This window comes from Parasedimentitalea nitratireducens, assembly GCF_057444295.1.
This window is the reverse complement of sequence record NZ_JBYAXC010000014.1, coordinates 1-82,995: the sequence shown is the minus strand read 5'-3', so window position 1 is coordinate 82,995 and position 82,995 is coordinate 1. Positions and strand designations below refer to the sequence as shown.

The window sequence follows — 82,995 nt, the reverse complement described above, 5'->3', positions numbered from 1 at the left end:
CCCGTGAAATCGAGTTGGAAGCCATTCATCCTGTGATGTAGTGCCGCCAAAACCGTGAGTTTTTCAACAGAATAAGCTCTAAGCAGACATTGCTTGTTCCTAACCAGCAGTTCCGATGAAACGAGCTAAGGAGCATCCTGTGACGGTGAAAACCTCAGAATTCTATCCTTTAGAGCTGGTGCCAGCAGGGCGCAAAGTAGGTTTAGATTCACCTTTGTGCCTTACATCACCGAAGTCTGATCCAAGAATGGAGAAAATGATGAGGATAAGTAAATCAGCTGAACCCCTGTCCTTTGGCTTTGGTGTCAGCCCGTCACTCGGTGGATTTTGGTTCACGCTTGGACCATACACCTTCGTAATCTGATATCAAAAAGAGCACTTGCGGGCGGTGCCCCGGGCGGTCATTGCCGCGAAACCTCAAGGCCGTAACACGCAGCGCAAGCATGAGTGCCGTGATCGACATGTTCATTGAAAACATTGGATAAAAGCGGGGAATTGGTAGGCCCGGAGGGATTTGAACCCCCAACCAAAGCGTTATGAGCGCTCTGCTCTAACCGTTGAGCTACAGGCCCGCCGTTTCTGGTGGTTAGGCAATGGCGCGCAGCAGGTCAAGCGGTGATTGCATAAGGGCGCGGGTGAACCTGCTGAAATTCCGCCTGAATCGTCTCCAGCCTGTCAACCACACCTTGCAGAATGATATCAAGGCCTCGGCCAGCTGCATGGCGGGTGGGGTAGACGGCAAAGACGGGTTTGTCGGGCGTAGTATAGGCCGGCAGCACCTGCTCAAAAGTTCCATTGGCCAATTCCTTGGCAATCATGAACCGCGGCGCACGGGCAAAACCGGTGCAATTGTTCACCGCCTGCAGGATCAAGTCCGGATCATCAGCTGTAAATCCGCCACGAACCGGGGCCTGGATTTCCTTGCCATCCTTGATGATCGGAATGAACCCCTGGGTCTGTTCTTCATTGTGCTGAACCATTTTCAAACGCATCAAATCTTCGATCGTTTCGGGGCGGCCGACCTTGTCCAGATAGGCGGGGTTGGCAAACAGCACTGTTTTCAGCGCCGCGATCTTGCGACCAAAACCATCGGTGTCGCCCAAGCGCCCGGATCGAATAGCCAGGTCATAGCCCTCGCGCACCACGTCAACCAGCCGGTCCTCAAGCTTCATCACGATGTTCAGATCGGGGTAGGGGGTGCCCAGGTCAATCAGCATCGGGCCAACAATCGCACGCCCCAGAATGTTACTGACACTGAGGCGAAAGGTACCCGAGACCGTCTCTTTCATGTCAGTCAACTCGGTCTGCAAGATCTCAAATCCCGATTGGATCGACCGCGCATGTCCCACAACCAACTCACCAGCCCTCGTGGTCTGAACGCCTTTGGACGAGCGGTGCAGCAGCTGCTCACCAAACAGGGTTTCCAGCTGCTTGATCTGCTGACTAACGGCAGATTGGGTTATGCCAAGCCGTTTGGCGGTGCGGTTCAAACTGCCTTCGTCCACCGCGCAGGCAAAGGTTTCCAATAGTCCAAGACGATCCATGCTGCCCCTATAAGCGCTGCTAATACCCGGTATCGCCAATCCGTGACTGTTGGCTGGCCCGCGGGCTGACTACCTCTGCGTCACGACGATGATCACGACCTAGGTATTGGAGCCTATTATGACAATCAACCGCCGACATTTTTTACAAAGCGCCGCCGCTCTTCCCGCCGCCGCTGCAATTGTTCCCGCATCCGCCAATCTGGCAAGTGCCTCTGCCCCCCTGATTGGCCAACAGGTGCCGGGCATCTACCGTTTCACCGTAGGCGAGGCGGAGGTCACGGCTCTTTTGGACGGGCACCTTGATTTCGGGACCGAGCTTATTAATGACCATGATGAAGTCAAGGCAGCGCAGGCCATGGCCAAGAATATGCAGCCAATGGCGAATGGGTCCTTGCGAATTCCGGTAAACGGTTACCTGGTCAATTCCGGCGGCCAGTTGACGATGATTGATGCTGGCACGGCTCAGCTGATGGGGCCAACACTGGGCAAGCTCGAGGCCGGGCTGGCGGCGGTTGGTGTACAGCCGAGCGACATCGACACCGTTTTGCTGACCCACATTCACCCGGATCACAGTGGCGGGCTGATTGATGGCGAAGGCAAAGCCGTCTTTGAAAATGCCGAACTGGCGGTGTCCAAAACTGAATGGGATTTCTGGTATGACGACGGCATCCTTGCCGGTGTACCCGAGGGCAACAAGCCGTTCTTTCATATGGCACGAAACACGACATCCCCATACAGCAACCGGCTAAAACTGATCGATGGCGAAACAGAGGCCGCTGCGGGATTCACAGCTTTGCCGCTGCCAGGGCACACCCCGGGTCACACGGGATATATGCTGAACTCTGGCGATGAGTCGCTTTTGTTCTGGGGCGATATTATTCACCTGACGGGCCTGCAGTTCACCCAGCCTGACACAACCATTGTCTATGATATGGACCCAGCCCAGACCGCCCAGACACGGCGAAAACTGATGGATCGCGCCACCGCCGACAACCTGCTGGTCACCGGTGCACACATTGATTTCCCCGGCTTGGGTCGCGTGCATCGCGATGGCGATGCCTATCGTTATCAGGCGGCACCCTGGCAATACGCCCTATAAAGGGCGAAAATAACATCTGCCGCGTCTTGTTTTAGGGGCGCGGCGGAATCGCTTATTTCATTCTTGTGGACGTTGCGTTAAAGGCTGCGCAACTCATACCAAGGAGCCCGGCGATGACCACTGGCAAAAACGGCCTGACCTATGCAGATGCAGGCGTGGATATTGATGCAGGCAACGCGCTGGTAGACCGGATCAAACCGGCCGCCAAACGCACCAACCGCTCGGGCGTGATGAGCGGGCTGGGTGGCTTTGGCGCGCTGTTCGATCTCAAAGACGCAGGCTATAGCGATCCAATCCTGGTTGGCGCCACCGACGGTGTTGGCACCAAGCTGCGGATTGCAATTGATACCGGCGTTGTTGACGGAGTTGGCATCGATCTGGTGGCCATGTGTGTCAACGATCTGGTCTGTCAGGGCGCTGAGCCTCTGTTCTTCCTGGACTACTTTGCCACCGGCAAACTTGAGATGGAAACCGCCGCGCGGATCATCGAAGGCATCGCCGAAGGCTGCGTGCGCTCGAACTGCGCGCTGATCGGTGGCGAAACCGCCGAAATGCCGGGCATGTACCCCAAAGGTGATTTTGACCTTGCCGGCTTCTCGGTTGGGGCAATGGAGCGCGGCACCGCGCTGCCTGCGGATGTCGCCGAAGGCGACGTGCTGTTGGGGTTGGCTTCTGATGGTGTTCACTCCAACGGTTACTCGCTAGTGCGCCGTTTGGTCGAGGTCTCGGGCCTAGGCTGGGACGACGACTGCCCATTCGCCGACGGCAAACTGGGCGAAGTTCTGCTAACCCCAACGCGCCTGTATGTAAAATCCTGTCTGGCCGCAGTGCGGGCAGGGGGCGTTCACGCACTGGCCCATATCACTGGTGGTGGTCTGACCGAAAACCTGCCGCGCGTGTTGCCCGATGATCTAGGTGCCGACATCGACCTGAACGCTTGGGAACTGCCCGGCGTGTTCCAGTGGATGGCCAAAACCGGCGGTATTGCCGAATCCGAAATGCTGAAAACCTTCAACTGCGGCATTGGCATGATCTTGTCTGTTTCGGCTGATCAGGCTGACGCACTGACCGAGCTGCTGACCGCCGAAGGCGAAACCGTTTCGCGCCTTGGCACCGTCACTGCAGGCGCTGGCATGCGCTACTCGGGCAAGCTGCTGTGAGCGGACACAAAAAAGTCGCCATCCTGATTTCGGGTGGCGGTTCCAATATGATGACGCTAGTCAATAGCATGACCGGCGATCATCCGGCGCGCCCTTGTCTGGTGCTGTCCAATAACGCGGATGCCGGCGGGCTTAAGAAAGCCGCCGATGCCGGTGTTGCCACCGCCGTTGTCGACCACCGCCCGTTCAAGGGCGACCGGCAGGCGTTTGAGGCAGAACTGGTGAAACCCATTCTGGAATCAGGCGCCGACATCGTCTGCTTGGCCGGTTTTATGCGGGTGCTAACCTCGGGCTTTGTTAGCCAGTTTCAGGGCCGGATGCTGAACATTCACCCATCGTTGCTGCCAAAATACACTGGCCTGCACACCCATGCCCGCGCGCTTGAAGCGGGTGATGCCGAACATGGCTGCTCGGTGCACGAGGTGACGGCTGTGTTGGATGACGGCCCGCTACTTGGACAGGCACGGGTGCCGGTGCTGGCAGGCGACACGCCAGATGTACTTGCCGCCCGGGTTCTGGAGCAGGAGCACAAACTCTACCCGGTGGTCCTGCGCCGCTATGCCGCTGATGACCGAACTCCAGTTTTATTGAGCTAAGAATGACGCAACTTGTGGTGCAGTTTGCAATGCCCCGCACAAGCGCGTATCACCGTTGGAACGCATAAAAGCAAAGAAAAGACGCGATTTATGAAAACTCTTACCACCACCGAAGCGCTCGCCTCCTTTTGTAAAGAAGCGGCTCAACACCCTTATGTGACGGTGGATACCGAGTTTCTGCGCGAACGCACCTATTATTCCAAACTCTGCCTAGTGCAGCTGGCCTATCCCGGCGAAGGAAACGAAAACGCGGTCTTGGTGGATCCTTTGACCGATGGCCTGTCGCTAGAGCCATTGTATGACCTGTTTCGTGATGAGAGCGTGGTCAAGGTTTTCCACGCCGCGCGTCAGGATCTTGAGATTTTCTGGGTCGAGGCCAAGGTCTTTCCTAAACCCCTGTTTGACACGCAAGTGGCGGCCATGGTCTGCGGTTTTGGTGATCAGGCTGGCTATGAAACTCTGGTTCGCAAGATTGTCAAAGAAGGGGTCGACAAGACCTCTCGCTTTACCGACTGGTCACGCCGTCCGCTGACAGATGCACAGAAAAACTATGCTCTGGCCGATGTGACCCATCTGCGCAACGTATACGAATTTCTGTCAGCTCAGCTCGAGAAATCTGGCCGTTCCCATTGGGTTACAGAAGAGCTTCAAGTGTTGACCAACCCCGGCACCTACGAGATTCAGCCACGCGAAGCCTGGCGGCGTATCAAGACCCGGACCAATTCGTCCAAGTTCCTGGCCGTTGTGCGCGAACTGGCTGCCTTTCGTGAAGAATACGCCCAAACCAACAATGTACCGCGCAATCGGGTATTCAAAGATGACGCCTTGGTCGAGCTGGCCTCGACCAAACCCAAAACAGGGTCTGATTTGGGCGGTTCGCGGTTGCTGCTGCGTGAGGCACGCCGTGGAGCGATTGCCGAGGGCATTCTGGAAGCCGTCGCGCGTGGCGTGAATTGCCCAGCCGAAAAGATGCCCAAGCCAGATCGCAGTAAGGAAAAGCTACAGGTGAATCCGGCATTGGCTGATCTGCTACGGGTTCTGTTGAAGTCCAAAACCGAAAGCGCCGGTGTGGCAGCTAAGCTGATCGCCCCAAGTTCAGATCTGGACGCCATTGCTGCCGGTCAGCGGGATGTTGCGGCCTTGTCGGGATGGCGGCACGAGGTCTTTGGCGCTGACGCCCTGCGGCTTTGCAATGGTGAGATTGGACTGGCAGCCAAAGGGCAGACTGTCCAAGTTGTCGAGCTCTGATACTTTAAATGGCTAAAGACAAAAATGGCGCCCAAGGGCGCCATTTTGTATTTTCGGCTTATGATTTTTTCTTATCGGCGTGTTTCGCGCGCATTTCCGGCGCTAGTCACACGAATCAAGCGGACACCGGCAAGATCTTGATGTGAGACGCTGACAGCAACACGCAGGGTGCGGCTGTGCTCAGATCCAACAGGCGTTGCAGCGGCCGGATACAGGGCGCGAAAACTGTAATCGAGTGTATTGCTTTCAGCATCTGGGTTCGGGGTGAGCCTAACGCCAAACGCGCCCTGACGGCTGGCAAGTCCAGTTGCATATATGATTGCTCCGGTTGGAGTTTGTTCAACTCTAAGCTCGGTTATACTAGCAACTGCAACGCTCAGGTCCACTTCCTCACCCTTGTCTGGGCGGCTGAAAAGACTAACCCGAGTGCTTTGGGGAATCAGCGGGTTGTCCTGGTCGATTGTTTGTTCAACAGGAACTTCGGTGGCTTCTGAATTCCCAAACCAATTGCCGGGATTTACCCGCGAGTCACGCCAGCTACTGCATGCGGTAAGTGTAAGTCCGGTGACCAATAGAACTACAATGGATTTGCGCATGAAAGCCGCCCGTTTGAATTTTCCTAACAAGGGATTACCCGATTGCAGGCATGATGAAAAGCGGTTGAAAAAATACTGGGCTCGGCTTAGGTCGATGACAGTTCATTCGCATCAACTGATCGGACCTAAATCATGGCCACAGCCGCCTTTGAGGACATTGTCGAAGATTTCGAATTCCTGGAAGACTGGGAAGATCGCTATCGCTATGTCATTGATTACGGCAAGGCGATGGAGGCGATTGACGACGCGCTAAAGGTACCTGCAACCAAGGTGCACGGCTGTGCCAGTCAGGTGTGGCTTCACCCCAAAATCGAACAGGGCATTTTCTCGTTTGAAGGTGACAGCGACGCAATGATTGTGCGCGGTCTGATTGCGGTGTTGCGCGCCTTGTATAACGGTGTCCCGGTGGCTGACGTCGCCAAAGTGGATGCCAAAGGCGAGCTTGAAAGACTGGGTTTGAACGACCACCTGTCCGCACAGCGGTCAAATGGGTTGCGCTCCATGATCGAGCGTATTCAAGAAGTCACCGCCGAAGCGGCCTGACAGGTTTTTGGCAACGCAAAGGGGAAGGGGGCGCTGCCCCCAACTTGGCCAAGGGTCAATTCACCTCTGGGATATTTTCAGCCAGATGAAGAGGCGGATCTGGCCCAACTGCTCAAAGTTGTTTCAAGATCACCATAGCCAGTGTGGCGGTGTTCAAACGCCAAGCCAAGCCGTTCAGCACAGTGTTGTGCCTGCTCTACAAGCTTGGGGTCCTGAATTTGGGACTGGTAGACCAGCTTGGTGTAATTGCCAAATATCATCTCGCGCAGCTCAGGATTTCGATCAAGCCCCATAGGCCGCCAAATAAAGGCATCAAACTGTTTCACCAGGAAATCCGTGAGGTAAAAGGCGGTGATCTCGCCACCTTCAGCGATTTCTGCAAAGGCCTCGTTCCCTTCGTAGAACGAATAACAATGGGGCCCGGCAATCATTTCAACGCCAAGTTCTGCGCAGGTCTGGGCCAATGCGCCCCCGGTGCCGCAATCGGCGTAAACCACAAAAATCTGATCATAACGGGCGCGATGCTTGTGCACTGCATCGGCCACCGCTGTTGAAATCTGGTCTGGATAGAGATGCAGCTTGGCAGGCAGGCAGGTCAGGTCAATATGATCTAGCTGGTTGTTGGCCTTGATCGCCAGGATCTCGCGGGCAAGCGCGCCGCAAGCAATCAACAAGATACGCCCGGTTTGCCGTTTAGGCGCTGCGAGGCCTTGTTCAGTCAGTGAGGTGTCGTCCAGAAAGTTCTGGCTTGGGGGCGGAACAGCGACCCGGCCTTCCTTCAGGCGGGCCGCTCTTCCTTTGCGTGCCATATTAGGCGCTCATTCGATTGTGCTTGCGACCCACAAATTCTTTTGCGGTTTCAACAGCAACAGCTGCGTCACGACAATAGGCATCAGCGCCAATGGCCTTGCCGAACTCTTCGTTCAGCGGGGCGCCACCAACAAGAACGATATAGTCGTCGCGCTTACCCTGTTCGATCAGCGTGTCGATCACAACCTTCATATAAGGCATCGTTGTGGTCAGCAGGGCCGACATGCCAAGGATGTCGGCTTTTTCTTTTTCCAGCGCTTCCAGGTAGTTCTCAACCGGGTTGTTGATTCCCAGATCGACCACTTCAAAACCAGCACCTTCCATCATCATGGAAACCAGGTTTTTGCCGATGTCGTGAATGTCACCTTTGACGGTGCCGATCACCATCTTGCCAACCTGTGGCGCGCCAGTCGCTGCCAGCAATGGTTTCAGAATGGCCATGCCACCCTTCATCGCGTTCGCTGCCAGAAGAACCTCGGGCACAAACAAGATGCCATCGCGGAAATCTGCACCAACGATGGTCATACCACCAACTAGCGCTTCGGTCAGCACTTTATAGGGCTCCCAATCGCGCGACAGCAGGATGGTGACACCCTCTTCGATTTCTTCCCTCAGACCATCATACAGATCGTCAAACATCTGCTGGACCAGTTCTTCGTCGTCCAGTTCCGCCAGGATGATATCTTCTTCTTCTGACATGGGTGTATTCCTTGACTAGGTCGGAGCGATGCCCCGGTGTTGCCGTGTTCGTTGAACCCTTTTTGCCAAAAGGTCGCAGACGAACTGCAATATTTGCGACATTGCCTTAGCTTGAACCGACGTATAGGTGCAAAAGTACCAGAATAATAATGAAGATTTCACATGGAGATCTTCGCAATCTTGCGTTTGTTCTTTATTTGTTCTCACTGATGGTGCAGAATGCCGCAATGCAGACGAATAATTCAAATCCGAACTCAGGCTATGTGGCCCGCGCCGCCCTCAGCAATGCCGCAGGGCGATTTGATGTCACCCGCGACACCATAGATGACGGCTGGTTCCCCGAGCCTGACCCAAGCCATATCGCAACCGAGCTTCGGCACGAGACAGCCCGGTCGATGATCAGCTACAATCGTTCGCCCGATTTGCCATTTGACCGGTCGATCAATCCGTACCGGGGGTGCGAGCATGGCTGCATCTATTGTTTTGCCCGCCCCAGCCATGCCTATCTTGGCCTGTCGCCGGGGCTGGATTTTGAAACCAAACTGGTGGCGCGCACCAACGCCGCTGAGGTCCTGCGTCAAGAACTGTCTGCCAAACGGTACAAGGTCGCGCCACTGGCGATTGGAACCAATACCGACCCCTATCAACCGGTTGAAAAGGGGCAGGAGCTCGTGCGTGAATGTCTTCAGGTACTGAGTGATTTCAACCACCCGGTGGCAATCGTCACCAAGGGCGCCATGATTGAACGCGATATCGATATTCTCGCCCCAATGGCTGCCCAAGGCTTGGTTAGGGTGGGTATTTCCGTCACCACCCTTGATCCAGGCCAGGCGCGGCGCATGGAGCCACGTGTGCCAACACCTGCGAGACGGCTTGCTACAATCCGGCGGCTTAGCGACGCCGGCATCCCGGTGCGCATTATGGTGTCACCCGTGGTGCCGGGTCTGACTGATCACGAGGTCGAGGCGTTGCTGGTTGCCGGAACCGAGGCAGGCGCTGACGCCGCCAGTTGGATCATGCTACGCCTCCCGCGTGAGGTGTCCGAGCTTTGGCAACAATGGTTGGCCAAACATGAACCAGGGCGTGCCGACAAAGTGATGGCGCGGCTGCGTGAGATGCATGGTGGCAAGGACTATGATCCGCGCTGGGGCCTACGGATGCGAGGCGAAGGTGAATATGCCCGGATGATCGGACATCGGTTCAAGTCGGGGTGCAAACGGCTGGGGCTACGAGAGAAAACCGAAGATCTGCGGTGTGATCTATTTCGGGTGCCGCCTCAGGCCGGAGACCAGCTGGCCTTGTTTTGAATGTTTCATGCCCTGGTTGGCAAGTTGCCAAAGTTGACAGGAGCGCGCCAAGCTTTCACCCTGCGTCAACATTTGGGCAAGTCCCGGTTTCAAGAATTTCAAAACAAAGGCCAAGGTCGGATGCCCAAAGATCAATATTGTTGGCGCTGCAATATGACTGTCCCAATGCTCAGCGACCAAGAATGGGCAGTCTTGCAAGAACAAGCAAACAAAGAGGTGCACCAAGCTCAGCGTTTGGCGGCTCTAAGCCATGCCTATGAAACGCTCACGGGGTTTCACGAGAGTAACCCCGGTGCCATTTTTGATCATGTGCTCAGCCTCTATGGTCCGCCCTGCACAGCCTGCGACAAACCTCTACGTACCAAACAGGCACGTTTTTGCGCCGCCTGTGGTCATCCCTCAGATCATACATGAGCTGAGGGATGCGCTTAGGAGAGCGAAGCAAAAGGCTTTCTTTTTGCCCTAAATACTCAAAATGCGACCGTAACCCAGCAGGGGTACGGTCACTTTCAGAAGCATTACGCTTGGGCTTTTCTTAGCCGCGACGGCGGCTGCGGCGCTCACGCTTGGGGGCGTCGCTTTGGTCGCCAGTGCCATCACTGGGTGACGAAAACCCGCCCAGCGTTTCGGCAATCAGTTCCAGTGTTGGGCGCTCGCCGCGGGGCTGGGTGTCCAGTGCCTCGCGCATGGCGCGCAGGTGATCGGGCAGGGTGCCACAGCAGCCGCCAATGATCTTGGCGCCACTGTCCCGTGCCATTACCGCATATTTGCCCATCAACTCGGGCGTACCGTCATAGTGGATGTGGCCATCGACATATTTTGGAATGCCGGCGTTGCCCTTGGAAATAATCGGGCGCTCGGTGCCTTGGGCGGCAAAACCCAGAACCGTGCGCAGGATATCTGACGCTCCGACACCGCAGTTGGCGCCAAAGGCCAGCGGAGCATTGTCGCCGAATTCTTCGACCAGCTGTACCATCGCAGCCGAGGTCACGCCCATCATGGTGCGCCCGGCGGTGTCAAAGCTCATGGTTCCACACCAGGGCATGTCAGCCAGTTTAAAGGCCTCGGCCGCAGCGCGGTATTCTTCGGGGGCAGAAATAGTTTCCAGCCACAGCACATCCACGCCGCCAGCTTTCAAACCCTCGGCCTGCTCGTGGAACATTTCCACGGCCAATTCATGGCTCAGCTCGCCAACTGGCTGCATGATCTCACCGGTTGGGCCAACGGACCCGGCAACAGCAATCCTACGGCCAGATTTATCCGCCACTTCACGGCCCAGTTCAGCGCCGATCTTGTTCAGCTCGTGTACTCGGTTCTGTGCGTCGTGCAGCTTCAGACGGGAGGCTGTGCCACCAAAAGTATTGGTGAGGAACAGGTCGCTGCCTGCATCAACCGATCCCTGATACAGCGCGCGGATTTTGTCTGGCTCATCCGTGTTCCACAGCTCAGGCGCATCGCCCGATTGCAGGCCCATGTTGAACAGGTTGGTACCGGTGGCACCATCGGTTAGCAGTACATCTCTGCTGTTGAGCAAGTCGATAAAGGTATTGGTCATGTCTGGTATCCCGTGAAAGGCGGGGCAAAGCCCCATGGCCGCGCAAACGGCGCAATCATCTGATTATTCCTGTGTCATGCAGAGCGTTGCAACGCAATTGCATTCTGCTCATCTTCATTATGAGACATCGACAGGCCTACAACTTGAGCCTTTGTAATGCAGTGTTCTGGGTTAGGCTGCAGCGGCGCAGGCCGATGCACCAAACGCACCAGTTCTGCAATTGAAATGGCCATCTGCCACCAGCTTGGCGCTGCCATGTATAATGGCTGCCAGTGTGGCGCAAAACAAGATTTGAAACGCCTCAGCCCTTTGTCGACTCGATCCGCAAAACGGTGGGCAGGAACCGCAGCCAGCGAAAGCCGCGGCATATCCAGTTCAGCAGCCACGGCAATCGCTTCGCGGATCAGCGCATGGCCGGTTCCATCTGGCGCGCCCGGTTTGATACGCACCAGATCCAGACACCACTCTGTGCCCGAGGTGTGGAAACTGACAAACCCGATGATCTCTTGATCCTGCCAGGCCAGAAACACCCTTTGTTGAGCCAAATACCCAGCCTCAAACCGTCCCATCGTGGTGCCCAAGGCTTGACCATGGCTGCACTGCCAGGCTTGGTCGACCTGTTCCATCTGCGCTAGTGGCAAGTTGGGTGCCGATGGCCGAACCTCGACCCCGGCCTTGGCGGCTTGGCGCAGTTTACGTCGCAGTTGGCGGAACTTCGCGCCGTCCTCGCAAAACGACTCTGGGGCCAAAACCGCCTCTTGCGCGCTGCGCAGCAGTTTCCAGTTTTTGCGGCGCAGGCCCAAGGCGTGTCGCGCCGAACATTTGTAAACGCAGGCCGCAGCATTGCGGTTGTCGGCATGGTTTTTCAAAAGCGCACTGCCGCCCGAGACAGGGCCTGCCACGGGATCAAACATCGCAATCGAGCATTGCGGACTGTCCAGCACTGCCAACTGGTTCGGCCCATAACTCAGCACCTTGCCACCGTTTTGGCGGATAACACCGGTCTCTGATCGATCGCAGTCGTGTGGCAAGGCGCTAGCTGAACGACTGGTCGCCATTGATTGCGTGCTGCCGAATGTCTGCAATACGCGGGGCCAGGCCAAAAGGAACACGGACGCAAGGGCCGGAAGGGCAAAGTAAACCAGCCGAAACGCGACGATTGCAACCACGATGTCAGCCGTCGCATGGCTGGGCAATAGGGCAAACAGGGTCAGCTCAAACGGCCCCACGCCCCCCGGCGCCGACGAGATAATAGCGGCTGCAAGGGCAAGGAAATATACTGGCAACAATACCGTCCAGCCAATTGCGGCCGTCTCGGGCAATAGCACCCACAGGGCGGTTCCCGCAGCGACCACATCGACCAGGGCCCAAACTGACAATGCCAACACTGCGGTGACCGAGGGTAGGCAGAATTGAAACTTCCCAAGCTTGAGTTCAGGCTTCAAGAAACTGGCCACACCAGCTGCCAACAAACCTGCCAGAACCAGGGCACCTGTCCACTTCATCAAAGCTGATGACGGCAGGATCAGGCTTGTACAGGCACATATCATGGCCAGGGCGGTCAGAAATGTCACAGCAACAAAGCCCGTCAATTGTGCAGCCTGAGCAGGGCGAAGTCCCGGAAGAAGACGCCAACGGGTGAAGCTCCCGGTTATCAGGCCAAAGCCAACTGTCTGCGATACCGCAATCGCGGCCATGCCCGTGACCCGCGCGGATTGCCCGTTGAATCCGGTCCCCATATGACGATGCGCGACCAGATCATACCGACCCAAGGCCCAAAAACTGACCAGCGTCGCCAGCAGAGCTGCGCACCATTGACCAAGCGAAACATCTGCCAAAAGTTCGCTCAGGGTCTGCGGCGAGGGGAGTTCAACACGGCTTTGCATGAGCCACAAACACAGAACTGTCACGCCAAACGGGGCAACTAACCAGAGTAGCCGGGATACAGTGCTTGGAACAGCATAAGAGAGGGCTGGCATATAATACCTGTCGGTGCGGAAGTTGAACGCACCAATCTAACCCAGTTGACTTGCAGTACTGTTAATGTGCGCCCACATCTCTTGGCCCCAACAAGCCAAGGAACGGCGCGAAGCCCGGCGCCACACTGCAGGCCGGGCAAGCGTAACATGCGGTTTAGCTGGCTTCGGTCAGGACCTGTTGTTTTGCCTCGGGCATCAAGGCCGCGCGCTTAAGCCGGATCTCTTCAGAGGTCACATTCCCCTGCAGATCGGCCGTCAGCTTACGAATGACATCTTCGTGGTCCGCTTCTTCGATATCAGCCGTGACAACTGTTGTGGCATAGTCTTCTGCCGCAGTCCCAGACTTGCCCATCTTCTCGGCAGCCCAAAGGCCCAGCAATTTGTTGCACCGCGCCTGAGCATTGAATTGCATTTCTTCGTCATGGGCAAATTTGGCCTCAAAAGCCTGTTCTCGTTCGTCAAATGTGGTCATGCGTATTCGCCTTTTTGATGAAAGAAATCCTATAGTTCTGATATTAGTATCGCACAGGGCTGGTACAAGGGGGTGCGGGTTGCTTGCGGCATTGGCAGGCTTGCTCTATGAGGGCGGCAGATACGGGATTCACTCCTCTTCCCTGGCTATTCGAAAGGCTGTCCATGGCGCGTCGCAAGAAAATTTACGAAGGCAAAGCCAAAACTCTGTATGAAGGCCCCGAGCCGGGCACTATCGTGCAGTATTTCAAGGACGACGCGACCGCGTTTAACGCCGAGAAGAAAGACGTGATCGAAGGTAAGGGTGTCCTGAACAACCTGCTGAGCGAATATTTCATGGTTGGCTTGGGGCAAATCGGCGTGCCGACCCACTTCCTGAAACGCCTGAATATGCGCGAGCAACTGGTGCGGACCTGCGAGATTGTTCCACTGGAAGTGATCGTGCGTAACTTTGCCGCAGGTAGCATTTGCACCCGTTTGGGCCTGGAAGAAGGCACACAGCTGCCGCGCCCAATTGTTGAGTTTTGCTACAAGGACGACGCCCTGGGCGACCCTTTGGTCAGCGAAGAGCACATTGCTGCCTTTGGCTGGGCCAGCCAGCAAGACATGGATGACATCCTGAGCATGACCCTGCGGGTGAATGATTTTATGTCCGGCATCATGCTGGGTGTTGGCATTCGTCTGGTCGACTTCAAAATCGAATTTGGCCGCGTCTTCGAAGGCGATTTCCAGCGACTGGTTGTTGCCGATGAAATCAGCCCCGACAGCTGTCGTTTGTGGGACGTCGAAACTGGTCAGAAGCTGGACAAGGATGTGTTCCGCCGCGATCTAGGCAGCCTGACGGATGCCTATTCCGAGGTCGCTCGTCGTTTGGGCGTGATGCCCAACACACCGCCACAAAACGGCAAGCCGACACTGGTCAACTAATAGCTTGGCGCCCGTTGAGGGCGTCGGGTTCTACGTATTTTAGCAAAAAGAAGCCCCAAGGGGGCTTTGCCACCGCAATCGAGGAATGACGCGATGAAGGCACGGGTGCATGTAATGCTGAAGAATGGGGTTCTGGATCCACAGGGTGAGGCAGTGCGCCACGCGCTTGGCGCCATGGGCTTTGACAAGGTCGAAGGTGTTCGTCAGGGCAAGGTGATTGACCTGAACCTGGCCGAAGGCTCCAGCGAAGCAGATGTCACGGACATGTGTGAAAAGCTGCTGGCCAACACAGTGATCGAATCTTACAGCATCGAGATGCTGGGATGAAGGCCGCAGTAGTCGTCTTCCCGGGCTCAAACTGCGACCGCGATCTGGCGGTTGCCTTTGAACGCGCCGGATTTGAAGTGTCGATGGTCTGGCATAAAGACAGCAAACTGCCTGCGGGCGTAGACATCGTTGGTGTGCCGGGTGGGTTCTCCTATGGGGATTATCTGCGCTGTGGTGCCATCGCCGCGCAATCGCCAATCTGCAAAGCGGTTGTCGAACACGCCAACCGCGGTGGCTATTCCATCGGTATCTGCAATGGCTTTCAGGTGCTGACCGAAACAGGTGTTCTGCCCGGTGCGCTGCTGCGCAATGCGGGTCTGAAGTACATCTGCAAGACTGTGGACCTGAAGATCGCCACAGCAGATAGTGTGTTTACCAGTGGCTATGCTGCCGGTGACGTGATTGGTGTTCCGATTGCGCACCACGATGGCAACTACTTTGCCGATGCTGAAACCGTAGCCAAACTGCAGGGTGAAGACCGCGTGGCCTTTACCTATGCTGACAACCCAAATGGCTCGATCGCCGACATCGCTGGTATCCTGTCTGACAACCGTCGGGTGCTGGGAATGATGCCACACCCTGAACGGGCTGCGGACGAAGGCCATGGCGGTACCGACGGGGTGGCAGTGTTCCGCGCATTGACGGATATTGTTGCCACAGCGTGACTTGTGATGCTGAGGCGGGGGGCGTAGATTTGCGCCATGACCGCCTCGCATGATGTTCCCAGTCAGATCAAGCCTAGCAAGCCGTCACGAACCTTTTCGTGGCGGGTCAGGCTGGCGCTGGTTTTATTGCTGGCGGTGGCTGCGGTTACGGTCTGGCAAACCAACCGCCTGCTGACCAGCCGTTTTACCCAGGCTACACGCAACAAGGCTGAGCTTAGGCTGGCGCTCTATTCTGGCAACTTGCTAAGTGAGTTGCGCCAGAATGCCATCGTGCCGCAATTGCTGGCGCGCGATCAAACGCTGATCTCGGCGCTGCAGTCCAGCGACTTTTCCCTGTCTACTCAGCGTCTGATTTCCTTTGTCGACGAAATCGGTGCAGCCTCGATTATGCTGCTGGCGCAGGATGGTCGCACCGTGGCGGCTACCGACCGCAGCCGCTTGGGAGAGCTGCATCGGAGCGATCCCTATTTTGTTGATGCTGTTCGTGCCAACTCCACTGTGTTTTCGGTGATCGAACGTGAAGCAGGTGGCTACCGGTTTTCCTATTCCCGACGGCTCGAAGACTCCTCGGGGGTGTTGGGAGTCATTGTTGTTGAAGTCGACTTGCAGAAGTTTGAGAGGGCCTGGGCCGGGATATCTGATGCGGTCATGGTTAGCGACAGCACCGGTACGATTGTGCTGGCAACTGAGACCCGGTGGCGTGGGTTGAATGAAACGGATGCGTTGAAGCACCAGACCCCACTGGGGGCCATTCAAAGAGCGATCCGCGCCACCACGGATTGGACCGTGCTGCCGGCTGATGCATACCTGCGCGGCGAGGCGGTGATGCGCATTGCCAACCGTATTCCCTTTCGCGGTTGGCGGATGACCTCCTTTACCACCTATGAATCGATCCGTGAGCGGGTCAACGCGGTGCTCGCACTCGAAATTATGGGATTCGCCATCCTCTTGGCCTTGGCGTTTTATTCTTTGAACCGAAAGACGGCGCTTCGGATGGCGCTGTTTCAGCGCGAGTCGGCGGAGCTTCGCGTATTGAACGCACGGCTGCGGCGGGAAGTTGCCGAGCGCGAGCGGGTGCAAAAGACCCTTGAAGTGGCTGAACAAAGCCTGGCGCAAAGTTCAAAACTGGCCGCATTGGGAGAAATGTCGGCCGCCGTCAGCCACGAATTGAACCAGCCCTTGGCGGCGATGAAAACCTATCTGGCCGGCGCGCGCCTGTTGCTGGGCCGAAATAGACCGGACGAAGCTCTGGTTTCCTTTGGTCGTATTGATGATCTGATCGAGCGGATGGGCGCGCTTACCCGGCAGTTGAAATCTTATGCCCGCAAGGGTGGTGATAGTTTCAGCCCTGTAAATATGGGGGATGCACTGGCCTCAAGCCTGTCGATGATGGAGCCTCAGCTGCGTCAACGCCATGTCCGGATTGCCCGTGTTCTGCCGGACGAGCCGGTATTTGTCATGGGAGACCGGATGCGGATTGAGCAAGTGATGGTGAACCTCTTGCGAAACGCATTGGACGCCACCAAATCAGTTGAAGACCCCGAGGTCGAAGTCATTCTGGCCGCTGGGGAAACTGCCATTTTGGCGGTACGTGACAATGGGATAGGAATTGAGGACTTTGGAGAGCTGTTCGAACCGTTCTATACCACTAAGCAGCCAGGCGATGGGGTTGGCTTGGGGCTTGCCATCTCATCTGGGATCGTCAACGACCTAGGTGGACGCTTGACTGCCCGCAACGGTGAAAACGGTGGCGCGGTATTTGAGATGCAATTGCCGATCCTGGTAGACGGGGTCGAAGCCGCTGAATAATTTCAGCGTGATTTATGAGAGGACTGTTTATGGCACAGGCCATGAAAATTGCGATTGTCGATGATGAGCAGGATATGCGTCAGTCGATCAGCCAATGGCTGGCACTGTCGGGCTATGACACCGAAACCTTTGCCAGTGCCGAAGATGCGCTCAAGGTTTTGGGCGCAGATTATCCAGGCATCGTGATTTCCGACATCAAAATGCCGGGCATGGATGGCATGCAATTCCTGAAAAAGCTGATGGGCAGCGACAGCGCTCTGCCGGTGATCATGATCACCGGGCACGGTGATGTACCCATGGCGGTTGAGGCAATGCGGGTCGGGGCTTTTGATTTCCTCGAAAAGCCGTTTAATCCAGATCGTATGTCCGAGCTGGCCAAACGGGCCACCGGTGCTCGCCGGTTGGTGTTGGACAATCGGGTGTTGCGCCGCGAATTGTCCGACGGCACCCAGATCATGAGCAAACTGATCGGTGCCAGCCCGGTGATGGAGCGCCTCAAAGAGGATATTCTGGATCTGGGGCAGGCGGATGGTCATGTTCTGATCGATGGCGAAACCGGCACTGGTAAAACCCTGGTGGCCCATGCGCTACATGCCGTTGGCAGCCGCGCCGGTAAGAAGTTTGTGTTGCTCTCTTGTGCCGCGCTCGAAGAAGACGCTCTGTCAAAGCGTTTGTTTGGGCCGATGATGCCCGAAGATGCACAGCTGCCCGCGATCGAGGAAGCGCGCGGTGGTACACTGGTGTTGGAAGATATCGATGCGCTAACCGAGCCGCTCCAGGCAAAATTGCTGAGTATTATCAACGAGCAGGGGACACCAAGTGAAACCCGCATCATCGCAATCTCGAACCTGCAAGAGGCCGGTAAGACCTGCGAGGATGCTCTGCGTTCAGATCTGTTCTATCGCTTGGCTGCACTGCGGATCACGGTTCCGCCACTGCGCCAGCGGGGCGAGGATATTCTGACCCTGTTCACCCGCCTGTCCGAACAGTTCTCCGAAGAATACGGCTGCGAGGCACCGCAGGTCTCAGCTCAAGAGGCGGCACAACTGTTGCAGGCACCTTGGCCGGGCAATGTGCGTCAGCTGATCAATATCGCCGAACGCGCGGTCCTGCAGGCGCGGCGCGGGTCCGGCACCATTGCGTCGCTGCTAATGTCAGATCACGAAGAAATGCAGCCGGTAATGACCACCGAAGGCAAGCCGCTCAAAGAATATGTCGAAGCGTTCGAGCGCATGCTGATAGATAATACCATGCGGCGTCACAAAGGCTCGATTGCGTCTGTGATGGAGGAGTTGTGCCTGCCACGACGAACCCTGAACGAGAAAATGGCCAAGTACGGCCTGCAGCGATCGGATTATCTGTCGTAAATGCCCAAGGCTTATCTTTTTGATATGGACGGACTTTTGCTCGACACCGAGCGGCTGTACATGTCCAGCTTTCTGGATGTGGTTGTGCCGCTGGGTGTTGAACGCTCCATTGCACGGGCATTTTACTACACGCAGATCGGCACCTCTTGGTCCTTCACCAAGGGCCAGCTTGCTGAGTTTCTGCCAGAACACTCGCCGTCGCAGATCATGACTGAGTGGAGCGCTGGTTTTAACACCGGTGCAGCTGCTGGCGTGTCTTTGCGACCCAGCGTGCGCGAGGTGCTTGCCACATTGAGCGAGCAGGGAGCAGCGATGGCGGTTGTTACCTCTACCGTCGGAGCACGCGCCCGGTCGCATTTGCAAAATGCTGGTCTTGTCGACTATTTCGAGTTTGTCCTTGGCGGTGACGAGGTGTCAGCGACCAAGCCAAACCCAGCCCCCTATCTTGAGGCCGCAGCCCGGTTTGGCCTGAACGGGGGAGATTGTGCAGCCTTTGAAGACAGTGACAACGGCATTGCCGCAGCGGTTGCAGCCAAAACCCATGCAGTGCAGGTGCCAGATCTCAGGCCCGAGAACCGGCCTCTACCAGCCCTTGGTCAAATGGTGGCAAAAGATCTGAAAGAGGCAGTGCAGCTGGCTCAACAACGTTACGCCTCGGCAAAAATCTGATTTGCCAGCGAGATTCAGCTCGGTTTGCTAGGGAAACACTGCTTTTGCCCAAAAAAATAGCACAATTTTAACTTTCAGACCGTTTAAGGCCCGTTGTGGCATCATTTCCATTCCCACGAATGAAGATGCCCATTGTCATTACCTATCCACAGGTCTTATGCTGCTGTGACGGGACCGATACCAATCTGGGTATCGCCGTTTTGATGAGATTCGCTGATCTTCGTCTTTGTCCGGTACGATCCGAGAAGGCGCAGACAGACCGATTAGCCCCGAAGTTTTTGGGGTAGTTTAGCACCTGAACCGGAACGTTTTCGGCGCAGGAATGAAATGGGCAGGGCTCGGGATACCCCCACCTGTCGGAGAAGAACCGCGATGAAGCGCGCGCAAGTACAAAGAACAGAGACAGGACCGACGGAAACATTTTCCGCGCCCATGTCCTGTCGTGCGCCGTCACAAATCGCCCTGACAAGACACCACCCACAACGCGCAGCTCCCCCCGGTAACGGCCGGAGCCTGCGCGCACAGGCATGGTGCACTAAGGAAACATGGCAAAGAAGATGCTTATTGATGCCACCCACGCCGAGGAAACTCGGGTTGTGGTGGTCGACGGAAACAAGGTTGAGGAGTTCGACTTTGAATCCGAGAACAAACGCCAGCTCGCTGGCAATATCTATCTAGCAAAAGTAACCCGGGTCGAACCCTCACTGCAGGCAGCTTTTGTAGACTATGGCGGCAATCGTCATGGATTTCTGGCATTCTCGGAAATCCACCCTGACTATTATCAAATTCCGGTCGCAGACCGCGAGGCGTTGCTAGAAGAAGAGCGCGCCTATGCCGAGTCTATGCGGGCCAAGGATGATGAGGAAGATTCAAAACCCTCCAAATCCCGCCGCTCACGCTCGCGCAGCCGTACCAAGGCCGAAGGCGTCAAATCCAAGGATGCGGTTGAAACCAAAGAAGTCGAGGCCCCAAGTGCCGAGATTTCCGGTATGGAAACCATCGATCTCAGCGATGAGATCGAAGCAGATGACGCTAACCTGCTAGGCAGCGAAGAAGGCAGTTCTCCAATGGAGACTGTCGCTGAAACGCCAGTCGAAGAACCTGCCGAGGACCAATCAGAAGTTAAAGCTGCTGAGGGTGAAGAAACCCCGGCTGAAACCGATGCTGCGCCTGCTGCTGAAGAGACTGCAGAAACAGCTGAAGCAGCCCCGGCTGAAGCCGAGAAAGCTGCCGAGACGCCTGCTGCTGAAACAGCTGAAGCTGACGCACCAGTAGCTGAAGAGACACCAAACGAGCAGCCTGCCGAGGCTGCTACAGAAGGCACTGCCGAAGAAGCAAAAGAAGCTGGTGATGATGACGACGCCGATGACGACGTCAAACGCGCTGACGCGACATCCAAAGACAGCTCGATTGAATCAGTCGCGGATGAAGACGACAGCGAAGACATTCGCCCGCCACGCAAGCCACGTCCCAAGCGCTACAAGATCCAGGAAGTCATCAAGGTTCGTCAGGTCCTGCTGGTTCAGGTTGTCAAAGAAGAGCGTGGCAACAAAGGCGCTGCGCTGACCACATACCTGTCGCTGGCAGGTCGTTACTGTGTGCTGATGCCAAACACCGCGCGCGGTGGTGGTATTTCTCGCAAAATCACCAACGCTGTTGACCGCAAAAAACTAAAAGAAATCGCCAACGAAATCGACGTGCCAAGTGGTGCGGGTCTTATTGTACGCACCGCTGGTGCCAAGCGCACCAAGGCTGAGATCAAGCGCGACTATGAATACCTGCAGCGCCTGTGGGAACAGATCCGCGAGCTGACGCTGAAATCGATTGCACCCGCCAAGATCTATGAAGAAGGCGACCTGATCAAACGCTCGATCCGTGATCTCTATAATCGCGAGATTGACGAGGTGTTTGTCGAAGGTGAACGCGGTTACCGCATCGCCAAAGACTTCATGAAAATGATCATGCCGTCACACGCCAAAAACGTGAAGCGGTACAATGAAACCCTGCCGCTGTTCGCCCGTTATCAGGTCGAAAGCTATCTGGGTGGCATGTTCAACCCAACCGTCCAGTTGAAGTCCGGCGGCTACATCGTGATCGATGTCACCGAGGCACTGGTTGCTATTGATGTGAACTCGGGTCGCGCCACCAAAGAAGGCTCGATCGAAGACACCGCGACCAAGACCAACCTGGAAGCCGCTGAAGAAGTTGCGCGCCAGTTGCGTCTGCGTGACCTTGCTGGTCTGATCGTCATCGATTTCATCGACATGGACGAGCGCAAGAACAACAACGCTGTTGAAAAGCGTATCAAGGACAAGCTGAAGACCGACCGCGCCCGTATCCAGATTGGCCGCATCTCGGGCTTTGGCCTGATGGAGATGAGCCGTCAGCGTCTGCGTCCTGGCATGCTCGAGGCAACAACACAGCCTTGCCCATCCTGTCACGGCACTGGTCTGATCCGCTCTGACGATAACATGGCGCTGACCATTCTGCGCCAGATCGAAGAAGAAGGCACCCGCAACCGCTCACGCGAGGTCTTGGTGCGTTGCCCGGTCAGCATTGCCAACTTCTTGATGAACCAAAAGCGCGAGCACATCGCCCAAATCGAAGCCCGGTATGGCCTGTCGGTTCGCATCGAAGGTGACCCGCATCTGGTCAGCCCTGACTTCACGCTTGAAAAGTTCAAAACGGCAACCCGCACTGTTGCGGCAGCCCCAGCTCCGGTTGTTTCAGTTGATACCTCTCTGATGGATCAGGTTGACGCTGACGGTGCTGACGAGGCTGACGAAGACGACAGCGATACTGTCACCAGCGATACCTCGGAAGAGGGCGAAACAAAGCCCAAGCGTAAACGTCGTCGTCGTCGTCGCCGGTCAAGCAAGTCGGACAATGGTGAAAACGGCTCAAGCGACAATCAGAATGGCGAAGGTTCTGAAGATGCAGCAACACCTGTCGAGGGTGAAGCCGCCGCAGACGCTGCAGAGGGCGCCGAGGCACCTGCCGAGGAAGAGAAGAAGCCAAAGCGGACTCGCACACGCTCTCGGTCTCGTTCGCGCAGCAAGTCAAAGACCGATTCTGAGACACCGGCTGAAGAGCAGGCCGAGGTTGTTGTTGTCGACACCGCTGAGGCTGAACAGCCTGTTGTCATCGTATCCGACCCTCTTGCGGTTGTGGATGCCGATCCAGCGGCTGAAACTGCACCTGATGCAGCTGTTGAAGCTTCTTCCGAGGTTGTTGCAGAAGCGGTTTCTGAAACTGTGGTCGAAGCGGCACCTGAGACTGTCGAAGTTGCCGAGGTCGAATCCAAAGCGGTTACTGAGGCAGAACCCGCACCGGAAGTTGAAAAAGCCGCAGAGCCTGAAGCGGCTGAACCCGAACCAGTTGCTGAACCAGCTGTTGAACCTGAATCTGAGCAGGCTGAGCCTGAACCAGAGCCAGAGCCAGAGCTGGTTGCAGCCGAAGAGGTCGCTCCAAAGCCGGATGAGCCACCCAAGCCTAAACGCCGTGGCTGGTGGTCACTGGGAAGCTAAGAAATCAAAAAGCGCCGGGGAACTCCCCGGCGTTTTTTTGTGCCCAGAACAAGATCAATCCAGTTAACCATCCGTTAGCTTGTTTCGCGCGCGAAACATTTGGGGGAGGTTTTGCAGGGAAGTGAGATTGCCCGGTGTACGGATGGTGCACACATGGTGCACGGATAGCACCGGGGCATTTAGGGGTAAAAAGGTGTCAGTGACCTTTGCGAATCCGATAGACCTGATGGTCGTCAGCTTCGCTCATGCCCAGAAACTCGTGACCCGACTCATTGCAGAAATGCGGCACATCGATAATCGCAGCAGGGTCGTTTGACAGAAGCTGCAGAACAGCGCCCGCCGGCAGAGGTTTAAGCCGCTTGCGGGCCTTTAGGACGGGCAGGGGGCACAACAGGCCAATTGCGTCTACGGTCTCGTGAATTTCGCTCATAACAGTCAGATATGACGGAAAATTCATCCTGTCCACAGGGTTGTGACCGGATGTCCTCGTGACCTTTGAAAACAGGTGCGCTAAGGCAGATCTATGTTTGGTATAGAAATCATCGATGCAGGTCTTCTCCCTGCTATGCTCGTCGCGCTGGTCGCAGGCCTGATCAGCTTTCTCTCCCCCTGTGTGCTGCCCATTGTGCCGCCGTATCTGGCCTATATGAGCGGTGTTTCCATTGGCGATATGCAAAGTCCGGGCGCTGCTCGACGCAAGGCCATCTTGGCGGCTTTGTTCTTTGTTATGGGGCTCTCTACTGTCTTCTTGCTGCTTGGGTTCACAGCCTCGGCATTCGGGGCTTTTGTTCTGCAAAATCAAGAACTTTTTGCGCAGGTCTCAGGTGTGGTGGTGATCATCTTCGGCCTGCATTTCCTGTCAGTTTTCCGCATTCCGATCCTGGATCGTGAGATGCGCATGGAGGCCGGCGAATCTGGTGGATCCGCCGTTGGGGCCTATGTCTTGGGCTTGGCTTTTGCCTTTGGCTGGACACCCTGCATCGGCCCGCAACTGGGCGCAATCCTGTCGCTTGCGGCTTCTGAGGCGTCAGTGGCCCGCGGTACTGTTTTGCTTGGAATCTATGCCCTGGGCCTTGGGGTGCCGTTTCTGCTGGCGGCGATCTTCCTCAGCCGTTCCATGGTGCTGATGAACAAGATGAAACGCCACATGAAGCTTATCGAAAAATTCATGGGCGCGCTGTTGCTGGTGGTTGGCGTGATGCTGGTAACCGGGCTGTTCTCAGCCTTTTCGTGGTGGTTGCTGGAAGCCTTCCCTGCGTTGGCCGCACTCGGCTGAGTCTAAGGGGCCACAGGGCCCCTTTTTCTTTCTGCGCAGGGTCTTACACTTGCCCAAATGCTCCGTTACCTTGTGGGTTAGAACAAGGGAATTGTGGAATTGGCTCAAGCAGATAACAGGTCTGAGCGTGATCGCGTACAGCGAAGGCGGGTGTTTTATATTCCCGGCTATGATCCGATTCACCCCCGCCGATATCGAGAGCTGTACCGCAAAGAGGCGGCCAGCCAAGCGGCGATTTCGGGGTATGAGATCGACCTGAAGGCGAAGCAATCAAAAACCGGGCCCTTTGGTTGGAATGTGAAATCCACCATAGATGACGCCAAAGTTGACGCTGATTTTGAAGTTCTGGTTTGGTCCGACATTGTGCGTGACAGCATGGACAGTTCAATTCCAGCGACATACCTGCAACTGGCCCGCACGGCCTGGACCTACATCTCCTCCGGCACATTGTTCCGGTTGACGAAGTTGCGAAAAGGTCCCGTTATTGCAGCGCTTTATCCAGTTGGAATGCTACTGGTGCAGGCTGTTTTGGCCGCGCTTGTGGTTTGGGGCGTAATGATGGCATGCATTGCGCTGGCTGCCGTTTTCGCGGTGCCTGGTGTTTGGGTTTCGGTGTTGGGCCTGGGCGTTGGTTTGGGGGCAGGCACGATGCTCATGCGTTGGTTCAAGAAAATGGATGGCAAGTTTTTTGCCTATTACCTGATGCATGACTACGCCTATTCCGCCGCATCAAATGGGGCTAATTCACCCGAGCTTGAGGCGCGGATCGCCGATTTCACCGCCCAGATCAAAACCGCTCTTGATGACGACACTCTGGACGAAGTGCTGGTGGTTGGCCATTCATCAGGCGCACACATTTCAGTTTCCGTTCTGTCGGACCTGATCCGAGACGGACTTCCCTCTAAGCGCCCTCAGCTTGGGTTTCTAAGTCTGGGGCAGGTGGTCCCTATGGTCTCTTTCTTGCCCAAGGCGCAACGCCTGCGCGCAGATCTGCAGTTCCTGTCTGCGCGCGACGAACTGTCTTGGGTCGATGTCACTGCCCCAGGCGACGGCTGTGCCTTTGCTTTGTGCGATCCGGTGTCTGTTACTGGGGTTGCGCCCAAAGATAAACGCTGGCCCTTGGTGTTTTCAGCTGCGTTTACTCAGACCCTAAGCCCCAAGCGTTGGGCAGAGTTGAGGTGGCGGTTTTTTCGTCTCCATTTCCAATACTTATGCGCGTTTGATCGGCCGGGTGACTATGATTATTTCCAGATTACCGCCGGGCCAAAAACGTTAAACGAGCGGTACTTGAATCGTAATCCATCAAAATCACGAATTGAAAAACCCGTGTCAAAATTCACATCGGTATCACAAACATGAAACCGCCCAAGCCTCCCTCTCGACCTGATAAGGTCTCGCTGTTGCGCTACCTACGCCTGTTTCGCCAAGACATTCTGTCGGCCCAGCCAGCGCGTCTCTATCATGCCTGGATGGCCGAATTTCGGACCCCGTTTTTCAGATCCTTCATGATCAACCAGCCGGATCTGGTGAAGGAGGTCTTGAAGCAAAGACCGGATGATTTTCCCAAATCCAACCGGATTGCCGAGGGGCTACGGCCCCTGCTGGGCAATTCGGTGTTTTTGACCAATGGCGAGACATGGAAGCGACAGCGACGGATCATTGACCCGGCCTTTGAAGGGGGCCGATTAAAGGATACATTTCCCGCGATGCGACAGGCGGCTGAGGCTGCTGTTGCTCGGCTGCAGGATAAGGTTGGGACGGTTACCGAAGTCGAGACTGAGACCAGTCATGTGGCGGCGGATGTCATTTTTCGCACCCTCTTTTCGATCCCAATTGAGCATGAGGTTGCGGCGCAGGTGTTTACCAGGTTTCGCGACTATCAGCGCAGCCAGCCGATCCTGAATCTTGCGGCCTTTATTCCGATGCCACGCTGGATGCCACGGTTTTTCAAAGGGTCAACCAAGCGGGATGCTGCGGAAATACGTAAGCTGATTACTCAGTTGACCAGCAACCGGATGCAACAAATCGAGGCAGGCACCGCGCCAGATGATCTGGCGACCAAGATCATGACCACCGAAGACCCGCACACAGGCGAGCGGTTTGATACCGAGGAAATGGTTGATCAGGTTGCAATTTTCTTCTTGGCTGGTCACGAAACCAGTGCCTCGGCATTGGCCTGGACGCTGTACTTGATGGCGCTGTATCCGGACTGGCAAGAACGTCTGGCCGATGAGGCGGAAGCCCTGGAAGAGCAGGGCTTTGCGGTGATGACGAAGCTGCGGCTGAGCCGGGATGTGTTTCGCGAGGCCTTGCGGCTGTATCCACCGGTACCGATGATGGTGCGCCAGGCAACCTGCCCAGAAGTGTTTCGGGATCGTGAGGTTCCGGTTGGCTCGCAAATTGTAGTGAGCCCTTGGCATCTGCATCGGCATGATCGGCTATGGGACAAGCCGGACGATTTTGACCCGGACCGTTGGCAAACCGAGAATGGAAAAACCTGCCAGCGCGAGGCTTTTATACCATTTTCCGCCGGGGCGCGGGTTTGCACCGGGGCGGGGTTTGCCATGGTCGAGGGACCGCTGATCCTGTCGATGTTGCTACGACATTTCAGATTTGAGCTGGTCGAGGGGCGAGAGCCGGTGCCAGTTGCTCACCTGACAGTGCGGTCTGACAAAGGGATCTGGTTGAAGCTATCGAAACGGTGAGGACACAGTCATGATGACTTGTACTTCTTTAGGTGTTGTCGGTTAACCGCCTAAGCACAAACAACCGGATTGCAGACGCCAGTCCGCAATCGGTGCCGCGGGCCTCGTCTATCTCCGCGGCCAACACATTGATCGGGCGGCCATCTTGTTCTGCGAGTTTGCGAAAGGCTTGCCAGAACTCATCTTCAAGCGACACCGAAGTCCGGTGTCCGCGCAGGGTAAGTGAGTGTTTTTTGGGCCGACTGTTCATTCTTCAGTCTGATGCCCGTCTAAATCTCGTTTTGCTTTATCTGCTGCGCTGCGACCCAACTGCTTTTCAGCCTTGCTACGACCATGTGTGATCGCGTTTTGGTCAGCGCGGGCCTTTTTCTCGGCCCGCGCTTTTTGTTTTCTAAACCGGTTCAGGTTGACCGGTTCAGCCATCAGTCCTTAGGACCGATCATCTGCTCGGGACGCACAACCGCATCAAAGGTGGCCTCGTCCACAAAGCCGAGGGCAACAGCCTCTTCCTTGAGTGTGGTGCCATTTTTGTGCGCGGTTTTGGCGACCTTAGTGGCGTTGTCATAGCCGATTGTCGGAGCCAGTGCTGTGACCAGCATCAGGCTTTCCTTCATCAGCTTGTCGATGCGTGGCTCGTTGGCCTTGATACCATTCAGCATCCGCTCGGTGAAACTGTCGGCGACGTCACCCAGCAACTGCATGGATTGCAGCAGGTTATAGGACATCATCGGATTGTAGACGTTCAGCTCAAAATGGCCCTGTGAACCAGCAAATGTCATCGCGGCGTTGTTACCCATAACGTGGGCGGCCACTTGCGTCATTGCTTCGGCTTGAGTTGGGTTCACTTTACCCGGCATGATCGACGATCCAGGCTCGTTCTCAGGCAGGATCAGCTCACCCAATCCGGACCGTGGGCCCGAGCCCAGGAAGCGGATATCGTTGGCGATTTTGTACATCGAACCTGCAACGGTAGCCAAAGCACCCGACATAAAGACCATGGCGTCATGGGCGGCCAGAGCTTCGAACTTGTTCGGTGCAGTCACAAAGGGCAGGCCGGTGATTTCACCCATGTTGGCTGCGACCTTTTCGCTCCAACCGTGCTGAGTGTTCAGGCCAGTGCCGACGGCTGTTCCGCCTTGTGCCAACTCATAGATGCCGGGCAGGGCGGCCTCGATGCGCTGGATACCCATACGGATCTGGTGGGCGTAGCCGCCAAATTCCTGGCCCAGTGTCAGCGGGGTCGCATCCTGAGTGTGGGTACGGCCGATTTTGATGATGTCTTTGAACTCATCGGACTTGGCTTCCAGTCCTGCCAGCAGCTTGTTCAGGCCGGGCAGCAACACGTCGCGCACAGTCATCGCTGCAGCAATGTGCATCGCGGTTGGGAAGGTGTCGTTTGACGACTGGCCCATGTTGCAGTGATCATTCGGGTGCACCGGATCCTTGGTACCGATGACGCCGCCCAGGATTTCAATCGCGCGGTTGGCGATCACCTCGTTGGAGTTCATGTTCGACTGGGTGCCGGAACCGGTCTGCCATACAACCAGTGGGAAGTTGTCGTCGAATTTGCCCTCGAAGACTTCGCCCGCGGCCTGAATCACGGCGTCGGCGATTGTGGTGTCCATCTTGCCGGATTCTTTGTTGGCCATGGCACAGGCCTGTTTGATCACACCAAGTGCGCGCACAATGGCCACTGGCTGCTTTTCCCAACCTATGGGGAAATTCATGATCGAGCGCTGTGTTTGGGCACCCCAATACTTATCTGCGGGGACCTCTAGTGGGCCAAAGCTGTCTGTTTCGGTGCGGGTCTCGGACATCCGTTTACTCCGTCTGGTATGCGATTGTATGCCGTGTAGCCTGTGCGTGTCGTAGGTGCAATTGGCCAGTTGCGCGCAGCATAGACGATCACGCCCTAAGGTATAGGGGCGGTCGCTGGCATTTTTTCGGCAAAGCATTGTCAGCCGGCGTGGGATGGCTAGAGTAGAGGTGATTGTTAGCCAAATTCACCAAAGGGGATATTGTGGCCACTTCTATTGATACGCATGCCGTTCAACGCGTTTTGTCACGGTTTTTGCCGATTGTCCTGCTGGCTCTTGTAGTAACCGTGCAGGCTGCGCAGGCCGACATTTCGCGTTTTGTGGGCGAGTACTCGGGGCGCGCGGTGGTTGAGACGCGATCCGGAGAGATGTCTCCGCGCGATATGAGCGTAGTGATACGCCAAACACGCTATGGCTACATAGTGAACTGGACATCGACGACCGAGAAGCAAGACGGTCGGCGTAAAAGCAAATCCTATGAGATTGAGTTTGAGCCAACAGACCGCGAAGGTGTCTATTCAGCCGCCATGACGCGAAATGTGTTTGGTCATACCGAACAGCTGGATCCCATGAAGGGAGAGCCCTATGTCTGGAGCCGTATTACAGGTGAGACATTGACTGTATTTTCAATGTTTGTCGCCCCGAATGGGGATTATGAAATGCAGCAATACGACCGAACCCTTGCCGAGGGCGGGTTGCAGCTAGAATTCAACTCCCACCGAAACGGGATCCCAACCAGATTTATTTCGACATTTCTGGAGCGCAAGTAATAGGAGATCGCCAAGGCTGGAGCAATCCAGCTGATTGCTAGCTACTATTTTCTGAAGCTATCGAGCGAGACAACTTCGGCGTCTGGTTTGCTGGCTTCCTCGGCGCTGTTCACCAATTCTTCGACCGGTGCAGGCACGCTTGCGTCACCTTCGGGTTCTTCGTCAGCAGATTCAAACCGCAGCCCAAACTCGACAGATGGATCCACAAAAGTTTTGATCGCGTTATAGGGAATATACAGCGGTTCTGGTGCATCGCCGAAATTCAGCGTGATGGCAAAGCCTTCATCGCCAACTTCCAGATTGTCGAACCAATGTTGCATGACAACGGTCATTTCGCCCGGATATCGATCTGATAACCAGTCTGCCAGCTCGGCATCCGGGTGACCGGTGTCGAAGGTAATAAAGAAATGGTGATTCCCCGGAAGACCGTTGTCGGCAATATCCAGTAGAACGGTCCTGATAAGACCGCGCATTGCCGTATGCATTAGATTTCCGTAGTCGATGTCACGGGTCATTTTGTCACCCCAGTAGCTCTTGGCTTAAGCATAGGGGATTCGAACAGAAACAAAAGAGGACCGGCATAGATTTTTGCTATTATCCTTCGGGGGCTATGCCGGATTTACGATTGGCGAGGGTCTAGGTGTTTCCAAGCAAGAGTGAAGAACCAACTCCCGCAAGGGCCATCAGGAACAGGGTCAGCGCCATGCTTCCCCGCGTGATGTACATGGCCAGGGTGGCAACACCCACAAGCCCAAGGGCCACTGAATTCAAGCTGCCGGCTGTTGGTGCCGCAAGCGAGAAGATACCGAACTCGATGATGTCTACCGTATCGAATACGACGTGCAGGGTGAACCAGACGGATAGGTTCAAAATAACGCCAACCACGGCGGCGGTAATAGCTTTCAGCGCTGCGCCAATTCTTGGGTGGGACGAAATTTGTTCTACATAGGGGGCCGCCAGAAAGATCCAGAGAAAGCAGGGCATAAAGGTGGCCCAAAGCGCAACTGCCCCAGCGGCTAAACCTAGTGCCAGCCCTTGTGATTGCAACCCGGCGAGCATGGCGACAAACTGTGTAACCAGGATCAGCGGACCGGGGGTTGTTTCGGCCAGCCCCAAGGCGTCAATCATCTGGCCGGTGGTGATCCACTGATACTGTTCCACCACTGTTTGGCTCATATAAGCCAACACAGCATAGGCCCCACCAAAGGTGACTACGGCCAGCTTGGCAAAGAACCAGCCAACACTGGCCAGAAAGTCAGCGCCCACAAGGCTGAGGAAAATCAAGGGTAGGAGCCAGAGCCCTCCCCAAATCAACAACTGTCGGCCTGCGCTGTAGATGTTGAGGGTGTTTGGCGAATCCTCATTCTCAGCGCCTGCACCTCCGCGAAGCAATCCATACATTCCTGCACCAAGTACAATCAGCGGAAAGGGTAGGTTTAACGCAAATAATCCCAGGAATCCCAGCGCGGCGAGTATCCATGCACTACGTCCGTGCAATGCCTTGTGTGCCAACTTGCGCAGGGCAAGAAGAACAATGATCACCACCGAGGCTTTAATGCCCAGAAAGCCTGCTTGCACCAAATCCAGCTCTCCGTAACTGGCATATAGGACGACAAGAAGGCCAATGATCAACGCTCCGGGAAGGACAAATAGCAGCCCTGCCAGCAGCCCTCCGGGAACGCCCCGCAGGCGCCAGCCAGAATAGGTGGCGAGTTGCATCGCTTCGGGGCCAGGCAGAAGCATGCAGAACGATAACGCCCGCAAGAATCCTTGTTCGCTAAGCCAGGCGCGATCTTCCACCAGTTCTCGGTGCATGACCGCAATCTGTGCGGCTGGGCCGCCAAAACTCAAAAGGCCGATGCGGCCGAAAACCCGCAACATGGCGGTCCATGACGGCGCACTCATCGTGTCACCGTTGGCCAGTCGTGTTTTTCGTCAAACCCATCCCGGGCCCAGCGATACAGAGCGTCATACATTGGCATGGCAGCCTCAAGCTGCTCTGTATCGTTCTTGTATTGGCGCGACAGCCCAACTGACAACGCAAGCAAGCCAGCCGCTTGTGGCGCCAATTCCGGGGTATTGGTGTCGGCAGCCCTGATTACGGTTGCAAGGTGCGATAGCGCAGGGGTGGTCAGGCCAAACTCTTCAACCATCACATCAAAACTGCACAGCGGGCCCCGATGACTCCAAAAGCTGTCTTCGATATCAAACGGCGTGGCCCCGAATTTTTCAGCCACGGCTGGTACCTCGGCCGGTGGGACAAACAGAAACTGCGCCTTGGGGTCGACAAAGCGGCGGATCAGCCAGGGGCAGGCAATGCGATCAATCTTGGGACGGTGGCGGGTGACCCACAGGCTGCCTTGGTGCGGTGATGGAAGATTGGCGACGGGAACCAGCGGCAGCCCGGCATCGCGCCAGGCCAGGTTGCCACCTGCCAGGACTTCGGCCGCGATGCCATGGGAGCGAAGGACCGCAGCTGCGCCATGCGAGAGCTTTTTGCCCTTCTGGCAAATGACAACCACATGTTGTCCGGCCAACTCAGGTATTATAGATTGAAGTTCATCATGTGGGTGGCGCCGGGCCGTTGGCACCAATCTTGGATCCAGCACAAAATCTTGGTCAGTAATGACATCTATGATTTTTGGGGTGTCGGGGGTTCCAATCAAACGCATCAGTTGATTGGAGGAAATTTCAGAAAATGCAGCAGCCATAGAGCATCCTTTCCGTAGCCGGAGTGTTGGATGCGAACCTTGGGCCTAGGCCTCACGGGGTGGTCGCAGTGACCCCTTACAGGGGTAGAGACCGCATTTCACGTTTTCTGTCAAGCGCTACCCATTATTTCCAGACTAGACGCTGGCCGGTTAAGCAGATCGGCAGGGCATCAGTAGGAAGTTGTCCAAGTTGTTCAAACATAGTGAAAAAATCAAACTGGTAATGTGTTTCTGCCAGCCGATGTCCCTCAAACCGCACCATGACCTGACTTGTAATCGAAACCGCTTCGCCATTGTCGTCTCGTTTGGCGCGGATCTCGGTTAGGGCCGCCAGCCAATCGCCTTGTTCAACAGTTTGCGTTAGGGTCACGTTGATAGATTGCAGTAGGCCACGGACTGCGACCACAAGATCTCGGAACTCATCTCGTGTCAGACCAATCGAGGTAAGCACGCCGTTGGCCGTGATGTCGGGTACAAGCAATTGGTCGATGATGTCGAGATTGCCCTTCCCCCAAACTTCGTCGTACCAGCTTTGTAGGGTTTCGATTTTTGTCATGCGTGTACTTTCTTAGTTAAGTACTTTTGTGGGCAATGACCGTCAAAAATTTGTGAATTTTTGTGGGAGAGTTGTAGGTGACCAAAGGTCAGCTTTACAGATGATGCTCTGCAATATGCAACGTTCTGGGTCAGTTGAAATATAAGGTAAAGTGCAGGTTTCTGTTGCCAGGTACCTGCGAACCCCGCCTTAGGTCGCTAAACCTAAGGAGTTAGTTTCGGCGACATTTACAGCTTACGCTGCAACTGCCATTGCCGGAGCACGATTGTCATTTGCAATTGTACAGTTTTCGCCGGTAACGGTGGCAGACAGCCGAGACAAAGCTAACCCCTTTAGACGTTCGTCGATCCTATTTCGTCCCCATGATCCCCAAATGAAGGATGTTTGGTGGAGACGCCGGGTACCGCCCCCGGGTCCGATCCGCTTATTACGAGCGCATTTATGTCCATAGTCCCCGAGGGAACGAAATGAATATAGGATGTGCGAGGCTGGAATTGAAGGGGGAAAATGGGGGAAGGGCAAATAAGAAGGGGCCAGCCCCCATCCGGGCAAGATACCGGATTCCCCCGGGATATCTGGGACCAGATGAAGAGCGGATCTATTAGCGGATCAATTAGCTAGGTCTGGCGCGCGCGGAAAAGACGTTTTCGGCCAGACTGCGGGTTTCATCTTCGAGGTCGGTCAACCCCTGGGTGGCGGCTGCGCCATTTCGGGCCTCAATCGCGTCAGCAATCCGGCTGTGCAGGGCAATGATATTTTCGCGCGAGCGTGCGGTGAAGGTGATCATGTTCATCAGAGGCTGCATGGCCTCAACCGCGCCTGCGAGCTGATAGGACAGGACCGGGTTATCAGCGCCGTCTACCAATGCGCGGTGAAAGGCCACGTCAGAGGCGCAGAAGGCTTCATCTGTCAGGTTGGGTTGGCCTTGGCGAAAGATTTCGGCGCGCATGGTGGCCAGCTGGTCGGGGCTGTGTCGCAGGGCTGACAGCGGGGCACAGGCGCGTTCTAGCGCATAACGTGCTTCGCAGGCTGTATCGAAACTTACTGCATTCATCGACAGAAGGAGGGTCGAGGTGGTGACTTGCTGGCTATAGGCCTCTTCAAAGCTGAGGCGATTGACAAAAGCGCCACCGGTTGCACCACGCTGGGTGCGGATCAGCGATTGTGCGGCCAGTCGTTTAAGTGCCTCACGGACGGTTGGACGTGACACTTGAAAATGATCCGCTAGTTCGGACTCTGAGGGCAATCGCTGGTCGACGATGAGATCGCCACCAATGATGGCGTCTTTGATCGACTGAGCGATCTGCGCTGAAAGATCGGCTGAACTGTTTGGATCAATCTTCATTCCGTGTCCTGGCGGTTCGGGCTGCATTTTTTATTTGTCTGACATTTAAAAGTCTGACATTTAAAAAGCAAGCGGTGAGTCGCTGTGTGTTCTACTTGGAGACGGCAATGAAAGCCATTGTGGCAGGAAAAATCAGAACTATGGCGGGTTGGCATTGGCTGGCGCTGTTTGGTTTGATCCTGGTCGCTTGGCTGGCTTTGTTCCTGATGGCTGCGCCTGCCGACCTGCGTGAAGCCGGAGCCGTTTATGGCGAGGGTTTCTGGCGTGATCTGTGCACGTTAAGCCCGGATACGGCTGGGTATTTCAGAATACTGCTGATGTGGGTACTGATGTCCGCGGCAATGATGGCACCAACAGCGCTGCCAGCTTTTGCGACGTACGAAGACCTCTCTCACACCAGTGCAGATACACATTTTGGACATCTTGTTGGTGGTTACTTGCTGGTTTGGATCGGGTTCTCAGTTGTGGCCGCCGCCTTGCAGATGATCTTGTTTCAAGCTGGTTTGCTGACCGTTTTTGGGGATAGCCAGTCACAACTGATGTCTGCGGCCCTGTTGCTGGTAGCCGGGTTATATCAGTTCACACCGCTGAAAGAGGCTTGTCTAAGCAAGTGCCGTCGCCCCTTGGTGTTCTTCATGCAGTACTGGGATGAAGGGCCGTTGCGTAATGGTGTGCGACTGGGCGTGGTCTGCCTGGGATGCTGCTGGGCGCTGATGTTACTGGCGTTTGCAGGCGGTGTGATGAACCTGGCCTTTATGGGACTGGCCACGCTGATCATGGTTTTTGAAAAATTGCCCGAGCTGGGGCGCTATATTACCAAGCCATTGGGCGGGGTGCTGATAGTTGCTGCGGGCTGGATGATACTGAATTCACTCTGAAAGGGAGAGTAAAATGGCACTCGATGGCGAAGTGGGCACCGTGCCCTGGACAATCAAAGGTGAGTTGATCCTCAACTGCAACTGTACAGTGTTCTGCCCCTGTGTTGTGTCACTGGGCAAACATCCTCCAACCGAAGGCTACTGTCAGGCTTGGGCTGGCGTACGTATCGACAGCGGTGAGTATGGTGACATGGGGCTGGGCGGGCTGAATGTCGGTCTGATGTTGGAGATTCCCGGCAATATGGGGCGTGGCAACTGGAAGGTCGCTGCCTACATTGACGACCGTGCCACAGATGAACAGTACGAAGCTTTGATCAACATCTTTACAGGTGCGGCGCGGGGCACCACCGGACTGTTTTCCATGCTGGTTGGTGAGTTCCTGGGCGCTGAACGCGCGCCGGTCTCGTTTGAAACCGAAGGTAACGAGCGTCGCCTGATGGTGGGTAAGAAAATTCAGGGCGCAGTAGTCCCGGTTGAAGGTAAGGACGGCAAAGATATTGTTGTCACCAATACCGAATACTGGATGGGGCCAGACATCACTGTTGCAACCGCAACCAAGGGCCGGGTGCGCGCCTTTGGACGGGTGTGGGACTTTGATGGTCGTTCAGCCGAGATCTGTCAGATCGATTGGCACGGTCCACGCTAAAGTATCAGGCCAGCGGCAGTGTAGGGCCGTCGCTGGTTGTTGTGTTCCCCGTTGTCAGGAGGATGGACAATGGCATTAATCTCACCGTCACGGCGTTTACGCAGAACCCCTTTTTCACAAGGAGTCGAAGCTGCCGGGGCAAAAGCCTATACTGTCTACAATCACATGTTGTTGCCAACTGTGTTTGAGAGTGTTGAGGCAGACTATCATCACTTGAAAAAGCATGTGCAGATTTGGGACGTGTCTTGTGAACGGCAAGTGGAACTGCGTGGCCCGGATGCAGGGCGGTTGATGCAGATGCTGACGCCGCGTGATCTGCGGGGCATGCTGCCTGGGCAGTGCTATTACGTGCCCATCGTTGATGAAACGGGCGGCATGTTGAATGACCCGGTTGCCGTGAAGCTGGCTGAAGATCGCTGGTGGATTTCCATTGCAGACAGCGACCTGCTGTATTGGGTCAAGGGCATCGCCAATGGCTGGCGTTTGGATGTGCTGGTGGATGAGCCGGATGTGTCACCGCTGGCAATACAGGGGCCAAAATCCGAGGCGCTTTTGGAGCGGGTCTTTGGCAGTAGCATTCGCAAGATCCGGTTCTTCCGGTTTAGCGTGTTCCAGTTTCAGGGGCGTGATCTGGTTATTGCGCGTTCCGGCTACTCCAAGCAGGGCGGCTTTGAGATCTATGTTGAAGACGGCGAAATTGGCATGCCGCTGTGGAACAAGCTGTTCGAGGCTGGCGAGGATCTGGACGTGCGGGCAGGGTGCCCCAACCTGATTGAGCGGATCGAAGGTGGATTGTTGAGCTATGGCAATGACATGACCGACGACAACACGCCGCATGAATGTGGTTTGGGGAAGTTCTGCGATACTCATACGGCGATTGGTTGCATTGGCCGGGATGCCCTGCTGCGGGTGGCCAAAGAGGGGCCGGTTCAGCAGATCCGACCCATTGCCATTGAGGGAGAGCCGGTGCCTGCCTGTACCGATTTCTGGCCGCTGTATGCTGGAGGAAAACGCGTAGGTCGCGTGTCCTCGGCGGCCTGGTCACCGGATTTCCGGACAAACGTTGCAATTGGCCTGGTGCGCATGACCCATTGGGATGCGGGGACCAAGCTGGAAGTTGAAACACCTGATGGTATGCGCGCGGCAACCGTGCGCGAGAAATTTTGGATTTAAAGGAGAGATCTATGTTCAACGCATTGGTTGTAAACAGAGATGAGGAAAGCCGCAAAACCTCGGCGGCGGTAGAGCAGATCAGCTTGGATCAACTGCCCGAGGGGGAAGTGACCGTGGCAGTGGAGTATTCCACCGTGAACTACAAGGACGGCCTGTGCATTGGGCCCGGTGGTGGTCTGGTGCGAAAATATCCACATGTACCTGGCATTGACTTTGCCGGCACGGTCGAGGCGAGCTCGGATGAGCGCTATAAGCCGGGTGATAAGGTCGTACTGACCGGATGGCGCGTGGGCGAGGCTCATTGGGGCGGTTATTCGCAAAAAGCCAATGTCAAAGCTGACTGGCTGGTGCCACTGCCAGATGGTTTGGATACTCGTCAGGCGATGGCTGTTGGAACTGCAGGATTTACCGCGATGCTTGCCGTGATGGCGCTGGAAGACCATGGAATGGAAACCGGTCATGGGCCGGTTTTGGTGACCGGGGCCTCGGGCGGCGTTGGGTCGGTTGCAACTGCAATCCTTGCCAATCTGGGTCATGAAGTTGCTGGCGTGACGGGGCGTCCAGAAACCGCTGACTATCTGAAATCACTTGGTGCTAGCCAGATTGTGGCGCGGGATGAGATCAATGAGACGGTCAAACGGCCTTTGGAAGCTGAAAGCTGGGTTGGCTGTGTAGACGCGGTGGGTGGCCCGATGTTGGCGCGCGTGTTGGGGCAGATGAAATACGGAGCCTCTGTTGCGGCTGTTGGTCTGGCCGGTGGGGCAGGTTTGCCTGCAACTGTGATCCCGTTTTTGCTGCGTGGAGTGAACCTGCTGGGGATCGACAGCGTCATGCAGCCTTATGACAACCGGGTGCGCGCTTGGCAACGTATCGCAACTGATCTGCCGATGGACAAGCTTGAGGCGATGGTTCAGCCCGCAACCTTGAGTGACTTGCCCAAGCTGGGCGCGGATATCCTGAACGGTCAGGTCAAAGGGCGCGTTGTTGTTGACGTAAACGCTTAACAGCTTTTGTCGTCAGTTAGAATTGATTGGCCCCGGTATGCTCGGGGCCAATCTTGTTTAGTTATTGTTGCCAAAGAAGAACCCAACTGAGTTCCCATCGGGGTCTTTGGCGTAGAAAAAACTGCCGGGTGGGATTTCAATTGCTTGGGACGTGATCTCTCCGCCCGCGTTCTCAACCCTCTTCATCACCTCTTGTAGTGTACCTTGGGCCGCCAGGTGAAGGGTTGGTCCGCTGCCATCAATGGCTGGTTTTCCAGGGTACAGGTGCAAAGCAATTCCAGATTGGCAATCAGCGGGTTTGAACATTGCAATTGGGTTTGGACCGCTGTCGTCGATGCTTAGATCTGCGCCCGTGACGGTGCCATAAAATTCGCAGGCTTTGGCAAGATCAGTGACAGGCAGTTCGCCCCAAACCAAGAAATCCTTGGGAGAGTATGTCATGTTGGTATGTCCTCTGTTTTGACCTCTCCTAAGTGACATTGGGTGCTGACAGTTTTTGTCATCAGCAAGCGGGCTTGACCTGAGCCAACAACAACGGCACTGATTTTGAAAAAGGATGGGAGTGATCATGTCGTTGGATATCAAATTCGTACGCAACCAATTTCCAGCATTTGCTGAGGCAACGTTGCAAGGGCAGGCGTTCTTTGAGAATGCAGGTGGGTCGTATACCTGCCAGCCAGTGATTGACCGGCTGATGCGGTTTTACACACAGCGCAAAGTTCAACCCTATGCACCTTATGAGGCGTCAATGTTGGGCGGCGCCGAAATGGATGAGGCGCGTCTGCGTCTGGCGGCAATGATGGGTGTTGAGACGGATGAGCTGAGTTTTGGCCCCTCGACCACGCAGAACGTTTACGTGTTGGCACAGGCATTTCGCAAATTCATCGGCCAGGGCGAGGCAATTATTGTCACCAACCAGGATCATGAAGCCAACACCGGGCCATGGAGACGCTTGGCTGATGAAGGTATCGAAATTCGCGAATGGAGGATCGATCCGCAAACTGGCAGTTTGAACCCGGCTGATTTGGAAAACCTGTTGGATGAAAAGGTCCGTTTGGTATGTTTTCCTCATTGCTCGAACGTGGTGGGTGAGATCAACCCCGTGACTGAAATCACCGCAATGGCCCATGCTGCCGGTGCTTTTGTTTGTGTCGATGGGGTTTCCTATGCACCACATGGGCTGCCGAATGTGGGTGAACTGGGTCCGGATATCTATCTATTTTCTGCGTATAAAACCTATGGCCCCCATCAGGGGATCATGGTTGTGCGCGACGCGTTGTCAGCGCTGTTGCCGAACCAAGCGCATTATTTCAATGCTGAGTCTGGATACAAACGATTTACGCCTGCTGGGCCTGATCATGCTCAGATTGCTGCCTGTGCCGGAATGGCTGATTACATTGACATGTTGTGTAACCATCACGGCGGCCCCGGTGAGGGACCAGCGGAGCGCGCAGCCTTTGTCCATGATTTGATGCGCAGACATGAAGTGGAGCTGCTACAACCCCTTCTTGACGCCGTGAAGTCGCGTAATGACGTAAGGCTGATCGGTCCTGCCGATGCGGCCAATCGGGCTCCGACTGTTGCCCTGCAGCTTAATGTACCGGCTGAACCCGTAGCGGCCAAACTAGCTGAGAGAGGCATTATGGCCGGTGGTGGTGATTTTTACGCGGTCCGCGCGCTGGAAGCACTGGGTATCGATCCGACATCTGGGGTTCTAAGGCTGAGTTTCACGCATTACACCTCGGAAGCTGAGGTTCGTAAACTGATCGCTGCATTGGATGAGGTGCTTTGAGCAGGCCGGAGTTGCAGGGCAGAGCAAATGTTCTGCCCGAATTTGCCTGCTAGTGGTCTTCGCAGGGGCAAAGTTTCAAGGAAAGAAGTGAAGTTTTGGCCTATGTGCTTGATCTGCACACCGTTTAGCGAGAGTTTGTTGGGAACAAATTCTTGCTGACCTACACCTAAAGGGAATTCGCCTTAATGCCTACCGGAGCTCGTTTGACTGCTGCCATTTGCCTGGCTCTGCTTGCGTTTATAATCTCGGGGCAGGTTATGCCGTTGATGCCCGAAGGAACAGACTTTGGCTATTTCACGCCTCTGAACATTGCGATCGGCCTGATCACTGGCTGGGTTGTCGTGGGAAAACGGGCTGGGCGTGGTACGGTTTCTGCAATTAACAATGGCGTTGGCGGCGTTGCCGTGATGTTGTTCTGGGGGCTTTTTGTTCAGGGCGCATATGAGATGTTCCGCCTGGCAATGCGGAACCGCTATGACGGGCCCTTTGAAGCCCTAGGGGCAATCTTTGTTATCGGATTTGACTATGCGACGGTCATTTTTGTGCCAAACATCATTATAACGGTCGTTGTAGGGGCTATTGCTTCGGGGTTGGTAACCGAAAGCGCTTCGCGTCGTTGGCGCTAGTTTTACTTAAAAATCAAAGGAATACAAAGCGTGGCTGATCTCTTCTTCTACGGCACTCTGCGCTATGCCGGTTTATTGGAGTTGGTCCTTGGGAAATCCAAGGCCAGTTTGGACATTTCTGACGCAACCCTAGCGGGGCATGGCGTATTTGCGGTGGTGGACCAGATCTTCCCTGCGATTGAGGCACGAGGCGATCACATTGCGGCCGGGGTTCTGGTGCGTGGATTGAGCCAAAAGGATGTAGACGCGCTCAACTTCTATGAGGGTGGGTTTGATTACGATCTCAAGGACGTGGTTGTTCAGCTTGAAGGAGGGCGCACCGCTGCGGCCCAAGTGTATTTCCCGGAGCCTGGATTATGGCAGACAGGCGAGACCTGGGACCTGCAAAAGTGGATCTCCGAATGGGGCCCACTGACACTTCGCGCAGCCAAGGAAGTTATGGCGTATCAGGGGCGCAGGTCAGCGGCGGAAATAGCGAAGTGTTTTCCATCGATCCGCAAACGCGCTGCGGCCTGGTTGGCGGCGCAGAACCGGGCAGGGGATCCCGAGCATGACTTGAGCAGTGATGTTGTGGTCCATGCCCATAAGCACGCCCATATTAATTTCTTTGAAATGCAAGAGATTGACCTTCAGTTCCGACGCTATGACGGCAGCTTAAGCCCAGTGATAAACCGTTGTGCAGCACTTGTGGGACGGGCGTCTGTGGTGCTTCCGTATGATCCGGTTCGGGATGAAGTATTGCTGATCGAGCAGTTTCGCGCTGCAACTTATATGGCAGGTGAGCCGCGCCCTTGGATGTGGGAGGCGGTGGCTGGCATGATCGATCCAGGTGAAACCCCGGAACAAGCCGCCCACCGTGAGGCAATGGAAGAGGCCGGTGTTACATTCTCAGCATTGGAACTGGTGTCCAATGCCTATCCATCGAGCGGCGCTTCGGGAGAGTTTCTGCATGTCTTTGTTGGGGTCGGCGATCTTTCCAAGCGCGAAGTTGGCGGCGGAGTTGAAAGCGAAGCTGAGGATATTCGCTGTGAGGTCATCACGTTTGATGCGCTGATGGCTGGAATTGACAGCCAAGCCTATCAAGATATGCCGCTGGTAACTGCGGCACTGTGGTTGGCACGTCATAGAGATCGCCTGCGCAAGGACGCAAACAAACTCATCTGACCTTGAGGTTGGCTTGGGCCTTGGCTACATCTGAGTTGATTGATTGAAAGGGATACCATGCGCATCGCAACTGATCTGGCCGACGCGATTGGCCACACTCCACTTATCCGCCTGAATGCAGTTAGTGAAGAAACTGGCTGTGAGATTCTGGGTAAAGCAGAATTCATGAACCCTGGACAGTCGGTCAAGGACCGCGCTGCCCTGTATATCATCAAGGACGCCATTGAGCGCGGTGATCTGAAACCAGGTGGCACCATTGTTGAAGGCACCGCGGGCAATACCGGTATTGGGCTTGCTCTGGTTGGCGCCTCGATGGGGTTCAAGACGGTGATTGTGATCCCGGAAACCCAGTCCGAAGAGAAAAAAGACATGTTGCGCCTTGCCGGGGCTCAATTGGTGCAGGTGCCTGCAGCACCTTATCGCAACCCCAATAACTTTGTGCGCTATTCCGAACGCTTGGCCAATGAGTTGAACAAGACCGAGCCCAATGGCGCGATTTGGGCCAATCAGTTCGACAACGTTGCCAACAAGCTGGCGCATGTGAAAACCACGGGCCCTGAGATCTGGGAGCAGACAGATGGCAAAGTCGACGGCTTTATCTGCGCGGTTGGTTCGGGTGGAACCTTGGCTGGTGTGGCCGAAGTTTTGCAGCCCAAAGGCGTGAAAATCGGCATGGCGGATCCTATGGGCGCGGGCTTGTATTCTTATTACACCACGGGCGAGATGGTGATGGAGGGCGGATCGATCGCCGAAGGGATTGGCCAGGTGCGCATCACCAAGAACCTGGAAGGGTTCAAGCCGGATATGCCGTATCAGATCCCGGATGAAGAGGCTGTGCCCTACATCTTTGATCTGCTGCACGACGAAGGCCTTGTTTTGGGCGGATCGTCTGGGATCAACATCGCCGGGGCTGTGCGTATGGCGCGGGATCTAGGACCAGGTCATACCATTGTAACGGTGCTGTGTGACTATGGAACCCGTTATCAGTCCAAACTGTTCAACCCCACGTTCTTGAAAGAAAAGAACTTGCCGGTGCCAGATTGGATGACCCACACTCCAACCGCAATTCCGGGTGTGTTCGAAGACGTATGACCCAGCTTATGAACATCGCCCGGTTTGGCCTAGCAGCTATTGTTTTTGTTGTTTTTCTGGCCGGGGGTGTTCATGCGCAACTGTCCGCGACTGAGCGGGCCTATTATCAGGCTTGGTTAAAGACCGCTGAACGGGCGGAACAGGTTATTGACCAGAACCGGGCCTCGTCGGCTGCTCTGGAGGTTTTGCGTCAAGAGATCGCCGGTTATCGTCAGGATTTCAGCAATGCGCGGGATGACAGGGCTGACCGCATTAGCACGCTAAATGCCCAGCTCAGTGCCTTGGGACCGCCCCCTGCTGAGGGAGAAATCGAAAACAGCGACTTGTCATCTTTGCGGACCAGCTTGAACGAGCAACTGAACGCATTGAAGGTGCCGCGTGTGGTTTCCGAAGAAGCCCACAGCCGTGCCAATGGGCTGATCGCTGAAATCGATGGCATTATCCGCAAACGCCAGACCAAAGCATTGATGCAGCGTGGACCCTCGCCATTGAACCCTGAGTACTGGCCCGGGGCGTGGAGCGAGTTGGCAGGTGCAGCCACCGCAATCTGGAACGAAACCCTGCGAGAGGTGTCCAGCGATGTAACGCGTGAAAACCTGCAGAACAAATTACCAATCATTCTGAGCTTGCTGATTGCCGGTGCAGTCTTGGTGTTTCGCGGTCGTGCATGGGCTCAGATGGTTGCACAATACTTGGCCCGCTATGGCAAAAAGAGCAACGATGTCAGGAGGTTTGTTGCCTCTGTTGTTCAGGCGGTCTTGCCATTTCTGGGCGTAACTCTGATTGTGCAGGCCGTTTCGATTGCCGATATTTTTGGGGTTCGTGGAACCATTCTGTTGGATTCAGTACCCGTTTGGGCAGCGATTTTGATTGCGTTCCATTGGTTGGGATTACAACTGTTTGCCGGGTCCGACCAGAATGATCTGGTCCCATTTCCGAAGGGCCAGCGGGCCGAGATGCGACTGTTGATAGAACTCGTCGCAGTCATGCTGGTTTTGCGGTATTTCCTGCAACAGGTTGAACAGGTTGAGATACTGGCCGAGACGACAAGGGCTGTGCTTGCATTCCCTATTATTGTAACGACAGCGTTGTTGCTGGTTCGCTTACAGCGTATTGGCCTGAACCGCGTTCGCGAAGTAACGCTTTCTGGTGAAACCGGGATTATTGTTGGGGCCAACAAACTTGTTCGGGCCATACGCCGTGCTGCCTATGTGCTGGGGGTGCTTTCGCCAATTTTGGCCGCGTTTGGCTATATCCTTGCTGCCGAAGCGATCATCTATCCGGTGGTTATTACCCTTTTTGTCATGTCCACGTTGCTTATCCTGCAGCGGTTCATTGGCAGTGTGTACGCTTTGGTTTCAGGCAAGCCTGAGGCCGCCCAAGATTCACTTTTCTCGGCGCTGGTTGGGTTTATTCTGGCTTTATGCGCGGTGCCGTTGCTGGCACTGATCTGGGGGGCTCGGGTTGCGGATCTGACCGAGCTCTGGTCACGGTTCTTGGACGGGTTTCAACTTGGAGAGACCCGGATTTCGCCCAGCTCATTCTTAATGTTCGTTTTGGTGTTTGCTGCCGGCTATACGGTGACACGCCTTGTGCAAAGTAGTCTGCGTAATTCGCTGTTACCCAAGACAAAACTGGATGCTGGTGGGCAAAATGCGGTTGCCTCAGGCATAGGCTACGTCGGAATTTTCCTTGCGGCTGTTATAGCAATATCCTGGGCTGGTTTGGATTTGTCATCGCTGGCCATTGTTGCTGGTGCTCTCTCGGTTGGGATTGGTTTTGGTCTGCAAACCATTGTCTCCAACTTCGTGTCTGGCATTATTTTGCTGGTTGAGCGACCTGTGTCCAAAGGGGATTGGATCGAGGTTGGTGGAATGATGGGCTATGTGCGCGACATCTCGGTCAGGTCTACCCGGATCGAGACGTTTGATCGTACTGACGTTATTGTTCCGAACTCGGACCTAATCACTGGAACCGTCACCAATTATACACGTGGCAATACAGTGGGCAGGGTCATCGCACCGGTTGGAGTTGCCTATGGCACCGATCCGCGACGGGTGCAGGAAATCCTGCTGGAAATCGCCAAAGCCCATCCGATGGTGTTGATGAATCCTGCGCCCAGCGTGGTGTTTCAGGGCTTTGGCGCAGACAGTCTCGACTTTGAGATCAGAGCTATCTTGAGAGATGTTAATTGGGCGCTGTCGGTGCGGTCTGATCTCAACTTCGAAATAGCGCGCCGGTTTGCCGAAGAAGAAATCGAGATCCCATTTGCGCAGCGCGATATCTGGTTGCGTAATCCTGAGGCGTTAAAGGATGTTGCAGGCTCTTCTGCGCCCCAGCAACTTCGAACACCTGAGAAACCTGACCAAACCGACTTGAAAGATCCCGAGGGTAACGATGACGACTAAATCCCTTTTTCAAAATGATGCCTACCTGCGCACTGCCTCAGCAACCGTGCTGTCTCACAGCGCTCAAGGAGGAGTGGTTTTGGATGCCTCTCTTTTCTATGCAACTGGTGGTGGCCAGCCCGGAGACGGTGGGCAGTTGACTTGGGAAGGTAAGAACTGCGCTATCGAGACTGCGATCAAGGGTGAAGATGGGGCGATAGAGCTTATTCCGGGGAAGGGGCAGCCACTGCCGCCAGTTGGAGGCACCGTGGTTCAGGAGCTGGACTGGGATCGCCGCTATGGTCACATGCGCATTCACACGGCGCTGCACCTGTTATCTGTCGTTATTCCATTGCCAGTCAGCGGCGGGTCTATCGGTGTTGCCAAAGGGCGCTTGGATTTCAACATGCCCGAGGCTCCTGAGGATAGAATGGCGTTGCAAGATCAGCTGCAGGCCTTGATCAACCGGGATCTGCCGGTGACAGATGACTGGATCACAGACGCAGAACTCGCTGAAAATCCGCAGCTGATCAAGACGATGTCCGTTTCACCACCACGTGGCGCGGGCCGGGTGCGACTTGTCGGTATCGGCACAGGAGACGACCAGGTGGATTTGCAACCTTGTGGTGGAACACATGTTCGATCCACCGGAGAAGTGGGTACAATTCGGTTGGGGAAAATTGAAAAGAAGGGTAAATTGAACCGCCGGGTGTACCTCCATTTGGAGGGATGAGAATTTCGCAAAAAGAGCGAATTTTTTCGCAGGTTATCTCTTGCATTCCCTAAGCGTATCGTTCAAAAGTCCGCTCAATGGACAGGTGGCCGAGTGGTCGAAGGCGCACGCCTGGAAAGTGTGTAGGCGGGAGACCGTCTCCAGGGTTCGAATCCCTGTCTGTCCGCCACTACCCCTTGTAGATAATTGAAACATCACGATAATTTTGAAGGTTGATTTTCTACCCGCCAAATAGCCTGCCTAAAATCAAGTGTTGTTTTGAGCTTGTTTACGAGTTCATCGAATTCAAAATCATACGGTAGATTTTGACTGCGGGAAGCTATGTTTTATCGTGTTGATTTATACTCTGCTTGTTTGAACTAAAACGCCGCCTGATATTCTAAGGTAAGGCTGAATTGATGTTGAACAGAAATTCTATTCTGGTGTTCGCTAAGAAGGGCGGTGAGTGGAACATCGCTGTATTGCGCAGTCAGCGCACTTTCAGGAAACCTCAAAGAAAATGATTTTGCTCTCACCGGCCTAGATTCCATGCTGCTCGGCTAAAATAGAAAGGCGTCTGAAACTTTGATCGGCTGAGAGATTTGGGGCTGCTTTATAAATCTTGTCTAGCAGAGTTCGCAAATCGGGATACAGATAGTCCACTTCTGTCGGTATCGACGCATCTAGCAACTCTAAAACTCCTTCTGGGTGCTCACTGGGCAAATTTGATTCGGAGAGCAAAGTGAAAAGGTAACTAAGGCTATCTATGGGGCCTAAGTGGTTCTTGAAACAAGCAAATGCTTTCTCAAACGCAGAGCTTGATATTGCCGACATTTGGGCAAAATATTGGAACGCTTGCTGTGTGCGTGCTTTCTGTTCGTTTGGCCAAAGTTTTTTAACAAAAGGTATAACTCTGTTTTCCAAGTATTCGGTCCTTTGGGCTCCCGCACCCTGTACTGCATTGAACAAAGAATGAGCGATTTTCCCTAAGCATTCCGAAGGAAGCTTGGCAATCGTGGCCTTGAGTTCCGTTGAGCTAAAAGCGGAACTCTCAGCCAGCGCAATGTAAGTTAGGAAGCTCGCATACTGGTTCAAATATTGTTGTTCAAAATCTTTGATATGGTCTGGTATTTCGAGAAACGGCTTTTTGAGGGCTTTAAGCAATGGGTGATACAGTCTCGGAGCATGTAATAGGCTGCCCCACATAGCGGCAGCTTTTGGGATGTCCAAATCCCAATGAAACGCTGGAAGTAAATGTTCCTCAGTCCACTTTTGATCAACTCGGAATAGAGGAATTACTTGTTGAGCCAGAAACACAGAACCTATCCAAAGTGCTTGATGCTCTGCATCACACATTTGGCTAAACCGGGTCTCGATTTCCTTTGGAAGTCCCTGACCGTCTTCCAGATCTGTCGCAAACCACCAGTTCAGAAGTGAACTTGCCGCGCGGCCAACAGGATGATTTATCGCGTGATTGATAGAAATACCTTCAGGATCATTTTCCTCTTTGGATCCAAATTCTATTATGCGATCAATAAGCACAAAGAATTGCTCCTCGTGCGTTTGGATGATGCACAAGGGCGCCGCGACGACTGTCGGATTAACGGCTAGAGTAAGTTAAACTCGGGATATACGTCAGTATGTCGAAAACTGTTTTTCCTGATATCAGACCATCAAGTTCGCGGATAAACTGATGCAATGGAAAATAATAATCGAAATTGGCCTTCAGGCTCATAACCTGAAGGTCGTAGGTTCAAATCCTACTCCCGCAACCAAAAAAATTACAGTAAGATCAATTCACTAGCGTCCCTCGGGGCGCTTTCTGAGTTTGGGCTCCTAAACTCGTGGAAGCACTACGGAAGCTTATGGGGGCGAAAACCAGCGTGATCTATGCGCAACAGGAAAACAAGAGCCAGCAACAATTCGAACCTGCCATTCCTGTCAATTATGCCTAACATCCGCTGCCAGCCCAATCGAGACATTCGTACAAGTCGCAGTGCCGCAATGGGATATCCACGTGAAGTAGGAGGGAAGCGGCATTTTGCAGTGAAGGCGCTGAACAATTAGGCAAGCGCTGGTCTTTGAATAGAGTGTTCCTTTAGTTTGAGGCGTGCCTGCGTGCCCAGATCGGCTCCCTGAAAAAGTCCTCCATCAGCGCATAGCCTGTTCTCCAACTAAAGAGTCAGAAAAAGTCGGAAACTTTACAACTCAATTCATTCTTCTGCATAAACCTCGACGAACTCCTTAACGGCATCGAAGCCTTGTTCGACCGGCTTGATGAAATCTTGCCCAACAAACACGCCCGCGCCAAGTGCCCGCTGTTCGATGCTGTCGCAGAGGTCTCCGAACTCAATGGCTCCTACGGACCTCATGGATGACTTGAGTTTGTGGGCCAGGAAACCAGCAGTCTTTTGGTCGTTGTCTCGCAAGGCCTTTTGAAGTTTCTGTATCTCTGGACCCGTACTTGCGACCAGTTTTCGCAGTGTTTGCGCAAAATACTCCTTGTCCTCGAACCCAAGTATTTCCACCATGACAGATGGATCGACAGGTGCCGATTTCGCCGCAGTCTGGACGTCTTCTTCACCAGTTCTTCGATAATCCGGGTTCTTCTGAGTATTTGACCAAGTGGTCTGCAGTGTTTCACTCAGCTGCTTAAGTGTAGTCGGCTTAGAAAGGTAATCATCCATACCAGCAGCAAGGCACTTCTCGGATTCTCCTCCCATCGCGTTAGCGGTAATCGCAATAATCTTTGTTGGAGCGCGCTCTTCTTCCTCTTCGACAATTCGAATTCGTCTGGTCATTTCAAAGCCATCCATCTTGGGCATATTGCAGTCTGTCAGCACTAATTCGAAATGTTCGGCTTTCCATTTCTCAAGCCCTTCGCAACCGTTTATTGCGATCTCTGGGCAATAACCCAGAGATTTTAGTTGCATGAAAATCACTTCCAAGTTGATTTCGTTATCTTCCACGAGCAGAATTTTTGGCCCTAAACCCCTCTCAGCGGCTACTTTTGCGATATCTGCCTCAGCCTCTTGTTGAAAAGCTGCAACGTCTACCCGTTCGGCCAGTACTGCAATGCCTTGGATCAGTTCGGATGGAAGGAGCGGATATCGTTGAACCGCCAAACAATCCGGCAGGCTACAACGATCGACCTCTTCTTGTTCAGCAACCAAACACAGAAACCGAATAGGCTCATCGCCATCAGAAACAGCTGTTCTAACGCGCACGTCTTCGGAAAATGTATCGAGCGACAAAAGAACGATAACCTCGTTCGTCACCGCTGAAACCAAGGACTGTAGCTCAGCCTCAGTCTCAGCATATACTATACTTGACTGATGATGCTCTATGTAGTCCGAGAGCGTTTTGCGATTAATTCCTTCATCAACAAGAGCCAGCACATTTAATCCAGAAATGTCGGGGTCCGCATCTACGCCAATCGTTTCCACATAAGGCAAGGTCACTTCGAACATGCTCCCCTCGCCATACGTACTTTCAACGTTGATCGTTCCTTTCATGAGTTCAATTATGTCTCGGGTGATAACCAGCCCCAAGCCGGTGCCGCCATAGCGCCGGGTAGTTGAGTCTTCGCCCTGCGTAAACGCTTGAAACAGAGTAGTAACTACATCTTCGGTCATTCCAATACCGTCGTCACTGACACTTACCTTCAACAGGTTTTCCCTTGAGTAATTGGCAAGAAACCTGACCCGGCCGGGAAGCTGGTCAGCTTCCCGGCTGGAAAACTTCAGTGCATTATTCAGCAAGTTCACAAACACTTGGCGGAGACGCACCGGGTCGCCGAGAATAAAGCGTGGAATTCTGGGGTCCAATCGGAAAGTTATCCGGACATTATATCCTTTCGCGATTGGCCGAAGGGTATCGACAACCCCTTCAAGAAAATCGCGAAAATTGATGGGCACAGATTCAAGCGATACTTTGCCCGCTTCGATTTTAGACAGGTCGAGAATGTCGTCGATGATCCGAAGCAACGACATGGATGATCTGCTAATAGTTGCCAGCATGCGCGACTGCTCCGGCTGCAACTCGGTCTGAGAGAGAACTTCAGCCATCCCAACGACACCGTTCATTGGTGTCCGAATTTCATGTGACATATTGGCGAGAAATTGAGATTTCGCATGATTGGCCGCCTCAGCTTTATGGGCCACCTCTCTCAACTCCTGCGTTCTCTGCGTTACACGTGCCTCCAGAACATCCAGGTCTTTGTTTTTCTCACGTTGGTAGTTTTGGATGGACGCCTCAAGGATATCCAACTCATCGCGCTTGTCTTTGTTGTTCTTCTCTCCTTTTGGATCGACCAACTGTCCTGGGGCAAAATCTTCAACCGTTTTTGATATATTCTCAAGTCGTTTGGTCAAAAGGAAATAAAATGCCGCCATCAGCGCAGCTGCCAGCGCCAGACTCCGGATCACCCCGAAAAGAACAATTAGCCAGATACGGTTTAAAAAGTTGCCATAGGCAAGATAAGGGGCCACCCAGACTTTCAAGGTTCCAACTGGATCTGAATGACCTTCGACATAGAGCTCAATGGAATGAACTGACGGTTGACTATCAAGTATAACGTCTTCAATCCAAGGTTTTGCAGGCTCTTTCTTGGTGGTTTCCATTCTGGCAAGAGAGTTACCAAAATCGGTCTCAATCTCGGCTTGTACAATTGCCTTATATTCAAACAAGCCAGAAACAACTCTACGAGCAAGTGGGCTCTCAAGGCCAAAAGCAGCTTGGGCGGCAGAGTCACGTACTGCATTCAAAAGTTGAGAAACGGTCACATCTACCCGCTCTTTTTCACTTCTGAAATCCAGCCAAATCTGCAATCCACTCAGAAGCAAGCCCAGAAAAAAGGCAAGGAACACAGCCAGCCGCACCTGTTTGAACGAAAGACGATTGGTGAGCCGTACAGTCATTCTGTCTTCAACACTTCGTTGATGTTAATAAGCAACCGCTTCCACTTTTTTCTGTTTTTGATTTCTGGCTTTTCATTGTTTGGGACTTCGGTGCTTATTTGGTATGGAGACACAAACTTTTTCTACTGCATCAAACTCGAAATACCGTGGAACTCGAGTATGTCGTTCAGGGTTCCGTCTTTACGCATTTCGGCAAGAGCTTCGTTGAAGCGATCTCTAATTTCGACGTGATCTGGGCGCTCTCTGGAAAAAGCGACATGCATAGGGTTTTCCTGAAGCGCTACCTCAGAGTATTTCAGGCTATCCACCGCATCCGGATATTCCGCCGCTACAGCATAGCGTGCTGCTATCTCCTCGGCAACGATGACGTTTGTTCGACCAAATATCAATTTGCGCAAGCTTAGGGAAAGCGTTTCCGACTCCTCCCGGACGAAAAAATCCGCATTCTGGAACTCTTCTGGGTAACCATAACCCGCAGTGACACCGACAGTCTTCCCCCTCAGGTTGTCCAGCGATTTGAAGGTAAAATCGTAATCGTTGCGATGAATAAGAACAATGCGGCTGGAAATTATTGCGTCGCTATACTCCAGTTCTTGTTCCCGTTCAGGAGTTGACCAAATTGCGGTAATGACGTGGTATCGACCACTCACTGTTCCGGCATAGGCTCGGTTCCACGGAACGATGGCTACCGCCACCTCGTATCCCGCACGCCCAAGTGCCTGCATAGTGACATCAGTAATGATACCCCCCCTGGGCAGGGTTTCGCCTTTGTAGGGAGGCCAATAATTATTGGTCAGTATCAGCGGCTCCTCTTCAGCCGTTACCGATGAGAAGGGCAGCAAGGCAGTTGCAAAAAACAATACCAATCCCAATACGATCCTATTGGTCATTTTGTCCTCCAAGCTTTCTGCCGCTACACACTTTCAAACGGATATAGGTGTCATTTATCCCTTTTGGGTGATCCCTCAAGTACCCATTTTGAGGGAAACTCGGGTCTGCTCTAGTTATCCCGCCAACGTCTTTTTCCCACCAGTATCATAGACGCTTTCTATATCCTGATACCAAACTCCAATCACTCACCTGCAGCACCATGATAGTTCTCGACGCCCTTGTATCTGGGATTGGATAAAAATGTCGTTGCTGAGATTTGGGTTTTCGCTACCTACCCACATACTAAAAATCGGCTTGTTACACATATCCTGAAATTGGGCGGTATCCGCTTTATCCGGAGTAGCCAAACGCAACATAGAAGAGGATCATTTGAGTATGGTAGGAACTCCATCAGAATTGGGGGCGACAAGCCTTTGGCATTCTGTCCTCACATCTCACGGATCGGATTTTAGATGGATCGATCTGGCTCGATTGGCCAATTTTTGCAGTTGTTTTGGCAAGGCGTGAAGCCGTTGGGCCTTGAGCCTCCGGGCACAGCTGTTAGTCGCGGTGAAGTCGCCTGTGTGCGTGCGCAACTGCTCGTGGATGTCTTAGAACAAAATACTGGCTGGTGGCGTCAATCGCCCGAATTTACAAGATCCGCTTTCTGCGCAAAGCTGCTATTGATGCTGGGTGCAGCAAATGTCGGCTTTCTGTCCTTTATGCCAGTCTCATGTGAGCCGGTGTTTTCCAGCGCCTTACCCATCCCGTCGTCAACTGGAGCCGGGTGCTCCTTTGCTTATCGGCATAGCGCTTCAACGTGGTCTTTCAAGAATTCGTCGAAACCGTCGCCTGTCACGCCAGAAATCGCTGCGCGGGTAATATATACTCCGCCAAGCAGAGCGTCTAATTCTCGCTTTTTAGCGGCTAGGTTCGCCTCAATGACGTCGCTTGGTAGAACTCCGGCACAATTTTGTGAAGATCATTGGCTATCACCGCTTCAAACTGCCGCCAGAGTGCATGAACCGGCCAGCGTGCACGATTGCGATCTGCGGTGGGGATGTAGTAACGCATGCGACCTAGGGCGTCGTTGAAGGCGTCTCCGATGATGTCGCGAACGTCGTGCCAATTGCGCATCTCAAATCGGTTGCGAAGTTGTTTGGAGCCAAGGCGCAGTTCAAATCGCCAGACTTGGCTCTGGTCACGATCACGTAGGTCTAGCGGGGGCTTACCCTTAGCAGCCAGAGCGGCATTCCAGATCGTTAGCCAGCCCATCTTGTTCGTCTGGAGAACTTCGGCGCGCTTGTCGTAGATCGCCAATTGGCGGCTTGAGACTGCCCCTGCCCGCAGGCCAGTCACGCGTGAGCCACTGGACATCGTCGCGGTTTCATCAACCCCAGTGTATTCGGTCACCTTGGCTTTAGGCGGCACAACAAGGGCCTCGCGGCTGGGTTCGAACCATGGCGCGAGGAAGTCTACTGCAAAATCGGCACGGGTTACACGTAGCTGGGTTTCCACATACTTGATCCCGAAAGCCTCCATGCAGTCGCGAAAGTGCTGCTCCGCGTGTTCCAAACCACCAGTCGCCAAGCCAAATGCACGAAAGTCCACAGTGATGCCCGGTGTGTTAGGTATGCGGTCTTCTGGGTCTTGGAATAGCCAGACGGCACCGTGGTCGCCTGTATGGGTGGTAAAGCCTCGTGCGCCATTGTTGGTCACGTTCAGGGTGATTGTACCAAATTTGAGAATACAATCACCATGCGTTGCTTTGGCATACTCTTTGGCGGCAGAAAATTCGTCACGAAGGGCAGGGGGAATATCAGCCAGAACAGAAAACCTAAGCCCATCAAACCCAGAATGCAGGATCATTGCGGTCAATTACTCTCTCCTACAGTTTTGTATTCGTAGAGGGGGGTTTAGACCTACGTCGCTACATGTTGGATCAGCGCAATCTGCGCGTCGCGCATAGCGTTGATCCAACATGCTGACTTGAGCGTGCATTTGATCGCCCTAATCATGTTGACGTGTTGCTGCATCGACGGCTGTCGATCCAGGCGCAAAGCTCACTTCGCCGATATCGTACAGAACGCCCGATCTTGAAAAAATCCGGACCAAATCCAGTGACACGCCACTTCTGCAACGTGCGAACAGATTGACAAAGAGGATCAGCCGCGTCCGTTTCTGGTAACAACTGATCAGGATCAGGGATGTGTGAAGTGATCTGCATATGCGCTCTTATACGGGCTATTGCGATATGAGGAGGCTAAGTAGTTTGGACCAAATATTCTGCCAGAATCGCTGGAAGATTAATCGCGGATTTCCGGTTTTCTTTTCCATTTGAGATATTGGTTATGTGAATATATCAGCTTCTTCATTTCATTGAGTACGCGTGACGGCGGAGTGGCAGGATCCATTTTCGTATAGATCTCAACGCACATTATGGCAGCGTCAGAGATGGGACACCCGTCGGCTGTAACGTCGCGAGTGAAATTGCGCTGTAGCTTTCCACCCCAAAGTTCGCGCATCTGAAGAACCCACTGCTCTAGGGGCCAGTCTTGTTGAGGTCCTCGTTTCGCCGGTGCCGCGATAAAGGCGGTTATTTCAGCGCTTTCCATTAGAGTTAGTAGCACGTCCTTCAACTTGGATATGCTCAAATTGGTAGCGGGGTCAGGATGGTTCTGCGCGGTAATCACAGGATTGGGTCGGCCCATGTGATCACGGTAATCATAGTTATAAACATCGTAATCAATTCGTGACATGTGAGGCTCGGCCTCGAAATGTTTGCACGCTTTGTACATTATTTCCCACAAGTCCTCGGAAACCGCTTCTAACTGTTCTTTGAGCTGCCAAGTCGCATCGATCAGCGAGCCTAGTTCCGTTCTCATTTGCTGCTTGGTGAGCTGAAGCTCGGGGGCACCGCGGTGCCTCTGCCAATTCCTCGCATATGAAAGTACGTTGCTTTTGAAAATCTGTCGTTCCTCGCCAAGCACTTTCAGCTTGTCACACAGCTCTTCAAGAAAAGTATCAGTGAGGGCTTCAGGAAGGGGCGGAACTGGAAACATGGCAAACTCACAAGCAAAACAAACTAACTGGAACAGGGCTTTCAAAGGCTATTGAAAACCAAGTGCTGTGTTCAAGGCAGAAGCGTTTTCTTCAGCGGCTCGTCTCACGCTGTCATCCGCCAAATGGGCGTATCTCATTGTCGTCTGCATCTGCGTATGACCAAGCAGTCGTCCAACCATCTGATTAGGCATTCCAGAGGACACAGCATTCGATGCATAGGTATGTCGCAGGTCATGGATGCGGACATCGGGTATCCCAGCTCGGTCCCGGATACGCCGCCAGGGGGGCTGTAAGTCGGTAGCATATCGGCCGGGAAGCTTGCCTGCGACAACGTAAGGATTGCTAGAAAGCCGTGGAAGGGTGCGCAGAACCAATCTAGCGACTTGGGGGAGGGGAATAAGCCTCGCTCCGGTTTTTGTGTCTGGAAGCTCCAGCCCGCTGTCTGTGATGAACTGCCATCGCAGAGTTTGTATCTCACCTAAGCGACAGCCTGTCAGGATCAACAAACGGAAAGCGGCCACAATGTAAACGGACTCGCTGCCATCTTGTTCCACATCCGTCAGGACTTGTCCCAATCGCTGCAATTCACTCTGACTGAGATAACGCTCGCGTTTTACCTCGCGATACTTTGGGACATGGCGACAGGGGTTAGACCCATCTGGCCGTAAACCCCAAATTTCCGCTAGGTTGAACATCTTTGACAGTACACCCAGCGTTCGGTTGGCTTGGTACGGCTTGTCTCTAAACTGGTGGTGCAGTTCGGCAATGTCTTTGCGTTCCACATCGACGACTTTGAAACTGCCGATGGCTGGAGCAATGAATAGATTGATGGCGCGGCGATACTCTCTCTGCGTCGATGGCTTGCAGCGTTCTTTGACGTGGCTTTCAAAGAAGCGTTCACACAGCGCAGCAACAGTTGGTGCTTTGCGGTGCTGGGTGATTTCTTCTGCTGGGTTCTCGCCCTTGGCAACTCGTCCCATGATCGCTTTTGTCAGCTTGCGGGCTTCCTCGACAGTAACCTTGCCATGACGCCCAACCGACACCCGCCGCGTGCGTCCGCCCTTGCGGTATTGGGCGTGGTAGGTCTTTGCTCCGGACGGTAGAACCCGCACACCAAACCCCGCAATCTGGCTGTCCCAGACAAAGTAGTCTTTCGTCTCTGGAACCAGTGCTTCGACGCTGCGTTTGGTGAGCTTACCCTTGTCCTGACCCTTACCTAGAAAACTCGTACTGGAAGCATTGTGGAAGCAAATGGAAGCAAGCCACACAGTAAGGCGTAGGAGTTGAGCGCAGGTCGCGTCAAATTAAAACGCACAGTTACAATGAGATAGGGTAGGGAGGCGAATTATGGGGTAAGTGGTTCAGGGCCACTCAAGCTATCTCATAACCTGAAGGTCGTAGGTTCAAATCCTACTCCCACAACCAATAATATAAACCACAGAACAACATGTTAAACCGCGCTTCATGGCCGAACTATGGCGGACTGATACACTGCCGATGCACACTCCATCCTAAACTGACTAGATAGTTGAATCACACGGCCTGATCCTTGAGATCTTATAAGACTAAGCGCGAAACCGAAGGCGCAAAGTGGGCGTTCATGGAAACTGCTGATGCACCAAGCGCCACGGATAAGTAGCCAGCCGCTCCGTTCTGAATCCGCTTAGCATCGGTACGCTTTGACAACGAAATTGGAAATGGGGCAGCCATTTGGAACAACAATTTGAGGAAGTTCTCAGGTGCTGTTCCTCCGACAATGATGGTTTCGGGATCAAGCATCAATTCCAGAACATTCACGGCCTGATGGACCCTTGGAGTTACAGCCTTGATCCAACCAATGATTTTCTCATCTTTTGCGTCTACCAACTTTGATATCGTTGTGAATGTTGATCTGTCATCACGCGGCAATCCTAGATGGCGACAAAGCGCATCGATAGATAAATAGCGTTCCAGGCAGCCAGAATTCCCGCAGGGGCAGGGCTCTCCACCAAGTTCAACAACTACGTGACCAAGTTCCCCGGCGTTTCCCTGCGACCCGGTATAGGGGTCGCCTTGCAAGACAAAACCAGCACCCAGCCCTACACTGAAATGCAGGAAGGCAAAGTTTTCTACGCCCCGGCCTGTGCCATAAAACCCTTCACCAACGGCTGCCGCTGCAGCATCATTCTCCAGCACGATAGGCAACCCGAGATTTTGCTCAAGCGTGGCCAGATTCTCTTGTGTTCCAAATGCATGAAAACTGGTTGGATCTCCCGTTAGGGCGATTTCGGCCCCAAAGGGTCCCGCTGTTGCAATGCCGCATCCGACAACGGAAGCGAAAAGATCCGTGTGGTTCTTTCGAAAAGATTCCACGAGCTCTGCAATTGCGGAATTTGCTGCTTCGGGAGTTGTCGATGAGAGGGAGCAATCTGAAGTCCAAATTTGCTTCCCGTCCAAATTACAAACCACTGCTGTCGTGTGCGTTCGGTTGACGTGAATACCGAAACTGAGTGCTGCATTTTTGTTGAGTGAAACCTCCATCCCGGGATGACCGCGGCCAACAATTTTACTGGCTGTCATCTGAACCAGATCCAGTTCCTCAAGCTGCGCAACAATATTCTGAATTGTTTGGCGCGACAGCGATGTGACCTGCGAAATCTTGGTTCGCGAGATCGGTCCTTGGGTTCGAATCACTTCAAGCACAACACTATGATTGTGCGTCTTGGCCCTACGAAGATTGGTCCCTGAAGTCCTAAAGGAATGGGATTTGTCAGTTTTTTCCATGGTCTACCTGCGAATCTAAAGCTGACACACAAGCACGTTCTATTTTTTAAAACAAATTGACAAATAAAATAGAAAGGGTCATAAAGCCTTCCCATCAGAGCACGTTGCTCACCAAAGGGAGGAAGACATGAAATTGATTAAGCTCATGGCCGTAACGGTCTCTACCACAGCGCTGATGGCATCTGCTGCACTGGCCGACACCACATTGAACGCATTGTTCATGAGCCAGGCCGCTTATAGCGAAGACAATATTAAGTCGATGACCTCTGCATTCGAGGCTGCAAACCCAGGCACCAAGGTTGAGCTGGAATTTGTGCCTTACGAGGCCCTGCATGACAAAATTATCGCCGCATCCGGAGCAGGGGATGATGGTTATGATGTCGTTCTGTTTGACGTCATCTGGCCAGCTGAGTTTGCTGAGCGCGGCTTTCTGACCGACGTCAGCGACCGGGTAGCAGCGGATCTGACCAGCAAGATCTTTGATGGTGCTTGGACAACAGTAGAGTATGATGGCAAGCGCTATGGCATGCCTTGGATCTTGGATACCAAGTACCTGTATTATAACACGGAAATCCTAGCCGCCGCCGGTATCGAAACGCCGCCAGCGACGTGGCAAGACGTTTTGGCGCAGGCCAAAGTGATCAAGGACAAAGGTCTGGTTGAGTACCCTCTGGTGTGGAGCTGGTCGCAATCCGAGGCGATGATTTGTGACTTCACAACTCTGACCGCGGCTCATGGTGGTGCGTTCTTTGATGATGGCAAGCCTGCCTTTGAAACCGGCGGTGCAAAGGCTGCGCTGGATTATATGAAAACCTCTCTGGGTGACGGGCTGACCAATCCTGCTTCGCTTGAGTATTTCGAAGAAGACGTGCGTCGGGTGTTCTCGGCTGGCGATGCAGCGTTTGCGATGAACTGGACCTATATGAACTCGTTGGTCAATGACCCCGCCGAAAGCCAAGTGGCTGGTAAGGTTGGTGTGATGTCGGCACCTGGAGTTTCTGGCGTGTCCGAAGCGTCAGCGGTTAATGGTTCGATGGGCCTGGGAATTCCCGCCAACAGCCCCCACGCGGATGAGGCTTGGGCCTATATCACTCATCTGACCAACCAAGCAACGCAAGAGGAATTTGCCACTCTGAGCCTGCCGATCTGGAAGGGGTCTTACACACAGTCTGCGGTAACTGATGGCCAAGAAGATCTGGTTGCGGCGGCGGACAAGTCGATCGCTGTAATGTACCCGCGTCCGCTGGTCGCCTCTTATACAGAGGTGTCGAGCATCCTGCAGAAACATCTGCACGGTGCGCTGTTGGATCAGACCACCTCGGAAGAGGCATTGGGCAATGCAGCCAAACGCGTTGCACGCATTCGCTGATCTGAACGACTAACAAGGGAGAGCACTAAAATGTCTGCAATCAGTAGATCACGCGAAAAATGGGTTCTGCTACTACCGGCAATCTTGGTGCTCTCTTTTATCACCGTCTTACCTTTCTTTCAGACCCTCTGGACCAGTTTTACGGATGCTGAAATCACCGCGCGTGAGCAGCAGGTCAACTGGATTGGGCTGGAGAACTACGTCTGGGCGCTGACCGATCCGGACTTCTTGGATGCATTGGGGCGGACGCTTTATTTCACGGTTATTTCAGTTGGACTTGAAGGTGTGCTTGGTATTGCTGTGGCGCTGCTACTGAACCAGCAATTTTGTGGCCGGATGTTCCTGCGGATCATCATTATCCTGCCCTGGGCGGTGCCAACCATTGTGAATGCTGTGGCTTGGCGGCTGATCTACCACCCGGACTATGGCGCATTGAATTCGCTGTTGCTGCAGCTTGGCCTGATTGACAGCTACACCAGTTGGCTGGGGGATCCTGATCGCGCCTTGAACATGGTGATTTTGGCCGATGTCTGGAAAAACTTTCCGCTGGTTGCTTATATTGCACTGGCCGCCATGCAAACCATCCCCGGCGATCTGCTGAAAGCAGCCGCCATCGAAGGGGCAGGGGCATGGAAGCGGTTCCGTTCGATCACTCTGCCGTGGATCATTGGGCCGATGCTGGTTGTGTTGATCCTGCGCACCATCGAAGCCTTTCGTGTCTTTGACATCATCTATGTGATGACACGCGGCGGCCCGTCTGACGGCACCAAAACCGCAAGTTTCTATGTCTACCAAGAGTACTTTAGCTATCTGCGCTCGGGCAGTGGCGCATCCTATGCGGTGCTGGTTGCTGGTCTCAGCGCTGTGTTGATCTTGGCCTATTACGCTGGCGTTCGCCGCGACCAACGGGGGGGCTGATCATGCAGCGGTCTTGGTTTACTTCGATTGCACTGTATTCTGCTGCTTTGTTGCTGACACTGTTCACCTTGGCGCCTTTGGTCTGGCTACTGCTGATGAGCATCAGCAGCCCCAATGACCTGACGGCAGTGCCGCTGAACTGGTGGCCAAACGAAGTTGACCTATCCCGCTACCGGCGGTTGATGGATCTAAACGAAGGTTCAGGCCAGCGGTTTCTGTGGGCATTGCGCAACAGCTTGCTTACCGCTGGGGGGGCAACATTGATTGCCCTGATCGTTGCGGTTCCTGCTGCCTATGCGTTTTCTCGCCGGGGGGCGTCACTTGCCCTGCTGTTTGCTTTCCTTGCCACCATCATGATGCCGCCGATCACATATGTGTTGCCGCTGTACGAGATTTTTGGCGGGATGGGTGCATTGAACAAAACCACCACGCTAGTGATTGTTTACAGCGCGATGTTGTTGCCTTTTGCAACCTGGCTGATGAAGAGCAACATTGACGTTCTGCCAGTCGAGATTGAGCAGGCCGCGTTCATGGAAGGCGCAACAACAGCGTTTACCCTGCGCCGCGTTGTGTTGCCTCTGGCACTGCCAGCGATTGCAGCGACCTGCATGCTGTCGTTCCTAGTGGCCTGGGACGAGTTCTTTTACGCCCTGATTTTCACCAGCGATCTCAGCGCTAAAACCCTGCCGGTTGCCATTGCCGATTTTTCGGCCGGGCGGGTCACCGACTATGGTGTGATCGCATCGGTAGGGGTGCTTGCCACTCTTCCACCGGCCATTTTGGCAATTTGCTTTCAGCGCTTCATCGTCTCGGGCCTGGCTGCCGGAAGCGTCAAGGGATGATGCACAACATGACAACTCACCTCCAATCCAAAGGGAGTACCGCGGTGCCCTCTACGCCAATCCTTTCCGTTGAAAACCTGAACAAAAGCTACGGTGATCTGAAAATCTTAAAAGACATCAGCGTTGCTATAGAGGAGGGGGATTTCTTAGTGCTGGTTGGCCCGTCGGGTTGTGGTAAGTCGACCTTGCTGGGATGTATTGGCGGCTTGACCGAGGTCACATCTGGTCATCTGCGTATTGGTGGCGCCGATGTTACCCATACTGATCCCGCAAAACGAGACATTGCGATGGTTTTCCAGTCATATGCACTGTTCCCCAATATGAGCGTGGCAGAAAACATTGGCTTTGGTCTGGAAGTGCGCAAAGTGCCTAAGGCACAGCGTGACAAAAAGATCGGACAGGTTGCCGAGCTGTTGAAAATTGAACCGCTGCTTGACCGTGCGCCAGCACAGTTGTCGGGGGGACAACGCCAACGTGTTGCTATGGGCAGGGCATTGGTTCGCGACCCCAAGTTGTTTTTGTTCGATGAGCCGCTCTCTAACCTTGATGCCAAGCTGCGGGTGACGATGCGGACTGAAATCAAACGCCTGCACCAGCGCCTGAATGCTTCGATCATCTATGTCACCCACGACCAGATTGAAGCGATGACACTGGCGACAAAAATCGTTGTGATGAAAGACGGTGTGATTCAGCAGGTCGGCACGCCGAAAGAAATTTATGATACCCCGGCCAATATCTTTGTCGCTGATTTCATGGGTTCTCCGGCAATGAATATTCTAGATGCCATGGTTAAAATGGATGGTTCAGCGGCACAAATTGAAATAGCTCGTGAAGATGGTCAGCCCCCACTGATCTTGCATGATCCGACGCCGAGCGCCGGTATTGTAAAACGTCAGGGTGGTGCGCTTAAGATTGGTCTTCGGCCCGAGGCTTTGACAGATCTTGGGTCTCGTGCGGTTCATGCCGATCAGTACTTTGACTGCCTGCTTGATGTGGTTGAGCCAGCAGGTTCAGACACTTTTGCCGTGATCCGCCTTGGCGGTGCCGAAGTGACCGCGCGGTTGCATGGCGATGCAGAGGTCCGTTCAGGCGAGACAGTTCCCATATGCTTTGATGTCTCCAAAATCTCATACTTCGATCCCCAGAGCGGAGAACGCCTATGACCACGGGACCAATTCTGGTTGCGGATATCGGCGGAACCAACACGCGGCTTGGACTTGCAGGTCCAGATGGCCTTCTCGAGGGAACTTCGCAGAGGTATTCCAACAGCGATTACTCTAGCTTCTACTCACTCGTTGGTGCCTATCTCAGGCAGCAAAAAGTCGAGCAGTGCCACAAGGCCTGCCTTGCGGTGGCAGCACCGGTGGAAAATGACGGGATTACACTGACCAACCGAGATTGGCACATCGACAAGTCGGGCGCACGCGCCGCAACCGGCGCGGCTGAAATCCGGTTTCTTAACGATTTTGAGGCGCTTGGGTTTGCTATCGACCGTCTGGAAGGGGATCAGATTTCACATGTTGCCGGGCCAAAAATTGCAGCAAGTCAAAATGGAACAAGGATGGTGCTTGGCGCGGGGACAGGTTTTAACGCGGCTGCCATGACTATGGGCGTAGATACCCAGCCAGTGGTTCACGCGGCTGAATGTGGTCATATGACTTTACCTGTTGAAACCGTGAGTGAGCTTTCATTGCGGGATCATCTGGCGCAAAATCGCGGCAGGGCATCCGTTGAAAGAGCGTTGTCCGGTCAGGGCGTTCTGGAAATCTACCAGTGGGTTTGCTCTCACACCGGGGTTGCACCGCGAAACTTTACGTCACAGGAAATCATACAGCAGGCGATTGAGCAGCGCGACGAAGCCTGTGAGCGCACGGCAAAAATGCTGGTCAGATTTCTTGCGCGGGTTGCAGGGGATCTGGTTCTTGCGTTCCTTCCCGTTGGTGGGCTTTACCTTTCGGGTGGTGTCACGAGGGCATGCAAAAGCCTGATTTCAAGTGATTTGTTTTGGGATGAATTCACGGCAAAGGGTCGCCAAAGCAACCTGTTGCGGTCTGTTCCAGTGTATTTGATGACGGATGACCACTCCGCACTAGAAGGCTGTTTGGCCGCAATGATGAGGAAAGGTTCGCAGCTAAGCTCTTCTAGACTTCTCGGACATAGTCAAAATTCAATAACATCGAAGGCCGCAGGGTTTTGAAATGACAAAAGCAATCAGCCAAATGCGGCGCGAAATACTGGAAATCCCTAACGCAGTTGACCGTCTGTTGACTGGCGGTGGTGGTGATATCGCCAAGACAGCCGCGACCCTGCGCGAACGTGAAACGGCGTTTGCTGTAACCGTGGCGCGCGGATCATCAGATCACGCATGTGCCTTTTTCAAGTATGCTGCGGAACTTACTTTGGGTATTCCGGTCGCGTCTGTCGGCCCATCTGTGGCATCCATTTACGGCGCCCAAATGCAGCTGACTGGCGGGCTTTCCCTTGCTGTATCGCAGTCGGGTCAAAGCCCGGATATCGTTGAACTGGCTCAATCAACGCGGCGCGGTGGTGCATATTCAGTGGCAATCACCAATGATCCCACGTCGCCACTGGCGACCGGATCGGCCCATTCGCTAGATATGATGGCCGGGCCCGAGCTGAGCGTTGCTGCTACAAAATCGTTCGTAAATTCTATAGTAGCAGGTCTGTTGCTGCTTGCAGAATGGAAGAATGACCCGGAATTGCGCAAGGCGATCCACCAATTGCCAACCGTTCTTGCAACAGCAATTGGCCTGGACTGGCCCGAAGTGCGCGCTGCGATAAGTGGTCAGTCATCTGTGTTCACTCTAGGCCGTGGTCCCAGCTGGGCCATTTCAAATGAGGCAGCGTTAAAGTTCAAAGAGACCTGCCAGTTACATGCAGAGAGCTATTCATCGGCTGAGGTTCTGCATGGTCCGGTTTCAATTGTTGATTGCGGATTTCCCGTGCTTTGCTTTGCCGCAGGAGACGCTGCTGAAACAGCGGTCGCCAAGATGGCAGATCGGATTTCGGGGCAGGGGGCACATGTTTTTGCAACCTCAAATCTGGTCGGCAACGCGCAGCGCATTGATCATGTGCGAACCAGCCATCCGCTTACGGACCCGATTGCTTTGGTAGCATCGTTTTATGCGATGGTTGAACGTTTTAGCCAGGAACGAGGGAGCAATCCTGATGCCCCCCGGCATTTGAAGAAAGTAACAGAAACCGTATAGTCTTTGGAGCATTAGCTTCCGTAACTCTTAGCAGATAAGGGGTTAATCCAGCGGCTTATAGACCACTGCGTCGATCTCAACCTTGGTATCGACCATGATCTGTGACCGCACTGCGGATCTGGCTGGTCCCTCGTTGGGAAAATAGTTGGCATACACCCGGCTAAAAGACCCAAAAGTCGCGAGGATCACCTAGCCAGACACCAACCTTGGCTCATCTGGCGTGCAGTCTGCCAGCGCCAGAGCGATCATCGCCTAGCCGCTCAATTTTCTTACTGGTCCTTTGATTTATCGAGTGTGGATTTGAAGGAAATGGGACCAACTTCGCCTTAACTCTTGGTAGAAAGGGCGGCCACGCGATTGGAGGTTTCAGAGGCTTTCACTATGTCGCTATCCCGCAGTCCTCAAACACAGCATCGAAGTTGAGTTCGATAACGATGGTTTCTGGCTTCCGAAAGCATAGGATGAGTAGATAAAACAACATGTTACCCATAAAAAGTGGATTTTTGCGTTTGGCCCAAGCGCCGGAAGCACCAGGGAAGCAAACGGCAGCGAAAACCAGCTTGATCTATGCGCAACAGCGAAACAGGCAGCGCAAACAGATAGAACCTCATTCTGTTGACTGGTTTTACCGTCCTGATGCAGACATCCATGCAAATTCCAATGACAGGCGGTTTGCTCTCAGAGTGGACATTCGAATGGCAGGTCAGATCCCAAGTTTCAAAACGCTGCCCTCTGCATCAATGTCCGCTCCATTGCGCTGACGAAATGTGAACGTGACGGGTCCTTTCGATATGGAATCGAAATCGAGCTGTCGTTGCAGCAAAGCCATGTTGCCGTAGGAATACGGATTGGTGATCGTGCCCACAACTGCGATGAGTACAAATGGCAGTCTTATACTCAGTAGTTTCCCGGAGAAACGCTTTGCTATGGGCGTTTGCCGTCATACTCGGGTTCAGCGGGGTGGCGATTTTTTTGAACGGCAATACGTGGTCCGTGAACTGACGGTCAAAAGTGCAACACTGCATCGCTTGGCCTCCCGGCGGGCGGATCGACATGATACGCATTTGACTTCTTTGTTTGCAATTTTTGTGGCGGGTGGGGTTGAGCGGCAAGACTTGTTACTGGAAGTCGCGGCAACAATCACGCGCTTCTATCCACCAATTTCCTCGGTGAATGTCGTCCCATATAATCCGTCCCAACCGATGATAGAAACGCAGCCTGGTCTCTCGGCACAGGCCAGGGAACGTGTCGTTGAATTGGCGCGCCGCTCGACAGGGGCTCTGCATATCGGGCAAATGCCAGATTTGTCGGATCATTACCTGCCTGTGAAACGCACGCCCAATTCCCACGTGGCGCAGCATGGTTTGGCGCTGGTGATCGACGCCCGCGCATTGACTGCCACAGATGATCCGTTTTGGGACACGCCATCGACTTCTTTGCGTCTTTCCACACCAGTCGGCCAAACGGCATTGGTGGGGCAGGTAGCATCAGGTGAAACTGGGTTCTCCAAACCGCTTGGAAGTGTGTCTCAGCCCTTGGTGTTTGAGATATCTTTGGCGACCGGGCTGTCTGACCTCTTGCCAGTCAGGAAAATGTTCTCTGTGATTGCAGTGGTCACAGCGCTCATTTTGCTGGCGGCCTTCGGCTTCAAACAACGCGCACACCAAAAATGCAGAAAACCGCGCCAAACTTAGCGCACAGGAAACGCGGCTCGCCCATGCGTCGCGCATCAGTGCAATGGGCGAAATGGCCAGCGGCATGGCGCATGAACTGTCGCAACCGCTGACCGTAACCCTGAGCCAAGCACAGGCTGGACGTCATTTGGCGCGACGCGGTGATGTTGAACGTCTTGGCACTGTGTTGGACGACACAGTATCCCAAGCACAGCGCGCAGCGAATATCCTTGATCGCCTGAGACGCTGGAGCAAACCCAACCGAGCACCTTCTGAGAGCTGTTCTGTCCACGAAACTGCCCAAAGCGTTCAGAACCTGTTAGCATTGGAGGCCAAGACGAAGGGGGCTGCGATTACACTATCATTGTATGAGTTTCCCCTCTTTGTTGACGCTGATCCGGTTGAATTGGAACAAATTGTGTTAAATTTCGTGCGCAATGCGGTTGATGCCTCGGATGCTGCACAGGTCAGGATTAGCACGCATATCGATGGTCCGTTCGCTGTTCTGGATGCCCGCTTTTACGGGCCTGAAACTACAAGAAAAACTGACCGGCCAGGGCGTATCTTGGCCCACTGTTACTATCAGTGGGCATAGCGATATCAATGCATGCAGGCGCGCGTTTCGCAATGGCGCGATCGATTTTTTGAGCAAGCCGGTAGACGAACAAGACTTGATCGACGCGATTCAGAAGGGGCACCGCGAACTTGAGAGCCTCCAGCGGGCGTCAACAGAACACGCGGAGGCGGTGGCATTGGTGAAGCATCTCTCCACACGCGAACGACAAGTCTTGGAGATGATAGCGAAGGGCCTGACAACCAAGCAAATCGCTGATGCGCTTGCTCTGTCGCCCCGCACGGTAGAAAGTCACCGCGCAGCGATTGCGACCTAAGCGGGCACTTCTTCGGCGGCCGAACTGACACGGTATTAGCCGGAGGCACAGGCTGATCAGTAGAACTACGGAGTCCTTTGCGGAGGCTACGAATGCCGCCAATCCACATGGCAGAATAGAACCAGAGCATCGGTTCAACAAAAGGAGAAACACGATGATCCGTTCTATTGCTCATGCGACAGCCCTGCTGACACCAATCACGGCCTTTGCCCAAGCCCTGCCGACAGCGCCCTTTCTGCTGCTCAATATGGCAACCAAGTCCGCACAAGCCGCCGTCGCAGCTTGCTCTGCCGAGGGCTATAATGTCAGCGTTGCAATCGTTGCGCGCGGCGGCGTGACCAAAGTGCATTTGCGCGCTGACAACGCGGGCCCGCACACAGTAGGCTCCAGCACAGGTAAGGCCTTCACATCCGCCAGCATGGGCCGTGACACGGCAGGTCTTGCGGGCTTTATCGGTGCCAAACCTTAAAACGGCGGCCTGCGTGATATGGACAGCCGTCTGGTGATCCAGGCAGGAGGATTACCTATCAAAATCGGTGGCGCTTTGGTCGGTGGCATCGGAGTCGGTGGCGTGCCATTCGGTACTATTGACGAGACGACTGCCCGCGCAGGTCTTGACGCAATCGGCGCTGAATAATCCAATTGCGGCCCTTCCCGAATTGGGACAGGCCAATCTCTTTAAAAGGAAAAATCATGCTTCGGTTTTTGCTGTTCGCTTTGGCAATTGGCAACGCTGGCGCTTCCCATGCGCAAACGGGCCCGTCTGCCTTGGACTTTGTATCTTATACCGGCCTGCATTTTGCAGCCCAAGAGGGCGATGAAGATGAGATCAACCGTCTGATCGCAGCAGGTGCTGATCAGAACATCCGTGATCGGTCCCTGCGCACCCCTGCGTATATCGCGGCCTTTGCCTCACATGATGACGCGCTGATAGTTCTCTCAAACGGTGGCGCGAATATGAATGCCTTGGAAGACGGTATCTATGATGTTCTGGCGATAGCAGCAGTGGCGAATGATCCTGAGTTAGTCTCGCTTGCGATGCAGCTTGGCAATAAGCCCGATCTGATCACCAGAGTCTATGACGGCACCGCCTTGATTGCCGCAGCCCACCTTGGGCACCATGATGTCGTGGCTCGTCTGGTGGCTGGTGACGCACCATTGGATCATATCAACAATCTGGCGTGGACGGCTTTGATTGAAGCGGTTGTCTTGGGTGACGGTGGCACAGATCACATCAAAACGGTGCAGATCCTCGTTGAAGCGGGCGCAGATAAATCTATCGGAGATCGCGATGGGGTTACAGCGCTGCAACACGCCACGTCACGCGGCTACACCGAAATGGTCGACATCCTGAAATCGGACGTATGGCAATGACCCTATCAAGGTGTGATATCTTGAAGGCTGCCGTGCCCACAAAGCTCGTTGCAACTTTCCCATAGCCGCCGTCTGCGCAACTACTGAGAATGGCAGCTTCGTCCGCTCAGCCGACCTTGGACTACTGGAAATGCTGCGCGATAGGTTAAACGACTGCTTTTATGGCGCTGGATCGCGAAGTGTCGCGCGTCTCCCAATGGCAGCTAAGGGCCGTTTACGACTTGCCAGAGCGGGCTGCGGCGAGACTTTGTAAATATCACTAAGTGCGCATTTCTGACATTGGAACTCTACGCAGCGAATTCACACTTTCAGGCCTAACACGACTTTCAATGGTATGTCTGGTACACGCAGCAGATCATATAGGTTGGGTGGGAAGTCATTACTTTCGTCTTCGAGCCTGAAAAAAAGATTTGGCAAAAATCAGACCTTTGTGGGTGGCACTCAGCCCTAGCCATAGCAATCCCATATAGGAGATATGGGATTGCTTGAACTTCCAAAATAGAGGCACTTATGCCCTCATAATTCGCTGGACCTGACATTTTGGGATTGTTCGCCGAGGCCAGCAATACCCAGCGTTATGCGATCACCCGCTTTCAGGTAGGTTTCGGGCTTTTGCCCCATACCTACGCCCGGAGGGGTACCTGTGGAAATGACGTCGCCCGGCTGAAGGCTCATGAATTGCGAGAGATGTGATATGACCGTCGCCACATCGAAATGCATAGTCGAGGTAGAGCCGTCCTGATAGCGACGTCCGTTAACTTCAAGATGCATGTCTAGGTTCTGCGGATCTTCGACTTCGTCACGTGTCACCAGCCAAGGACCGATTGGCCCAAAGGTATCGCAGGACTTGCCCTTTACCCACTGGCCAGAGCGGTGCAATTGAAAGTCACGTTCAGACAGATCATTTACAACGCAGTAGCCCGCGACATAGCTCAACGCATCCTCGCGACTGACGTATTTAGCTGCCTTACCGATAACCACGCCCAATTCAACTTCCCAGTCGGTTTTAACCGACCCACGTGGAATTTCGACATCGTCATATGGCCCGGAGATGGCCGAGGTTGCTTTAAAAAATACCACGGGTTCATCAGGAAGCGCCATCCCAGCTTCGGCGGCGTGGTCAGAATAGTTCAGACCGATGCAGATGAATTTTCCGACTTGCCCTACACAAGCACCAATCCGCGTTTCAGTGGGAACAATGGGTAGCGTTGACGCGTCAATCGCGCGCAACTTTGCGAGCTGTTCGTCGGCCAGCACATGGCCAGCTACATCACCAATCACTGACGACAGATCACGAATGATACCATCCGCATCCATTATGCCAGGGCGCTCGGCGCCGCGGTCTCCAAAACGAAGTAGTTTCATCTCTTCCCAATTTCCTTTCGTTAAACCGACCAACCGCCATCGATGGCATGTGTCTGACCTGTCGTGAATGCGCTTTCATCACTTGCCAGATACAAGGCCAACGACGCGATTTCTTCGGCTTTGCCAATGCGGCCCATAGGCTGCCGGTCGATAAATGCCGCAAGGGCGCTTTCGTAGTCTCCAGTTGCGCGCAACCGTCCATGCATCGAGGGGCTATCAACTGTTCCGGGGCAGATCGCATTGCACCGAATTCCCTGTTTGATGTAGTCGGCAGCCACAGATTTGGTCAGTCCAATGACCGCCGCCTTAGAGGCGCAGTAGGCAAATCTGTTTGGTACGCCTTTGATCGACGACGCGACGGAGGACATATTGATGATCGAGCCTCCACCATTCTCCAACATTGCAGGCAGTGCGGTCTGGATCATTTGGAACATGGCCGTCACGTTCAGGTTAAAACTAAAATCCCAGTCCTCTTTGGAGCACTCTAGGATCGTGCCATTGGCCACAACGCCAGCGCAGTTGAATAAGACGTCCAGGGGGCCGGCTTGGCCGAGCACGTCCTTGACTGCCTGAGCGTCAGTGACATCCAGCTTCACGGCTGACACGCTGTCCAAGGCCTCCAATTCCGCCAGAGACGCATCGTTCACATCCGTAGCGATTACCTTTGCCCCCTGCAGGGCATACAGTTCAGCGGTGGCGCGGCCTATGCCTTGCCCGGCAGCCGTGATCAGTGCCGTCTTTCCTACAAGTCGTCCTTCAAGTTGAGCCATCATAAATCCATTTCTATACTGAGAGTTCTACCAGCCGCGCAGACAGTGCGGCAGCACGCTAGTCCAGATGGAACACCTCTTCCATCTCTGCCCACCACTCGCCATCGGCGCGAGTCTCGAACGGGGTTTGCATAGGGCCACAGACCGCCCACCAGTCTTTGGTGATTGGATCGGCCGCGATGGCAGCGTTATCAGCCGCAAAGTCGCTGCCCGTATATTCAAAGTAGCCGAACATCAGACATTCTGGATGTTTCAGATAAATCGAATAGTTGGTGAAGTTTGACGTATGTAACCGCTGTAAAACACCCGGCCAGACATCCTCATGAAGGCGCTTGTATTCATTGAGGTGTTCGGGTTTGAGCCGGATCACACTGCCCATGCGTTGCGGGGGCACAGGCTGGGTCTTTGGTAATATTGCGCCTTGATGACCAACTACACGACAGGCCAGATCATGTGCCGATGCCAGGGCCGTGTCGTGCGCCTTTTTGCAAACAATTGCAGCCAAATATGCGCCATTGAAACTGTCACCTGCACCTGTTGTATCTACAACGGTTTCGGCCGCTGCAAAAACTTGGGTGGTCGCCGAGTGAGGCAAAGGTACAGGTCCATCAGCTCCGCATTTTAGGGCACCGGTTTTTGCGCCAGAGGTCATGATGCGATCAACAATTGCCGCATTGTCCCTTTCGCAGAATAAATCCGCTTCATCTTCCTGCGACGGCAAGGCGATATCTGCGATGTCCCAGAACCGGGCGATTTCACGACGGGCGATCTCAGGTGTTTCCCACAGTTTGGGCCGATAGTTGGAGTCAAACGCCACCTGGAGTCCTGACTTGCGGCGCTCTGCCAGAGCGATCCAGAGCCGGTCCCGCGCGTCTTGCGTCAGGATCGCCAGTGTGATGCCCGATAGATAGGCAAGATCTGCCGCCTTAATGGCTTCCAGATGCAGCGATGTCTCGGACTTGAACATCTCACGTGCGGCAGATGCATCGCGCCAATAGTGAAAACTGCGCTCGCCCCGTTCGTCATTTTGGATGGCATAGATTCCGATCTGACGGTGTGGGTCGTGGGAGACATAGTCTGTGCCAATGCCCTCGCTTTGCATCAATTCGACCACGCTGTTGGAAAGCACATCTTGGCCAACCGCAGTGACATAATGAACTGCTACATCTTGCCCCTGAACTTCGCGCGCGCAGTAGATTGCGGTATTGAGAGTATCACCACCAAACCCGACACTTAGTTTGGGTTTCTGGCGCGAGATTTCGGCCAATGGTTCGCCTATACAGACAACGCGATAAGTCATTCGTCAAATTCCAATCCATAAAACTTAACAGCAGTGCCACCATAAATTGCCGCACGATCTTGATCGGAACACCCTTGCAACAGCTGTGCTGAGGCTGCACGCCATCGATCGTAATCACCGACAAGGTTCAAGACCGGCCAGTCGCTGCCCCACATGACCCTGTCGGCGCCAAACTGGCGCAGGACATGATCGACAACGGGCTGCAATTGCTCTGTTCCCCACCCTGGCCCGGCTTCATTGGCGAGGCCCGAGATTTTGCACATAAGGTTAGGCAGTTCGGCCAAGCAGGCCATGCCATCGCGCCAAGCTTCCCCAGCGTCTGCCTCATCCGCAATCTCAGGTTTGGCGCAATGGTCGATGACGATTGCAAGTTCCGGCAGCTCCTTAGCCACCTGAGCCAAGACTTTTAAGTGGCGTGGCACAACAAGAGCATCCAACCGCAGTCCTCGTTCCGCCAGCGCCGCGAGATTGGCCTTAACCTTAGGCCGGGAAATCCAATTGGTATCTTCGATGTCTTGCAGCATTGGCCGCACGCCTTTGAAGGCAGTGGATTGCATTAAACGATCCAAGGTCTGCGGCGCATCGATGTCATCAAGATCAACCCACCCCACAACACCTTTGATAAAATTGCCTTGTTCCGCCAGTCCAAGCAAAAACTCTGTTTCAGCCACGGTCGCTGCAGCCTGAACCACAACTGTTCCTGTAATACCGTGACGATCAACCAGTGAAGATAGATCTGGCGGCATAATGTCATGACGGATGTCCGCGACATCGTCTGTCATCCAATCATAGTCACCACGCGAAATTTGCCAGAAATGCTGGTGTGCATCGATTTTTACAGGCTCGACCATCTCAAGTTCCCATCATGCCTACTTGACTCGAATTGTTTTGTATAATTAAAAACATTTCAGGTAAAGTGCTGATCTCGGTCAACGCCTGTGAAAGGAAAATTCGTGCGAACCACCCCTATCCTCCAGTTTGGTACCAGCCGGTTTTTGCAAGCCCATGCCGATTTATTCCTGTCTCAGGCGATGGAGGCCGGTCAGGATGTTGGGCCGATTACCGTGGTGCAAAGCTCTGGCAATCCAGCGCGAGCTAAGCGTCTGGGTGCCTTGATAGGGTCTTACCCAGTGCGGATCGAAGGTCTGAAAGGTGGGCAGCGGCAGCAAGAAACAATCGAAGTCAAAAGCGTCATCCGAGCACTATCGACTGAGTGCGATTGGGTGCAGATCGCGCGCATTTTTGTGAACGAAGCGCAGATTGTTCTGTCAAACACAGGGGACGCTGGGTTTGCGCCCAATGCTAGAGACTCGGCTCTGCAATTTGATCAGGCCATGTCCTATCCAGCCAAGCTGACCCACTTATTGCGCCTGCGTTTTGCGGCGGGGGCTGCACCTATACAGATCATGCCAATGGAGCTGATAGCAGACAATGGAACGGTTCTGAAACGCCGGGTGATGCAGTTGGCCGAACAAGATCCTGTTGAGTTCCGCAACTATCTTGACCGTGACGTTGTCTGGGTGAACTCACTGGTGGATCGGATTGTGTCGCAACCAATCGAACCTGCAGGTGCTGTGGCTGAACCCTATGCGCTTTGGGCGATAGAGGATCAGCCGGGAATAACGTTACCCTGTGATCATCCCTCGGTACAAGTTGTTCCGTCATTGGGCGAAATCGAATCTCTAAAGCTATTCATCCTCAACCTTGGTCACACGTTTCTGGCTGATCGATGGTTGAGAGCACGCGGTTCACAGGACATTTTCGTTCGAAATTTGGTTCAGGATACAACCGAACTGACTAGCCTGAAAGACGTGCTGAACAACGAGGTTAGGCCCGCCTTTGTTGCGGCAGGGCTTGAGGATCAATTCGATCCTTACGTTGACACAACAATAGAGCGGTTTTCAAATCCATTTCTGGATCACCGGATTGCGGATATTTCGCAAAACCACAGCCAGAAGGTAACGCGCCGGATCGCTGCGATGTTGGACTGGGCCAAGGCCCAAGGCGACCACTCTATCAAGCCAATTCTGACCGAGATTGTGGCCTATAATAAGGAAACAGTGTGATGCCCCTAAAGACAAACCGCGTCGGCAAAACCGATATCTCAGTAACGTCTCTATCGTTGGGCGGTGCCAGCCTTGGCAATCTTGGCCATGTCGTTCGTGACAGCGACGTGACCGATGTCCTGCAACACGCCTGGTCCGCCGGAATCCGCTATTTCGACACAGCCCCTCACTATGGGCGCGGTTTGTCCGAACAACGAATGGGTAACTTTTTTAGGGATATCCCACGCGACGACTATGTGTTGTCCACCAAGGTGGGACGGGTCTTGTCACCTGGCCCCCAATTGGCAGAAGCCGACGGATTCATAGAACCATTGCCCAACGCGGTTCGCTATGACTATTCAGCAGACGGCATTCTAGAAAGTTTTGAGAGCAGTTGCGAACGGCTGGGAACTTCCCGCGTTGAGATCGTGTTTGTGCATGACATCGGAGACTATACCCACGGCGCAGCCAGCGGCGCTCGCCATATGGAAGACCTTATGGGATCAGGCATGTCAGAGCTGCAGGACCTAAAGCAAGCCGGGCGTATAGGAGCGATCGGGCTTGGCGTGAACGAAAGCCAAGTCTGTATCGAAGTGATGAAACAAACGCCACTAGACGTCATTCTGCTTGCTGGACGACTGACCCTGTTAGATCGCGAGGCCGAAGCCGAGTTGCTGGACTTATGTGCCCAGCAAGGCACCTGTCTGGTGCTCGGCGGGATCTTCAATTCAGGCATTCTGGCAACCGGACCAAAACCGGGGGCTTGGTTTGACTATGCGCCAGCTTCACAAGAAATATTAGACAAGGTGACAGCCTTGCAGGACAGCGCAAAAGCAGTTGGCCTCACCTTGGCAGAGGCATCATTGCAATTTGCACTGCATCATCCCGCTGCCTGCTCAGTTTTGCTTGGAACTGGCAAAGTCAGTTCGCTGCAACGCAATCTTGATGCCGCCGACAAACAATTGTCAGACGCAGCAATGACTTTTGTCACCACTTAAGTCGCGTGGCTATTGGTCTCAAGCGAGGACAATAGTGTTTGCTTAGAGGTGGCAAGATGGCGGCGCGCGGCCGCCTCAGCCTTATCTGCATTTCGACTGCGCAGAGCCCCGATCAACGCTAGATGCTCACGAATGGCATCTTCGTTTCGTTCGCGCTCGTGGGTTTTGTTCCACTGAAAGTGGTAGTGGAACACGAGAGAAATGATTTTTTGAAACTCTTTGACGAAACGGTTTGTGACCACGCTGTTGATAACAGCGTGGAACTTTTCATCAAGCGGTGAAAAATCATGGAAATCTTTGTCAATGCGCAGCAACAGATCCAGATGCTCCTGTTCCAGACTATCTAGACGGGCCCAAATTTCGTGATCCAATGGAAGGGCAGCAAGATGACGTACGGAATTCGATTCCAAGACGGTTCGAAAATCTGACAATTCCACCGCGTAGTTTTTGGTGAATCCTAGCAGCACCCAACCTCCGCGCGGCCTGCGCACGACAATACCAAAACGACTGAGTGACGAGAAAAATTCCTGCAAGGTATGGGTCGCCACAGAAAAATCTTTAGAGAGCTGCGCGACATTCAGCACGGTGCCGGGCGGAACATCCATGCGTAAAACCCAGTCAAGGAATCGGCTCTCCAGTTCCTCGATGCCCAACAAAACAGGCGGGCCCTCCAACCGATCTTCCACATTCGAATGACGCCTTAGGATTTTTTCGCGGCCATCGAGCGCAATAATGGAGCAGTCATCCAGCCGTGTCAGGGCGCTTCGGATCACGGTTCTGCTAACGCCCAACTGGGCGGACAAGGCATTTTCAGACGGCAAATACGCCCCAACTTCCAATTGATCACAAAGGTTTAAGAGTTCATTGTATGCCTCAACGAAGCGGGTATTGGTCCTTGCCATAGGTCGTATCATTCCTCTCTCGATTGGCCCGTTATACCTGTTTTTTTGAAATGTTCAAAAAAATTAAAAACATTTGACGGGTCAACTTCTCGTCAATATGTTTATTATTATTAAAGACAGATTATGTCTTTTCGGGGAGCAAGAACAACCATGTCCAACACTAATGGCAACACTAAATTGCGGTTCTTGCCGACCGGATCAAGCCTGCACAAACTGTCAGCTCTACTGACACTGCTGCTGCTGATACTGGCGTTCTCCTTTACCAGTCCAGCCTTTCTCTCAGTGAATAACGGTTTGACTGTTCTTCTGCAAACCTCCGTTATCGGGCTACTGGCCATTGGTATGACATTGGTGATTATCACCGGCGGCATTGACCTAAGCGTCGGCTCTGTCCTTGCCTTGTCCGGTGTGGTTGCCGGGCTGGCGATCAAGGCTGGCGTCCCAGTCATGCCAGCTATGGCTTTCGGAATTCTAGCCGGTGCATTTTGCGGTTTCATCAATGGTCTCGTTATAACAAAACTGCGCATTACTCCGTTTGTAGCAACACTGGGCATGATGATGATTGCGCGTGGAGTAGCACTGCAATTGACGGGCGCAGCCCCTATCAGCCGCCTTGGCGAGGCCTTTGGACAACTGGGCAATGGCTCGTTTTTCCGCATTGTCGAAATGCAGGCCAATGGTTTTCCCAAGGTGATATTCCCAGGCATTCCTTATCCCGCAGTCCTGTTGGTCGTAATGGCACTGATTGGCGGGTTCTTGTTGCAGCGCCGTCAGATTGGTCGCCACATCTTTTCAGTCGGTTCAAATGAAGAAGCCGCGCGCCTATCCGGTGTAAAAGTCGACCGAACAAAAATCTGGGCCTACACAGCGTCAGGCGCTCTGGCAGGACTGGCCGGAATGGTCCTGATGTCACGCCTTGTCACAGTGCAGCCCAACGAAGGTGTGATGTACGAACTTGATGCCATTGCGGCCTCGGTCATTGGTGGCGCTTCGCTTATGGGGGGCGTTGGCAGCATCTCAGGAAGCATGATCGGCGCATTTATCATTGGTGTGCTGCGAAATGGCCTGAACATGGCAGGCACTTCTGCCTTCATTCAACAAATCATCATCGGGATTGTCGTGATCGGCGCGGTCTACATCGACCAAATCCGCAACCGGAACTAACCAAACTCAATCACCAAGAACTAGTTTTTAACGGGAGGAAACCATGAAGAAACTACTGACAACGGCGCTAGCCACAGGCATCCTAGCCACTGCAGCTACAGTCGCATCGGCCGGCGAGATCGCCGTGATCGTAAAAACGACGAACTCCAGCTTCTGGCAAAACGTCAACAAAGGCGCGACTGCCGCCATTGAAAGCCACAGCGATCACACGATGACATTCAACGGTCCAGCTGCTGAATCCGCCATCGCAGATCAGGTCGCCCTGGTCGAAAATGCGATCAACCGCGGCGTTTCCGGCATCGTCCTGGCACCATCTGATCCAGAGGCACTCGCCCCTGTGGTAAAGCGCGCATATGAAAGCGGCATCCCTGTTGCAATCATTGATAGCGGTCTGGCCGAAGGCAACGAAAAGTATTACCAGACCTTCCTGTCCACAGACAATTGTGCAGCGGGTGAGCAGGCTGCTCAGATGATGATCGACTCTGTCGGCACCTCAGGCAAAGTGGCCGTGATGTCATATGTCGCTGGCGTTGGTTCAGAAATCGGCCGTGTAGGCTGCTTTGTAAAACATATCGGCGAAAGCTCGGATATCGAGATCGTTGGCCCGTTCTACTCGCAGTCGCAAATGGCAACCGCACTGAACCAAACCACTGATATTCTGGCTGCAAACAAGCTGGTTGGTATCTTCGGTGCCAATGAACCAACAGCAATCGGCATGGGCCGCGCAATTGAGCAAGCAGGCAAAGCGGGTCAACTGACCGCCATCGGTTTTGATGGCAACGCGGACCTGCAAGACATGGTCAAAAGCGGAACCCTCCTTTCGACTGCCGTACAGGGCTCGTTCCAGATGGGAGAACTGGGTGTGAATGCCATCGCAGATCTTCTGGCTGGCAACGAGATCACCAACTTCATCGACACCGGTGTTGTAATGGTCACAAAAGACAACATCGACACACCAGTCGCACAAAACGTTTTGTACTGATTGTGCCTGGGTCAGCGAACAGGCTTCGCTGACCCAATTCTAGATTCCGATAGGACGAATAATGTTGGACGCAAACGCTCAAGAGACCCCTCTGGTGCAAATGTCAGAGATCTACAAACATTTTGGCGGTGTTCATGCCGTTGAAGGTGTCTCAGTTGATCTTTATCCCGGTGAGGTCGTCGGTGTATTGGGCCACAACGGGGCTGGAAAATCCTGTCTCATGCAGATCCTGTCCGGAGCAATGATACCCAATGGCGGCGAGATCTACGTGAACGGCCAAGAGGCTGATCTTAAATCTCCGCACGACGCCAAAAAACACGGCATTGAAACAATCTATCAAACCTTGGCCTTGGCCAACCATCTGGATGCGGCGCAGAACCTGTTTCTTGGACGCGAGTTAAAGACCCGTTTCGGAAATCTCGACGAAGCACGCATGCACGCCGAGGCGCAAGAAGCACTGCGCCAGCTGAACCCGAATTTCAAGAACCTCAAGGACCCTGTGGCCAAGCTGTCTGGTGGGCAGCGACAGGTTATCGCCATTGCCCGCGCGATCTACTTCCAGGCCAAAGTTCTAATCATGGACGAGCCGACGGCGGCGCTCGGGCCATCGGAAACGGCAATGGTGGCCGATCTGACGCTTCGCCTGAAAGACGAAGGCATCGGCATCTTCCTGATTAGCCACGACATGCATGATGTGTTTGACCTGTGCGACCGTGTGATGGTGATGAACAAGGGCCGCAATGTCGGCACGTTCCGGATCGAAGACGTGAACAAAGACGATATTCTGAGCCTCATCATCAAGGGCACATTGCCAGATGGCTGGGCGCCGCGAGGTGGATCCAAATGAGCACCAATACAATGCGAGCAGGTACAGTGGTCCAACCCGGAACCTTTGTGGTGGAACCTCGCCCAGTCGTGAATGAGGTTCCAGAAGGCTGGGTATTGGTTGATATCTGCGCCGTGGGTCTATGCGGGACTGACTATCATATTCTCGAAGGGAAACACCCCTTCCTCAACTATCCGCGGGTTATCGGTCACGAACTAAGCGGCCATGTTGCGTGCGATGGAGAAGGCTGGTCGGTAGGCGATCTGGTCCTGGTGAACCCCTATTTGACATGTGGTGAGTGCCGTGCCTGCAAACGCGGAAAGCCCAATTGCTGCTACGACATCGAAGTCTTGGGCGTGCATCGCGATGGTGGTCTGATCCCCCAGTTGGCGGTACCTGCGGGCAACCTCTATGCTGCGGACGGTTTGTCCGCGATCCAAGCAGCCATGGTCGAGTTTCTGGCCATCGGTGCGCACGCGGTGCAACGTTCTGGCGTGTCCGAGGGTGATAATGTGCTGGTAACCGGCGTAGGGCCCATTGGTATAGGCACGGCTTTGTTTGCCCGCCTAAAGGGTGCAACCGTCACGTTGCTGGATCTCAGCCCTGAACGCTTGGCTATGGCTTCAGAGAAGTTTGGTTTCGACATGGGACACACAGGCATCGAAGCCGCAATCAAAGCGACGGGTGATGAAGGTTACGATGTCTTGTTTGATGCCACCGGACATGCCGGCGCAATCGAAGCAGGTTTTCCGGCCGTGGCCCACGGCGGGTCATACGTTCTGGTCAGCGTAGTCAAGGACAACATCACCTTCAGCGACCCAGAATTTCACAAGCGCGAGATGCGCCTGATCGGTAGTCGCAACGCATTAAAGTCCGACTTTGATTGGGTCATGTCAGCCTTTCGTGACAACTTGATTGATGCAGATGCCCTGTGTTCCACGGTACTCACACTGGATGAATTGGCCGTCCAGTTTAACGGTCTAGCTGAGGAACGCGCGGACCTGATCAAAGTCATCGTTCAGTTGCAGGAATAGCTCTATGTCATCCAAAACACTCCTTCTGAACGATGTGGATAACGTTGCCATCACTCTGCAAACCCTTGCGGCAGGCGATGATGTTGCAATCGAGCCGATCCCAAGGTCACACAAAGTGGCGATGACAGATATTGCCAAAGGGGATCACGTGGTCCGCTACGGCCAAATCATCGGTAAAGCAGATTGCAACATAGTGGCAGGTTCTCACGTACACAGTCACAATATGAGCATGAGCGATCATGTGGCGGATTACGCCTTTGGTTCCGCAGCCCACCCCCTGCCAGATCCCAAACAACTGCGCACGTTTGAGGGCTATCACCGCGAGGACGGGCGTGTCGGAACACGCAATTATATTGGCGTCCTTACATCAGTGAACTGCTCCGGTTCTGTCGCCCGTTTCATTGCCGAACAGGCGGAAAAATCCGGCATGCTGGATGAATTCCCCAATGTGGATGGCGTTGTGCCCATCGTGCATAGCAGTGGCTGCGGAATGTCCAATCAAGGTGAGGGTTATGATCTCTTGCTGCGGACGCTTGCTGGGTATGTGCGCCATCCGAACTTTGGCGGAATCCTATTGGTAGGACTAGGCTGCGAAGTACTGCAATTGGCCGAATTGGTAGGTGATCGCAAGATTACCGAAGACGGTGCGCTACGCTACATGACGATACAACAGATGGGAGGGACGCGTCGCACCATGGAAGCTGGTCTAAAACATCTCAACTCTCTCGCGGCCTATGCCAACCAAGCAAAACGCTCCCCCGCGCCAGTATCAGAGCTGGTGTTGGGGATGCAATGTGGTGGTTCGGATGGCTATTCTGGTTTCACCGCCAATCCTGCTCTTGGCGTCGCGTCTGATCTACTGGTTCAGCAAGGTGGCACCTCAATTCTGTCTGAAACATCCGAAATTTACGGCGCCGAACATCTATTGACCCGTCGCGCCGTCTCCACAGACGTGGGACAAGCGCTGGTGGATAAACTGGCATGGTGGGAAAACTACTGCGCGCGCCATGGATCAAAAATGGACAACAATCCAAGCCCCGGCAACAAACGTGGTGGGCTCACAACGATCCTCGAGAAATCGTTGGGCGCAGTCGCCAAAAGTGGGCAGGCGCCCTTGTCCGGGGTATTCGAGTACGGCGCCCCCCTGACGAGCAAAGGTTTTGTGTTTATGGATAGTCCAGGCTACGACCCTTGTTCCGTCACCGGACAAGTTGCCTCTGGGGCCACCCTGATCGCCTTTACCACCGGTCGTGGCTCGGTTTCGGGGTACAAGCCAGCGCCCGGCCTCAAAATTGCCTCCAATTCTGATATGTTCATGCGTATGGGCGAGGACATGGACATCAATTGCGGCGACATCGCCGACGGCGCGTCTCTTGACGAGAAGGGAGAAGAAATCTTCGAGGCGCTGATAGCCATCGCCAGTGGTCGGCACACAAAGAGTGAAGATCTCGGATTTGGCGGGGTTGAATTTGTTCCTTGGCAAATTGGGGCAGTTCTTTAGGCGCCATCGTTTCATTTTTCCTCTGATCCGATAGAGGAAACTTGGCATGCAACGATATGTGTTTTGGAAATTCGTTACGACTAACAGCGATCCGCTACAGTCAAAAACTCTAATTCAAGAAGGACCGCTTTGCGGGAGCTTTATCCCAGCACCAGGTGCGTCATCGATATCCGCAACGGGTCTTTTTTCATCAGTTCCTAGATCACGACCGGCCCAACTTTGCAAAGTATGCTTCCTGCGCATTGTCGCCGTTGGACATCGGCGCCGCGAATTTATGTTTTCAGCCCTTTTACGACCTTGGTGAGTAATGTAGCATCCGATACGAAAACGGTTTGCGGTCCTTCACTGCGGGAGCAAGGGCGCTGAGGAACTTTCCCTAAACCTGCCGTACTCTAGTTAAATTTCCAGAACGGTCACCTACGATCGGAAGTTCGAACAAAGCGGTCACCCGCAGTCTTTGATTGCTGGCTACTTTCAGTCTCCTGACCTCATACGCTGCCCCCGAAATATAGTTGCGACGCATTTTCCAACCAGTGATGTTTTTGATTGTCGCAAACAGATTTATTCTGACTGGTCAGACGTACTCCTGGCGTAGTCACGCGACAAATAGTTCGTTTTACCTTGCCGCAAACATCTGCTAAAAACACGGCGCTCACACAATGTGGGCGCCGGTCGTAGCCAACCCGGCAAACAAAACATGGATCTGAAAATGAAGACAATCGTTATCTGCTCAGGCGGGCTCGATTCGGTTTCTTTGGCGCACAAAGTTGCGGCAGAGCACGAATTGATTGGCCTGATCTCCTTTGACTATGGCCAGCGCCACAGCAAAGAAACCGACTTTGCCGCGCGCTGTGCTAAACGGCTCGGTGTCCCCTTTGACCTGATGGACATGCGTCATATTGGTGCCCACCTGTCAGGCTCGGCCCTAACCGATGATGTCGATGTGCCAGATGGGCACTATGCCGAAGAAACCATGAAGGTCACAGTCGTGCCCAACCGCAATGCCATCATGCTGGCTATTGCCTTTGGTGTGGCTGCGGCCAAACAGGCCGATGCGGTCGCAACCGCGGTACATGGGGGCGACCACTTCATCTACCCCGATTGCCGCCCTGATTTCACCGAAGCGTTTGAGGCCATGCAAGCTAAAGCTCTGGATGGCTATGCCGATGTAAAGCTCTATACGCCGTTTGTGCATGTTCCCAAGTCGGTCATCGTTACCGAGGGCGTGAAACACGACACCCCGTTTGCCGACACCTGGTCTTGTTACAAAGGCGGCGAACAACACTGTGGGCGTTGCGGCACCTGTGTCGAACGGCGCGAGGCGTTCCATTTGGCCGGGGTCACGGATCCCACTGTTTATGCAGATCCAGACTATTGGAAATCTGTGCTGGAGGACGCTTGATGTACCGGATCACCAAAGAGTTCCACTTCTCTGCAAGTCACCAGCTCTGCTCCTTGCCCGGTGACCACCCCTGCGCCCGCATGCACGGGCACAACTATATCGCCGAGGTAGAGTTGGCCGCAGATGAATTGGACCAGAATGGCTTTGTTCTCGATTATCGCGAACTAAAGCCGCTGAAGGTTTGGATCGACGACGAAATGGATCACCGCCACCTGAACGAAGTTTTTGACCATGATATGGTCACTTCGGAATACTTGGCTAAGAAAATCTATGAATTCTGTCGGGCTCGGTGGCCCCAAACCAGTGCGGTGCGGATCAGCGAGACGCCCAAAACCTGGGCCGAGTATCGCCCATGAGCCGCCTGCGTATCGCTGAGATATTTGGCCCCACTATTCAGGGTGAAGGCGCTGTGATCGGTGTCCCGACTGTCTTTGTACGGGCCGGTGGATGTGACTATCGCTGCTCGTGGTGTGATAGTCTGCATGCGGTGGACAGCAAATTCCGCCACGACTGGACACCAATGAGCGCGGCAGACATCTTTGCCGAGGTCGAGCGCCTGTCGGGGGGCGTGCCCATAGCCGTGTCTCTATCCGGCGGCAATCCAGCCATTCAGGATTTCTCGCAGCTGATCGCCTTAGGCCACGCCAAAGGATACCGTTTTGTCATGGAAACCCAAGGGTCAGTTGCACAAAACTGGTTCAGCGAGTTGTCCACCCTGATCCTAAGCCCCAAGCCCCCATCCTCAGGGGAAACAGTGGTCTGGGCCAAGTTCGACGACTGCATCTCCCAGGCCAAACAGGCCGAAACGGTGATGAAGATCGTGATCTTTGATGCGGCTGATTATGATTGGGCCCGCGAGGTCGCCGCGCGCTATCCCGACCTGCCACTGTATCTGCAACCGGGCAACCATACGCCACCACCACCCGAAGCTGAGGATGCCGAGATCGATATGGACGGCATCATGAACCGCTACGAGTGGTTGATCGACAAAACCCTGGGGGATCACTGGTATACTCCCACCATCCTGCCACAGCTGCATGTGCTCGTCTGGGGCAACAAACGCGGCGTTTGAAGGAACAATACAATGGCAAACGAAGACATCTATGCAAACCTGACCCAGCTTGGTGGCAAAACCGAGCTACCAAACTCACCAGAAGAGGCCGTGCTGGAACGCGTTCCGAACCCGCAAGCCGGAACGGACTATGCGGTACGTTTCACCGCGCCCGAGTTCACCTCGCTGTGC

The 82,995-nt window shown here is 54.1% G+C and carries 79 protein-coding genes, 2 tRNA genes, 1 other RNA gene and 2 pseudogenes; 52 read left to right on the top strand and 32 right to left on the bottom strand.

All coding sequences use genetic code 11. The annotated features are described in order from the left end of the window. The first annotated feature begins 139 nt into the window (after positions 1-139). Complete coding sequence (locus tag AC2T28_RS22515; RefSeq protein WP_486750852.1) at positions 140-364, top strand: hypothetical protein; 225 nt, start codon at positions 140-142, stop codon at positions 362-364. 132 nt (positions 365-496) lie between these two features. On the opposite strand, the gene AC2T28_RS22510 is transcribed toward AC2T28_RS22515, so the two are convergent. Together AC2T28_RS22510 and AC2T28_RS22505 are read right to left on the bottom strand one after the other, a co-directional pair. Continuing rightward, a tRNA-Ile gene (locus AC2T28_RS22510) sits at positions 497-572 on the bottom strand. Positions 573-608: 36 nt separating this feature from the next. Beyond that, a complete protein-coding gene (locus AC2T28_RS22505) occupies positions 609-1,544 on the bottom strand; it encodes a LysR family transcriptional regulator (protein WP_486750851.1) in 936 nt (311 codons plus the stop codon). Positions 1,545-1,662: 118 nt separating this feature from the next. On the opposite strand from AC2T28_RS22505, the gene AC2T28_RS22500 reads away from it, so the two are divergent. The 4 genes from AC2T28_RS22500 (at position 1,663) to rnd (ending at position 5,647) form a co-directional block, all read left to right on the top strand. Then, positions 1,663-2,643: an MBL fold metallo-hydrolase gene (locus AC2T28_RS22500; protein ID WP_486750850.1), complete on the top strand. Its 981-nt coding sequence runs from the start codon at positions 1,663-1,665 to the stop codon at positions 2,641-2,643. Positions 2,644-2,756: 113 nt separating this feature from the next. Beyond that, positions 2,757-3,803 carry a phosphoribosylformylglycinamidine cyclo-ligase gene (gene purM / locus AC2T28_RS22495; protein ID WP_486750849.1) on the top strand — a complete coding sequence of 349 codons (1,047 nt, stop codon included), beginning with the start codon at positions 2,757-2,759 and terminating at the stop codon, positions 3,801-3,803. Further along, complete coding sequence (gene purN / locus AC2T28_RS22490; RefSeq protein ID WP_486750848.1) at positions 3,800-4,399, top strand: phosphoribosylglycinamide formyltransferase; 600 nt, start codon at positions 3,800-3,802, stop codon at positions 4,397-4,399. Before purM ends, purN begins: the two co-directional genes overlap by 4 nt. Positions 4,400-4,489: 90 nt before the next feature. Next, positions 4,490-5,647: a ribonuclease D gene (gene rnd / locus AC2T28_RS22485; protein ID WP_486750847.1), complete on the top strand. Its 1,158-nt coding sequence runs from the start codon at positions 4,490-4,492 to the stop codon at positions 5,645-5,647. A 71-nt stretch (positions 5,648-5,718) separates the two neighbouring features. On the opposite strand, the gene AC2T28_RS22480 is transcribed toward rnd, so the two are convergent. Next, complete coding sequence (locus AC2T28_RS22480; protein ID WP_486750846.1) at positions 5,719-6,243, bottom strand: hypothetical protein; 525 nt, start codon at positions 6,241-6,243, stop codon at positions 5,719-5,721. 132 nt (positions 6,244-6,375) lie between these two features. Here AC2T28_RS22480 and AC2T28_RS22475 point away from each other — a divergent pair, with 132 nt between their 5' ends. Next, entirely contained in the window at positions 6,376-6,786 is a 411-nt protein-coding gene (locus AC2T28_RS22475) for a SufE family protein (protein WP_486750845.1), read from the top strand. Positions 6,787-6,863: 77 nt separating this feature from the next. Here AC2T28_RS22475 and AC2T28_RS22470 read toward each other — a convergent pair whose 3' ends face one another. Together AC2T28_RS22470 and AC2T28_RS22465 are read right to left on the bottom strand one after the other, a co-directional pair. Further along, complete coding sequence (locus tag AC2T28_RS22470; protein ID WP_486750844.1) at positions 6,864-7,595, bottom strand: DUF1638 domain-containing protein; 732 nt, start codon at positions 7,593-7,595, stop codon at positions 6,864-6,866. A 1-nt stretch (position 7,596) separates the two neighbouring features. Then, the gene (locus AC2T28_RS22465; protein WP_486750843.1) at positions 7,597-8,295 is read right to left on the bottom strand and encodes a corrinoid protein; all 699 of its coding nucleotides are present in this window, start codon (positions 8,293-8,295) and stop codon (positions 7,597-7,599) included. Positions 8,296-8,504: 209 nt separating this feature from the next. On the opposite strand from AC2T28_RS22465, the gene AC2T28_RS22460 reads away from it, so the two are divergent. Together AC2T28_RS22460 and AC2T28_RS22455 are read left to right on the top strand one after the other, a co-directional pair. Next, positions 8,505-9,602: a PA0069 family radical SAM protein gene (locus AC2T28_RS22460; protein WP_486750855.1), complete on the top strand. Its 1,098-nt coding sequence runs from the start codon at positions 8,505-8,507 to the stop codon at positions 9,600-9,602. A gap of 153 nt (positions 9,603-9,755) precedes the next feature. Continuing rightward, the gene (locus AC2T28_RS22455; RefSeq protein ID WP_486750842.1) at positions 9,756-10,016 is read left to right on the top strand and encodes a hypothetical protein; all 261 of its coding nucleotides are present in this window, start codon (positions 9,756-9,758) and stop codon (positions 10,014-10,016) included. A gap of 121 nt (positions 10,017-10,137) precedes the next feature. Here the strand turns inward: AC2T28_RS22455 and bmt are convergent, their stop codons facing one another. The 3 genes from bmt to AC2T28_RS22440 form a co-directional block, all read right to left on the bottom strand. Then, the gene (bmt, locus tag AC2T28_RS22450) at positions 10,138-11,157 is read right to left on the bottom strand and encodes a betaine--homocysteine S-methyltransferase (RefSeq protein WP_486750841.1); all 1,020 of its coding nucleotides are present in this window, start codon (positions 11,155-11,157) and stop codon (positions 10,138-10,140) included. 74 nt (positions 11,158-11,231) lie between these two features. Continuing rightward, positions 11,232-13,043 carry a phosphatidylglycerol lysyltransferase domain-containing protein gene (locus tag AC2T28_RS22445; RefSeq protein WP_486750840.1) on the bottom strand — a complete coding sequence of 604 codons (1,812 nt, stop codon included), beginning with the start codon at positions 13,041-13,043 and terminating at the stop codon, positions 11,232-11,234. Between the two features lie 247 nt (positions 13,044-13,290). Then, positions 13,291-13,608, bottom strand: coding sequence for a DUF1476 domain-containing protein (locus tag AC2T28_RS22440; protein WP_486750839.1), 318 nt, complete (start codon positions 13,606-13,608; stop codon positions 13,291-13,293). Positions 13,609-13,772: 164 nt separating this feature from the next. On the opposite strand from AC2T28_RS22440, the gene purC reads away from it, so the two are divergent. From purC to AC2T28_RS22405, 7 genes are all read left to right on the top strand, one after another. After that, positions 13,773-14,534: a phosphoribosylaminoimidazolesuccinocarboxamide synthase gene (gene purC / locus AC2T28_RS22435; RefSeq protein ID WP_486750838.1), complete on the top strand. Its 762-nt coding sequence runs from the start codon at positions 13,773-13,775 to the stop codon at positions 14,532-14,534. Between the two features lie 93 nt (positions 14,535-14,627). Continuing rightward, the gene (gene purS, locus AC2T28_RS22430; protein ID WP_486750837.1) at positions 14,628-14,861 is read left to right on the top strand and encodes a phosphoribosylformylglycinamidine synthase subunit PurS; all 234 of its coding nucleotides are present in this window, start codon (positions 14,628-14,630) and stop codon (positions 14,859-14,861) included. Further along, complete coding sequence (gene purQ / locus AC2T28_RS22425) at positions 14,858-15,526, top strand: phosphoribosylformylglycinamidine synthase subunit PurQ (protein WP_486750836.1); 669 nt, start codon at positions 14,858-14,860, stop codon at positions 15,524-15,526. Before purS ends, purQ begins: the two co-directional genes overlap by 4 nt. Positions 15,527-15,562: 36 nt before the next feature. After that, positions 15,563-17,335, top strand: a complete 1,773-nt coding sequence (locus AC2T28_RS22420) for a sensor histidine kinase (RefSeq protein ID WP_486750835.1) — start codon at positions 15,563-15,565, stop codon at positions 17,333-17,335. A 29-nt stretch (positions 17,336-17,364) separates the two neighbouring features. Further along, the gene (locus tag AC2T28_RS22415; RefSeq protein WP_486750854.1) at positions 17,365-18,702 is read left to right on the top strand and encodes a sigma-54-dependent transcriptional regulator; all 1,338 of its coding nucleotides are present in this window, start codon (positions 17,365-17,367) and stop codon (positions 18,700-18,702) included. Further along, on the top strand, positions 18,703-19,371 hold the full coding sequence (locus AC2T28_RS22410) for an HAD family hydrolase (protein ID WP_486750834.1): 669 nt from the start codon (positions 18,703-18,705) through the stop codon (positions 19,369-19,371). 545 nt (positions 19,372-19,916) lie between these two features. Beyond that, complete coding sequence (locus AC2T28_RS22405) at positions 19,917-22,898, top strand: Rne/Rng family ribonuclease (RefSeq protein WP_486750833.1); 2,982 nt, start codon at positions 19,917-19,919, stop codon at positions 22,896-22,898. 196 nt (positions 22,899-23,094) lie between these two features. Here AC2T28_RS22405 and AC2T28_RS22400 read toward each other — a convergent pair whose 3' ends face one another. After that, complete coding sequence (locus tag AC2T28_RS22400) at positions 23,095-23,328, bottom strand: sulfurtransferase TusA family protein (protein WP_486750832.1); 234 nt, start codon at positions 23,326-23,328, stop codon at positions 23,095-23,097. Between the two features lie 93 nt (positions 23,329-23,421). Between AC2T28_RS22400 and AC2T28_RS22395 the strand changes: the two genes are divergently transcribed. The 3 genes from AC2T28_RS22395 to AC2T28_RS22385 all read left to right on the top strand — a co-directional run bounded on the left by AC2T28_RS22395 (position 23,422) and on the right by AC2T28_RS22385 (position 26,879). Then, positions 23,422-24,174, top strand: coding sequence for a cytochrome c biogenesis CcdA family protein (locus tag AC2T28_RS22395; protein WP_486750831.1), 753 nt, complete (start codon positions 23,422-23,424; stop codon positions 24,172-24,174). 150 nt (positions 24,175-24,324) lie between these two features. After that, positions 24,325-25,533: a hypothetical protein gene (locus AC2T28_RS22390; protein ID WP_486750830.1), complete on the top strand. Its 1,209-nt coding sequence runs from the start codon at positions 24,325-24,327 to the stop codon at positions 25,531-25,533. Then, positions 25,530-26,879, top strand: a complete 1,350-nt coding sequence (locus AC2T28_RS22385) for a cytochrome P450 (protein WP_486750829.1) — start codon at positions 25,530-25,532, stop codon at positions 26,877-26,879. The genes AC2T28_RS22390 and AC2T28_RS22385 overlap by 4 nt, the downstream gene beginning before the upstream one ends. Positions 26,880-26,907: 28 nt before the next feature. Here AC2T28_RS22385 and AC2T28_RS22380 read toward each other — a convergent pair whose 3' ends face one another. Genes AC2T28_RS22380 through fumC form a run of 3 tightly spaced genes read right to left on the bottom strand, consistent with a single transcriptional unit; the run spans position 26,908 to position 28,696 of the window. Next, a complete protein-coding gene (locus AC2T28_RS22380) occupies positions 26,908-27,129 on the bottom strand; it encodes a ribbon-helix-helix domain-containing protein (RefSeq protein WP_486750828.1) in 222 nt (73 codons plus the stop codon). Then, positions 27,126-27,302, bottom strand: a complete 177-nt coding sequence (locus AC2T28_RS22375; RefSeq protein ID WP_486750827.1) for a DUF4169 family protein — start codon at positions 27,300-27,302, stop codon at positions 27,126-27,128. The genes AC2T28_RS22380 and AC2T28_RS22375 overlap by 4 nt, the downstream gene beginning before the upstream one ends. After that, positions 27,302-28,696: a class II fumarate hydratase gene (fumC, locus tag AC2T28_RS22370; RefSeq protein WP_486750826.1), complete on the bottom strand. Its 1,395-nt coding sequence runs from the start codon at positions 28,694-28,696 to the stop codon at positions 27,302-27,304. Before fumC ends, AC2T28_RS22375 begins: the two co-directional genes overlap by 1 nt. A gap of 203 nt (positions 28,697-28,899) precedes the next feature. Between fumC and AC2T28_RS22365 the strand changes: the two genes are divergently transcribed. Next, on the top strand, positions 28,900-29,466 hold the full coding sequence (locus AC2T28_RS22365; protein ID WP_486750825.1) for a hypothetical protein: 567 nt from the start codon (positions 28,900-28,902) through the stop codon (positions 29,464-29,466). A 44-nt stretch (positions 29,467-29,510) separates the two neighbouring features. Here the strand turns inward: AC2T28_RS22365 and AC2T28_RS22360 are convergent, their stop codons facing one another. The 6 genes from AC2T28_RS22360 to AC2T28_RS22335 all read right to left on the bottom strand — a co-directional run bounded on the left by AC2T28_RS22360 (position 29,511) and on the right by AC2T28_RS22335 (position 34,078). Next, positions 29,511-29,981: an SspB family protein gene (locus AC2T28_RS22360; protein ID WP_486750824.1), complete on the bottom strand. Its 471-nt coding sequence runs from the start codon at positions 29,979-29,981 to the stop codon at positions 29,511-29,513. A 121-nt stretch (positions 29,982-30,102) separates the two neighbouring features. Next, entirely contained in the window at positions 30,103-31,371 is a 1,269-nt protein-coding gene (chrA, locus tag AC2T28_RS22355; RefSeq protein WP_486750823.1) for a chromate efflux transporter, read from the bottom strand. Then, positions 31,368-32,177: a chromate resistance protein ChrB domain-containing protein gene (locus AC2T28_RS22350; protein WP_486750822.1), complete on the bottom strand. Its 810-nt coding sequence runs from the start codon at positions 32,175-32,177 to the stop codon at positions 31,368-31,370. Before AC2T28_RS22350 ends, chrA begins: the two co-directional genes overlap by 4 nt. Positions 32,178-32,301: 124 nt before the next feature. Continuing rightward, complete coding sequence (locus AC2T28_RS22345; RefSeq protein WP_486750821.1) at positions 32,302-32,733, bottom strand: ester cyclase; 432 nt, start codon at positions 32,731-32,733, stop codon at positions 32,302-32,304. Positions 32,734-32,883: 150 nt separating this feature from the next. Then, positions 32,884-33,236, bottom strand: a transfer-messenger RNA (tmRNA) gene (ssrA, locus tag AC2T28_RS22340). Positions 33,237-33,346: 110 nt separating this feature from the next. Continuing rightward, positions 33,347-34,078, bottom strand: coding sequence for a FadR/GntR family transcriptional regulator (locus AC2T28_RS22335; RefSeq protein ID WP_486750820.1), 732 nt, complete (start codon positions 34,076-34,078; stop codon positions 33,347-33,349). Between the two features lie 107 nt (positions 34,079-34,185). Here AC2T28_RS22335 and AC2T28_RS22330 point away from each other — a divergent pair, with 107 nt between their 5' ends. From AC2T28_RS22330 to acuI, 4 genes are all read left to right on the top strand, one after another. Next, on the top strand, positions 34,186-34,956 hold the full coding sequence (locus AC2T28_RS22330; RefSeq protein ID WP_486750819.1) for a DUF2182 domain-containing protein: 771 nt from the start codon (positions 34,186-34,188) through the stop codon (positions 34,954-34,956). Between the two features lie 13 nt (positions 34,957-34,969). Further along, positions 34,970-35,602 (top strand): DUF1326 domain-containing protein, encoded by a 633-nt coding sequence (locus AC2T28_RS22325; RefSeq protein ID WP_486750818.1) that lies wholly within the window; start codon positions 34,970-34,972, stop codon positions 35,600-35,602. 69 nt (positions 35,603-35,671) lie between these two features. Further along, positions 35,672-36,775: a dimethylsulfoniopropionate demethylase gene (locus AC2T28_RS22320; protein WP_486750817.1), complete on the top strand. Its 1,104-nt coding sequence runs from the start codon at positions 35,672-35,674 to the stop codon at positions 36,773-36,775. Positions 36,776-36,786: 11 nt separating this feature from the next. Then, positions 36,787-37,779: an acryloyl-CoA reductase gene (gene acuI / locus AC2T28_RS22315; protein ID WP_486750816.1), complete on the top strand. Its 993-nt coding sequence runs from the start codon at positions 36,787-36,789 to the stop codon at positions 37,777-37,779. A 57-nt stretch (positions 37,780-37,836) separates the two neighbouring features. Here acuI and AC2T28_RS22310 read toward each other — a convergent pair whose 3' ends face one another. Beyond that, positions 37,837-38,220, bottom strand: a complete 384-nt coding sequence (locus AC2T28_RS22310; protein ID WP_486750815.1) for a VOC family protein — start codon at positions 38,218-38,220, stop codon at positions 37,837-37,839. 127 nt (positions 38,221-38,347) lie between these two features. Between AC2T28_RS22310 and AC2T28_RS22305 the strand changes: the two genes are divergently transcribed. The 7 genes from AC2T28_RS22305 to AC2T28_RS22275 all read left to right on the top strand — a co-directional run bounded on the left by AC2T28_RS22305 (position 38,348) and on the right by AC2T28_RS22275 (position 45,742). After that, positions 38,348-39,571, top strand: a complete 1,224-nt coding sequence (locus tag AC2T28_RS22305; protein ID WP_486750814.1) for an aminotransferase class V-fold PLP-dependent enzyme — start codon at positions 38,348-38,350, stop codon at positions 39,569-39,571. Between the two features lie 185 nt (positions 39,572-39,756). Next, positions 39,757-40,197 (top strand): TrgA family protein, encoded by a 441-nt coding sequence (locus AC2T28_RS22300; RefSeq protein ID WP_486750813.1) that lies wholly within the window; start codon positions 39,757-39,759, stop codon positions 40,195-40,197. A 30-nt stretch (positions 40,198-40,227) separates the two neighbouring features. Next, entirely contained in the window at positions 40,228-41,361 is a 1,134-nt protein-coding gene (locus tag AC2T28_RS22295) for an NUDIX domain-containing protein (RefSeq protein ID WP_486750812.1), read from the top strand. A 57-nt stretch (positions 41,362-41,418) separates the two neighbouring features. Further along, positions 41,419-42,453, top strand: coding sequence for a cysteine synthase A (locus AC2T28_RS22290; RefSeq protein ID WP_486750811.1), 1,035 nt, complete (start codon positions 41,419-41,421; stop codon positions 42,451-42,453). Continuing rightward, on the top strand, positions 42,450-44,861 hold the full coding sequence (locus tag AC2T28_RS22285; protein WP_486750810.1) for a DUF3772 domain-containing protein: 2,412 nt from the start codon (positions 42,450-42,452) through the stop codon (positions 44,859-44,861). The genes AC2T28_RS22290 and AC2T28_RS22285 overlap by 4 nt, the downstream gene beginning before the upstream one ends. Continuing rightward, complete coding sequence (locus AC2T28_RS22280; protein ID WP_486750809.1) at positions 44,851-45,573, top strand: alanyl-tRNA editing protein; 723 nt, start codon at positions 44,851-44,853, stop codon at positions 45,571-45,573. The genes AC2T28_RS22285 and AC2T28_RS22280 overlap by 11 nt, the downstream gene beginning before the upstream one ends. Positions 45,574-45,652: 79 nt before the next feature. Then, positions 45,653-45,742: transfer RNA gene (locus tag AC2T28_RS22275), tRNA-Ser, on the top strand. A gap of 350 nt (positions 45,743-46,092) precedes the next feature. Here AC2T28_RS22275 and AC2T28_RS22270 read toward each other — a convergent pair. The 7 genes from AC2T28_RS22270 to AC2T28_RS22240 form a co-directional block, all read right to left on the bottom strand. Next, positions 46,093-47,094: a hypothetical protein gene (locus AC2T28_RS22270; RefSeq protein ID WP_486750808.1), complete on the bottom strand. Its 1,002-nt coding sequence runs from the start codon at positions 47,092-47,094 to the stop codon at positions 46,093-46,095. A gap of 671 nt (positions 47,095-47,765) precedes the next feature. After that, positions 47,766-50,471 carry an ATP-binding protein gene (locus tag AC2T28_RS22265; protein ID WP_486750807.1) on the bottom strand — a complete coding sequence of 902 codons (2,706 nt, stop codon included), beginning with the start codon at positions 50,469-50,471 and terminating at the stop codon, positions 47,766-47,768. A gap of 122 nt (positions 50,472-50,593) precedes the next feature. Further along, entirely contained in the window at positions 50,594-51,361 is a 768-nt protein-coding gene (locus AC2T28_RS22260; RefSeq protein ID WP_486750806.1) for a substrate-binding periplasmic protein, read from the bottom strand. Between the two features lie 907 nt (positions 51,362-52,268). Then, complete coding sequence (locus tag AC2T28_RS22255; protein ID WP_486750805.1) at positions 52,269-53,219, bottom strand: hypothetical protein; 951 nt, start codon at positions 53,217-53,219, stop codon at positions 52,269-52,271. A 428-nt stretch (positions 53,220-53,647) separates the two neighbouring features. Next, positions 53,648-54,448: a hypothetical protein gene (locus AC2T28_RS22250; protein ID WP_486750804.1), complete on the bottom strand. Its 801-nt coding sequence runs from the start codon at positions 54,446-54,448 to the stop codon at positions 53,648-53,650. Between the two features lie 3 nt (positions 54,449-54,451). Continuing rightward, positions 54,452-55,657: a tyrosine-type recombinase/integrase gene (locus AC2T28_RS22245; protein ID WP_486750853.1), complete on the bottom strand. Its 1,206-nt coding sequence runs from the start codon at positions 55,655-55,657 to the stop codon at positions 54,452-54,454. A 304-nt stretch (positions 55,658-55,961) separates the two neighbouring features. Beyond that, positions 55,962-57,167 (bottom strand): ROK family transcriptional regulator, encoded by a 1,206-nt coding sequence (locus AC2T28_RS22240; protein ID WP_486750803.1) that lies wholly within the window; start codon positions 57,165-57,167, stop codon positions 55,962-55,964. 127 nt (positions 57,168-57,294) lie between these two features. On the opposite strand from AC2T28_RS22240, the gene AC2T28_RS22235 reads away from it, so the two are divergent. The 6 genes from AC2T28_RS22235 to AC2T28_RS22210 are packed head-to-tail and all read left to right on the top strand — an operon-like array spanning position 57,295 to position 63,526. Further along, positions 57,295-58,536 carry an extracellular solute-binding protein gene (locus tag AC2T28_RS22235; protein ID WP_486750802.1) on the top strand — a complete coding sequence of 414 codons (1,242 nt, stop codon included), beginning with the start codon at positions 57,295-57,297 and terminating at the stop codon, positions 58,534-58,536. A gap of 30 nt (positions 58,537-58,566) precedes the next feature. Continuing rightward, on the top strand, positions 58,567-59,454 hold the full coding sequence (locus AC2T28_RS22230) for a carbohydrate ABC transporter permease (RefSeq protein WP_486750801.1): 888 nt from the start codon (positions 58,567-58,569) through the stop codon (positions 59,452-59,454). A gap of 2 nt (positions 59,455-59,456) precedes the next feature. After that, entirely contained in the window at positions 59,457-60,296 is an 840-nt protein-coding gene (locus AC2T28_RS22225; RefSeq protein WP_486750800.1) for a carbohydrate ABC transporter permease, read from the top strand. An 8-nt stretch (positions 60,297-60,304) separates the two neighbouring features. Then, positions 60,305-61,459: an ABC transporter ATP-binding protein gene (locus AC2T28_RS22220; RefSeq protein ID WP_486750799.1), complete on the top strand. Its 1,155-nt coding sequence runs from the start codon at positions 60,305-60,307 to the stop codon at positions 61,457-61,459. Continuing rightward, on the top strand, positions 61,456-62,493 hold the full coding sequence (locus tag AC2T28_RS22215; protein WP_486750798.1) for a glucokinase: 1,038 nt from the start codon (positions 61,456-61,458) through the stop codon (positions 62,491-62,493). Before AC2T28_RS22220 ends, AC2T28_RS22215 begins: the two co-directional genes overlap by 4 nt. Position 62,494: 1 nt before the next feature. Beyond that, positions 62,495-63,526 (top strand): SIS domain-containing protein, encoded by a 1,032-nt coding sequence (locus AC2T28_RS22210; protein ID WP_486750797.1) that lies wholly within the window; start codon positions 62,495-62,497, stop codon positions 63,524-63,526. Between the two features lie 42 nt (positions 63,527-63,568). On the opposite strand, the gene AC2T28_RS22205 is transcribed toward AC2T28_RS22210, so the two are convergent. Further along, complete coding sequence (locus AC2T28_RS22205; protein ID WP_486750796.1) at positions 63,569-63,715, bottom strand: hypothetical protein; 147 nt, start codon at positions 63,713-63,715, stop codon at positions 63,569-63,571. 662 nt (positions 63,716-64,377) lie between these two features. On the opposite strand from AC2T28_RS22205, the gene AC2T28_RS22200 reads away from it, so the two are divergent. From AC2T28_RS22200 to AC2T28_RS22180, 5 genes and pseudogenes are all read left to right on the top strand, one after another. Then, the gene (locus AC2T28_RS22200; RefSeq protein ID WP_486750795.1) at positions 64,378-65,220 is read left to right on the top strand and encodes a hypothetical protein; all 843 of its coding nucleotides are present in this window, start codon (positions 64,378-64,380) and stop codon (positions 65,218-65,220) included. A gap of 43 nt (positions 65,221-65,263) precedes the next feature. Continuing rightward, on the top strand, positions 65,264-65,794 hold the full coding sequence (locus AC2T28_RS22195) for a sensor histidine kinase (protein ID WP_486750794.1): 531 nt from the start codon (positions 65,264-65,266) through the stop codon (positions 65,792-65,794). After that, a complete protein-coding gene (locus AC2T28_RS22190) occupies positions 65,688-66,089 on the top strand; it encodes a response regulator transcription factor (RefSeq protein WP_486750793.1) in 402 nt (133 codons plus the stop codon). Before AC2T28_RS22195 ends, AC2T28_RS22190 begins: the two co-directional genes overlap by 107 nt. A 154-nt stretch (positions 66,090-66,243) precedes the next feature. After that, a pseudogene (locus AC2T28_RS22185) lies at positions 66,244-66,726 on the top strand (GlcG/HbpS family heme-binding protein). Between the two features lie 56 nt (positions 66,727-66,782). After that, complete coding sequence (locus AC2T28_RS22180; RefSeq protein ID WP_486750792.1) at positions 66,783-67,463, top strand: ankyrin repeat domain-containing protein; 681 nt, start codon at positions 66,783-66,785, stop codon at positions 67,461-67,463. 516 nt (positions 67,464-67,979) lie between these two features. On the opposite strand, the gene AC2T28_RS22175 is transcribed toward AC2T28_RS22180, so the two are convergent. Genes AC2T28_RS22175 through AC2T28_RS22160 form a run of 4 tightly spaced genes read right to left on the bottom strand, consistent with a single transcriptional unit; the run spans position 67,980 to position 71,749 of the window. After that, on the bottom strand, positions 67,980-68,828 hold the full coding sequence (locus AC2T28_RS22175; protein ID WP_486750791.1) for a fumarylacetoacetate hydrolase family protein: 849 nt from the start codon (positions 68,826-68,828) through the stop codon (positions 67,980-67,982). A gap of 20 nt (positions 68,829-68,848) precedes the next feature. Continuing rightward, on the bottom strand, positions 68,849-69,601 hold the full coding sequence (locus tag AC2T28_RS22170) for an SDR family oxidoreductase (protein ID WP_486750790.1): 753 nt from the start codon (positions 69,599-69,601) through the stop codon (positions 68,849-68,851). A gap of 55 nt (positions 69,602-69,656) precedes the next feature. Next, positions 69,657-70,898 (bottom strand): PfkB family carbohydrate kinase, encoded by a 1,242-nt coding sequence (locus AC2T28_RS22165; RefSeq protein ID WP_486750789.1) that lies wholly within the window; start codon positions 70,896-70,898, stop codon positions 69,657-69,659. Then, positions 70,895-71,749, bottom strand: coding sequence for an amidohydrolase family protein (locus AC2T28_RS22160; protein ID WP_486750788.1), 855 nt, complete (start codon positions 71,747-71,749; stop codon positions 70,895-70,897). Before AC2T28_RS22160 ends, AC2T28_RS22165 begins: the two co-directional genes overlap by 4 nt. 102 nt (positions 71,750-71,851) lie before the next feature. Between AC2T28_RS22160 and AC2T28_RS22155 the strand changes: the two genes are divergently transcribed. After that, positions 71,852-72,964, top strand: coding sequence for a mannitol dehydrogenase family protein (locus AC2T28_RS22155; RefSeq protein ID WP_486750787.1), 1,113 nt, complete (start codon positions 71,852-71,854; stop codon positions 72,962-72,964). After that, a complete protein-coding gene (locus tag AC2T28_RS22150) occupies positions 72,964-73,941 on the top strand; it encodes an aldo/keto reductase (RefSeq protein ID WP_486750786.1) in 978 nt (325 codons plus the stop codon). The genes AC2T28_RS22155 and AC2T28_RS22150 overlap by 1 nt, the downstream gene beginning before the upstream one ends. Here the strand turns inward: AC2T28_RS22150 and AC2T28_RS22145 are convergent. Next, positions 73,938-74,843: a GntR family transcriptional regulator gene (locus AC2T28_RS22145; protein WP_486750785.1), complete on the bottom strand. Its 906-nt coding sequence runs from the start codon at positions 74,841-74,843 to the stop codon at positions 73,938-73,940. The two genes, AC2T28_RS22150 and AC2T28_RS22145, sit on opposite strands and share 4 nt — an antisense overlap. A 150-nt stretch (positions 74,844-74,993) precedes the next feature. Here AC2T28_RS22145 and AC2T28_RS22140 point away from each other — a divergent pair, with 150 nt between their 5' ends. The 9 genes and pseudogenes from AC2T28_RS22140 to AC2T28_RS22100 form a co-directional block, all read left to right on the top strand. After that, positions 74,994-76,007 (top strand): ABC transporter permease, encoded by a 1,014-nt coding sequence (locus AC2T28_RS22140; protein WP_138163339.1) that lies wholly within the window; start codon positions 74,994-74,996, stop codon positions 76,005-76,007. A 43-nt stretch (positions 76,008-76,050) separates the two neighbouring features. Continuing rightward, on the top strand, positions 76,051-76,989 hold the full coding sequence (locus AC2T28_RS22135; RefSeq protein ID WP_157023442.1) for an ABC transporter substrate-binding protein: 939 nt from the start codon (positions 76,051-76,053) through the stop codon (positions 76,987-76,989). A gap of 100 nt (positions 76,990-77,089) precedes the next feature. Next, complete coding sequence (locus AC2T28_RS22130; RefSeq protein WP_486750784.1) at positions 77,090-77,836, top strand: ATP-binding cassette domain-containing protein; 747 nt, start codon at positions 77,090-77,092, stop codon at positions 77,834-77,836. Next, positions 77,833-78,849, top strand: a complete 1,017-nt coding sequence (locus AC2T28_RS22125; RefSeq protein WP_486750783.1) for a zinc-binding alcohol dehydrogenase family protein — start codon at positions 77,833-77,835, stop codon at positions 78,847-78,849. Before AC2T28_RS22130 ends, AC2T28_RS22125 begins: the two co-directional genes overlap by 4 nt. A 4-nt stretch (positions 78,850-78,853) precedes the next feature. Beyond that, the gene (locus tag AC2T28_RS22120) at positions 78,854-80,350 is read left to right on the top strand and encodes a UxaA family hydrolase (protein ID WP_486750782.1); all 1,497 of its coding nucleotides are present in this window, start codon (positions 78,854-78,856) and stop codon (positions 80,348-80,350) included. Between the two features lie 709 nt (positions 80,351-81,059). Next, positions 81,060-81,752, top strand: a complete 693-nt coding sequence (gene queC / locus AC2T28_RS22115) for a 7-cyano-7-deazaguanine synthase QueC (protein ID WP_486750781.1) — start codon at positions 81,060-81,062, stop codon at positions 81,750-81,752. Further along, positions 81,752-82,108, top strand: coding sequence for a 6-pyruvoyl trahydropterin synthase family protein (locus AC2T28_RS22110; protein WP_486750780.1), 357 nt, complete (start codon positions 81,752-81,754; stop codon positions 82,106-82,108). The genes queC and AC2T28_RS22110 overlap by 1 nt, the downstream gene beginning before the upstream one ends. Beyond that, a complete protein-coding gene (gene queE, locus AC2T28_RS22105) occupies positions 82,105-82,824 on the top strand; it encodes a 7-carboxy-7-deazaguanine synthase QueE (protein ID WP_486750779.1) in 720 nt (239 codons plus the stop codon). The genes AC2T28_RS22110 and queE overlap by 4 nt, the downstream gene beginning before the upstream one ends. Positions 82,825-82,836: 12 nt before the next feature. Beyond that, a pseudogene (locus AC2T28_RS22100) lies at positions 82,837-82,995 on the top strand (preQ(1) synthase); the annotation flags it as partial.

What these genes read in the sequence shown, in the direction of transcription:
- fumC (WP_486750826.1), bottom strand. Translation starts at nt 28,696, where the DNA reads ATGTCCGAGACCCGCACCGAAACAGACAGCTTTGGCCCACTAGAGGTC.
- queC (WP_486750781.1), top strand. Translation starts at nt 81,060, where the DNA reads ATGAAGACAATCGTTATCTGCTCAGGCGGGCTCGATTCGGTTTCTTTG.
- AC2T28_RS22165 (WP_486750789.1), bottom strand. Translation starts at nt 70,898, where the DNA reads ATGACTTATCGCGTTGTCTGTATAGGCGAACCATTGGCCGAAATCTCG.
- AC2T28_RS22385 (WP_486750829.1), top strand. Translation starts at nt 25,530, where the DNA reads ATGAAACCGCCCAAGCCTCCCTCTCGACCTGATAAGGTCTCGCTGTTG.
- AC2T28_RS22350 (WP_486750822.1), bottom strand. Translation starts at nt 32,177, where the DNA reads ATGGCTGCTGCATTTTCTGAAATTTCCTCCAATCAACTGATGCGTTTG.
- AC2T28_RS22320 (WP_486750817.1), top strand. Translation starts at nt 35,672, where the DNA reads ATGGCATTAATCTCACCGTCACGGCGTTTACGCAGAACCCCTTTTTCA.
- AC2T28_RS22140 (WP_138163339.1), top strand. Translation starts at nt 74,994, where the DNA reads ATGTCCAACACTAATGGCAACACTAAATTGCGGTTCTTGCCGACCGGA.
- chrA (WP_486750823.1), bottom strand. Translation starts at nt 31,371, where the DNA reads ATGAGTGCGCCGTCATGGACCGCCATGTTGCGGGTTTTCGGCCGCATC.
- AC2T28_RS22180 (WP_486750792.1), top strand. Translation starts at nt 66,783, where the DNA reads ATGCTTCGGTTTTTGCTGTTCGCTTTGGCAATTGGCAACGCTGGCGCT.
- purS (WP_486750837.1), top strand. Translation starts at nt 14,628, where the DNA reads ATGAAGGCACGGGTGCATGTAATGCTGAAGAATGGGGTTCTGGATCCA.
- purC (WP_486750838.1), top strand. Translation starts at nt 13,773, where the DNA reads ATGGCGCGTCGCAAGAAAATTTACGAAGGCAAAGCCAAAACTCTGTAT.
- AC2T28_RS22395 (WP_486750831.1), top strand. Translation starts at nt 23,422, where the DNA reads ATGTTTGGTATAGAAATCATCGATGCAGGTCTTCTCCCTGCTATGCTC.
- AC2T28_RS22145 (WP_486750785.1), bottom strand. Translation starts at nt 74,843, where the DNA reads ATGGCAAGGACCAATACCCGCTTCGTTGAGGCATACAATGAACTCTTA.
- AC2T28_RS22120 (WP_486750782.1), top strand. Translation starts at nt 78,854, where the DNA reads ATGTCATCCAAAACACTCCTTCTGAACGATGTGGATAACGTTGCCATC.
- AC2T28_RS22380 (WP_486750828.1), bottom strand. Translation starts at nt 27,129, where the DNA reads ATGAACAGTCGGCCCAAAAAACACTCACTTACCCTGCGCGGACACCGG.
- purQ (WP_486750836.1), top strand. Translation starts at nt 14,858, where the DNA reads ATGAAGGCCGCAGTAGTCGTCTTCCCGGGCTCAAACTGCGACCGCGAT.
- AC2T28_RS22130 (WP_486750784.1), top strand. Translation starts at nt 77,090, where the DNA reads ATGTCAGAGATCTACAAACATTTTGGCGGTGTTCATGCCGTTGAAGGT.
- AC2T28_RS22280 (WP_486750809.1), top strand. Translation starts at nt 44,851, where the DNA reads ATGACGACTAAATCCCTTTTTCAAAATGATGCCTACCTGCGCACTGCC.
- AC2T28_RS22440 (WP_486750839.1), bottom strand. Translation starts at nt 13,608, where the DNA reads ATGACCACATTTGACGAACGAGAACAGGCTTTTGAGGCCAAATTTGCC.
- AC2T28_RS22360 (WP_486750824.1), bottom strand. Translation starts at nt 29,981, where the DNA reads ATGACCCGTGACATCGACTACGGAAATCTAATGCATACGGCAATGCGC.
- AC2T28_RS22150 (WP_486750786.1), top strand. Translation starts at nt 72,964, where the DNA reads ATGCCCCTAAAGACAAACCGCGTCGGCAAAACCGATATCTCAGTAACG.
- AC2T28_RS22215 (WP_486750798.1), top strand. Translation starts at nt 61,456, where the DNA reads ATGACCACGGGACCAATTCTGGTTGCGGATATCGGCGGAACCAACACG.
- AC2T28_RS22465 (WP_486750843.1), bottom strand. Translation starts at nt 8,295, where the DNA reads ATGTCAGAAGAAGAAGATATCATCCTGGCGGAACTGGACGACGAAGAA.
- AC2T28_RS22210 (WP_486750797.1), top strand. Translation starts at nt 62,495, where the DNA reads ATGACAAAAGCAATCAGCCAAATGCGGCGCGAAATACTGGAAATCCCT.
- AC2T28_RS22505 (WP_486750851.1), bottom strand. Translation starts at nt 1,544, where the DNA reads ATGGATCGTCTTGGACTATTGGAAACCTTTGCCTGCGCGGTGGACGAA.
- AC2T28_RS22230 (WP_486750801.1), top strand. Translation starts at nt 58,567, where the DNA reads ATGTCTGCAATCAGTAGATCACGCGAAAAATGGGTTCTGCTACTACCG.
- AC2T28_RS22345 (WP_486750821.1), bottom strand. Translation starts at nt 32,733, where the DNA reads ATGACAAAAATCGAAACCCTACAAAGCTGGTACGACGAAGTTTGGGGG.
- AC2T28_RS22420 (WP_486750835.1), top strand. Translation starts at nt 15,563, where the DNA reads ATGACCGCCTCGCATGATGTTCCCAGTCAGATCAAGCCTAGCAAGCCG.
- acuI (WP_486750816.1), top strand. Translation starts at nt 36,787, where the DNA reads ATGTTCAACGCATTGGTTGTAAACAGAGATGAGGAAAGCCGCAAAACC.
- AC2T28_RS22190 (WP_486750793.1), top strand. Translation starts at nt 65,688, where the DNA reads ATGGTCCGTTCGCTGTTCTGGATGCCCGCTTTTACGGGCCTGAAACTA.
- AC2T28_RS22335 (WP_486750820.1), bottom strand. Translation starts at nt 34,078, where the DNA reads ATGAAGATTGATCCAAACAGTTCAGCCGATCTTTCAGCGCAGATCGCT.
- AC2T28_RS22135 (WP_157023442.1), top strand. Translation starts at nt 76,051, where the DNA reads ATGAAGAAACTACTGACAACGGCGCTAGCCACAGGCATCCTAGCCACT.
- AC2T28_RS22285 (WP_486750810.1), top strand. Translation starts at nt 42,450, where the DNA reads ATGACCCAGCTTATGAACATCGCCCGGTTTGGCCTAGCAGCTATTGTT.
- AC2T28_RS22375 (WP_486750827.1), bottom strand. Translation starts at nt 27,302, where the DNA reads ATGGCTGAACCGGTCAACCTGAACCGGTTTAGAAAACAAAAAGCGCGG.
- AC2T28_RS22500 (WP_486750850.1), top strand. Translation starts at nt 1,663, where the DNA reads ATGACAATCAACCGCCGACATTTTTTACAAAGCGCCGCCGCTCTTCCC.
- AC2T28_RS22125 (WP_486750783.1), top strand. Translation starts at nt 77,833, where the DNA reads ATGAGCACCAATACAATGCGAGCAGGTACAGTGGTCCAACCCGGAACC.
- AC2T28_RS22240 (WP_486750803.1), bottom strand. Translation starts at nt 57,167, where the DNA reads ATGGAAAAAACTGACAAATCCCATTCCTTTAGGACTTCAGGGACCAAT.
- AC2T28_RS22300 (WP_486750813.1), top strand. Translation starts at nt 39,757, where the DNA reads ATGCCTACCGGAGCTCGTTTGACTGCTGCCATTTGCCTGGCTCTGCTT.
- AC2T28_RS22290 (WP_486750811.1), top strand. Translation starts at nt 41,419, where the DNA reads ATGCGCATCGCAACTGATCTGGCCGACGCGATTGGCCACACTCCACTT.
- AC2T28_RS22175 (WP_486750791.1), bottom strand. Translation starts at nt 68,828, where the DNA reads ATGAAACTACTTCGTTTTGGAGACCGCGGCGCCGAGCGCCCTGGCATA.
- AC2T28_RS22260 (WP_486750806.1), bottom strand. Translation starts at nt 51,361, where the DNA reads ATGACCAATAGGATCGTATTGGGATTGGTATTGTTTTTTGCAACTGCC.
- AC2T28_RS22460 (WP_486750855.1), top strand. Translation starts at nt 8,505, where the DNA reads ATGGTGCAGAATGCCGCAATGCAGACGAATAATTCAAATCCGAACTCA.
- AC2T28_RS22475 (WP_486750845.1), top strand. Translation starts at nt 6,376, where the DNA reads ATGGCCACAGCCGCCTTTGAGGACATTGTCGAAGATTTCGAATTCCTG.
- AC2T28_RS22455 (WP_486750842.1), top strand. Translation starts at nt 9,756, where the DNA reads ATGACTGTCCCAATGCTCAGCGACCAAGAATGGGCAGTCTTGCAAGAA.
- AC2T28_RS22225 (WP_486750800.1), top strand. Translation starts at nt 59,457, where the DNA reads ATGCAGCGGTCTTGGTTTACTTCGATTGCACTGTATTCTGCTGCTTTG.
- AC2T28_RS22445 (WP_486750840.1), bottom strand. Translation starts at nt 13,043, where the DNA reads ATGCAAAGCCGTGTTGAACTCCCCTCGCCGCAGACCCTGAGCGAACTT.
- AC2T28_RS22330 (WP_486750819.1), top strand. Translation starts at nt 34,186, where the DNA reads ATGAAAGCCATTGTGGCAGGAAAAATCAGAACTATGGCGGGTTGGCAT.
- AC2T28_RS22415 (WP_486750854.1), top strand. Translation starts at nt 17,365, where the DNA reads ATGGCACAGGCCATGAAAATTGCGATTGTCGATGATGAGCAGGATATG.
- AC2T28_RS22160 (WP_486750788.1), bottom strand. Translation starts at nt 71,749, where the DNA reads ATGGTCGAGCCTGTAAAAATCGATGCACACCAGCATTTCTGGCAAATT.
- bmt (WP_486750841.1), bottom strand. Translation starts at nt 11,157, where the DNA reads ATGACCAATACCTTTATCGACTTGCTCAACAGCAGAGATGTACTGCTA.
- AC2T28_RS22480 (WP_486750846.1), bottom strand. Translation starts at nt 6,243, where the DNA reads ATGCGCAAATCCATTGTAGTTCTATTGGTCACCGGACTTACACTTACC.
- rnd (WP_486750847.1), top strand. Translation starts at nt 4,490, where the DNA reads ATGAAAACTCTTACCACCACCGAAGCGCTCGCCTCCTTTTGTAAAGAA.
- AC2T28_RS22110 (WP_486750780.1), top strand. Translation starts at nt 81,752, where the DNA reads ATGTACCGGATCACCAAAGAGTTCCACTTCTCTGCAAGTCACCAGCTC.
- purM (WP_486750849.1), top strand. Translation starts at nt 2,757, where the DNA reads ATGACCACTGGCAAAAACGGCCTGACCTATGCAGATGCAGGCGTGGAT.
- AC2T28_RS22235 (WP_486750802.1), top strand. Translation starts at nt 57,295, where the DNA reads ATGAAATTGATTAAGCTCATGGCCGTAACGGTCTCTACCACAGCGCTG.
- AC2T28_RS22220 (WP_486750799.1), top strand. Translation starts at nt 60,305, where the DNA reads ATGACAACTCACCTCCAATCCAAAGGGAGTACCGCGGTGCCCTCTACG.
- AC2T28_RS22470 (WP_486750844.1), bottom strand. Translation starts at nt 7,595, where the DNA reads ATGGCACGCAAAGGAAGAGCGGCCCGCCTGAAGGAAGGCCGGGTCGCT.
- AC2T28_RS22400 (WP_486750832.1), bottom strand. Translation starts at nt 23,328, where the DNA reads ATGAGCGAAATTCACGAGACCGTAGACGCAATTGGCCTGTTGTGCCCC.
- AC2T28_RS22195 (WP_486750794.1), top strand. Translation starts at nt 65,264, where the DNA reads ATGGGCGAAATGGCCAGCGGCATGGCGCATGAACTGTCGCAACCGCTG.
- AC2T28_RS22325 (WP_486750818.1), top strand. Translation starts at nt 34,970, where the DNA reads ATGGCACTCGATGGCGAAGTGGGCACCGTGCCCTGGACAATCAAAGGT.
- AC2T28_RS22305 (WP_486750814.1), top strand. Translation starts at nt 38,348, where the DNA reads ATGTCGTTGGATATCAAATTCGTACGCAACCAATTTCCAGCATTTGCT.
- AC2T28_RS22410 (WP_486750834.1), top strand. Translation starts at nt 18,703, where the DNA reads ATGCCCAAGGCTTATCTTTTTGATATGGACGGACTTTTGCTCGACACC.
- AC2T28_RS22170 (WP_486750790.1), bottom strand. Translation starts at nt 69,601, where the DNA reads ATGATGGCTCAACTTGAAGGACGACTTGTAGGAAAGACGGCACTGATC.
- AC2T28_RS22310 (WP_486750815.1), bottom strand. Translation starts at nt 38,220, where the DNA reads ATGACATACTCTCCCAAGGATTTCTTGGTTTGGGGCGAACTGCCTGTC.
- queE (WP_486750779.1), top strand. Translation starts at nt 82,105, where the DNA reads ATGAGCCGCCTGCGTATCGCTGAGATATTTGGCCCCACTATTCAGGGT.
- AC2T28_RS22265 (WP_486750807.1), bottom strand. Translation starts at nt 50,471, where the DNA reads ATGACTGTACGGCTCACCAATCGTCTTTCGTTCAAACAGGTGCGGCTG.
- AC2T28_RS22405 (WP_486750833.1), top strand. Translation starts at nt 19,917, where the DNA reads ATGGCAAAGAAGATGCTTATTGATGCCACCCACGCCGAGGAAACTCGG.